Source organism: Bradyrhizobium sp. GW821-FHT12B03 (assembly GCF_058807535.1).
The window spans coordinates 52,232-167,073 of the sequence record NZ_JBXAQU010000013.1 but is presented as its reverse complement, the minus strand read 5'-3'; the positions used below and the strand labels follow the sequence as shown (position 1 = coordinate 167,073).

The window sequence follows — 114,842 nt, the reverse complement described above, 5'->3', positions numbered from 1 at the left end:
CTCGACCGCGACAAGCTCAACGCCAATCTCGCCAAGCGGATCGATCCGACGGACATGGAAACCGCGATCACGACGGACTGATTCACAACTGGCGGTGCTGAGCGCCGTCAGGCCTTGAAGTAATAGGGCTGGTCGAGATCCTCGATCAGCCCTTTTTCCTTGGGCTCCCAGCCGAGGAGGGCACGCGTCTTCGCGCTCGAGGTCGGAACGTCGACGGCCGCAAACCGCGCGAACCAGCCAAAATGCTGCTCGGCTTCATCAACGGATTTCGAGACCACGGGCACGCCGAGCCGCTTGCCGATCACCTCCGCGATCACCTTGAACGGTACGCCTTCCTCGGCGATGGCGTGATAGCGCCCGGCGCTGGCGCCTTGCTCCAGCGCAAGGCGATAGACGCGCGCGGCATCGACGCGGTGCGCGGCCGGCCAGCGGTTTTGTCCGTTGCCGATATAGGCAGCAGCGCCTTTCTCGCGCGCGATCGCGATCAGGCGCGGGACAAACCCATGGTCGCCCTCGCCATGCGTCGTGGGCGGCAGCCGCACGATGCCGGCGCGGACGCCGCGCTCGCAGAGGTCTTCTGCGGTCGCTTCCGAGATGCGCGGAAAGTGACGGGCCGCCGCATCGTCCTCGGTCGCGAGCCGCCCGGGCGCGAGCAGCGCCACGCCTGAGGTGACGATGAGCGGACGGTCGGAGCCCTTCAGCTCTTCGCCGAGCGCGAGGATGGCACGGCGGTCGAGTTCGCAATTGTCGGCGAACTTCGAGAAGTCGTGGTTGAAGGCGAGGTGAAGCACGCCGTCGGAGGCAGCCGCGCCGCTGCGCAAGGACGCATGGTCCTCCAGCGACCCGCGATGGACCGCGGCGCCGAGCGCCGTGATGGCGGCCGCACCTTCATCGGTCCGGGCAAGGCCAATGACACGGTGGCCGGCGGCGATCAGGTCGCGAACGACGGCGGAGCCGACGAAGCCGGTGGCGCCGGTGACGAATACACGCATGAGCAGTCTCCAAGGGGTTGGTGAGGACGACCATCTGCGCTAGGATTATCCGGGTAAAGTAGTGACGTTATCAGGGTATAATAGCTAACAGGATGAGCGAGACCGCAGCCTCTGAAAACCTGCTCGGGGCCTATCTGAAGGACCGCCGCACCCGGCTCGACGCTGCCGCGTTCGGCTTCGCCGGTCGCCGCAGGCGCACGCCCGGACTGCGGCGCGAGGAGGTGGCGCAGCGTGCCAATATCAGCCCGACCTGGTACACCTGGCTGGAGCAGGGCCGGGGCGGGGCGCCGTCGGCCGATGTGCTCGACCGCATCGCGCGCGCCTTGATGCTGACCGATGTCGAGCGCGAGCATCTGTTCCTGATCGGCCTCGGCCGCCCGCCCGAGGTGCGCTACCAGGCGAGCGAAGGCGTCTCGCCGCGGCTGCAGCGCGTGCTCGACGCGCTCTCATTCAGCCCGGCGCTGGTACGCACCGCGACCTGGGACGTCGTCGCCTGGAATCGCGCCGCCACGGCCGTGCTGACCGACTACAGCACGATCCCGCCGGGACAGCGCAACATCCTGCGCTTCATCTTCTGCGATCCGCGCGTGCGCGCCGCGCAATATGACTGGGACAGTGTCGCGCGCTTCGTGGTGGCGGCATTCCGGGCGGACGCTGCGCGCGCGGGCGCCGTCTCGCATGTCGCCGATTTCGTCGACGAGCTCTGCCGCACCAGTCCGGAATTCGCGGCGCTCTGGCGCGACAACGACGTGCGCCATCACGGCGACGGCACCAAGCGGCTGCGGCATCCCGTTCACGGCACGATGTCGTTCGAATATTCGAGCTTCAACGTCGAGGGCCGCTCCGATCTCAGCATGATCGTCTACAATCCGGCGACGCCTGAAGATGCCGACCGCATCAGGACACTGCTGGCCGCGCGCGCCGACTGACGGAATTTTCGACCTCGCGCGTTTAATCCTCATCTCGGACCTCGAAGGGGTGGGTGTATCGTGGGCAATGCGGCTGTGAATCCGATTGTGGTGCAGGCGGCGGAGCACTTTGCAGCAGGGCGACCGGACCAGGCCGGTGCGCTCTGCGCGGAGGTTCTGAGGGCCGACCCGGATCATGTCCCGGCGCTGCACCTGGCCGCTGTCGCCGCCTTCGTCACCGACCGCGCGGCAGACGGCGCCGCGCTGCTCGGCCGCATCTTCACCGTCGATCCCGAGCACGCGCCGGCACTCGTCACGCTCGGCGACGCGCTGGCGGTAAAGGGCGAGCAGGAGGGGGCGGTGGCGGCGTTCCGGCGCGCGCTGGTGCGGCGGCCCGATGATGCCGGCCTGCACAACAAGCTTGGCGTTTCGCTCGGCGAGCTCGCCCGCTTCGATGAGGCCGAGGCTGCCTACCGCCGCGCGCTGGCGCTCGATGCGCATCTGACGCGAGCCTGCTTCAACCTTGCCATCGCGCTAGCGGAGCAGGGGCGGCTTGCCGAGGCCGAAGAGGCTTATCGCGCCGTCATTGCAAGGGAGCCCACCTATCGCGGCGTCTGGCTCAATCTCGGCAATCTCCTCGTGGACCAGGCGAGGCTCGACGAGGCGGAAGCCGCCTATCGCCGCGCGCTCGACGCAGATCCTGATGATCCCGGGCTGCTCTGCAATCTCGGTGCCGTGCTCTACCGGCAAGGCTTGCTCGAGGACGCCATCATCTCCTACCGCCGCGCCATCGCGTGCGCGCCGGACAATGGTCAGGCGCTGCGCCTGCTCGGCCTCGTGCTGCACGAGGCCGGTCACCTGGACGAGGCGGCCGAGGTCTACCGGCGGAGCTTTGCGCTCGATGCATCGGATCACGTGATTGCCAGCAATCTCGGCGCCTGCCTCTCCGAGCTCGGCGCATTCGACGAGGCGATTGCCGCCTGCGAGCACGCGCTGCTGCTCAAGCCGGATCATGCTCCGGCCTGGACCAATCTCGGCATCGTCTTCGAGAAGCAGGAGCGCGCCGTCGACGCGGTCGCCGCGCATCGCTGCGCGGTTGTGGCCGACCCCGCCTATGCCAAGGGCCACGCCAATCTCGCGGTCGCGCTGCGCAATGCCGGCGAGATCGACGAGGCGCTCATGGTTTCGCATCGTGCGATCGCGCTCGATCCGGAGCAGCCGCTCGCGCAGTACAACCATGCGCATTTCCTGCTGATGAACGGCGATTTTGCCGATGGCTTCGAAGCTTATCGCTGGCGGCGCACATGCAAGACGCTGTCGGACGGCGATCCCTCGTTCGACGAGCCGGAATGGCAGGGCGAGCCGCTGGATGGCCGCACCTTGCTGCTGTTCGCCGAGTATGGCCTAGGCGATGCCCTGCATTTCGTGCGTTATCTGCCGATGGTGGCTGCGCGGGGCGGAAAGATCATTCTCCAGGTTCAGCCCGCGCTCGCCTCGCTGCTGCGGCAGCTGCCCGACGTGACCGTGATCCCGCGTGGCGAAGTGCTGCCGCCGTTCGACCTGCAACTGCCGCTGATGAGCCTGCCGCGGATCTTCGGCACCACGCTCGATACCATTCCTGTCGGTGTTCCGTATCTGCACCCCGATCCCGCGAAATTGGCGCGCTGGCGTGCGGCGCTCGCGGACGTGACGGCGCTGAAGGTCGGTGTGGTCTGGGCCGGAAACCCCAGGCACAAGGGCGACCGGCAGCGCTCGCTGCCCGCCGAGGCCGTGCTGCCGCGCCTCGTGATGCCGGGCGTGCAGCTCTACAGCCTGCAAAAGGAGCCGCGGCCCGGGGATGGCGAGGTGCTGGCGGCGATTGGCAACGACATCGTCGATCTTGCGCCGGCACTCGGCGATTTCGCCGACACCGCAGCAGCGGTGGCGGCACTCGATCTCGTCATCGCCGTCGACACGTCGGTTGCGCATCTTGCCGGCGCGCTCGGCCGGCCGGTGTGGATGCTGACACCTTACGCGCTGGACTGGCGCTGGCTGCGCGACCGCGAGGACAGCCCGTGGTATCCGACCATGCGGCTGTTCCGCCAGCGCGCCCCGCGCGAATGGGATGACCCGCTGCTGCGCCTGTCAGCCGCGCTCGCGATCCTCGCCGCGAACGCCGAAGGCTAGAACCGCTCCGGCCGGTACGGCGTCGGATCGATCGACGGCGTTTCGCCGTTCATCATCTCGGCGAGCAGGCGCCCGGTCGCGGGGCCGAGCGTAAAGCCCTGGTGGCCGTGGCCGAAGTTCATCCAGAGGCCCGGGTGGCGCGGGGCGCGGCCGAGCACCGGCAGCATGTCGGGCGTGCAGGGGCGGGTGCCGAACCACGGGTCAGGCTCGGCGCGCTTGCCGAGATCGATCAGCTCGCGTGCGGACGCTTCGGCGCTGGCGAGCTGCACCGGCGTTGCAAGTGCGTCCGGGCTCGTCAGCTCCGCACCCGTGGTGATGCGGATGCCCTTGGCCATGGGCCCCATGGCATAGCCGTTGCCCTTGTCGATCAGCGGCAGGTCCAGTGACGCGCCGCCGCTGTAATGCATGTGATAGCCGCGCTTGCGCACCAGCGGAATCCGATAGCCGAATTTGTGCAACAGATCCGGCGACCACGGCCCGAGTGTCACGACGACGGTAGCGGCATCGAGGCGCCCCTGATCGGTATTGACCGACCAGCCGGTGGCGGTCTGCTGCAGCGACTGCGCATCACCGAGCACGATGGTGCCGCCGAGGCGCTCGAACAGCTCGGCATAGGCCGTGACCAGCGCGCCGGGATCGGACACGGTCCAGGTGTCGAGCCAATGGATCGCGCCGGGGAGATCGTCGCGCAGGACCGGCTCGGCCTTGGCGAGCTCGCTGCCGGAGAGCACACGAAAGTTCACGCCGAATTCGCGCTGGTCTTCCTCGGCCGCCTCGATCGAGAGATCCAGTGAGGCGGCGTCGCGATACAGCGCCCGATAGCCGGCACGGCGAATGAGATTGTCGGCGTGGGCCTCGCGAATGAGGATGTCGTGCTCGCTTGTTGCGTAAGCGATCAGCCGCGCCCAGGCGTCGATCGCCTCGCGATGCCGCTTCGGTGCCGAATGCCACCAGTAACGGAGCAGGGGCTCGATATGGAGGTGGAGCGACGACAGGCTGTAGCGCACGTCGTTGGTGCGGCCGGTCGCGATCTTCAGGAGCGAGGCGAGGTCGCGCGGCATCGGATACGGCCGTACCGCTTCCGCCTGGATCATCCCGGCATTGCCGTAGCTGGTCTCGCGGCCCGGCTCCCTGCGGTCGACGAGCGTGACGGACCAGCCGCGCTGCCGCAGGTGCAGCGCCGCGCTCACGCCGATCATGCCGCCGCCGAGAACGATCACGCTTTGCATTGGCAGAATGCTCCTGTCAGGCCGGCTGTGGCGCGAGCTTCGGCTGGGCCGTGCTGATGGTTGCCGCGACCACGACGGACAGCGCCGTCATCGCCACGAGGAAGCCGAAGGCGGCATCGAACGATCCGGTTCCGGTCACGATGAAGCCGATGGCGACGGGGGCGACGAAGCCGGCGCTCTGGCCGCCGAGATTGACCATGCCGACGCCGGATCCGATCTGGTCGTCGCGGAGCAGTTTGGTGGGAAGCGCAATCACCGAGGCCAGCACGAAGGATTTGAAGAAGTAGACCAGCGACTGGAAGACGATCAGCATCGTGATCGTCTCCGCCTTGTACATGGCGTAGAGGAAGATGCCGGTCAATGCGGAGCTGCCGATCAGCAGGTATTTTTCGCGCTCGGAGAAGAACGTCGTCATCACCCAGCCGCCCATCGCGGTCGCGATCGTCGCCATCACGAACGGGATCGGCGCCACGACGCCGACGGTCTTGAGGTCGAGCCCGCGTTGCTGGAGCAGGTAGAGCGGCATCCAGGAATCCAGGCCCTTGTTGACGCAGCTGAGGCCGAACCACACCAGCATCAGTTGCCACAGCAGCGGATTCCTCATGAGCTCGCGCATCGGTGCGCGGCTTGCGGCCTTCGCGCTCGCATCGACCTTCTGCGGGCGGCCCAGATAGGGAACGAAGACGAAATAGGCCACCGCGAACACGAGGCCGGCAATGCCGATCGTGTTGAAGGCATGGCGCCAGCCGAGCCAGAGGATCAGCGGCGCCATGATCAGCGGCGCGACCATGCTGCCGGCATAGTTGGACGACAGCAGCAGCCCCGACATCTTCGGCCGGCTGTCCTTCTTGAACACTTCCGCGATGGCGCGGATGCTCGCCGGCGGAAAGCCGCCCTCGGCGATGCCGAAGATGAAACGGATCGCGATCAGCGACGTCAGCGACCACGCAAGACTCGTGAACGCCGTGAACAGCGACCACATCACGATGGTGACGATCACCACGTATTTCGAGCCGAAGCGGTCGGAGAGCCATCCGCCCGGCACCTGCATCGCGGCATAGCCCAGGAAGAACGCACTGATGACGATACCGAGATCGGCGGCCTGGAGGTTGAAGTCCTTGCCGATTTGCGCGAGCGCCAGCGAGATCGCGGCGCGGTCGATATAGGAGATGCAGTAGGCGACGTAGAGCAGGACGAAGGCGATGACGCTGGTTCTTCTCGGCAATTCCGTCATGCTCGTCTCCGTTGCGCCGGCCGCGCAGCCAGGGCTGGTCGGGTCATTCCCAGGTGAGAAAGCCCGGTGCGGCCGACAGCGGCGGCGCTGCGCCGAGCCGTGCCAGATCGGGCACCGGCCGGCACAATTGCGCATCGCTTGCGAACGCAGCCTCGATGCTCGCGGCGACCGAGAGCACGATGGCGTCGCCGCCGCGCGGGCCGACGATCTGGAGACCGAACGGCAGGCCGGCCTCATCGAGGCCGAGCGGAATGCTGATCGCGGGGTGGCCGGGAAGCGTCACGGCGTAAGCGAGTGCGAGCCAGTGGAAATAGGATTTGGTCGGCACGCCGTCGATCTCGGCGGGATAGAGCTCCGACCAGGGCCGTGGGCTCAGCGTGATGGTCGGGCTGATCAGCACGTCGCAAGTTTCGAAGAAGGTCTGGTAGGCACGGTAGATCCGCGTCTGCGTCGTGGCGGCGCGCCCGTGGTCCTCGAGCGTGTAGCTCAGGCCTTCCTCGACATTGGCGCGGACATTGGGACCGAGCATCTCGGGGCGCTCTTTGTAGTTCTTGCCGTGCGTCGCCAGGAACAGGCCGGCCCGCAGAACCGCGAACGCGTCGTCGGCGCCGGTGCAGTCGGGCGTGGCCTCGCGGCTTTCGGCGAACAGCGGCGCGAGCCTGGCCACGCGACTGCGGAATACGCGACGGATCGCCCGCTCGGTCGGTGCGAAGCCGAAGTCTTCGGTGAAAGCCAGACGCAGCTTGCCGAGGTCCGCAGGACGCGGTGCGGCCCAGCGCTCGGCGCGCGCCCGCACGGGCTCGCCGGGCAGCGTGTAGGCCAAGGGATCGCGGGCATCGTCGCTTGCCATCACCGACAGCATCAGCGCGGTGTCGGCGACATTGCGCGCCATCGGCCCGTCGGTCGACAGGTTCGACCAGCCGAAGGCGCGCTTCTCGCTCGCCACGAGGCCGTAGGACGGACGCATGCCGACGATGCCAGAGAAGCCGGCCGGGTTGCGCAGGGAGCCGCCGGTGTCGGAGCCCGAGGCGAGCGGGGCCATGCCACAGGCCAGCGCCACCGCCGAGCCACCGGAGGAGCCGGCCGCCGAGCGCGAGGGATCGAAGGGATTGCCGGTCGCGCCGAACACGGGGTTGCGGGTGTTGCCGCCGGCCGCCCATTCCGGCGTGTTGGTCTTGCCGAAGATGACGGCGCCGGCTGCGCGCAGCCGCGCGACCGAGCCCTGGTCGGCGGCCGGTATATTGTCGCGCAGCAGCGGGCTGCCATAGGTGGAGCGCATCCCGGCGGTGTCCTGGGTGTCCTTGATCAGGACCGGGAGGCCGTGCAGCGCGCCGCGATCCTCGCCGCGCAGGATGGCCGCTTCGGCCGCTTTCGCGGCGGCGCGCGCGCCTGGTACGTCCAGTGTCACGACGGCATTGACGGCGGGATTGACGGTCTCGATGCGGGACAGGCAGGCGTCGAGCAGCTCGACGGGCGAGATCGCCTTGGTGGCCAGCAGGCGGCGCAGCTCAACGGCGCTGGAATCGCAGAGTTCGGGCAATGCCAATCCCTTTCAGATTATGAAAACGATTTAGCATATCGGAAAGTAGAGGTGACGCACCAATATTCGTCAAACCGGAGCCTTTCATGCACAAATGCTGGCATTGCCGCCCAAGCGATCGCCAAATGGGCGTCTCAAGCGGCGTTTTGGCCGAAAAGATTAGACGGATAGACCAACATTGTTTCCGTCATCGTGATAGGCTTGCTGCATGAGCGAGATCACGACGCCCGAAGGGGCCAATTCCCAGCTCGGCCAATGCCTCAAGGCGGCCCGTCAGGCCCGCGGCCTGACGCTGAAACAGGTGGCGGAGCGGACCGGCATGGCGCTCTCAACCCTCTCGAAGGTCGAGAACGGCCTGATGTCGCTGACCTACGACAAGCTGCTCCAGCTCACGTCGGGCCTGAAGATGGAGATCGCCGAGCTGTTCAATCCTGCGGTCGCTGTGCCCGCGCAAGGTCGGCCGGTCACCGCGCGGCGGAGCATCAGCCGGGCCGGGCAGGGGCAGGTGATCAACACGAAATTCTACACCTACACTTATCAATGCACCGACCTGATCGGCAAACGCATGGTGCCGATCGTGGCGGAGGTCCGTGCGCGCTCGCTGGAGGAGTTCGGCCCGTTGCTGCGCCATGGCGGCGAGGAGTATTTCGTGGTGACGAGCGGGCGCGTCGCCGTCCACACCGAGTTCTACGCGCCGGAGATCCTCGGGGTGGGTGATGGCATCTATCTCGACAGCACCATGGGCCATGCCTACCTCAACGCCGGCGAGGCACCGTCAGCAACCGGCGTCTGTCTCTGCACCAGCGAAGCGCCCGATCTCTACGACCAGCTTCGCCAGATCGCCTCGCGCGACGTGACGCCGCTCGGCAACGACGAACTGCCGCCGTAGCGCTTGGGCGAGGTCTGAAACGAAAAACGCCCGGCTTGGCCGGGCGTTTTTTATTCTGTGTCCGACCTTATTCGCCGCCGCCGAAACGGCGGGACCACCAGCCGGCGCGGCGCGGCGCGGCCGGCGTCTCGCTGGCCGCTTCCGGCGCAGGTGCCGGTGCGGGCGGCGCGACCGGTTCGGTCACCTGCGCAACCGGCGTTGCGGCCTCGCTCGCGCTGCTCGACAGGAAGCTCACCTTTTCCCGGACCGTGGAACGGCGCCGCGCGGCCTTGTCGTCGGCAGGCTCTTCGTCTGCCGTTGCGACGGCAGGAGCCGGCTCCGGCTGGGCCGGCGCCTCAGCCTGCACCTCGGCACGCGGTTCGGGCTGCGCGACCTGCGGCTCGGCGGTGTGCTCGGCTTGCGCGATCGAGGGCGAAGCCTCGCCGCCAAAGCCGTCGAAATCAGCCACCGCTTCGGCAGCTTCCGATGGAGACTGGGTGCCGAGTTCGTCGCCGATGGACCCGGCAAGACCTTCCTCGCCGTTACCGCGCCGACGGCGGCCGCCCCTGCGACCACGCCGGCGCCGGCGCTCGCCGCTGCCCTGCTGCTCGCCACCACGGGCTGCCTGTTCCTCGCCTTCCTCGCCGTCCTGTTCGGACTCGGCGTCCTCATCGGTTTCACCGGCGATCATGGCGGGTTCGGGAAGTGTTGGGGCGCTGTCCTCGCGCAGCTCGCCTTCGCGCTGGCCACCGCGGCCGCGCCGGCGACGGCGACGCTTGCGGCGCTGGCCGTCCTGCTCGGGAGCTGCCTCGCCGGCGGCCTGCTCTTCGGCAAGACCTTCGGTCTCCTCGGTCTCGACCTCGGATTCCAGCTCCGGATCGAGCTCCTCGTCCTCATAGACCTCTTCGGCCTGAGGCGGCGGGCTCGCAGCCGCCTGCGCCACGAGCAGCGCCTTGGCGGCTTCCAGCGTGTGCACCTGCTCGCCGCGGTCGATGAGGTAGGCCTGCGGTCCGCTGACGCTCGGGTCGGCGATGACCGCCAGCGTGACCTTGAAGCCGTTTTCGAGATCGCGCAGATGGCCGCGCTTGTGGTTCAGCACGTAGAGCGCGACGTCGGTGCGGGTGCGGACCACCAGATTGTGGGTCGCGCCCTTCATCAGGATCTCTTCGAGGCCGCGCAGCAACTGGAGTGCCACCGAGGACACCGAACGGACATGGCCGGTGCCGCCGCAATGCGGGCAGGGATCGGTCGAGGATTCCAGCACGCTGGCGCGGATGCGCTGGCGCGACATCTCCAAAAGGCCGAAATGCGAGATGCGTCCGACCTGGATGCGCGCGCGATCCTGCCGCAGGCAGTCGGACAGCTTGCGCTCGACCGCGCGGTTGTTGCGCTTCTCGTCCATGTCGATGAAGTCGATGACGATCAGGCCGGCGAGGTCGCGCAGGCGGAGCTGGCGGGCGACCTCTTCGGCCGCCTCCAGATTGGTCTTGAGCGCGGTGTCCTCGATATGGTGCTCGCGCGTCGATCGTCCGGAGTTGACGTCGATCGAGACGAGCGCCTCGGTCTGGTTGATCACGATGTAGCCGCCGGAGCGCAGTTGCACGGTCGGCGAGAACATCGCGTCGAGCTGGCTCTCGACGCCCATCCGCGAGAACAGCGGCTGGCCGTCGCGATACTGCTTCACCGCGCTGACATTGGCGGGCATCAGCATCTTCATGAAGTCGCGCGCCTCGCGGTAGCCGGATTCGCCGGCAACCGAGATCTCGTCGATCTCCTTGTTGTAGAGGTCGCGCAGCGAACGCTTGATCAGCGAGCCTTCTTCATAGACCAGCGTCGGGGCCTGCGACTTCAGCGTGAGGTCGCGCACCGTCTCCCACATCCGGATCAAATATTCGAAGTCGCGCTTGATCTCGGGCTTGGTGCGGGCAGCGCCCGCGGTGCGCAGGATGATGCCCATGCCCTCGGGCACGTCGAGATCCTGCACCACTTCCTTGAGGCGCGAGCGGTCCTGCGCGCTGGTGATCTTGCGGCTGATGCCGCCGCCGCGCGCGGTGTTCGGCATCAAGACGGCGTAACGGCCGGCGAGCGACAGATAGGTCGTCAGCGCTGCGCCCTTGTTGCCGCGCTCTTCCTTGACGACCTGCACCAGCATCACCTGGCGGCGCTTGATGACTTCCTGGATCTTGTACTGGCGGCGCGGACGGAAGGTGCGCTCCGGCACTTCCTCCATCACGTCGTCGCCGCCGACGGATTCGACGACTTCCTCTTCGGCTTCCTCCTCGCCGTCCTCATCGTCCTCGTCGTCGTCCTCGGCCGTCGCGTCGGCTTCGTGATGCGGAGCATCAGTGCTTTCGCCGGCAGCATACACGGCATCAGCCGGTTCAGCGGCGGCGGTTACGGCTTCGGCCAGAGCCTCTGCGTGTGCTTCGGAGGTCGCCTGCTGCGGTTCGGCCTCGGCCACGGGTTCGGCACCAACGGCCGCGACCGGCGCGGGCGTCTCGTCGGCATGATCATGGTCGTGGTGATCGTGTCCGCCGTCATGACCATGGTCATCATGATCGTGGGCGTGATGATGGTCGTCGTGCCCATGCTCATGGTGATCATGATCGTGGTGATCATGTTCGTTGTGATCATGGGCATCCTGCTCGCCGTGATGCTCCGCGTCGGCGTGCAGATGCTCGCCCTCGAGCGGAGCGCCTTCGGCGCTGGCGGCTCTCGGCTCGCCATCGACCGGCTGGGTCGCGGGGTCGGCGCCGGCGTCGAGGCCCTCGACGATGTCGCTGCGGACGCGTTCGCCATGGCCGCGGCGGCGGGCATTGCGGTGGCGCGAGCGGCGGCGGCCGTGCGAGCGGTTCTCGCTCTCTTCCTCGGCCTCGCGATGGGCCTGTTCCTCGGCCTCGATCAGCGCCTGCCGGTCGGCGACCGGGATCTGGTAATAGTCGGGATGGATTTCGCTGAAGGCGAGGAAGCCGTGGCGGTTGCCGCCATATTCGACGAAGGCGGCCTGGAGCGAGGGTTCGACCCGCGTGACCTTGGCGAGGTAGATATTCCCGCGCAGTTGCTTGCGTTGCGCGGTCTCGAAATCAAACTCTTCGACACGATTGCCGCGGACCACGACGACCCGGGTCTCTTCCGGGTGGGTGGCATCGATCAACATCTTGTTGGGCATGTCTTAACTCTTGGCGGCGGCGGGCGCGATTCACGGTGGGCGCGTATCGCGCCGCCGGGTGACGCGACGGTCCACCTGATTCGGGGGTGAGGGGAAGGCCGAAACGCCGTCTCTCGCGCCTTGCCGAACCGGAAGCTTCAGGACCAATGCGGCGCGCGGGATTATCACTCCGCAGCGTCGCGAATGGTCCTTCAGAATTCGTCGGCACAGTCTGGCGCATCAAGCGTCGGCCCGTATGAAACATTGGGCGGCGAGGCCGCCCCTCAATCAGTTGCTGCTGGCCAGGCATGGCGCGAGCGCGCTCGCCTTGGGGATCACGAACCGCTCCCTTGGGGTCAAGGGACCGGGTAATGGGTTGCGTCGCTGTCCGAACCGTCCCGGAAAAGTGGTACCCGGGAACCGTCCGCCGCCGGGGCTTGGCCCGCTCCACCTCGCTGCCGCGCACCGCGCTGGTCTTAGAGGGGAACGGAAAACGCTGGAATTCCCAAACCTTGAGAGTTCCGGCGCTGCACCGGGAGGCTGAATGCGACACAACCGGAAATATCGGCCGTCAGCATTCCGTACATACGAGGAATGGGCCATCCGTGCAAGGGAGCGTCGCACGGCGGTCACAGTCAGCGAGTTTCGTGCGTCTGTCATTAAGGATCGTTTAACCCTGTGGTTCTATTGCGTTAAAAAAGCTGCTCGGAGGCACGGAATCGGTGGCGAGCCGCGCACATCAAAGGGTCTTGCTGGCATGTGCGCTATTGTGCGCCGCAGCGTTGCCATGCGCTGATTCCTCCCGCCTGAGCGCTGCGGAGAGCCAGCCGCAACCCTCTGTTGCGGTAGCGAATTTTCCGATCGCCTCGGCCGCCCGGCTGGCTGGCGACGGCAAGCAGACCCGCTTCATCCTCGACATCGACCAGACCGTCAGCTTCCGCGCCGTGACGCTTGCCGACCCCTATCGGGTGGTGGTGGACGTACCCCAGGTCAATTTTCAGCTGCCAGCGGGCACCGGGTCCGGGGGACGAGGACTGGTCAAGGCCTTCCGCTATGGGCTCGTCATGCCCGGCGGCTCGCGAATCGTGTTCGACCTGACGGGGCCCGCCAAGATCGCCAATTCCTACGTGCTGGAGGCTGCCAACGGGCAGCCGGCCCGGCTCGTGCTCGAGCTGGAGGAGGTCGATCGCACCGCCTTCGCGCCGTCGCTCGCTCCGGAAAATCGTCCCGAGCTGCGGCCGACGATCGCCGAGGCGCCGCCCGCAACGGTTCCCGCGACGGCGACCCCGGACACGGCGCAGAAGGCCGATGGCCGGCCGATCGTCGTGATCGATCCGGGCCATGGCGGCATCGACAACGGCACGCAGTCGAGCGGCGAAAGCGAGAAGAACCTGGTGCTGGCGTTTGGCCTTGCGCTGCGCGACCGGCTGGAAAAGGCCGGCAAATACCGTGTCGTGATGACGCGGAACGATGACACGTTCATCCCGCTCAATGACCGGGTCAGGGTCGCCCGCAACCTCAAGGCCGCGCTGTTCGTCTCGATTCATGCCGACGCGCTGCCGCGTGCCGAGGGCGATGCCCAGGGCGCCACCATCTATACGCTGTCCGACAAGGCCTCCGACGCCGAGGCCCAGCGCCTGGCGGACGCGGAAAACCGCGCCGACGCGATCGCCGGCTTCAATCTCGCCGAGGAGCCGACCGACGTCGCCGATATCCTGATCGATCTGACACAGCGGGAAACCCGCACGTTTTCAAATCGTTTTGCGCATGTGCTGATGGGCGAAATGAAGTCGACGGTGCGGATGCACAAGCATCCCCTGAAATCGGCCGGTTTCCGGGTGCTGAAGGCGCCCGACGTGCCGTCGGTGCTGGTCGAGATCGGCTATGTCTCCAATAAGGGCGATCTCGAGCATCTGGTCTCCGAGGGCTGGCGGTCCAAGGCGGTGGGCTCGATGGCGCAAGCCATTGACGGGTTCCTGGCCAAACGGCTGGCGACCGCGGGATCGTCAAATTGACGACCCCCTGGGGATCGTCGAGTTGACGACCCTGGGATCGTCGAATTGAGAGAATTGAGAAAGGGTTTTTCCGTCCTGCCGCAAAAGCCCTAGTTTGGCCACAGCGGGCGATTTATAAAAACGCCGCAGGGGGTTCCGGAATCGGAGAGAATCCCGCTCGGCAGCGTCTTTAGGCCCGGCCTTGATGTGATTGCGTAGGCCGGTGAATTTGCAACGTGAGGTTGGCGCCAGTGTTGGGTGCCAGTTCTTAGGTCCGATGGGGCTGATACTGGGCTGATCCAGAGTTTGAACGGATAAACAGATAATGCGCTTGCTGGTGCGGTTCATGGGCTTCCTGTTCGCCGCGGGAACGGTGGTGTTCCTTGTCGGTGTCGGGGCCGTGGCAGGCCTGATCTGGCATTTCTCCAAGGACTTGCCTGATTACTCTCAGCTTCAGGATTACGAGCCGCCGGTGATGACGCGTGTGCATGCGGTCGACGGCTCGCTGCTCGGCGAATATGCCAAGGAGCGCCGGCTGTATCTGCCGATCCAGGCGGTGCCGAAGCTCGTGATCAACGCCTTCCTCGCGGCTGAGGACAAGAATTTCTACGAGCATGGCGGCATCGACTACACCGGCATGGCGCGCGCAGGCCTGGTCTATATCCAGAACTACGGCTCCAACCGCCGTCCGCAGGGCGCCTCCACCATCACCCAGCAGGTCGCCAAGAACTTCCTTCTGACTAACGAGGTCTCCTTCGCCCGCAAGATCAAGGAAGCCTTGCTGGCAATGCGGATCGAGAAGACCTATTCGAAGGACAAGATCCTCGAGCTGTATCTGAACGAAATCTATCTCGGCCTTGGCGCCTACGGCATCGCGGCCGCCTCGCTGGTCTATTTCGACAAGTCGGTGAACGAGCTGACGGTGGCGGAAGCCGCTTATCTTGCGGCGCTGCCGAAGATGCCGGCGACCCTGCATCCGGTGCGTAACCGCGACCGCGCCATCGAGCGCCGCAACTACGTGATCGACCGTCTCCAGGAGAACGGCTGGATCAAGCAGGCCGACGCCGAGAAGGCGCGCAAGGAGCCGCTGGCCGTCACCAACCGCTCCAACGGCGCCCACACCTTCGCCGGCGAATATTTCGCCGAGGAAGTCCGCCGCGACATCTTCGAGCGCTACGGCGAGAAGAAGCTCTACGAGGGCGGTCTGTCTGTTCGTACCACGCTCGACCCGAAGATCCAGGTCATGGCGCGCAAGACCATGGTTGCGGGCCTCGTGAACTATGACGAGCAGCAGGGCTATCGCGGCGCCATGAGCAAGCTCGATACGTCCGGCGACTGGGGCGTCAAGCTCGCCGAGATCAAGTCGCTCTCCGACATCTCGCCGTGGCGCATGGCGGTGGTGCTCGAGACCAGCGACCAGTCGGCCCGGATCGGCTTCCAGCCGAGCCGCGAGCTCGGCGGCGCCATCAGCAAGCAGCGCGAGACCGGGCTGATCACGCTCGATGGCATCAAATGGGCCAAGGCGGCTACGGGCGCTGCGAAAGGCAGGGCGGCGACGTCGGTGTCGCAGGTGCTCCAGCCCGGTGACGTCATCTATGCCGATCCGCTCTACAAGGACGGCAACCCGGTCGAGGGCCAGTACCGGCTGCGCCAGATCCCCGAAGTGTCGGGCGCGATGGTGGTGATGGACCCCTGGACCGGCCGCGTGCTCGCGATGGTCGGCGGCTTCTCGTTCGACCAGAGCCAGTTCAACCGCGCCACCCAGGCGTACCGGCAGCCGGGTTCGTCGTTCAAGCCGATCGTCTATTCGGCCGCGCTCGACAACGGCTATACGCCGTCGACCGTGGTGCTCGACGCGCCGATCGAAATCGACCAGGGCCAGGGCGCCGGCGTGTGGCGGCCGGAAAACTTCTCCTCGGGCAAGTTCCAGGGGCCGGTGACGCTGCGCAACGCGCTGCGGCAGTCGCTCAACACCGTGACGGTGCGCCTCGCGCAGGATATCGGCATGCCCCTGATCGGCGAATATGCCCGCCGCTTCGGCGTCTATGACGAACTGCCGAATTATCTGTCCTACGCGCTCGGCGCCGGCGAGACGACGGCGATGCGCATGGTCACGGCCTATTCGATGCTCGCCAATGGCGGCCGCCGCGTGAAGCCGACCTTGATCGACCGTATTCAGGACCGTTACGGCCACACCATCTTCAAGCATGACCAGCGCGAATGCCGCGGCTGCGACGCGCCCGGTGGCTGGAAGAACCAGGCCGAGCCGCAGCTGATCGACCGCCGCGAACAGGTGCTCGATTCCATGACTGCCTATCAGATCACCGAGCTGATGGAAGGCGTGGTCCAGGCCGGCACCGCGACCGTGGTCAAGGAAGTCGGCAAGCCGATCGCAGGCAAGACCGGCACCACCAACGAGGCGAAGGACGCCTGGTTCGTCGGCTTCTCGCCCGACGTCGCGGTCGCCATCTATATGGGCTACGACAAGCCGCGCGCGCTCGGCAAAGGCAACGCCGCAACCGGCGGCCATCTGGCTGCGCCCATCGCGCGTGATTTCCTCAAGCTCGCGCTCGCCGACAAGCCCGCGGTCCCGTTCAAGGTGCCGGCCGGCATCAAGCTCGTGCGCGTCGTCGCCAAGACCGGCATGCGCGCCGGCCCGGGTGAGACCGGCGGAACCATCCTCGAAGCCTTCAAGCCGGGCACGGCGCCGCCGGACAATTATTCGGTCATCGGCGTTGCCGACGCCGACGGCCGCGGCGGCGTGCCGGCGTCGCAACAACAGCAGCCGGATTCCGGCTTCTTCATGCGGCCGGGCACCGGCGGGCTGTACTAAGGCCTAGGACAAGAGGGGCGTTGTTCGCGGCGGCGGTTGCGCTTTGCAGCCGCCGCCGCTACATCCCCATCTCAATTGTACCGCGGAACCAATTCCGCGAGATCAGAGAATGATATGCGCGCCGAAATCGAACGGTTGGTAGAAGAGATCAAGCAGTCAGTCGGGCTGCTGAGGAGGCATCTTTGACGTCGAGAAGTCGACGGCGCGCCTCGCTGAGCTGAACAAGCTCGCAGAAGATCCCAACCTCTGGAACGATCCCCAGAAGGCCCAGAAGCTGATGCAGGAGCGGACCTCGCTGGAGGATTCGCTGTCGGGCATCGGCAAGGTCGAGCAGGAGCTCGAAGACGACATCGGCATGATCGAGCTCGGCGAGGCCGAGGGCGATGACGGCGTCGTCGCCGAGGCCGAAGCCGCGCTGAAGGCCTTGAAGAAGGAAGTCGCGCGGCGCGAGCTCGAGGCGCTGCTGTCGGGCGAAGCCGACCGCTTCGATTCCTATCTCGAGGTCCATGCCGGCGCCGGCGGCACCGAGAGCCAGGACTGGGCCCAGATGCTGTTGCGCATGTACACGCGCTGGGCGGAGACGCACGGCTTCAAGGTCGAGTATCTCGAAGAGTCCGAAGGCGAAGAAGCCGGCATCAAGTCGGCGACGATCCAGGTGTCCGGGCACAACGCCTATGGCTGGCTGAAGACCGAGGCGGGCGTGCATCGCCTCGTGCGGATCTCGCCGTTCGATTCCAACGCGCGGCGGCACACGTCTTTCTCCAGCGTGCAGGTGTTTCCGGTCATCGACGACAGCATCAAGATCGACATCAAGGAATCCGACGTCCGCGTCGACACCATGCGGTCGGGCGGCGCCGGCGGCCAGCACGTCAACAAGACCGAATCTGCGGTGCGCCTGACGCATATTCCGACCGGCGTCGCCGTGGTCTGCCAGGCCGGCCGTTCCCAGCACAAGAACCGGGCGCAGGCCTGGGACATGCTGCGCGCCCGTCTTTATGAAATCGAGCTGAAGAAGCGCGAGGAGAAGGCCGCCGCCGACCAGGCCGCCAAGACCGATATCGGCTGGGGCCACCAGATCCGCTCCTACGTGCTACAGCCCTATCAGATGGTGAAGGATCTGCGCACGGGCGTGCAGACCTCCGACACCTCGGGCGTGCTCAACGGCGAACTCGACGACTTCATGGCCGCGACGCTGGCGCAGCGCGCCTTCGGTACTCCCGGCGCCGACATCGAGGACGTCGATTAGCATGCCCCGCGTCGCCTTCATCGGGCTTGGGCGGATGGGCCACGGCATGGCCGGCCGCTATCTCGATGCGGGCTTCACGGTGACGCTGTGGAATCGCAGCAGGTCCAAGGCCGAGGACCTGATCGCGCGCGGCGCGCAATGGGCGACCTCGCCGGAGGATGCTGCGATCGATGCCGATGCGGTCGTGACCATGGTCGCCGATGACGAGGCCTCGCGCGCGGTCTGGCTCGGACCTGAGGGCGCGGCCAAGACGGCCAAGGCCGGGACCATCGCGATCGAATGCTCGACCGTTTCCTATGACCACGCGCGCGAGATGGGCCGTGAGCTCAACGCGCGCGGGTTGATCTACATCGACTGCCCCGTGACGGGATTGCCGGATGCTGCAGCCGCGGGAAAGCTGACGCTGCTCGTCGGCGCCGATGCAGCCGATCTCGAACGCGCGCAGCCCTATCTCGAACCGATCGGCTCGACCATCCGCCATTTCGGCGCGGTCGGATCCGGCACGGTCTACAAGCTCATCAACAATCTGATGGGTGCGATCCAGATCGCCGGGCTCGCCGAGGGCCTTGCGATCGCCGAGCAGGCCGGGCTCGACATGAATCTCGTGCTGGACTCGATCCAGGCTGGCGTGGCCGCGAGCCCGCAGGTGCAGCGTCACTCCAGGCGCATGGTTGCCCGCGATTTTTCCGGCGCGACCTTCACCTCGGCACTGCGGCACAAGGATGCCGCCTATGCCGTCAGGCTCGCCGAAAGCCTGCTGGCCGACAAGCCGCTCGTCTCCCGCGCTGCGGTGGAGGCCTACGCGCAAGCGAAGGCCGCGATGCCCGATGACGATGAGGGCAAGATGATCGAGCTGGTGTCGCGGCCGAAGACCTCGTAGCTGGGGCGAGTGCAGATGGGGCAGCCTCGTTCGGAACGCGGTCTCGGCATTGCCCTCGTCACCGCTGCCGCGATTGCGTGGAGTACCGCGCCGTTCTTCACCCGGCTGCTGCCGTTCGATCCCTGGACCATCCTGTTCTGGCGCGGCCTGTTCGCAGGCGGCCTGATCAGTGTGTTTCTCGTCGTGATGCAGGGCCGCGCCGCGCTGTGGCAGTTGGTGGCACCGGGCCGCGGCGGCCTGCTCGTGGCCTCGTTGTCCACCATCGGCATGGTCGCGTTCATCCCCGCGCTTCAGATGACCAAGGTGATGAACGTCGCGGTGCTGATCGTTACGCAACCGTTAGTTGCGGCGGGGCTGGCATGGTTGTGGCTCGGTGAAGCCGCGACCTGGCGAACCCTGATCGCGAGCCTCGTCGCGTTTGCCGGCGTGGCCATCACCGTCGGCGGCATCAAAGCGGGCGCCGATATCAGCGGCGTGGCCCTGAGCTGTCTCATGGTGCTCGCCATCTCGGCCATGACGGTCGTCGTTCGGCATCACAGAGAGACGTCGATGGTGGCGGCGGCTGCGCTCTCGAATTTCCTCGGAAGCCTCGTTAGCCTGCCGTTCGCCCAAGACATCGCCCACGTCAGCGGCAACAACCTTGCGATCCTCGCGATGTTCGGCTGCCTCCAGGTCGCGCTCGGCCTCACCTTCTACATGCTCGGATCGCGCCTGCTGCCCTCGGGGCAGGCCTCCCTGATCGCGACGCTGGAGACCCCGCTGATGGCATTCTGGATATGGGTCGCTTTCCGTGAGGTGCCGGCCGTCCACGCGCTGATCGGCGGAGCGCTGGTGATCGGGGCAGTGATTGCCGATATTGCGGGGGATGCGCGCAAGCGCGGATCCTCCTGAGCAGTGTCTTCTCGGAAATCGGGTGGCAAAGCGCATCGCGCCGTATTAGGCGGAGGGCAACTGCCGATGCGAGGCGCCATGCCCCCGAATGAAAACCGGATCGACGCGCGAGACTGGTCGCTGCTCGCTGTGCTCTCGGTGCTGTGGGGCGGCTCGTTCTTCTTCAATGGCGCGGCCTTGCGGGAATTGCCGCCGCTGACGCTGGTGTTCTTGCGTGTCGCGCTCGGCGCGGCCATGCTGCTGCCGCTGCTGCGCATGCAGGGGATCAGCTTTCCCATGGGGGTTGCAGGCTGGAAGGCGTTCGTCGCGATCGGGCTATTGAACAACGTCATCCCGTTCTCGCTGATCGTGTTCGGCCAGACCTTCATCCCGAGTGGCCTCGCCTCGATCCTGAATGCCACCACGCCGCTGTTCACGGTCATCGTCATGGCGATGGCGGGCGAGGAGGCCTTGCAGATGCGGCGGGTCGCCGGCGTGGTTCTGGGCGTCGTCGGCGTGGTGATCCTGCGCGGATGGGGCATCGAGACGAGGCCGGGGCAGGAGTTCGGCATTCTGCTGTGCCTCGGCGGGGCGCTCAGCTATGGCTTTGCGGCGCTGGCGGCGCGGCGGCTGTTGAAGGACTCAGCTCCGCTGGGAACGGCGACCTTCCAGCTGATGGCCTCGACGGTGATGATGGCGGTCGTCGCCGGCATGGTGGAGCAGCCGTGGCGTCTTCCGGTGCCGGGCCTCACGACATGGCTCGCGGTGCTTGGCCTTGCCGCGCTGTCGACGGCGCTGGCCTACATCGTCTTCTTTCAGATCCTGCGTCGCTCAGGCGCAACCAATGTCATGCTGGTGACTCTGCTCATTCCCGTCACCGCGATCCTGCTGGGATGGCTGGTGCTGGGCGAGCCGATCGCCATGCGCGAGATCGCGGGCGCGATCGTCATTGGCAGTGCGTTGCTCGTGATCGACGGGCGCGCACTCAGGACGTTGCAGCGCGCCGCGTAAGCTCCCGACCGATTTCGTCGGAACGGCAGCTCTAGCCTTCGCCTTCAGGACCATGCCGCCGGCGACGCCGACGCCCAGCACATACATCCAGCCCTCGTGGAAATCGAACAGATGCGAGTTCAATAGCGAGCTCGCGAAATTCTGCACGACGACCGCCAAGCCGATCCAGGCGGCAAGGCCTTCGCCCAGGAACAGGCGAAGATGGGCGAACCACATGACGTAGAGCAGGACGACGCCCAGCAGGCCCCATTGCATGGCGACGTTGAGGGTCTGGTTGTGCGGGTTGCTGACGACCTCCGCGTCGAGGCGGTTCTCGCCGGTGGCGGCGCGCTCGAACTGTCGCTTGATCGAACCGGTGCCGTGGCCGAGCAGAGGTGCCTCGGCAAACGACCCGATCGCCTTGCGCCAATAGGTCAGCCGCTGCGCGGTCGAGGCGCGGCTCAGGTCCTCACGGCCGTGACGGTATTCGACGGCGATATCGGTGATGCGCTGGCGTAGATAAGATGATGTCGTCCAGGCCAGTGCGCTGGCGGCGACGGCGCTCACGAGCAGGATCAGCGCGGCGCGTCGATTCAGGTGCCGCCAGGCGAACAGGCCCAGCAGGACCGCAATGCAGAGCAGGGCCGTGCGGGCCGAGGCCACGAACACCATGTTGGCGGCGAAGAGCAGGATCAATGCCAGGCAGGCCGCTGTCGCAATCACGCTTCCGCCGCGCCAGAAGGTGAGCGCGGGCAGCGCGAGTGCAAAGGCGCAGAGCGTGAACTCCTGGCTCTGGTCGATGTAGTTCTTGACGGGAACGCCGGCCGAAGCTGTCGCGGCGATCTTCCAGGCGGGATTGAGCAGGACGATCCAGGAGAACAGAGCAAGCAACGTGCAGGAGACGAGGAAAGCCAGGCAAACCTGGAAGCCGCGCTCCGATCGGCTGAAGTGATAGAGCAGCGGCGGAATGAGCACGAGCTTTGCGACCGGCTTGATCGCATGCAGCCGGTCCTGCCAGGCGCCGTCCGACCACAGCGCGCCGAGCAGTGCGAGCAGCAGCAGTGCGAACGGCAGGGCAAACGCGGGCCGTGTGAGCTCGCGCGCATAATCGCGCCAGTCGATGGTCGGCGTGACCGCCAGCAGCCAGAGCCCGATGAAGATCGACGGCGCCGTGGTCGACCACGGCAGCGATGCCGCGACCAGGATGACCAGCACATCGGCCACCCGGCCCAGCACCGCTGAATGGCGCAGGCTCTGCCATCGGCCGCGCCCGCCTTGCGGATCGGGCGCATCAGGCCATGTCGCGGATTGCGCGGTCATCCTTACGATGCGAGTTGTGCGGTGACGAGGCTTTCCGCGCGCACCATACGTCCGAGGAAGTCGCGGGCCTGGGTCTCGTAGCCGAAGCGTTCGGCAAGCTCGTGGCGCTTCGCGCGGATCTTGCCGCGCCACTCCTCCTGCCGTGTCAGCACACGGGTGACGGAGGCAGCGATCGCCTCGGTCGAGAACGGGTCGAAATAGTCGGCGAGCTCGCCCGCGACCTCGCGGAACACGGCGATATCCGAGCACAGCACCGGCGTGTTCGCGGCCAGCGCCTCGATGATCGGCACGCCGAAGCCTTCGGCAAGGCTCGGCATGATCAGGCCATGCGCCTCCGCGATCAGGGCGGCCTTTTCGTGCTCGTCGACGTAGCCGGCGAAGCGGACGTTCGGCGGGAGTTTGCGCATCCGGCTGGTCTCGCCGGCATAGCCGATCACGACGAGATCGGCCTGGGGCACGTTGCGGAAGGCACGGATGACGGCCGCGACGTTCTTGCGCGGCTCGTTCGAGACGATGACGACAAAGCTCGGCCGCCCCGGACGCCCCGACGGGGCTGGAAGGTGCAGGACATCCGGGGCGTCGAACCGGGTGCGGGGATACACGACCCGCGCCGGTAGGTGCGCAAATTGCGGCAACAGTTCCCTGAACCGCATCATGCTATAGTTTGAAACGAAGGCGAGCTCGTCGGCCTGACGCAGGCTGGTGCGGATTCGCGCCAGGAACTGCCGCGTGGCGATGTCGCTGAGCTTGAGGTCGGTGAGCGGCAACAGGTCGTGGACGACGCAGATCACCTTGGCGCCGGGCTTGCGCGTGATCGCCACCCGTGTCGGGGTGTCCACGACGATGACGTCGTAGTCGCGCGCGTCGATCCGCGGCGGTGGCAGCAGGAAGAAGGCCGAGGAGTCCTGATAGTTGAAGAAGCCGGGCTCGAGCTGAAAGTCGCCGAACAGTTCGAGGTGGCTCAGATCCGGTGGAATGTATTCGAGCGCGGCCGGCCGGTTCTCGATCAGCCGTGCGTCGAGGCCACGCAAGCCGATCGCCCGCAGGAGGCAGAGGACGTTGTCCCGGGACAGCAACATGCCGGCCCTGTGGCGGAGCCAGTCGAACTTGCGGCGTGTGCCGCTGAGCGTCATCGGCCCGCTCACGTTGACTTCGTCGAGGAAGCGATAGAGCGCAAGCAGCTCGATGTTGCGCGCCGGCGCCGTGAACAGCTTTGTGCGACGCTCGCGCCGGCACAGCTTGCGGTAGCGCTTCGAGATCTCCACCAGCAGCGTGAGTTCGTGTCCTTCCGAGGCGAGCGAACGGACCAATTCACGGGTGAAATGAAAGATGCCGCGCTTGTGATTGGGTTGTCCGAGCGACTCGGAGACGACGAGGATGTTCTGTTTCATGCACGTTTCTCGCGAAGCTCAAAGGTGTGTGTGACCGGCGGCTCGACCGTCACGGTCGAGGCGATGCAGCCGTGATCCAGATTGATGATGCTGGTGCAGGTGCGGCGCAGCAGCGGCTGGTCGTGCGAGGCGATGATCACGATCGCCGCCTGCGACACGAGGTTCAACAGTCGTTCCTGTGCCTTCTCCGCGAAGTGCTCGTCGACCACGCTGAGCCATTCGTCGAGCAGGAGGATGTCGGCCGGAAACGCGGTGGCGGTCGCAAACAGCACCCGCATCAGCATGCCCGAGGAGAACATCCGCAGGGGCAGCCGCTGCATGCGTGTCTCGAGCTCGGTGAAGGCCCAGATCTCGTCGATCACGCTGCGGGTCGGCTTGCGGCCGCTGATCCGCAGCAACAGCGCGATATTGTCCTCCGCCACGAAATCCAGGTTGACGCCGGCGTTGAGGCCGAGCAGGGGCACGATGTTGCCCTGGACCGAGATGCTGCCGCTGCTCGGCGGATAGACGCCGGCGATCAGCCGCAGCAGCGTCGACTTGCCGGAGCCGTTGGGGCCGGCAAGCCCGATGCGGGCGCCGGCTTCTGCCTCGATCGTGACGTTATCGATGGCGCGGATGATCCGCGTCTCGCCCGGCTCGCGGATGATGTGCCCGAGCAGCCGCCGCTTCAGCGAGTAGTCGTAGGCGCCGTAGAGCGGATAGTCGAGACAGATGTTGCGAAGGCTGATCGAGACCATGCGTCAGATCCAGAATGCGGCTTTGCGCAGATGGACCAGGGTCAGGACACTCGCAACGATCAGGAGCACCAGCGCGACCAGGACGTAGACGATGCTGACGGGATCGACATGGCCGCCCGCCAGCGGCTCGCGCCACACCGCGAACAGATGCGTCAACGGATTGAGCCGCATCACCGTCGAGTGGTGGTTGATCATGTCCGTCGACCAGATCACCGGCGAGGCGAGAAAGGCGAGCATCAAGGTGGATTCGATGATCGGCTTGAGGTCGCGATAGCGCGTTGCCATGGCGCCGAGGACGAGGCTGAGGGCGAAGGTGCAGGCCACGAAGAGGAGGAGGCCGGGCAGCGCCGCCAGCGCGTGGGAGAGGTCATGCGGCGACAGGACGAGCCACAGCGCCAGCGGCACGCAGGCGTTATGGAGTGCGAACAGGCCCTGACGGAACGTGCACTGCAGCAGGAAGATGACCGGCGGCAGCGCCCGGTCGCGGATCAGGCCCGCGGAGTTCTGGAGCGCCGTGGTCGCATCCAGCACCACGCTGTTGAGGAAGGTCCAGGCTGTCATCGAGAGCGCCAGCATCGGCAGGCGCGCCAGCATGCTGCCGTTCGACATCTGGCCGATCACCGAGCCCAGCACCACGACCACGATCGCCATCTGCAGCGACATCCAGAACGGGCCGAGCAGCGATCGGACGTAGCGGTGCCGCATGTCGGACCAGGCGAGTGCCGCCGCGATCCGGACGGTGTCCAGCCAGCCGGTCGCCTGCGTCGGCTCGGAGATCGCCGATCGCGCCTCGCTCGGGGTGGCGATCGCCTCGCGGTAGACGGTCTCCATGCCCTGCTTGAAGGCTGTGGCCGAATAGCGGGTGTGGGCGCGCGTGCGCGCCGCAAGCCCCATGCGGCGGCGCCGCTCGGGGTCGCGGATCAGGGTGTCGATCGCCTCGCCCAGCTTCTCGGCATCGCCGGGCGGCACGGTGATGGCCTCCATGCCGTGGCGGGCGACGCGCGGTACCGCGGTGTCGAGCGCCGTGTTCACGACCGGGCGGCCGGCGGCCATGGCCTCGAGCTGGACGAGGCCGAACGTCTCGGCATTGGTCACTGACGGCATTACGAAGACGTCGGCCAGGCACATCAGCTTGACGCGCTCGCAATCGTTGACCGAGCCCAGCAGGCGGACGCGGTCACCGAGGCCGAGCTCTTGGATCAGCTGCTCGAGCCGTGGACGCTCGGCGCCCTCGCCGATGATCCAGGTCTCGAAATTGTGCGCGGCTGCGGCGCGGATCAGGACGTCGAAGCCCTTGTAGGGCACGAGCCGGCCGCAGGCGAGCACGAGGCGGCCGCGGTCGTTGACGTGGTGCGGCTCGATCTTCGAGCAGTCGTAGCGCGAGGTGTCGATGCCGAACGGCACGACGCGGCATTTGTCCTCGAATTCGCGCAAGAGCGGCGTGTTGTCCACCAGCACGTGGTCCGAGACGATGATCGCCTTGGCGCGGCGCAGCGTTCGTCGCATCAGCGGTTCGATGAACCAGCGCAGGCCGGCATGGGTGACGATGTCGGCGTGCCAGTGCACCACCAGCGGCCGCCTGGCGCCGAATCCGAAGGCGAAGACCAGGTCGGCGAGCGGGAAGGGGGCGTGGAGCGCGAGCAGATCATGCTCGGCGATCTTGCGCCAGAGACGCCAGGGATAGGCGGGGGCCGCGGGCAGCGACAGCACGTTGCCGAACGAGCGCACGCGCTCGACCGGCACGCCGTCGACGACGATCTCGCGCCGCTCGGCCGATTGCGAACAGGTCAGCACGGCGGAGGCGAAAGCGTCCTTCAGGCTCGCGCAGATGTCGCGGATCACCGTCAGCGTGCCGCCGAACAGGTCGGGATAGTAGATCTTGAAGATGTGCAGCACCGACGGACGGCGCGGAGTTTTGTTGATGTGATGCATCATGGTGGTCAGCCTGCGAGAAGCGCGGCAACGAACGGTGCGGCCAGCACCGAGATGAAGATGACGCCGCGCAGCAGCGCGGGCAGCATCGGCTCGATCGTGCCGCGCCCCCGGTCGGGAACCGGGACGGCATGCAGCGAACTGGAAATGCGGACCAAGCGGTCGGCCATGGGTGTGAGTCCCTTTACGTCGCGCCCTCAGTGGCGTCCCGTATATGTGGGAAAATTTACCACGTCAATCGCTGGATGGAAAAAAGTGGGATTGTGTCCCACGTGCGGCATCGATACAATTCAGACATGAATGCCAAGTCCGGGTCCAAGGTGGCTGACAAGTCGACTGACAAGTCGACGGCGCCACAGCCGAATGCTGCCGGGAAGCTGCACGCGCCGTTGGCGCGGCTGCTGCGCCCGCTCGTGCGGCTGTGCATCCGCAGCGGCATGACCTTTCCGGCGCTGTCGCAATTGCTTCGCGAGCTTTTCGTCAACGTCGCCGAGCATGATTTCGCGCTGGAAGGAAAGGAGCAGACCGACAGCCGCGTCAGCCTGCTCACCGGCATTCACCGCAAGGAGGTGGCGCGGCTGCGCGGCGCGGGCACGCCCGTGCACGAGGCGCCGGCGGCCGTGTCGCTGACGAGCGCCGTGATCGCGCGCTGGCTCGCTGCGCCGGAGTTCACCGACGCGAAAGGCGAGCCGCTCGCGCTGCCGCGCACCGCCGAGGGCGATGCGCCGTCGTTCGAGCAGCTCGTCGCTTCCGTCACCAAGGACGTACGCCCGCGCGCGGTGCTCGACGAGTGGATCGATCGCAAGCTCGTCACCATCAACGACGCCGACGAGATCGAGCTGGTCGAGGCGGCCTTCGTTCCGAGCGGCGAGGACGACGGCAAGTGGCACTATCTCGGGCGCAATCTGCACGATCACATCGCAGCGGCGGCGCAAAACGTCTCGGGACCGACGCCGCGCTTCCTCGAACGCGCGGTGCATTACAACAACATCTCGCCGAAGCTGGCGCGGCGCCTCGAGGCACGCTCGCGCGAGCTCGCCATGGATGCGCTGAAGACCGCCAACCGCGAAGCCAACCGCGCGCTCGCCAAGGACAAGGGTGGCGATGCCCGCTGGAACTTTGGCATCTACATCTATTGCGAGGACGCTGACGAAGAGGGCGAAGCCAAGGAGAGCATCAAGGAAGGCAGCAAGGAACGCGGCAAAGAGGGCGGTTCTTCATGAGCCGGCCGCCGCTCATCTCCCGCCGTCTGCTGCTGACGGGATTCTGGCTCGCCGGCACGGCGATGGCGCGCGCGCAGGTCAGGCGCGGTACCGATCAGGGCATCGGCGGCACCGGAATCACGCGGGGCGATGATCACGGCATCGGCGGCACCGGCATCGTCGGCGTGATCCAGCGCTTTGGCAGCATCTACGTCAACGGTGAGCGCGTCACCTATGCGAGCGACGTTCCGGTCCGAATCGACGGCGAGGCGGCCAGCCCCAATGCACTGCGCATCGGCCAGCTCGCCCGCGTGGTCGCGACCCGTCAGGCCGACGGCACGCTGGTCACGCGCAACATCGCGATCGCGAGCGAGGTCTCGGGCCGGATCGAACAGGTGAAGGGCAACGAGCTGACGGTGCTCGGTCAGAAGATCGTCACCAGCGGCAAGGAGAGTAAGCTCCGTGCGGGCGCGCAGGTCGCGGTCTACGGCTTGCGCCGTACCGACGGTGTCATCGTCGCAAGCCTGGTCGAGCCGCGGCGCGATGCGGCCGCCCGCGTCACGGGCCTCGTCGAGCGCGGACCTGATGGCCTGCATATCGGTGGGCTGAAGTTGAACGGGGTCGATCCCTTGCTCGTCGGCCAGCGGGTCCAGATCGAGGGCAGCGCGAACCAGGGCGCGATGCAGGCCGCGCGCACCCGTATCGACGATTTTTCGGATCTGGTCGGCGCAACCCGCCTCTCGATCGAGGCCTATGTGCAGCGGACGGGCGCGAATCTGCAGCTCGGTTCCGGGCTCGTCGCGCGCGACAGCTCGCGGTTCGGGCCCGCGGCCGGCGAAGCCCGCATGGTGGTCAACGGCATGTTCGATCGCTCGCGCGGCCTCCAGGTCGATTCCGCGCAGGCTGTCGGCCAATTTCCGGGATCGCCCGGACAGGCGCCCGGCGGGCCCGGCAGCCCCAACCGATCGCCCGGCGGCTCGATTCTGCACCCAAGCCGCGGTACGGCCAATCCGGGCGGCGCTCAACCCGGTACGCCTGGCGCGCCCGCGCCAGGATCGAGTCCGGGCGGCGGTCCCGGCTCCGCACCGACGGGGCCGAGCGGCCCGTCGGGCCCCGGCGGTCTTGGCTCGCCCGGCGGGCCGATGGGACCCGGCGGCGGCATGGGGGGAGGCGGCTTCGGTGCTCCCGGAGGCGGGATGGGCGGCGGCCGGCGCTAGAGGCGTGTGGCGCATGGTGCGGCGAGCCTTGCGTCATCACCGCGCCGCGTGCGGCTCGCCGTTCGTTCCGAGCCCGGCCGCATCGTGCTTCACCGCGTCATCGGTGCTCGCCGCGGAATGGTCGGCCGCAAGCAGAATGTAGAACGCCGGCACCACGAACAGCGTGAACAGCGTTCCAATCGAAAGTCCCGAGGCGATCACCAGCCCCATGTTGAAGCGCGAGGCCGCGCCAGCGCCGGATGCGGTGATCAGCGGCATCACGCCGATCACCATGGCCGCGGTCGTCATCAGGATCGGGCGCAGCCGGATCGCGGTCGCTTCGATGACCGCATCGCGCTTGGAGCGGCCGGCATGCTGCAGCTCGTTGGCGAACTCGACGATGAGAATGCCGTGCTTGCTGATCAGCCCCATCAGCGTCACGAGGCCGACCTCGGTGTAGATGTTGAGGCTCGCGCCCTTGATGCCCAGCATGATGAAGATCAGCGCGCCAGCGATCGACATCGGCACCGAGACCAGGATGATCAGGGGATCGCGGAAACTCTCGAACTGCGCCGACAGCGCCAGGAAGATGATGATCAGGGCAAACCCGAAGGTGGTGGCGAAACCGGACGATTCCTTGATGAATTGCCGTGATTGACCGCCATAGTCGATGGTGTAGCCCTTGGGCAGGGTACGGTCCGCGATCTCCTTCAGCGTCGCCAGCGCTTCGCCGGTGATCACACCGGGCATGGCCACCCCGGAAATGGTGGCGGCATTGACCTGCTGGAAATGGTTCAACGACTGCGGAACCGTGGTCGTTTTCAGCGACGCAACCGTCGACAGCGGAACAGAGGTGCCGTCCGAGGTCTTGATGTAGTAGTTCAGCACCTGATCGGCGTTCAGTCGCTGGCGCTGCTCGACCTGGGGAATGACCTTGTAGGAGCGGCCGTCCAGGCCGAAATAGTTGACGTAACCGCCGCCCAGCATGTTGCCGAGCGCACCGCCGACGTCGCTGAGCTTCAGCCCGAGCTGAGCGGTCTTTTCGCGATCGATCAGCACCGTGGTTTGCGGCTGGTCCACCTTCAGGTCGTTGTCGAGGAAGATGAACTTGCCGCTCTTGAGGGCCTCGGCGGTAAACGCCTTCGCGATGCCGTCGAGCCGCTCGAACGGGTCGGTGGTCTGGATCACGAACTGGATCGGGAGGCCGCTCGCCCCCGGCAGCGGCGGCAGCTGGAACGCCACGATCTTGGCGCCGGCAACCCCCGCCATCTCCTGCTGAAGCACCGGCTGCAGCTCCGCCGCGGTCTTCTCGCGCTTGTCCCAGGGTTTGAGCACCCAGCCCGCGATGGAGCTGCCGGTGAGATCGAGCTGAAACACGCCGGCGGTTTCGGCATGGGCGGAGATGCGCCGGTAGACCTCTGCCGAATACAGCAGCTTCTGCTGGAGCGTTGCGTTCGGCGCCAGCGTCGACTGCATCAGGATCGCACCCTGATCCTCCTCCGGCGCCAGCTCGTTCTTGGAGTTCGAATAGAGCCAGTAGATGCTGCTCAAGATCAAGGCGGCGAACACGGCCGTGACCGGAATCGTTGTCAGGCTGCCGGCAAGCAAGCGCCAATATCGATGCTGCAACGCCTCCATGCGCGCATCGATGAAGCCGACGATGCGGTCGTCGAGCGTCGGCTTGCCGGTGTTCGGCGGCTTGAGGATGAAGGCGCAGCACATCGGCGTGAGCGTCAACGCGATGACGGCCGACACTGCAACGGCACCGGCGAGGGTAAAGGCGAATTCCGTGAACAGCGCTCCGGTCAAGCCGCCCTGGAAGCCGATCGGCACGTAGACCGCGATCAGCACGATGGTCATGGCCACGATCGGACCCGCAAGCTCGCGCGCAGCCATGCTCGCCGCCTGCAACGGCTTCGCGCCCTCGGCCAGATGCCGGTTGACGTTCTCGACGACGATGATGGCGTCGTCGACCACGAGGCCGATCGCGAGCACCAGCGCCAGCAGCGTCAGGAGGTTGATCGAGAAGCCGAGCGCCAGCAGCATCGTGAAGGTGCCGACCAGCGACAGCGGTATGGCGATCACGGGGATCAGCACCGAGCGCCACGAGCCGAGGAACAGGAAGACCACCACGGTGACGATCAGAAGCGCCTCGAGCAAGGTATGGATCACCTCGTCGATCGAGCTGTTCACGAAATCGGTTGAGTCGTAGATGATCTCGGAGTTCAGCCCCTCCGGCTGCTGCGCCTTGATGTCGGGATAGACGGCGCGGACGCCCTTGATGACGTCGAGAAGGTTGGCATTTGGCGCGACCTGGATGCCGATATAGACCGCGCGCTTGCCGTTGAAGCCAACCGACGAGTCGTAATCCTCGGAGCCCAGCGTGACGTTCGCCACGTCGGACAGCTTGACGTTGGACGCGCCCGCCTGCTTGACCACGAGGTCGCGAAATTCCTGCAACGACTTCAGGTTGGTCGCGGCCGTCAGATTGACCTGCACCATCTGGCCCTTGGTGGTGCCGAGCCCGGCGATGTAGTCGTTGCTGGACAGTGCAGTCGATACGTCGGACGCGGTCAGCCCATAGGCCGCAAGCTTGATCGGATCGAGCCAGGCGCGCAGCGCGAAGGTCTTGTTGCCGAGCAGTTCGGCGGTCTGCACGCCTGATACGGCCTGCAGTTTGGGCTGCACCACGCGGATCAGATAGTCGGTGATCTGGTTCGGCGCCAGCACGTCGCTGCTGAAGCCGAGATACATGGCGTCGATGGTCTGACCGACCTTGACCGTCAGCACCGGCTGCTGGACGCCGCTCGGGAGCTGATTGAGCACCGAGTTCACCTTGGTGTTGATCTCGGTCAGCGCCTTGCCGGAGTCGAAATTCAGCCGCAGGTTGACGGTGATGGTGGAGGTGCTGGGCTGGCTGGTCGACGTCATGTAGTCGATGCCGTTGGCCTGGGCGATGGCGTTTTCCAGCGGCGTGGTGATGAACCCGGAAACGACCGCCGGATCCGCGCCGTAGTAGGTCGTCGTCACGGTGACGATCGCGTTCTGGGTTCGCGGATATTGCAGGATCGGCAGCGAGGTCATCGACTTCAGACCCAGCACCAGGATCATCAGGCTGACGACGATCGCGAGCACCGGCCGGCGAATGAAGATGTCGGTAAAGGACACGTGCTCGTTCCTCACTGATCGGCGGGCGCCGGATTGGGGTCGTTCGCCAGGGAAACGGAGTTGTCGACCTTCAGCAGGGTGCCGTTGCGCAGCTTGACCTGGCCCGCGGTGACGACGGTTGCGCCCTGATCGAGACCCGAGACCACGGCCACCTGATCGCCACGGGTGCCGCCGGTCTTGATGAAGGTCTGGCGGGCGACCAAACCCTGCTTGTCCGGTGCGTCGCTCTTGACGGCGAGGAACACCGACTCTCCATAGGTGTTGTAGACGATGGCGGTCTGCGGCAGCGTGAGATAGCTCGTGGGGTGTCCGACACGGACGTCGATCCGCGCGAACATGCCAGGCAGGAGCTTGCGATCCGTATTGTCGAAGATCGCGCGGACCTGGACGTTGCGGCTGCTCTGATCGACCTTGGAGTTGAACGCCTGCACGGTGCCCTTGAAGCTGCGGTCCGGAAAGGCGTCGATGCGAGCGGTGACCTCCTGTCCGACCTTGACCTGGTCGACGGCCTGCTGCGGCAGCGTGAAGTCGACAAAGAGGCGGTCGAGAGCCTGTAGTGTGACGATGGTGGTGCCCGCGGTCAGATACTGGCCGACATCGACCTGACGCACGCCGAGACGTCCGGCAAAAGGTGCCTTCAGGGTCTTTTGGTCCATGAGCGCCTGCTGCTGGGCGACCAGGGCCAGCGCGTTGCGCTCGTTCACGACATCGCTGTCGACCGTCGCCTGGCTGACCGCATTGATCTTCAACTGGCCCTGGTCGCGCCGCAGCGTGATGGCGTAGCCGTCGGCGGTGGCCTGCAACGATTGCAGCTTGGCGACGTCGTCCTGCTTGCGCAGGTCGAGCAACACGTCGCCGGCGCCGACGTCCTTGCCGGATTCGAAATGAATGCTGTCCACGATGCCGGACTGTTGCAGCGACAGGTCGGCGCCGTTCACTGCGCGAAACGTGCCGATGGCGGTCAATGTCGACTGCCAGTCGCTGAGCTGCGCGGCGGTCGTCGACACCGTCTGCGGGGGATCGGCGAGCGCGGCCATGGCCTGTTTGATCATGCCGGCGCGGAAGCTGACGAACCAGGCGAGGGCGGCGAACACCGCACCGACGACACACAACATGATAATCATGCGCTTCAACATGGCTTCAGGCTTTCGGATCAGTTGGCGGGCGGGGTCGGCTGTGCCGGCAGGGCCCCCGCGGGGGTGAAGATCGCGGCAACGCCCGCGGGCTTTACCTCGGAGGCGGGAGACTCATCGACGCGATTCCACCAGCCGCCGCCGAGGGCCTGGTACAGCGATACGGTGTCGGCATAGCGCGAGGCCTGCGCCTTCACGCGGTTGATGCGCGCGGTGAGCAGCGTCTGTTCGGCGTTGATGACGGAGATGAACGTGGTGGAGCCGGCCTTGAACTGGGCCTGCGACATCTTCAGGCTTTCCGCGGCGGTCTTCTCCGCCTCGATCTGGGCCTTCAGCAGATCGGAATCCGACTGGATGGCGCGGAGCGCGTCGGCGACATTCTGGAACGCGGTGATCACGGTCGAGCGATATTGCGCGCCTTTCTGCTCCAGTGCAGCGACCTTGGATTCCTTGGTGTGGAATAGCGAGCCGGCATCGAAGATCGGGCCGGTGACGCTTGCCGCCACGCTCCAGGCTGCCGATTGCGGGCCGTAGAGTCCCGACAGCGCGAGCGCAGAGCTGCCGCCCGAGGCCGACAGCGTCACGCTCGGCAGCATGTTGGCCGTGGCAACACCGACATTCGCGCTGGCCTGATGCATCTGGCTTTCGGCGGCTCGGATGTCCGGGCGCTGCCGCACCAGCAATGACGGCACGCTGACCGGCAGATCGCGCGGCAGGCGCAGGTTGGCCAGCGGCACGGCCTCGCCTTTGTCCTGGCTCGGCAGTCGGCCGAGATAGGCCATCAGCTGGTTGCGATTCTGCGCGCGCGACTTTTGCAGCGGCGGCAGCGTCGCAACCGTCTGCGCCAGCTGGGCCTTCTGAGTCAGGACATCGCTGTTGGCGACGGCGCCGAGGGTAAACTGCTGTTCGAGCAACGCGACCAGCTGACGCTGACCGTCGATCTGTTCCTGGGTCACGCGAATCTGCGCCGCGTAGGACGCATCGCTGATCGCGGTCGTCACGACGTTTGCCGTCAATGTCAGGTAGGTCGCCTCGAGCTGGAAGCGCTGATAGTCCGCATTGGCGAGATCTGCCTCGATCCCGCGCGCCTTGCCACCAAAGATGTCCGGCGTGAATGAAACCGGGACCGAGGTCTTGTAGAGGGTGTACAGGGATGACGGTCCGGTTTGTCCGGACTGTGCCAGCGGCACCTCGTTGCGCGTCGCACTGGCGTCTCCGGTGATCGACGGCAGCAGGGCGCTGGTGTCTGCCGCCGCAACTTCGCGAGCCTGGCGCAGCGCCGCTTGCGCCGCCGCGAGGTCCGGATGGTTGTCGATGGCCTCGCGGACGAAGGCTTCGATCTGGCGTGAGCGAAACACCTGCCACCAGACCGCCGGCACATCCGCGCCGTTTACGAAGCGTTGTGCCGTTCTGCCAGGCCCATCCGCGCCCTTGGTCGCAGACAATCCGCCTGCAGTGTAGCCGTTGACCGGCGGGGCGTCCGGCGTCTCGAAATTCGGGCCGACGGCACAGCCGGCGAGGGAGATCGCGGCTTGGGCTAGCGGTATTATAGCGCCTCTACGAAGGAATGTTCCGAACGGCATCCACGGCTCATATTGAAACTGAACCGTTTAGTACTTGATCGAGCAAGCGAGTCTTGTCAACGGTACTGAACGGTTTAGTTTTGTTGTGTGCCGTGAAGAAGTTTTGCTACATGTGTCGCGCTCGGGGCGTCTCTTTAGTTCTTTCAAGCTGTTAAGGCGTAGCCATTGTGGCCGTTCACACCGACGACACCGATTCGTGAGCCGACGGAGAGCCAACCTTGATCGAAACGATCGCCCATCCCGCCCACGAGAAGGAGAGCGCACCAGCAGGCCGCAAGATGGAGATCGTCATCCGTGCGGCGTGGCAGCTTTTTCTCGAACAGGGCTTTTCCGCAACCAGCATGGACGCCATCGCGAAAGCCGCCGGCGTGTCGAAGGCCACGCTCTATGCGTATTTCCCGAGCAAGGAGGCCTTGTTCGCCTCGCTGATCGTCGCGGAGTGCGAGAGCCTGCAACGCGATTTGCCGGTCCCCAGCCTGTCCGTCGGACTGTCCGAGGCGTTGCGGGATTTCGCCAGGCAATACCTCCACACCTTCATCCATCGAAAGGACGTTGCCTTCGTCCGCATCATCGCCAACGAGAGCGGTCGGTTTCCCGTGCTCGCCCGGCTCTTCTATGAAAGCGGACCCGAGGCGACGACTCGACGGCTTTCACAATTCCTCGAAGAAGCCAGGGCAGCACAGCTCCTGGCGTTTGACGACCCGATGGAAGCCGCCAAACAATTCCTGAGCCTGGTCCGCGGCGAGCTGCCGTTGCTGATCGTGCTCGGCCTCAGCGATCTCACGGAGGAGGCGATCGATCAGGAGATCGAAGCAGGACTCACGTTCTTCCTGAAGGCGTGTCAGCCTCGCGCGTGAAGCGCTCGCGAATGTTCGGGGAAGGCAGGACCGAATTCTAGCCGGCGCTGAGACGTACGCCCGCGCGCAGGAATTTCTGCGGATCGACCGCTTCGCCGTCGATGCGGGTTTCGTAGTGCAGATGCGGACCGGTGGAGCGGCCGGTCGAGCCGACGAGCCCGACGACCTGGCCGATCTTCACGATCTCTCCGACCTTGACGTTGATCTCGGAGAGATGCCCGTAGCGGGTCGCAAGGCCGTTGCCGTGATCGACCTCGATCATGCGGCCGTAGCCGCCGGACCAGCCGGCCGAGACCACCTTGCCGTTGGCGGTGACGCGTACGGGATCGCCCGTGGCGGCGCGGAAGTCGAGGCCGGTGTGCATCGCCGGCCGGCCCAGGAAGGGATCGCTGCGCACGCCGAAGCCGGAGGTGAACTCGACCTCGCCGATGACGGGCTTGCGATAGGGCACGAGCGCCAGCGTACGATTGAGACGATCCATCTCGGCGCGGGTGACGTTGATGCGATTGAGCTGCTTCTCGAACGGCCCGGCATTGGCGGTGAGCTTGACGGGTACGAACGGTCCGCCCATCGCGGTCCGCGGCACGGCGGCTTCGAGATTGGCGAGGTTCAGACCGAGATCGCTGACGACGCCGCGCATCCGGCGCATGCGTGAATCCATGCCTTCCTCGACGGCGCTGAGCGTCGCCATCTGGCGGCGCTCGACCTGATCGAGCGAGGTCGTGAGGCGGACCAGGACATTGTCGAAACCCTGGTTCTTGGCGAACTGATTGGTCGGCGGTGCCATGACGGACGGCGCGCGCGATTCGAGCCGTGCTTCGCGATCCGGCGGCGCCACGAAAATCACGGTGTCGCTGATCGGTGACGGCTTCGGCGTGCCCTGCGTCGTGTTCTGGCCGGCGTCGCCACGCTGCTGGGTCGCGCGGGGAATCGAGCCGGTCACGTCGGGCATGGCGCCGAGCGCCGTGGCCCGGGACTCCAGCGCCGTCTGGCGCTTCATGATCTGGTCGAGCTTCTGGTCGAACTGCTCCTGGTCGAGCAGCTGGCGGCTGGTGGTGCGATCGACCTTGGCGCGGAGCTCGGCGATGCGGTCCTCATAGGCGTACTGCATCTCGGCCTGGCGGGCGATCAGCCGCGTCAGGACGTCGTCGCGGAAGGCAAAGTACGTGGCGGTCGCGGCCGACCACAGCCCGAGCAGCACGACCGTGCCGACCACGATCCAGAACACCACGGGCCCCAGGCGGACCTGCTTGCCGTGATGAACGATGGTGTAGGCATCATCGGTCGCGGGAAGGGGGAGCGCAGCCGCCACCGCAGCGGTGGAACGCCGAGGGAAGGCCCGTCCGTGGTCGTGAGGATGATGTTGGGGGTACTGCGAGTATTGGGCAGAACTTTTCGACATCGGCACTCCCGCGCCGGTCGGATGAGTCCGTACGGCCTAATTGCCGCAGCAATCTGGGCCGGTCATGGTTAATTTTTCGGAAATGGGAACAGTCGAATTTAAAGGTCTGGTTAAAGACTTCTTGCCGCTTCCAGCACCTGGTCGGCATGGCCGTCGACCCGGACGTTGCGCCAGATCCTGACCACTTTGCCGTCGCTCCCGAGCAGCACCGTGGTGCGAAGAATCCCGAGGAAGCTCTTGCCATACATGGATTTTTCGCCCCAGGCGCCGTACGCCTCGAGCATTTCGTGTTTCTCGTCCGAGACGAGCGGTACGCCGAGACCGTGCTTGTCGCGAAACTTCTCCTGGGCCTTTAACGAGTCCGCGGAAATACCGACCACGTCCGTGCCGGCCGCGCTGAAGGCGTCGGCAAGGCGTGTGAAGTCGATGGCCTCCCTGGTGCAGCCGGGCGTATCGGCGCGCGGATAGAAGAACAGGACGAGCTTTCGGCCGGCATAGTCCGACAGCGTGACCGCGCCGCCGCCGTCGCGGGGCAGGCGGAAGGCGGGGGCCTTCTGCCCCTCGGTCAGAACCGGCTTCGCCGCGGACCCGGAGGCCGATCTGGACGAATTTAACTGTTTCGATGCGGCCCCATGCGACGCTGCTTTTGCTATGCTCCCGGTTGATTTGCTTGCCGGTGTCCGCTGTGTTTTCGCGGTCTTTGTTTGAGTCGTTGCCCGGGTTTTCGGGGCCTTCTTTTTAGCCGCTGCAATGCCGGAGGGCGTCTTGGACGATTTCTTTTGGGATTTCTTGGACATACGCCTTCCTTTCGACGCTTTCGGCGGGTCAACCAAAGCGGTATTGCAGCTCTCGTCCGGTGTTCCGGAATCGTGCCCTCGGCTGGGCAAGTCTGATGGCGCCGGAGTATGGTTACAAGGAATTCCACGCACCACCCCACTGCTCGTTGAACGCGCTCCCGGGGCGAAATGACGAACAGCAGGAATATTCGAGGTATGGCGGCAATGCCGGCGCAGGGGCCCTCGCTCCCCGTCGACGGCTGCGGTCCCGGCGGCGCGCAATCCCACGAGGGGCGCCTGTATCGAGAGGCAATGGCAAGGAATAAGTCGCCCCAGGATTACAATCGGGATTTCGATCGGCGCGGCGGTCATTCGGAGCCGCAGGAATGGGACGACGCCGACTGGGACCCGGATCAGGAAGCAGCGGCGGGCTATCGTGCGCGCCGGCTGTTGTCGCGTTCCAATTCGGGCTTCCATCGCTTCGGTGACGGGTTTGGGTCGTTGCGCCGCTGGCTGGCCGCGGGTCGCTGGCTGAAGCGGCTGGTCGTCGTTGTCGGCGCCCTGGCCGTCATCTTCGTCGGCTGTTTCGGCGCGCTGTGGTGGCGGCTCGGTACCGGTCCGATCAATCTCGACATCGCGACGCCTTGGCTCGCTGCGGCGATCGAGGACAATATCGGCCACGGCAACACCGTGGAGGTTGGCGGCACCCAGATCGAGCGGGCCGGGCGGATCCGCATCGCCGTCCGCATCCGTGACATCGTCGTTCGCGACCACGACCATGCCATCGTCGCTACCGCGCCGAAGGCCGAGGTCAAACTGTCGGGTGCAGGTCTGCTGATGGGGCACCTGCGTGCGGAAAGCCTCAATCTCGTCGACGCCGAGCTTGCGATCCGCATCGCGCCCGACGGGACCGTCACGGTCTCGGCCGGTGATACCGCGAAACCGCTGGCAACCGGCGTTGCCTCCAAGAAGGACGCGGGCCTGCCGCCGACATTCCCGCGCAGCGGCGTCCCGCCGCCGCCATTCGCAACCGCGCCGGCAAGCCCGGACGCACCCCAGGCGGCGCCTCAGGCGACTGCGCAGAGCGGCATTCTCCAGGGCCTCGACTGGCTCGACAGTCTGAGCATGACCGGCCTCGATGGCCAGAACCTCAACGAGATCGGTCTGAAGAACGGCAATCTGATCGTCGACGATCAGCAGCGCGGCAGCAAGTGGACGTTCGAGAACATCACGCTCAGCCTGCGCCGGCCGAGCCGCGGCGGCGTTACGCTCAGCCTCGGCGAGGAGGGCGCGCGCCCGTGGTCGCTGCGTGCCACGATCGGCCCCGCCGAGAACGGCGTGCGCTCGGTCGACATTCGCGCCGACAAGGTTTCCACCGCCAACATCCTGCTGGCGCTGCGGGTCAAGGATCTCACCTATACCGCCGACCTGCCCCTGACCGGCGAGCTCAAGGGCGAACTCGGCCGCGACGGTGTGCCGACCTTCTTCCGCGGCAAGGTCACGGTCGGCGCGGGAAACATCATCGACACCGACACGCCTGATTACCCGATGGCGATCGACTCCGCCGAGATCAATGTCGAGTGGGACGCCAATCGGCGCGTGCTGGTCGCCCCGTTCAAGATCCTCTCGGGCGCAAACCGGCTGACCCTTCTGGCGCACCTGGAGCCGCCCAACGGCAGCATCAACGACTGGCAGCTCGGCTTCAGCGGCGGATCGATCCTGCTCGGCGGCATCGACAACGAGCCGCCGCTGGTCTTCAACCGCATTGCGATCGGCTTCCGCTTCGACACCGACCACAAGCGCCTGCTGCTGACCCAGGCCGATATCAGCAATGGCGAGATCGGCGTCGCCGGCACCGGCGCCATCGACTATTCGGGCGAGCCGCGGCTGACCCTCGGCTTTGCGGGAACGCCGATGTCGGCTTCCGCGCTCAAGCGGATGTGGCCGACGCTCGTCGTTCCGGAATTGCGCGAATGGGTGATCGAGCGGATCGAACGCGGCACGCTCCAGCGCATCGAGATCGGCGTCAATTCGCCGACCAGGAATCTGCCGCGCAAGGGCCCGCCGATTCCCGACGACGGCCTCTCGGTCAACATCGTGGCGAGCGGCGTCGCGGTCCGTCCCGTGGACGGCATGCCTGTCGTGCACGATGCCGATTTGAAGGCGCGCGTAACCGGGCGCACCGCGACCGTGAATATCGGGCAGGGCATTGCCGACACGCCCGCCGGCCGCAAGGTCACGATCTCCGATTTCGTCTTCGAAGTGCCGGACATGGCACCCAAACCGTCACCGTCGCGCACCAGGTTCCGCGTCGACGGACCCGTGCCTGCGGCCGCCGAAATGCTCGCCAATGATCGCCTGAGCGATCTGTCGGCGACCGTCGTCGATCCCAACACCAGCAAGGGAACGTTTTCGGCGAACATCCAGCTCGGCATGCCGGTCAAGGGCGAGCTGACCAGGGCCGACACCACCTACGCCGTCACCGCCGATCTCAACGGCTTTGCCGCCGACAAGCTGGTGATGAACCAGAAGCTGGAAGCCAACAACCTGAAGATCGTCGCGAGCAATCAGGGCTACCAGGTCAAGGGCGACGTCAAGATCAACGGGCAGGCGGCCTCGCTCGACTATCGCAAGCCGGCCGAGGGCGATGCGGACGTCAGATTGCAGGCGACGCTGGACGATGCGAGCCGCGCACGCCTCGGCTTCGACCTCAGCCCCGCCGTCAGCGGCTCGTTGCCGATCAAGCTCTCGGGCAAGATTGCGGGCGGTGCGGACCAGACATCGAAGCTCGGAGTCGAGGCCGACCTGACCTCGGTCAAGCTCGACAACATCCTCCCGGGCTGGGTCAAGCTGCCGGGCAAGTCGGGCAAGGCCAGCTTCAAGGTGGTGCTGACGGCGCAATCGACGCGCTTCGAGGACATCGTGATCGAAGGCGGCGGCGCTTCGATCAAGGGCTCGCTCGAGGTCGACCCGAACGGCGACCTCATGAACGCGAACTTCCCGACCTACGCGCCGTCCGACGGCGACAAGGCGTCGTTGAAGGTCGAGCGCAGCCAGGACGGCGTGGTGCGCGGCTCGATGCGCGGCGACGTGTTCGACGGCCGCGGCTTCCTGAAATCGGCGATCTCAGGCAATTCCAAGGACGACGCCAAGAGCAAGCTGAAGAACGTCGATTTCGACATCGACGTGAAGCTCGGCGCCGTCGCCGGCTTCAACGGCGAAGCGATGCGCAGCGTCGACGCCAAGATGTCGAAGCGCAGCGGGACCATCAAGGCCTTCACGCTGAGCGGCAAGATCGGCGGCAACACGCCGGTGGCGGCCGATCTGCGCGGCGGCCGCGCCCAGGGCAGCCGCGAGGTGATCTACCTCCAGACCAACGATGCCGGCGCGCTGCTGCGCTTCACCGACACCTACACCAAGGCCGTGGGCGGCCAGATGGTCGTGGCGATGGAGCCGCCAAGCTCGGAGCCGAATACGTCTCGCGAGGGCCTCATCAACGTGCGCGACTTCACGGTGAAGGGCGAGGCGCAGCTCGAGCGCGTCGCGGCGGGCGCGCCCAACGGGACCGGGAACGGCGTCTCCTTCAGCGCGTTGCGCGCCGAGTTCACGCGCCAGAACGGCGCGCTCACGATCCGCGACGGCGTCGTCAAGGGCCCGATGATCGGCGCCACCATCGAAGGCTCGATCGACTATCCCGGCAACCAGGTCTGTATGAGCGGCACCTTCGTGCCCATGTACGGGGTCAACAACATCTTCGGCCAGATCCCGCTGTTCGGCATCTTCCTCGGCGGCGGCAACAACGAAGGATTGATCGGCGTGACCTACGAGGTCGTCGGCACGCCGGCCGCGCCCGTGATGCGCGTCAATCCGATCTCGGCGATGGCGCCCGGCCTGTTCCGCAAGATCTTCGAATTCAACACCGGCAAGCAGAACACGCCGTTCGACGAGCAATTGCCGTCGTCACAATCCGGCGACAGCCCGACCGGATCGGCAAGACCGCTGTCGAGCGGTTGCAGCCTCGCGCGACGCTAGACGCCGCGCTGCTTTCCCCCGGCGTCATGGCCGGGCTTGTCCCGGCCATCCACGGACTGTTGCAAGGTACCACGAACGTGGATGCCCGGGCCTTCGCCTCGCCGAAGCGGCTTCGGCCGCGCAGGCGGGACAAGCCCCGGGCATGACGATCTCCTGAAACGTTCCGCGCCCCTTACGCCGCGCGCACGCCCTTTAGGAACGTCCCGACTTCGCCGGAGAGCTGCTCGGCCTGCTTGGAGAGGTTGCTGGCAGCGGTGAGCACCATGCCCGCGGCGTTGCCGGTCTCGTTCGCCGCCGCGCTGACGCCGCCGATATTGGTGGTGACCTCCTTGGTCGCCTCGGCCGTCTGCGAGACGCTGCGCGCGATCTCGGCGGTGGCGGCGCCTTGCTCCTCGATGGCCGCACCGATCGAGGTGGCGATGCGGCTGACCTCCTCGATCGTGGCGGTGATGCCGCCGATGGCGTCCACGGCTTCCCGGGTGGCGCCCTGGATCTGCGCAATCTTGTCGCCGATCTCGCGGGTGGCTTCCGCGGTCTGGCTCGCCAGCGACTTCACTTCGGAGGCGACGACGGCGAAGCCGCGGCCGGCTTCGCCGGCGCGGGCGGCCTCGATGGTGGCGTTGAGGGCGAGCAAATTGGTCTGCGCCGCGATGCTGGAGATCAGCTCGGCGACGTGCTCGATCTGCTGGGCACCATCGGAGAGTGCGCGCACGATGGAGTCGGTGCGGCGCGCGCTGTCCACGGCGCGCCCCGTGACCGCGGCGGATTGCGCCACCTGGCGGCTGATCTCGGTGATCGAGGAGGAGAGTTCCTCGGCGGCCGCCGCGACGGTCTGGACGCGCTGGCTGGCTTCGGTGGCGGCCGAGCCGACCACGGCGGCGCGACGGTTGGTGCCTTCGGCGGTGGACGACATCGACTTGGCGGTGGTCTCCAGTTCGCCGGAGCCGGAGGCCATCAGGCCGACGAGCTGACCGACGGAGGCATCGAAGCGGTCGGCAAGCGCAATCAGCGCCTCGCGCTTTTCCTGTTCGCTGCGAGTCTTGCTGGCGACCTGCTCGGCCTCGAGCGTGCGCGCCGTGAGCGAGGTCTGCCTGAGCACTTCCAGCGTCTCGGCCATGCGGCCGATCTCGTCGCCGCGGCCGGTTTCTTCGACCGGCTTGTCGATGGCGCCTTCGGAAATCTCCTGCATCCGGTTCTTCTGGCGGTCGAGCGCGCCGAGCACGTCGCGGGCGATCAGCCAGGACAGCGTCGCCATCAGCAGCATGAGGCCGGCGCCGATCGCGGCGAGCTCCCATGTCAGCGCGCGCACGTCGGCATCGATGTCGTCGACATAGAGCCCGTAGCTGATGGTCACGTTCCAGGGCGCGAATTTGCGCGCGTACATGGTCTTGCGGACCGGCTCGGTCTGGCCGGGGCGCGGATAGAGATAGGAGGCCACGCCGCCCGTGGCGGCCTGGTCGGCGGCCTTGAGGATGGCGTCGGCGATCAGCACGCCATTGGAGTCCTTGGCGCCCGTGATCTTGCCTTCGAGTTGCTGATTGGCGCCGTTCACGACCAGGGACGTGTCCTGATTGTAGACCACCGGATAGCCTTGGCCGCCGTTGAAGGTCATGCGACGGCCGCGCTGGTGGAACAGGGACTTGGCCTCGGCCTGCGTCAGCTTGCCGGCGGCGACTTCATCCTGGAGCGATTGCGCGTAATTGTAGAGGAGCTCCACCGCGGTCCGCATCTGCTGGACGCGGTCCTCCATCATGCGGCTCTTGCTGAGGACGGTCGATACCCCGATGATGGCCGTGACCGTGAGCGCCGCGAGGCAGACCATGCTGGCCAGCTTGGTGCGGATCTTCAGGTGGCTCAGCAGCTTCATCGCAGCCTCTACGGAATGGTTATTATTGCTCGCATCGGTAGCATGAAGTTCTTACCAATCATGAATGAAGGCATGCGGCAGCCTGCCGCGCTGGACAGCATCCGCAGGCTTATGCGCAACCGTGCAGGCAAACCGCCATGCGCCGGTGGGGGCCGGTTCATGTGCCGGAGAAAATCGATCCTGGATATTGGTAGCTACAGAGCCTGGCCGGACCTGCAATGAATCGATTCGTTCATCGCATCATCATGTCCGTGCTGCTCGCCGCCGTCCTCGTTCTCATCTGGAACGTGTTGGGCTCACGGTAGATGGCACCGGCAAGACCGCCGGTGCCATCCGTTACTGGTGCGTTCATTGCGCAAATGCGCTGCCGGTCGGTTCGCTAGTCCTTGCCCATCGCCGCATCGGCGCTGACCGAGCCGCCGCCGGCCGCCGAGAGGTAGAGGCAGGCGAAGCAGAACAGGATCGCCGCGGTGCCGCCATTGAGCAGCGGCAGGAACACCGGGGTCTCGCCCTTGAACATGTGACCCATGAAGTAGGCGAAGGCCATTTCACCCGAGAGGATGAAAGCCGTGAGACGGGTGAACAGGCCGATCATCAGGAGCGCGCCGAGAACGAGCTCGAGCGTACCTGCTGCGTAGATCAGCGGAGGGATGTTCGCGAAATAAGGCAGCACCGGAAACTTGAACAGCTTGGCGACGCCGTACTGGAACAGCAAGAGGCCGGTGATGAAGCGAAACAGGCTCAGCAGAACCGGCTCAAAGCGAGTGAGATAGGGAAAGTTCATTGGTTTGTGCCCTCCATCCAATGCGCGACTTGGACCGTATTCAGTTCCACCCCGCAAGCGGCGCCGCGTCAATTCGCGCTGACATTTTTGTCATGTCGGACAAAACACCGCAGGCTGGGGTTTAAGCCGTGTGCGATCCGCATCTTTTGCGGCTGTTCGCGGCACGGCCATCCGTAATTTCCCGGTGACATGAATGCGCTCAGGTTACCTCCGGGAGACCTAGCGCCGCAGGGCGGGCACGATCAGGAATGGAATCATTCCGAGGATCACGCTCGCAAGTGCGAAGGCGAGCAGCGCGTTGTAGCCGTGGGTCGCATCGTGGATCAGGCCGCCGCTCCAGGAGCCGAACGCCGAGCCGAGGCCGCTGCCGATCGAGATCGTGCCGTAGATGGTGCCGACCCGTTTGCCCTGAAAGATCCGCATCGCGGTCGCGCTGATCAGCGGGCCGCGCGAGCCCATCATGCTGCCGAAGCAGACGACGAAGCCGGTGAGCACCAGGATGTTGGGAACGTATTGCAGCAGCCAGAGCAGGGCGATGCCGAGGATGGAGATCGCGTAGCTCAGGAGCACGGACGGCCGGCGCCCGATCAGGCCGTCGAGCGCGGAGACCCCCAACATGCCGAACACCAGCACGACGCCGGAAAAGCCCCAGGCCGTTGCGGCCTGTAGCGGCGGAAAGCCGGCGTCGATCAGATAGGCCACGATCTGGGCTGCGATCGCATACATGCCGACGGCGGTGAAGAAGAAGGTCGAGAACAGCGCCCAGAAGGCGTGGTGGCGCATCGCCCCGAGAAGCGTCCAGCCGTTGTCGACGAAGTCAGGATCGGTCTTCTTCGCTACATGCGGCGAGCCGGACGCGAACAGCCGCCACGGCAGCAGCAGCAGCGGCACCAGCAGGCCCAAGGCTGCGAAACCGAACAGCTGATAGGTGCCGCGCCAGCCGAGATGGTCGATCAGGAGCTGCGAGGCCGGCAGCAGTGCCAGCACGCCGCCGCCCATCGCCGAATACACCACCGACATCGCGGTCGGCAGGCGGGGCCCGAACCAGCGGCCGAGCAGGATCGAGTTCGGCACGATGCCGATGAAGGCGACGCCGATGCCGACACAGAGGCCGATCGAGAGCTGGAACTGCCACAGATGCTGGGCGTGCGCCGCGATCAGGAAGGCCGCGCCGAGCAGCAATAGGCCGAGCGCATAGACGATACGTGGTCCGGAATGATCGAACAGCCGTCCGACGAAGGGGGCGGTGAGGCCGCTCGCGAGCCAGGTGAGCGAATAGACGGAGACGATCTGCGCGCGATCCCAGCCGAAGTTTTCCGAGATCGGCTTCAGGAACACCGTAAAACTGTCGCCGAGCCCACGGCCCAGCACGGCCAGCGTGAAGCAGAGAGCGAGCACGGTGAGGGCGATGCGCACGGCGCCTTGCGGCGTCGCCGCTGCGCCATCCTTGATCGTTCCCTTGCTCGTTTCCCTGGGCGTGTTCTGATCCATTGCCGGTCAGGGAGCGCGCTTCGGCGCGCCCTGACAAGCAGCGAAAAGTTCATACGCCTATGCAGGCTTGATGAGGATGTGCTTCTTCTTGCCGAACGACAGCTTGATCACGCCTTCAGGCGTGAGATTGCCTGCCGACAGCGCCATCTTCTCGTCGGTCACAGGCTGGTCGTTGACGCGCAGTCCGCCGCCCTTGATCTGGCGCCGCGCCTCGCCGTTGGAGGCGACGAGACCCGCCTTGACGAAGGCGTTGAGCACGCCGAGGCCGGCGTCGAGTTCGCCGTGCGGAATTTCCACCGTCGGCAGGCTCTCGGCGAGCGCACCTTCCTCGAAGGTGCGGCGCGCGGTTTCAGCGGCCTCGTTGGCCGCGTCGCGGCCGTGCAGCAGCGCCGTCGCCTCGGTCGCGAGCACCTTCTTGGCTTCGTTGATCTCCGAGCCTCCGAGCGCCTCGAGCTTGCTGATCTCGCTCATCGGCAGCGTCGTGAACAGCTTCAGGAACTTGCCGACGTCGGCGTCCTCGGTGTTACGCCAGTACTGCCAGAAGTCGTAAGGCGAGAACTGGTCGGCGTTCAGCCACACCGCGCCTTGCGCCGTCTTGCCCATCTTGGCGCCCGATGCCGTCGTCAGCAGCGGCGTCGTCAGTGCGAACAGCTGGTGCGTGCCCATGCGGCGGCCGAGGTCGACGCCCATGATGATGTTGCCCCACTGGTCCGAGCCGCCCATCTGCAATTTGCAGCCGGTGCGCTTGGCGAGCTCGACGAAATCGTAGGCCTGGCAGACCATGTAGTTGAACTCGATGAAGCTCATCTCCTGCTCGCGCTCGAGGCGCAGGCGCACCGAGTCCATCGTCAGCATGCGGTTGACCGAGAAATGCCGGCCGACGTCGCGCAGCATCTCGATCCAGTTCAGCCTGGTCAGCCACTCCGCATTGTCGAGCATGATGGCGTCGCTCTTGCCATCGCCGTAGCGCAGCACCTTTGCGAACACGCCGCGGATCGAGGCCTTGTTGGCCTCGATCTCGGCGACGGTGCGGATCGCGCGCGTCTCGTCCTTGCCGGAGGGATCGCCGACCATGGTGGTGCCGCCGCCCATCAGGGTGATCGGCTTGTTGCCGGACGCCTGAAGCCAGTGCAGCATCATCATGGTCAGATAGTTGCCGATATGCAGCGAGCGGGCGGTGCAATCGTAGCCGACATAAGCCGTCGCCTCGCCTTTGGCGGCGAGCGCGTCCAGCCCCTCGAAATCGGAGCATTGGTGGATGAAACCACGTTCCTGCAGGGTATTGAGGAAATCCGATTTAAATGCAGTCATCTGTCGGCGTGCCTGACAATTCTTGGTTTACTGTTTTGGGAGCAATTTAAGGGTCTTCCGTGGGAACTCGATTGCTGCCCGCCACTTGGCGCTGTGGCATTATAAGATGTGTCCCTCTGGCACAAGATCGGCATGCCGGAGGGGGCTTTTGAGGACGCTGATCCATGATGTTGACGGCACTCGGTTTGATGAGCGGCACCTCGCTTGACGGGGTGGACGTTGCGCTGATCGAAACCGACGGAAAGCAGGTGAAGGGGTTCGGACCGTCCGGCTACCGGCCCTACAGCCCGGCCGAGCGCAGCCTGCTGCGTCAGGCGCTGAGCGAGGCCGTGCACCTGCCGCAGCGCGATGCCCGGCCGGGGATCCTGGCCGAGGCCGAGCGCGCTGTGACGCTGGCGCATGCCGAGGCGGTGGCCGCCTTCGTCGCCCAGAACCGGATGAAGCCGGAGGACATCGACATCGTCGGCTTCCACGGCCAGACCGTGCTGCACCGCCCCGAGAAGCGGCTGACGGTCCAGATCGGCGATGCCCCGGCGCTCGCCAGGGCGATCCATATCCCCGTGATGCATGATTTCCGCGCCGCCGACGTCGAGGCCGGCGGGCAGGGCGCGCCGTTCGTGCCGGTCTACCACCGGGCGCTGGCCCATTCGCTGGAGCGCGAGGGGCCGATCGTGGTGGTCAATATCGGCGGCGTTTCCAACATCACCTATATCGATGGCAACGACACGCTGATTGCCTGCGACACCGGGCCCGGCAACGCGCTGCTCGACGATTTCATGTACCGCACCATGAACCAGGCGTTCGACGCGGAGGGCAAGTTCGCCGCGCTCGGCAAGGCGGATGAAGCCTGGATCGCGCGGGCGCTGGAGTTGCCATTCTTCGCAAGCCCGCCGCCGAAGTCGCTCGACCGCAACGACTTCGCCGCCCTGAAGCTCGGCGATGTGCTGCCGGCCGACGGCGCCGCGACGCTCACCGCCTTCACGGCGGCGGCGATCGCCCGCATCATCCCGCTATTGCCGCGGCGGCCGCGGAGCTGGATCGTCTGCGGCGGCGGCGCGCGCAACCTCACCATGCTGCGGATGCTGCGGGAACGGGTGGGCTCGGCGACCGTGGAGGCCGCCGAAGCGCTCGGCTGGGCCTCCGACGCCATCGAGGCGCAGGCCTTCGGCTTCCTCGCCGCCCGCGGCCTGAAGGGCCTGCCGCTGTCCTATCCGGCCACCACGGGCGTGCCGATGCCGATGACCGGCGGGGTGATCGCGCGGCCCTGAAGTCACGGCCAGTTGATGCACATGCATGGATCTTGACGGATAGATGCAGTTGCATCTATTCTGGGTGCCGTTGCATCCAACCGCCGGGATTGACCATGACCGCTTCGCTCAAACTGATCAGCCACAAGCTTTGTCCCTATGTGCAGCGCGCGGTGATCGCGCTCAAGGAGAAGGGCGTGCCGTTCGAGCGGATCGACATCGATCTTGCCAACAAGTCGGACTGGTTTCTCAAGCTGTCGCCGCTCGGCAAGGTGCCGGTGCTGGTGGTGACGACGGACAAGGCCGAGGTCGCGCTGTTCGAGAGCAACGTGATCTGCGAATACCTCGAGGAGACGCAAGCGGGCGCAAAGCTGCATCCAGCGGATGCGCTGAAGCGCGCCGAGCACCGCGCATGGATGGAGTTCGGTTCGGCGATCCTCGGTGATCTCTGGGGGCTGGAGACGACGACGGATCCGGCGACGTTCGAGAGCAAGCGTCAGGCGCTTGTCGCGAAGTTCGCGCGCGTCGAGGCCGCGCTAAGCGCAGGTCCGTTCTTCGCCGGCGAGCAGTTCAGCCTGGTCGACGCCGTGTTCGCCCCGGTCTTCCGCTATTTCGATCTGTTCGACGAACTGACCGAGCACCGCATCTTCACGGATGCGCCGAAGGTGCGGGCGTGGCGGGCTGAGCTTGCGAAGCGCCCGAGCGTGCACGCTGCGGTCGGTGCGGACTATCGGCAACTGTTGCGTGCGTTTCTCGTGCGCCACGACGCGCACCTCCTTAAGCTTGCGGCTTGAGCGCAGGCGCGCCGTCATGGACCTGGCGGCGCTCAGGTGCAGCCGTTGGCGAGCAGCAGCTTGCTCGTCGTCGTGGCGTGGCGCAGCTTGAACAGATCTTGAGCGTCGGGATCGTTCAGGAAGGCTTGCGCCTTCTCGCGTTCCGGGAATTCGATGATGACGAGGCGCTCCGGCGCCCAATCGCCTTCGATCGTGGTCGGCTGCACGCCGCTAACGATGTACCGCCCGGAATGCCTGGCGATGAAGGCGGGGATTTCAGCGATGTATGGCTTGAAGCCGGCGAAATCGTTCACCGACAGGTCGAGCACCAGATAGGCCTTCATGGCTTGATCCCCGTCATTGACGGTTCGCAGCCATGCCACGAACCCGTCAACGCGGGAAGGCCTCAGCGCACGTTGGCCAGACGCATGTCCAGATACGCCGTGATGGTTTCCATCAGCGGCTCGAGCTTGGCGTCGAAGAAGTGGTTGGCGCCGGGGATGACCTGCTGGTCGATCACGATGCCCTTCTGCGTCTTCAGCTTCTCGACCAGCGTGTTGACGTCCTTGGGCGGCACCACCGCGTCCTTCTCGCCATGCACGATGAGCCCGGAGGACGGGCAGGGCGCGAGGAAGGAGAAGTCGTAGAGGTTGGCGGGCGGGGCGATCGAGATGAAACCCTCGACCTCGGGGCGGCGCATCAACAGCTGCATGCCGATCCAGGCGCCGAAGGAGAAGCCGGCGACCCAGCAGGCGCGCGCTTCGGGGTTGATGGTCTGTGCCCAGTCGAGCGCGGCCGCCGCATCCGACAATTCGCCGGTGCCGTGGTCGAACGAGCCCTGGCTGCGGCCGACGCCGCGGAAGTTGAAGCGCAGCACCGAGAAGCCGCGATGCGCGAATGCGTAGTAGCACTGGTACACGATCTGATGGTTCATCGTGCCGTGAAACTGCGGATGCGGATGCAGGATCATCGCGATCGGCGCGTTCTTCTGCTTGGCCGGGTGATAGCGGCCTTCGAGACGGCCAGCGGGGCCGGCGAAAATGACTTCAGGCATCGATGATCTCTTGATTGATTTGCTGGAGCGGGGATTCTTGGAGACGTTCCTTGGCAATCAACCGATTGTGGCCTCATCGACAGCGATGCCGACGAAAGCGCGAATGGAAGGGTGAGAAGGCGTGCGCCTCGCGGTGATGCGCAAACGGCGCGCGGTGACTTGACGGTGCGCGTTCTAACATGGGCTGAGGGGCAAAAAGCAAGCATCTTCGACATATCGCAATGGGCTCAAGACCTTAGCCTGTCGTGCCGATGTCACGCCAACAACGGCCGAGATCGAACGAGGGGATCGCCGGGAGCGGCATTGCGCCGACAACCGATTGGAATCACGATTGTTTATCGGCTGCTGGACGCCTCCGAAAGGCGATTCACAAGGGCGCGGTGCGGCCTCCGAGCGTGGCGACCGCCGGCCGGTAGCGCCGGCTGCCTCCAAGCGTCCTGCCGTTGTCGAAGGTGAGCTCGAAATCCCCTGACGGCTTGAAGTCCACGCCGCTCACCCGGTCGAGATTGGCGAGCCTTGTCCGGTGGACGCGCACGATGGCGAAGCGGGCGAGCTCGCTTTCGGTCGCGGCGAGCGTGCCGCGGATCAGGTGTTGGGTGCCGTTGGCGAGGCTGTATTCGATGTAATTGCCGGCGGAGGCGACCCACAGGATATCGTGCGGTGCGACACGAATGCGGCTGGAGCCGTCCCGGAGCCAGATCAAATCGGGTGACGGCTGCTCCGGTGGAGCGGCGGGCATCCACATCGCCGCGCGCGCAGCCTTCCACAGCTCACGCCGGCTTTCGATCAGCCAGAGCGTTGCTCCGAGCAGCAAGGCGGTCACGGCATCCTTGCGGAACTCGTACAGGACCACCGCCAGCGAGAAATGGAAGTCGTAGGCGCTTCCGGCGAGCCAGAGCAGGAATTTCCGGACCGATACCATTCCGGTGATGTGGAGGGCCGAGAAGCCGAGCAGGGCGACCGCAGCGATGCCGATCCGTATCGCCAGCCCCTGTGCCTGGCGGATGCGCCGGACGACGAGCACCAGGATCGGCACCAGCAGCAGGATAACGATGATGCTCGACAGCTCCCAGAACAGCCGCCGGCCAATGTCATAGCTGTCGCCGCGCCAGGCGGCGTCCTGTGCGCCGGAGAGTGCATTGACGATTCCGATGGTGAGCGCGACGGCCGTGATCGCTCCGAAAATCGTCCAATCGCCGCCACTGATCCCGCCGCGCCAACCGCTCGTCCCGGCTGCCGACGCCTCGTCCCCGCGCGACCGGTCCTGATCCCAAACCGTCTCGACGTGCTCCGTTTCGGGGGCATTTTGGCCGTCAGCCATGGCCCGAAAACCGCGTTTGTCGTCCCGTCAAGGAGCAGAACATCATGTTCACACCGCAGCAAATTTCGATCTCGGAACGACGCATCGATCTGGATTGGGTGCGGATTTTAGCCTTCGGCCTGTTGATCTTCTACCACGTCGGCATGCTCTACGTGTCCTGGGGATTTCACATCAAGAGTGAGCACCGGCTGACCTGGCTGGAGCCGGTGATGCTGGTGCTCAATCCGTGGCGGCTGTCGCTGCTGTTCCTGGTCTCCGGGGTCGCCAGCCGCTTCATGCTGGGAAAGGTCCGGCTCGCCGCCTTCGCCCGCGCGCGGTCGGCGCGGCTCCTGATCCCGCTGATCTTCGGCATGCTCGTGATCGTGCCACCGCAATCCTACCTCCAGGTCGTCGAGAGCCTCGGCTATCCCCAAGGCAATTCCCAAGGCTCTCACCAAGGCTCTCTGCAGGGTTTCGCCGATTTCTACCTCCACCACTATCTGGCGTTCAGCGCGCAATTCTGCCCGAACCCCTGCATCGTGCAGCCGACCTGGAACCATCTCTGGTTCGTGGTCTACCTCTGGGTCTACACCATGGCGCTGGTTGGCGTGCTGTCCGTGTGGCCGGCGGCTGCGGATTGGATCAGCAAGAGGGTGGCGGCCACGCTCGCCGGACCATGGCTGCTGGTGCTGCCCTGCCTGCTGTTTGCAGCCTGGCGGCTGTTTCTGTCGCCGGTCTTCCCGTCGACGCATGCGCTGTTCGGCGACTGGTACAACCACGCGGACTATGCGACCGCGTTCCTGATCGGCTTCCTGCTCGCACGCCAGGACAGCATCTGGCGCGACATCGAGCGGCAACGGTGGGTGGCGCTGACGCTTGCAGCGGCCTGCTTCGCCGCCTTCGTCCTCGTTTATGCCGGCTTGTTCCCGCGGTCGTCGATGCTGAGATGGTTCGCCGGCTCGGTCTATGGCTGCTACCAATGGCTGGCGATGGCGGCGGTGCTCGGCTTTGCGCGACGCCATTTGACGGCCGACAGCCCCGTGCGCCGCTATCTGACCGATGCGATCTTTCCCTGTTACATCGTGCACCAGACCGCGATCATCGTGATTGCACACGCGCTGCGGGACAGTGGGCTGTCAGCCGGAAGCGAGGCTGCAATCGTCATTGCCGGCACTGCGCTCACCTGTCTCCTCAGCTACGAGATCGCGCGCCGGATCGCCTGGCTGCGGCCGCTGTTCGGATTACGCATGCAGTCCCGTTCCGCGGCCAGGATTGCGCAGCAGCAGCCGGCCTGATGTGCGCCGGCTCCCGATTGGCGCGTTGGCAAAAGGTGCTAAGAGGGCGCCATGCCAAGCCGCGTCTATCTCGACTGGAATGCGACCACACCGCTGCGCACCGAGGCGCGCGCAGCGATGCTCGCCGCCTGGGAGCTGATCGGCAATCCGTCTTCGGTCCATGCCGAGGGGCGCGAGGCGAGGCGGCTGGTCGAGGACGCCCGCGCCTCGCTTGCGGCTGCGGTCGGAGGGGCGCCGCGCAACGTCGTCTTCACCTCCGCTGGAACCGAGGCCAATGCGCTGGCGCTGTCGCCCGGCCTGCGGGGGCCGTCCGGCGGCCCCGTCGAGCGGCTGCTGGTCTCCGCCGTCGAGCATGCCTCGGTGCTGGCAGGCGGCAGGTTCCCGGCCGACAAGGTCGGTCATATCAGGGTGACGCGCTCCGGCGTGGTCGACCTCGATCACCTCAAGGCGCTGCTGAAGGACGGCCCGCCGGCCCTGGTCTCCATCATGGCGGCCAACAACGAGACCGGCGCGCTCCAGCCGGTCGCGGAAGCCGCCCGGATCGTTCATGACGCGGGGGGGCTCCTGCACGTCGACGCGATCCAGGCCTTGGGCAAAATTGCGTTCAATATTAACGCGCTAGGCGTGGACCTTGCGACCTTTTCTGCACACAAGATCGGCGGCCCCAAGGGCGTCGGCGCGCTGGTGACCGCGGAGGGGCTCATTGGCCTGGAGCCGGTGCTGCGGGGCGGGGGACAGGAGCTCAATCGCCGTGCGGGAACCGAAAATGTTGCGGGCATTGCGGGTTTCGCTGCGGCGGTGAAGGCCGCGCTTCAGGCTTTGCCGGAGGATGCGAAGCGGATGGCAACCCTCAGAGATAGCTTGGAAAATGGTATCCGGACGATCGCCGGCGCGACGGTGTTCTCGGACACCACCGAGCGGTTGCCAAATACCGTTCTCTTCACGGCCCCTGGTCTGAAGGCCGAGACCGCGGTGATCGGCTTCGACCTCGAAGGCGTCGCTGTGTCTTCCGGCTCAGCCTGTTCCTCGGGGAAGGTCCAGCCGTCCCATGTGCTGTCCGCCATGGGCTTCGATCCAGCAACGGCCCAGGGAGCGGTGCGCCTCAGTCTGGGCTGGTCTACGGAACCGGACGACATCAATAGGGCGTTAGAGGCTTGGCGAAAGCTCGGTAATACCCTACTTAGAGGCTAAGCGACGAAACACGGCTTGAACGGTTCTAAGCCCGTGCTTTCTGCCGAAAAACATCGTAATACTCGTCCGAGTTTGATCCACCGCGGTCCTTGAAACCGCGAGCGGAGGATAGAATGCCAGCCGTGCAAGAGACGGTCGAGCGCGTGAAGCGCATCGACGTCGATCAGTATCGTTATGGGTTTGAGACCCTGATCGAGTCCGACAAGGCCCCCAAGGGGCTGTCGGAAGAGACCGTCAAGTTCATCTCCGAGAAGAAGAACGAACCCGCCTGGATGCTCCAGTGGCGGCTCGAAGCCTATCGGCGCTGGCTGACCATGACCGAGCCGACCTGGGCTCGCGTCGACTATCCCAAGATCGACTTCCAGGACCTCTATTACTATTCGGCGCCGAAGCCGAAGAAGACGATCACCTCGCTCGACGAGATCGATCCGGAGATCCTGAAGACCTACGAGAAGCTCGGCATCCCCTTGCGGGAAGTGGCGATGCTCGAAGGCGTCGAGCCGAAGGTGGGTGAGGAAGATCCGGCGCGGCGCAAGATCGCGGTCGACGCGGTGTTCGATTCGGTCTCGGTCGCGACCACCTTCAAGGCGGAGCTGAAGAAGGCCGGCGTGATCTTCATGCCGATCTCGGAAGCCATCCGCGAGCACCCCGAACTGGTGCAGAAATATCTGGGATCGGTGGTGCCGACCTCGGACAATTTCTACGCGACGCTGAACTCGGCGGTGTTCTCCGACGGCTCGTTCGTCTACGTGCCGCCGGGCGTGCGCTGCCCGATGGAGCTGTCGACCTATTTCCGCATCAACGAGCGCAACACCGGCCAGTTCGAGCGCACGCTGATCATCGCCGACAAGGGCGCCTACGTCTCCTATCTCGAAGGCTGCACCGCGCCGCAGCGCGACGAGAACCAGCTGCATGCCGCCGTGGTCGAGCTCGTCGCCCATGACGACGCCGAGATCAAATATTCGACCGTGCAGAACTGGTACCCCGGCAATTCGGAGGGCAAGGGCGGCATCTACAATTTCGTCACCAAGCGTGGCGACTGCCGCGGCAACCGCTCCAAGATTTCCTGGACCCAGGTCGAAACGGGTTCGGCGATCACCTGGAAGTATCCAAGCTGCATCCTGCGTGGCGACAATTCCAGCGGCGAGTTCTATTCGATCGCGATCTCGAACGGCTATCAGCAGGTCGACTCGGGCACCAAGATGATCCACCTCGGCAAGAACACGTCGAGCCGGATCATCTCCAAGGGCATCGCGGCCGGCAAGTCGCAGAACACTTATCGCGGTCTTGTGACGGCTCATCGGAAAGCGACCGGCGCGCGCAACTTCACCGCCTGCGATTCCCTGCTGATCGGCGACAAATGCGGCGCGCACACCGTGCCCTACATCGAGGCCAAGAATTCCTCGGCGACGTTCGAGCACGAGGCCACGACCTCGAAGATCTCCGAGGACGTGCTGTTCTACTGCATCCAGCGCGGTCTCAGCCAGGAAGAGGCGGTAGGCCTCGTCGTCAACGGCTTCGTCAAGGACGTGCTCCAGCAGCTCCCGATGGAGTTCGCGGTGGAAGCGCAGAAGCTGATCTCGATCTCGCTGGAAGGGTCGGTCGGTTAACACCGACCTCATCCTGAGGAGGCCGCGAAGCGCGGCCGTCTCGAAGGATGAACGTTAGAACGATTGTTGGCCTCATCCTTCGAGACGCGCCTTGGGCGCTCCTCAGGACGAGGGGATAGATGGAAAAACACAATGGCTTTGCTTGAAGTGAAAGACCTGCAGGTTCGTGTCGAGGAGCGTGAGATCCTCCACGGGCTGACGCTGACCGTGAACGAGGGCGAGGTGCACGCGATCATGGGGCCGAACGGCTCCGGCAAGTCGACGCTCTCCCACGTCATCGCCGGCAAGCCCGGTTACGAGGTCACCGGCGGCCAGATCCTGTTCAAGGGCGAGGACCTCCTGGAGATGGCGCCCGAGGAGCGCGCCGCCAAGGGCGTGTTCCTGGCGTTCCAGTATCCGGTGGAAATCCCCGGCGTCGCCACCATGAATTTCCTGCGCACCGCGTTGAACGCGCAGCGCAAGGCGCGCGGCGAGGATGAGTACTCGACGCCGGACTTCCTCAAGAAGGTCCGCGAGGTCTCGAAGTCGCTGAACATCCCGCAGGACATGCTCAAGCGCGGCGTCAATGTCGGCTTCTCCGGCGGCGAGAAGAAGCGCAACGAGGTGCTGCAGATGGCGCTGTTCGAGCCGAGCCTGTGCATTCTCGACGAGATGGATTCCGGCCTCGACATCGACGCGCTGCGCGTTGCGGCCGACGGCGTCAACGCGCTGCGTTCGCCGGGGCGCGCGATGGTCGTCATCACCCATTATCAGCGGCTCCTCAACTACATCGTGCCCGACGTGGTGCACGTGATGTCGAAGGGCCGTGTCGTGAAGAGCGGCGGCAAGGAGCTGGCGCTGGAGCTGGAAGCGTCCGGTTACGCCCAGTTCGAGGCCGCGTAAGGAATTTTGCGATGAACGTCGCTGTGGCCAAAACTGAAAACGACCATCCGCTCCGGGATATCCTGCTCATTCCGCGTGGCCGGCTGCCGGGTGCGGGAAAGATCATTGATATCAGGCGGAATGCCTTTGACGCCTATGAGAGCGCGGGGCTTCCGCACCGCCGGATCGAGGAATGGAAGTACACCGATCTCCGTGCGCTGGTTGGCAAGGTGCTGCCGCTCGCGGCTGCGCCCGACGCGGCGGCGCTGTCGCGTGCTGCCGATGCAGTCAAGGCGGCCGGGATTGAAGGTGCGCGCCGGCTCGTGCTGGTCGATGGCGTCTTCGCGCCCGATCTTTCCAATCTGACGCTCGGCGCCGGAATCGACGTGGTGGCGTCGCGACAGGTTTGGCTAAACGAACCCAATTCTGCTGGTGCGGAACTGCTGCAGACACCGACGACCGACGCGATGATTGCGCTGAACACCGCGATGGCGACCGACGGCGTCGTGCTGACGATTGCCGGTGACGTGCAGCTATCGGCGCCGATCCAGATCATCCATGTCGCGACTGTGTCGTTGGCGTCCTCCTTCACTCGTTCGCAGGTCCGGATCGGGAACGGCGCTCGCGCCACAATCATCGAGAGCTTCGTTGCGGCCGGCGCCAAGGCCTACCAGGTCAACGACGCCGTCATCGTCTCGGTCGGCGATAACGCCGACGTTGCGCATATCCGCCTGATGGACGATGCGCCTGACGCGATGAACATCACCTCGCAATTCGTCACGGTCGGTGCGAACTCGAAGCTGAACCTCTTCAACATGACCACAGGCGCTGCCGTCAGCCGTCTCCAGGGTTTCATCACGCTGGCCGGCGAAGGCAGCGAGCTCTCGGCCAACGGCGTCAACCTGTTGCAGAAGACCGAGCACGGCGACACCACGCTGGTGGTCGACCATGCCGTGCCGAACTGCGTCAGCCGCGAGGTCTTCCGCGCCGTGCTCGACGATCGCGCCCATTCGGTGTTCCAGGGCCGCATCATCGTTCGTCCCGACGCGCAGAAGACCGACGGCAAGATGATGATCCGGGCGCTGCTGCTCTCGGACGAAGCCGAGGCCGACAACAAGCCCGAGCTCGAGATCTTTGCCGACGACGTCTCCTGCGGCCACGGCGCCACCGCCGGCGCGCTCGATGACAGCCTGTTGTTCTATCTGAAGGCGCGCGGTCTGCCCGAGAAGCAGGCCCAGGCGCTGCTGATTCAGGCCTTCGTGGGCGAGGCGATCGAGCAGATCGCCGATGACGGCTTGCGCGAGCATGTGATCGGCATTGCCGAGCGCTGGCTGGAGCGGCGGTCATGAGCACGCATCCTGCGGTCAAGAACGGCACCTACGACGTTGCGCGCGTGCGCCAGGATTTCCCGGCGCTCGCCATGCAGGTCTACGGCAAGCCGCTGGTCTATCTCGACAACGCCGCCTCGGCGCAGAAGCCGCAGGTCGTGCTCGACCGCATGACGCAGGCCTACACCAGCGAATACGCCAACGTGCATCGCGGCCTGCATTACCTCGCCAATGCCGCGACCGAAGCCTATGAGGGCGGCCGCACCAGGGTCGCGCAGTTCATCAACGCTGCCCGGACCGAGGAAGTGGTCTTCACCCGCAACGCGACGGAGGCCATCAACCTGGTGGCCTCGTCCTGGGGCGGGCCGAACATCAAAGAAGGTGACGAGATCGTCATCTCGATCATGGAGCACCATTCCAACATCGTGCCCTGGCACTTCCTGCGGGAACGACAGGGTGCCGTGATCAAATGGGCGCCGGTCGACGACGAGGGCAATTTCCTCATCGACGAGTTCGAGAAGCTGCTGACGGCGAAGACCAAGCTGGTCGCGATCACGCAGATGTCGAACGCGCTCGGCACCATCGTCCCGATCAAGGACGTCGTGAAGACCGCCCATGCCCGCGGCATTCCCGTGCTGGTCGACGGCAGCCAGGGCGCGGTGCATATGCCCGTCGACGTCCAGGATCTCGGCTGCGACTTCTACGTCTTCACCGGCCACAAGGTGTACGGTCCGACCGGCATCGGCGTGCTCTGGGCCAAGTACGACCACCTCGTCGCGATGCGCCCCTTCAACGGCGGCGGCGAGATGATCCGCGAGGTCTCGCGCGACGTCGTCACCTATGGCGACCCCCCGCACAAGTTCGAGGCGGGCACGCCGGCGATCGTCGAGGCGGTCGGCCTCGGCGCCGCGATCGATTACGTCAATTCGATCGGCAAGGAGCGCATCGCCGCCCACGAGGCCGATCTGACCGCCTACGCCCAGGAGAAGCTGCGCGAGATCAACTCGCTGCGGCTGATCGGCACCGCCCGCGGCAAGGGCCCGGTGATCTCCTTCGAGCTCAAGGGGGCGCACGCCCACGACGTCGCCACCGTGATCGACCGCCAGGGCATCGCGGTGCGCGCCGGCACCCATTGCGTGATGCCGCTTTTAGAGCGGTTCAACGTCACGGCCACATGCCGGGCCTCGTTCGGCATGTATAATACGCGGGAAGAAGTCGATCATCTGGCACAGGCGCTGTTGAAGGCGCGGGATTTGTTCGCATGAGTGACACGGCCGAAATCAAAGCCAATCCGATGGAAACCCGGTCGGCGCTGCCGCCGGAGGAAACCGAGCGTCTCACCACCGAGATCATCGCGGGCCTCAAGACCGTGTTCGACCCGGAAATTCCCGCCGACATCTACGAGCTCGGCCTGATCTACAAGGTCGAGATCAAGGACGATCGTTCCGTCGACGTGCAGATGACGCTGACGACGCCGAACTGTCCGGCCGCCGGCGAGCTGCCGACCATGGTCGAGAACGCGGTGGCCAGCGTGCCCGGCGTCGGCGTGGTCGACGTCAAGGTTGTCTGGGAGCCGGCCTGGACGCCGGAGCGCATGAGCGACGAGGCCCGCCTCGTGCTCAACATGTGGTGACGCGTAAGCCTTGCTTTGAACCGACGGCATTGAATTCGCTCCGCAACGGACCACATCATTGACATGACACAGATTTCGTCAGGCTCGACACCAGCATCCACTCCGAAGCCCCGGCGGCCGCGCCCGCAGGTGATGCGGTTGACGGATGCCGCCGCCCAGCGCATCAGCGAGCTGACGAGCCGCGCCGATTCCGAGATCGTCGGCCTGCGCGTCGGTGTGAAGAACGGCGGCTGCGCCGGCCAGTCCTACACGGTCGAATACGCCCATGATGTCCGCCCGACCGACGAGGTCGTCGAGGACAAGGGCGTCAAGATCCTGGTTGATCCCAAGGCCGTGCTGTTCCTGCTCGGCACCGAGATGGACTACAAGGCCGACAAGATGCAGGCCCAGTTCGTCTTCAACAATCCCAACCAGGTCTCGGCCTGCGGTTGCGGCGAGTCGGTCGAGCTGCGGCCGGCCAAGATCGACGGGTAGGCCTCGTCTCCACGTCCCACTCTCGTGTCCCGGACGCGCTGCAGCGCGCTTGCGCTGCTGCGCAGAGCCGGGACCCACGCTATAGTCATCGATGCAAAGACTGGGCCCCGGCTCAGCAGCGCCATAGCGAGTCGCAGACGCGCGTAAACGCGCTTATGTCACGCTGCGCTGCTTCCGGGGCACGAGAGAAGCGTGCCCATGGACCGCGAATTCCTGATCGACTTGTTCGCCGATTTCGGCCCCGTCACCATCCGGAAGATGTTCTCCGGCTACGGGATCTCCGCCGACGGCATCAACTTCGCGCTGTCTTTGCGCGCCGGTCTGTTCTTCCGCGCCGACGAAGTGACGATCCCCGACTTTGAAGCCGAGGGATCAAAGCCGTTCCAGTATTCGACGCGCGCCAAGACCGTGCTGGTGAACTCCTATTGGGAGCTGCCCGCGCGCCTGTTCGACGATTCCGCGGAGCTCGCGCAATGGGCGAGGGCGGCGCTCGCCGCCGCCCAGCGCGCCAAGGTGAAGAAGCGGCCGAAGAAGAAGATCGCGTCGAGCAAGCCCGCGAAGAAAGCCGTCAAGCCTGCGAAAGCTGCGAAGCCAGCGGCCAAAAAGAGCCCAGTGCGCAAGCGCGCCAAACGAAGGGCTTAAGCTCAGTCCACCGCCTTTGTCAGGCCAACCCGCATATCCCTGGCGGTGAAGACGCAAGTGCCATCCGCAAGCACGCGACCATCGGCAATTCCGAGCACCAGCTTGCCGCGCCGGACCATGCGCATGGCGACCTCGTAGCGTACGCGCTGCGCGTTTGGTGTGACTTCGCCCGTGCACTCGACTTCGCCGACGCCGATGGCGCGGCCCTTGCCCGGCGAGCCCGACCAGCCGAGCCAATAGCCGATCATCTGCCACATGGCGTCGAGCCCCAGAGAGGTCGGCATCATCGGGTCGCCGCGAAAGTGGCAATCGAAAAACCAGTGGCCGGGCGCGATGTCGAGCTCGCCGACGATGTGGCCCTTGCCGAACTCGCCGCCGTCCAGGCTGATCTCGGAGATGCGATCCATCATCAGCATCGGCGGTGCCGGCAATTGCGCATTGCCTGGGCCGAAATAGCCGCCTTCGCTCGATCTCAGCAGCTCGTCCCTGGTGTAGGACGGTTGCGGCGTGTGGAAGTCGTGAGGGTTGGGCACGACGACAAATCCTTCGCGGGCTCGGGGGCAGGCGGCCAATGCTGTCGTGGCAGATGTTGTTCACCGCGGAATAATGTCAAGCGGCGGTGCCGTAGGATGGGCAAAGCGGAGCGTGCCCAAGACTTTTGGTGGGCACGGCGCTTATGCGCCTTTGCCCACCCTACGAGAGCTGGCGAAAACTCACGCCACGCGGCTGTGGCTCTCGACCGCGAATTCCGGGTCGGCCTCGCAGATCACGCGGTTGCGGCCGTTGCGCTTGGCGGCATAGAGGCAGGCATCGGCGCGTTCGATCAAGGCGTCCGTGTCGTCGCCCTGCTTGAGCATGGAGACGCCGACGGAGATGGTGACGCGGCCGAGGATCTCGCCGGTCGATTTCTTCTTCAATTCCTTCGCCATCACCGCGCGGCGGATGTGATCGGCGACGGTGAGGGCCTGGCGCAGCGCCGTGTTGGGCAGGACCACCGCGAATTCCTCGCCGCCGTAACGGGCAGTGATGTCCTGGCCCTTGATGGTCTGCTTCAGGGAGAGGCCGACGAGCCGCAGCACCTGGTCGCCGGTGAGATGGCCGTAGGAATCGTTGAACGACTTGAAGTGATCGATGTCGAACAGCAGCAGCGACAGCGGCTCGCCGCTGGCGAGCGCGCTCTCTACGGCCATGCCGATCATGCGGTCGAAATATTTGCGGTTGCCGAGGCCGGTGAGCGGATCGGTCAGGCTCTCGGCGCGGATCGCCTCCAGGCTCTGCTGGAGGTTGCTGATCTCGTTCTTCGACAGCGTCAGCCGGTCTTCCAGCGCCTTGTTGGTCTCGCGCATTTCGCTGGTTGAACGCAACAGCGTCTCGACGATCGACTTGATCTGCTCGCGGCTGTCGGCCGACGACAGTTTTTCGGTCGCGCCCGACAGGCTGGCGTCATAGGTGCCGGTCATGCCGAGAGCGTCGGTCAGCACCCGCATCACGTCGTCGATCTCGCCGATGACGCGCGCGCCGACCTTGTCGATGCGGTCGGTGGTCTTGATGTGGGAGAGATAGGTCTCGTAGATCTGCTCGAGATCGGCTTCGGTCAGCTTGCCGTGGCGGGCCAGCGTCTCGTTGATGATCTTGTTGAGCGGTGCGTTGTAGCCGGTGGCGTAGACGTACCAGATCTCGTAATTGCGGGGAATTGCGGTTTGGCGGAGCGAGCGGATCTGACCGAGTGCCACCTCGGCGAACGCCATCGTGCGTTCGTGTTCGTCAAGCACCTTGACCACGGAACATACCCCACAGCGGTCGATGCATGAGCGACCGCAGCAATGCTTAAATTATGTTCGTAGGCTAACGGACGATCGTGAACGCCCCGTAAATATACGTTCACGAATGCGTCTGAAAACGTGTGCGGCAGTCTGTCTCAACCAGCCTGAAGCGCGCTGCGCTTCAGGCGCCGGCGGGCGAGCGAACGGGGCGCAACAGAAACGCCGGAAGGTGCGAATGATCGCCCGGCTCGGTGTCTGCCTCGCGCTGGCGGCGCGGCTCGGGACGGCCGATCGACGGCACATGCGATGCGTTGGCCTGCGGGCGCGAGCCGTGACGCGGCTCGGACGACGGCCTGGCTTCGCGCGGAGGCCTCGCCTCGCGTGCGGGTCTCGCCTCGGGGGCGGGCCGCGCTTCGGCTGAAGGCCTGGTTTCAGAAGCGTGTCTTGCCTCGCCACGCGGCTCGCGCGGTTCGTGGCTGCGCTCACGGTCGCGGCCGCGTTGCGGCTTGCCGCGTCCGCCGCGCGAACGCTCACGGCCGCGCTGTTCGCGCGGACGTTCGGTCGCATCGCCGTTTTCTGCGTGGATTTCGTAATCGCCTTCGGCGCGGGGAATGTTCTGGCCGATCAGCTTCTCGATCGCCACCATCGACTTCTGGTCGAGCGGCGTCACGATCGAGATCGCGGTGCCGGTGCGGCCCGCGCGGCCGGTGCGGCCGACGCGATGGACGTAATCGTCGGGATGGTGGGGAACGTCGAAATTGAAGACGTGGCTGACCTCGGGAATGTCGAGGCCGCGGGCCGCAACGTCGGAGGCGACCAGCAGCGGCAGCTCACCCTTGCGGAATTGTTCGAGTGCCGCCATGCGGGCCGGCTGGTCCATGTCGCCATGCAGGGCGCCGACGCTGAAGCCGTGCTTCTGAAGCGATTTGTGGACGATCGCGACCTCGCGCTTGCGATTGCAGAAGATGATCGCGTTCTTGAGATCCTTGGCCTCGCGCAGCAGGCGGCGAAGCAGCTCGCGCTTCTCATGCGCCTCGCGCCCGGCAGGCACCTGGGACTGCGTGACGGTCACGGCGGTGGTGGCTGGCTTGGAGACTTCGACCTTCTGCGGGTTGTGCAGGAAGGTCTCGGTAATGCGCCGGATTTCCGGCGGCATGGTCGCGGTGAAGAACAGGGTCTGCCGCGTGAAGGGAACGAGCTTGCAGATGCGCTCGATGTCGGGAATGAAGCCCATGTCCAGCATGCGGTCGGCTTCGTCGATGACGAGCAGCTCGACGCCGGTGAGCAGCAGGCCGCCGCGCTCGGTGTGGTCGAGCAGGCGGCCCGGGGTGGCGATCAGCACGTCGACGCCGCGCGTCAGCTTGGCATCCTGGTCGCCGAACGAGACGCCGCCGATCAGCAGGGCGACGTTGAGTTTCTGGCCGGCGCCGTAGCGGTCGAAGTTTTCCTTCACCTGCGCCGCGAGCTCGCGGGTCGGCTCCAGGATCAGCGTGCGCGGCATGCGCGCGCGGGCTCGACCCTTTTCGAGGATGGTGAGCATCGGCAGCACGAAGGCCGCGGTCTTGCCGGTGCCGGTCTGGGCGATGCCGAGGACGTCCTTGCGTGCGAGGACGTGGGGGATCGCCTGTTCCTGAATCGGGGTGGGGGTGGTGTAACCGGTGGCCGCCACTGCGGCGAGGACTTTTTCGGATAGTCCGAGATTTGAAAAGGACATTGAGCCTCTGGTCGAAACCGCCGTTCGGAATCGAGGGTAATAAGGCTGGTCGCGTTCCACCCCGAAACGGCGCGCTCTCAAGGAAGCTGGGGGTGCTGACTCACGCGAACAAAGCGCAAGGCTCAGGAATCGCTCTTCGATCCGAAGCCGCGTCGCACTGGAACATAGGCGGGAATTGGCCAAAGTCAATGGAGCAGGCGCGGGAAGGCCCTAAAAACCCTGAGGTTTTACTCAAATAGCGGGTGCGGCTGGGGTTTTCCGCCTCAGCCATTGGCCGGGTGGCACCGCCACGGGAGCCACTATGGGAGCGCCTAATGCCCTTCGGAGCCCTGCGCCCGGAAATCGCCGGGGGCCATGCCATAGGCAGCATTGAAGACCCGGTAATAGGTCGCCAGGCTCTCGAAGCCGCACGAGGCCGCGATGTCGGCGATCAGCCGCTCTGGCGCCTCGCGCATCAGGCGGCGGCTTCGCTTCAGGCGTTCGTCGGTCACGGTCTGGGAGAAGCTCTTTGCGGCGGCCTCGAACAGCATGTGCAGGTGACGTACGGAAACGCCGAGCTCATCGGCCACCATTGCCGGCGCCAGATCCGGGTTTTGCAGGTGGCGTGCGATCAGGCGCCGCGCCTGCGAGAGACGGGCGGTCCGCAGCGCAGCCTGTCCGAGACGGCTGCCGGGGCGCACGATGCCGCGCTCGATCAACGCCAGATGGGCCAGGGCCTGGACGAGGGCGGTGGCATCGGCCGCGCCGTCATCACCAGCCTCGCCGAGATCGGCAAAGCAGGCTCCGAGCAGGGGTGCCAGGGTGGGATCGTCGAACGTTCGGGGCGCAAGCTCGCGCACACGCTTGTCCTGCGTCGGGAGGCCGCTGACGGGAATTTTCAGGATCCGCAAATGGAAGCCGCCTGCGCCGAGCGGCGCGGTGCGATAGGGCAGGTCGGTGTGGCTGGTGGCGAAGCTGCCGTTGGGAATCGCGAAGTCGCTTGCGCGCATGCCGCCGAACCAGCCGCCGCTGCCGAGCTGCTGGTAGACGCAGATCGCGTCGCCGGGCGCGGAGGCGATATCGGAGGTGCTGCGCTCGACCGTGTAATGCGAGGCCTTCAGCTCGACGAGACCGCCGCCGCCGAGCTGGCGCAGCGAGAATTCGCCGAAGAAATCCGCGCGCCGTTCGTGTTCGAGTTCGGCGGTGACGCCGAACAGGCCCTTGGCGCGCACCTCGCGCCAATAGTCGAAGCGGTCATGCGGCTCGACCTCGTCGGTGCACCAGCGATACACGATAGCCCCTCGTCCCCGAACGGAATTGCGCCTAAGAAAAAGCAGATTCCGGCCGTTCCTGCCATAGGCTTAGACCATGGAACCCATGGCCTATGCCGGTTGAACCGCGGCTATGGCTGGACCGACTATGACAACAACGGCCGAAGGTTGCCAATGGACCGTGCGATGGGCGCCGGCGGCAGGCCGTTCTGCAACGGGAATTTTTCGATGACGCGTCGGCTTTTCAGAATTCTGGCGGCCCTTGGCCTTGCGGCGAGCCTGAGCGGCTTCGCGCTTCCCGCCCATGCCGAGAAGCGCGTCGCGCTCGTGGTCGGCAACAACGACTACAGGAACGTCCCGAAACTTCTAAAGGCCGTCAACGACGCCCGCACCATGGGGGACACGCTGAAGCAGCTCGGCTTCTCGGTGATGGTCGCGGAGAACCAGAGCCGGCAGCAATTCTCCGAGACGCTGCTGGCGTTCGACCGGGCGATCGAGCCCGGCGACACCGCGTTCTTCTTCTATGCCGGCCACGGGTTCGAGATCGCGGGCCAGAACTACCTGCTGCCGACCGACGTGCCGGCGGCGACGGAAGGGCAGGAAGAGCTGGTGCGCGACGCCTCCATCCTGGCGGACCGCATCGTCGAGCGCCTTCAGAACAAGAAGGCGCGGACCTCGATCCTGGTGTTCGACGCCTGCCGCAACAATCCGTTCGAGCGCAAGGGGACCCGTGCGGTGGCCGGCGGCGGCGGGCTTGCGCCGATGATGCAACTGCCCGAAGGCGTGTTCTCGGTGTTCTCGGCCGGGCCCCGCCAGACCGCGCTCGATCGCCTCTCCAACGACGACGCCAATCCCAATTCGGTGTTCACGCGCACTTTCGCCAAGGAGTTGTTGCAACCCGGCGAGAACCTCGTGCAGGTGGCGCAGCGCACCCGCCGTCTCGTCAGCGAGATGGCGGACACCGTCAAGCACAGGCAGGTGCCGGTCTATTTCGACCAGATGGTCGACGACGTCTTCCTCAGCGGCATGGCCAAGGATGCCGCCGCTGCACGTCCCGCCGATCCGCCCGCGCAGAAGCTCGCGGCGCTGCCGCCGGTGTCGGTGCCGCGCGTGCCGAAGGAGGAAACCACCAACGCGCCGATCGCGAGCTTCTCGCGCCACAATGGCGGCTGGAGCGTGGTGTTCTCCTTCGCCGATCCGACGCTCGGCATCTCCTGGCGCATGGCCGGCAATGGCGATTTCCGCGAGACCGGCTTCATCGACACGCTCGATCCGCGTACGCGCAAACGGATGCCGAACCCGTCGATCGAATTGCCGCCGGATGCGCAGGCCGGCACCATCGAGGTCCGCTATGTCGATCAGGCCGGCGACATGCAGGGCCCGTTTCCGATCAGGTTCGATCCGGAGGCCGCGCTGATCCGTGACCAGCGCAAGATCCTGGACATGACCGCGACGAGCTGGCTGTCATTCCGCGAGTTCAACGGGCTGCTGGTCTACTACACGCACCTGGTGTCCTACCGCTGCGCCATCCGCGAGGTGCGCATCGGCATCGACACCGCCGTACCCAACCAGGTGCTGAAGATGCCGGGCTGCGACATGCGCGACCCCAGTGCGATCACCGCCGGCATGCCGCTCTACATGAAGCTCGCCCCGGCTACGCAGTTCGTCTCGGTGGAGCTGACCTATCGCGACGGCAGCGTGTCGGAGATCAAGAGTTTCCGCGCGGCAAACCGCAGCAGCAACTGACGCCCCCGTCATCTCGGGGACGTGACGCCCGGGATCGTGTGATCGCACCCCGGGTGGACAAGAGCGAGCTCCGTGTTGTGCGGAAACCTCGCAGCCGAGGGCCGGACACCCCCCCAATCGGCAACCTTAGAATGGTAGATGGGCCGGGAAGAGCCTGCAATGATGTGATGAATATTTTGGCAGGACGGCGCGACGGAGGCTGGTTTCCTCTACGCTTTTGCCCACTGCCGCCATTGATTTTGATGTTGCCGCCGAGCGGGCGCAACATTCCTGCGACAATATTCATAGTCGGAGGCGTGAGCATGTCGAACATCGCTAACCAAGCAAGCCTGGACGCCCGCATCGATGCCGAACAATTCGGCGTCACCAAGCCGCCTGTTGGGGAACGTGCCCTTGCCGGCGCTTATCTGACCGCAGTCGGAATCGCGACCATCTGTTGGCTCTATGTCATTGTGCGTGCCGCGATTGCCGTCATCAATTGGATGATGTTCAGCTAGATCACTGTCAGAAATTGACTGATCTTGACCAACGCGCAGAGGATCATTCCCCATAGCGCGAAATTTATCTGCAACGCCTCGATCATTGTTATCTCCCGCCCATTTGCCGTCGCGGCCGTCGCGTTCATTCGCGGCGCGATCTTGTTCCGTCATGCAATCTTTAATTGTGTCCTTGGTCTGAGTCGAATCCTAGGGAGAATCGGCGGTTCAGGAAATCCGTATGGCTACTGCTCCGGACGGCGGAGCCAGCCGAGCGGCCGCCATCTCCGTTCCCGGAGCAGCCGATCGATGTCGGCCGCCCAAAGGCAAAGAACTTGCGGCCGCCACCCGGCATCGCCAAGGCTTGGCCGGACAAATCGAGACTGCAGTCGACCTCAAGTGGCGTTACACTCATCCGCAGATTCCGAGCGACAGAGCGCGTTGTAGCCGCACATGACATCCGATCGACGGCCGATCCGAGTTCGGTGTTGCATCGTCGGCGGAGGACCTGCCGGCATGATGCTCGGCTACCTACTCGGGCGCGCCGGCATCGACGTCGTGGTGCTGGAGAAGCATGCGGATTTCTTTCGCGACTTTCGCGGCGACACCGTGCATCCCTCGACGCTTCAAGTGATGGACGAGCTCGGCTTGATCGACGGCTTCCTGAAGCTGCCGCATCAGCGCCTGCAGACGATGGACGGCCTGTTCGGCGGCACGCCGGTGCGGATCGCCGATCTGAGCCGGCTGCACACGAAGTACCCGTTCATCGCCTTCATGCCGCAATGGGACTTCCTGGATTTCCTGCGGGAGGCCGGCAAGCGCTTCACCTCGCTCAAGGTGATGATGGACACGGAAGTCGTCGATCTGATCCGGCGCGGCGAGACGATCGCCGGCGTGCGGGCGAGGACGCCCGACGGAACCATCGATATCGAGGCCGATCTCACCATTGCTTGCGACGGCCGGCATTCGACGGTGCGCGAGCGTGCCGGTCTCGAGGTCGAGGAGATCGGCGCACCGATGGACGTGCTCTGGTTCCGTGCCGGCCGCAAGGCGGACGAGACCGAGAACCTGTTCGCGCGCGTCGAGCCCGGCAAGATGATGATCACCTTCGACCGCGGCGACTATTGGCAATGCGCCTATGTCATCGCCAAGGGACAATATGAGGCCGTGAAGGCGAGGGGATTGCAGGCTCTGCGCGACGACGTCGTGCGCATGGCGCCGGTGCTTCGCAGCGGCATTGCCGATGTGAAGAGCTTCGACGATTTCAAGCTGCTCACCGTCGCGATCAACCGCCTGACGCGCTGGACGCGGCCGGGCCTGCTGTGCATCGGCGATGCCGCACATGCGATGTCGCCGATCGGCGGCGTCGGCGTCAATCTCGCCGTGCAGGATGCGGTCGCGACCGCGAACCTGCTCGCGGAAAAGCTTGCGCATGGTTGCCCAACCGAGGAGGAGCTCGATGCCGTGCGCCGCCGGCGCGCGTTCCCGGTGAAGATGACGCAACGCATGCAGGTGATCGTGCAGAACAACATCATCAGCGGCGCCTTGCAGGGCGGCGACCGGCCGCTGAAGGTGCCGCTGGCCGTGCGCCTCATCACCGCGGTGCCATGGCTGCAGGGCATTCCGGCGCGCCTGCTCGCGCTCGGCGTGCGGCCCGAGCACGTGCATTCGAAGGCCACGCCGGGATCGTAGCGCTACAATTCGGTAGGGATAACGTCGCGTTAAAGCGCGCGCGGCGCGTTGCGTGCGTGCAACAGCGCAATCGGATTCACGGACCGCGTCCTGCCAATCCGGCGTCTTAACTTTGTTGATTCAAATTTGAGTAAGACCTGCGTGTGAGCGTGCACCCATCAAAGGACACGGGATGTACCATGCGTAACAAATTGATTGCCGCCTTCGCCTGCACGACCGCTCTGGTCTCGACCGGTGCTGCCTCCGCCGCCGATCTCGGTGCGCGCTACACCAAGGCGCCCGCCTATGTCGAGCCGCTGTTCAACTGGACCGGTTTCTATGTCGGCGGCCATATCGGTGGCGCCTGGACCAACGAGCAGGCCATCAACAACGGGGTCGGTGCACCGTTTGGCGACCTCGCGCCCGGCGATAGCTTCCGCCAGCGCAGTTCGGGCATCATGGGCGGTGCCCAGATCGGCTACAACTGGCAGGCCAACAACTACGTGTTCGGCATGGAAGGCACAATCTCCGGCCTCGACAACAAGGGCACGGCAGTGAATACCACCATCGGTGCCGCTGACGACGTCTTCACCTGGCGCGCCAACGTGCTCGCGACCGTCGTCGGTCGTGCCGGCTTCGCCGTGCAGAACAACCTGTTCTACATCAAGGGTGGCTATGCTGGCGTGAACAACCGCCTCTCGGTCACCGACACGGTCGGAGTGGCGACGGGCTCGGGCGGTCAGACCCACTGGGCCAACGGCTGGACCGTCGGCGCCGGCTGGGAATACGGCATCACCCGCAACTGGATCGTCGGCCTCGAATACAATTACGCGGCCTTCGGCAGCCAGACCTATCAGCTCGGCGGCACCTCGGGTAACTACACCTTCGACGCCAAGCCGCGCGACATCCAGTGGGCCGTCGTGCGCGCCAGCTACAAGTTCGACGCGCCGGTCATCGCGCGCTACTGAGCAACAAACGACCAAGCAGCAAAAAAACGATCACGACCCAAATTCAAAGCCCCGGCATTGCCGGGGCTTCTTTTTTGCGTGCAGCTTTCCCGCGTGCGGGGTTGAACTCAAGCCATCACCGAGAACCCGCCGTCGACGGGGATCGCGGTGCCCGTGACGAAGTTCGAGGCGGGCGAGGCGAGGAACACGGCGATGCCGGCGAAGTCGTCGATCTCGCCCCAGCGCCCTGCGGGCGTGCGCGCCAGCACCCGCTCGTGCAATCCCGAGACCTGCTGCCGCGCGCCGCGGGTGAGGTCGGTGTCGATCCAGCCCGGCAGGATGGCGTTGACCTGGATGTTGTCGGGCGCCCAGGCATTGGCGCAGGCGCGCGTGTACTGCACGATGCCGCCCTTGCTCGCCGCATAGGCCGTCGCAAAGCTCGCGCCGAAGATCGACATCATCGAGCCGATGTTGATCACCTTGCCGTTGCCGGACGCCTTCAGCGCCGGATAAGCCAGCTTCGAGCAAAGGAAGGCGCTGGTGAGGTTGGTGTTGATCACCGTATTCCACTCGTCGAGTTCGAGCTCGTGCGGCGGCTTGCGGATGCTCATGCCGGCGTTGTTGATGAGGATGTCGATGCGGCCGAGTTCCTTGACGACGCGGTCGACCATCGCGGCGATGGCCGTCTTGTCGGTCACGTCGGTGGTGACGGCGATCGCCTTCACGCCGCGCTGTCTGAGATCGGCAACGGCCGTGGCCGACTTGGCTTCGTTGCGTCCGACCACGGCGATATTGGCGCCGGCGTCGGCGAGCCCGTGCGCCAGGCCGAGCCCGATGCCGCCATTGCCTCCCGTGACGATGGCGACCTTGCCGCGGAGATCGAACCGGCTGGATGTCATGCTTTCATTCCCTGGTTTCTTCTATTGGTTGCTTTGCCAGATCAGGACCAGCCCGAAACCGGCCGTGGCTGCGCCATAGCCGGCCCATTGCAGCTGGTTGACCATGAAGCTCGATCGCGGCCAGGGAACCGTACCGGTGCCCTGTCCGATCCAGAGCAGCCCGACGGCGAGGATAAACAGGCCTGCGATCAGCAGAAATCTGCGCATGCATTCCTCCCCGTTTGGTCTGCTTCTGTCGCGGCCCACGGCATCAATGTTTGCCGCGGCCACGAAAACTTCTCGCCAGACTAGCCGTAGCTTCGGTCAGGACACAATGGCCGTGGATGCAGGCCTGCCGGGAGGACGCATGTCGGTGCGCAAGATGATCCTGGGGGCGGTGGCCGCGACCGCGCTGGTTGCGGCCTATGCCGTCATGCCCCGTCATGCGGATCTGCGGGCGTTCGATCCTGCCGAAATGGCGCGGCTGGAGACCGCGATGTGGCGCGACTATTACGACAAGCGCTATGCCGCGCTGTTCTATCATCTCTACGAATCGATTCGGACGCAGTTCGGCTTTTCTCCGCTTCAAAGCCTGCTTGCCGCATTCAGCGCGGCCGAGGCCGCCAGGACGTTCCAGCCGACGCGGTCGCGCCAGGAGGCCGATGCGGCGCTGCCGGCCCTCGCGGCTTACTACCGCGCCTTTGCGCCAGCCGCACCGGTGGCGTTCGACGTCGGGGAGGCGGCCCGTCTCGAACTCGACTGGTGGCAGGCGCGCCGCGAGGCGGCGGCTCCGCGCGACTATGGCCTCACCATCGCTCGCGTGGCCGCGCTGACCTACGGCAAGGGCGCTGATGATTCCGGCATCAGGCAGTTCGGCATCGCCCGGGCGGAAGCCATGGCGCTTCGCGATGCGCGGGGCGAAGCGATCACCGATGCCGACTGGACGAAGATCGAGAACCAGCTTGGGGAGGCGTACCGGTCGCTCAAGGCAAGCGTCAGCCGCTGAAGCATCGCACAACGAAAAAGCCCCGGACGGTGCCGGGGCTTTGACGTCTGAATGTGAGGTCAGATCAGTACTTTGCGACGACCGGACCGGTCCAGTTGAAGCGGTAGACCAGCGAGGTGCTGATGGTCTGCACGAAGGGCTTGAAGGTGATGTCGCGGCCGTTCGAAATGTTTCCGACGTCGCTCAGCTCCGAGATGGCCTTCTTGTCGTAGTAGGCAGCACGATACTCGGTCTTCATGAACCAGCCGGGAGCAGAAACACCGAAGATGTTGAGGTTGTTCTCGACGCCGCCACCGACGAACCAGCCGCCGCGAGTGAAGCCGTCCGTGTGGAAGCCGCCCGGAACAGAGGTGATCGTGTTGAACAGCGTCGTACCCTTCCAGTGCGAGCTGGAGTAACCGGCGTTCACATAGGACAGCACGTTCGGAGCGACCAGATAGCCGAGACGCGCGCCTGCGGCCCACGAGTAGTCGTTCTTGATGTTGCCCGCGAAGAACGGACCCTGATCCTGGATCGTGCCCTTCAGGCTGCCGAATTGACCATCGGCGAACACGCCAGCAACCCAAGTGCCGCTGAACTGCCAGTCGTAACCGGCACCGACCGTACCGTACCAGCCGTTGCCGCCCTGCCGCTGATTGAAGCCAAGGAGCGGAGCGCCGGTCACCGTGGAGTCAACGCCGGTGTCAGCACTCCAGATGCCGCCGCCGCCACCGCCGAAGACGTAGAAGCCGGTCCAATTGGCAACCGGAGCAGCCATCGGGGCCTTCACGTAGGGACGGGCACCCAGGTCAGCGGCCGAGGCCGAACCGGTCATTGCCGCAACCGCGGTCAGAGCCAGCAAAATCTTCTTCATGATAAAATCCCCAACCTTGGTCTGTAGCAGGCGCGAGCGCACTGAAGTCCGTGTCATCTGATGCCGGAACTATAGACGGTTCTCGCTGAAATGCTGTTGCAGGGCAGGCACAGTCGCCGGAAAACGCCAGCCGGCCGGGCCTCGGGGCGGAGATCGCGGATTCGCGAAAAGAGGCATGATTCCAGTGCCTTAAGGGGTCCTTTGAAGTTGCGTTTCGGGTAAGGTTTCGTTAGCGAATTCAGCTTTGTCCGAAACGGAGGCAATCCTGCCTCAGCCTTGGCGCCCCCTGAGTCGCTGGCCGAGTCGCGGGCTGGCGTGCGGCGTGTCGCCGGTGGCGCCCCGCGTGAACCGCTGGGACAGGGCGGTATCGTCTCCAAAAACGAAAAAAGCCCCGGCTCAGCCGGGGCTTTTTGACCGGAGCGCGCGACGTCAGACGTCGAGCAGGTCGTCGTTGGCAAATTCGGCCTTATCCGAGATGAACGCAAATCGCGCCTCGGCCTTGGTGCCCATCAGGCGCTCCACCGAATCCGCCGTGGTGTCGCGGTCGTCGGCGAGCAGCACCACCTTCAGCATGGTCCGCTTGGCCGGATCCATGGTGGTCTCCTTGAGCTGCGCCGGCATCATCTCGCCGAGGCCTTTGAAGCGGTTCACCTCGACCTTGGCGTTGGCATTGAACGCGCTCTTGATCAGCTCTTCCTTGTGCTTGTCGTCGCGGGCGTAGACCGACTTCGTGCCGTGGGTCAGCTTGTAGAGCGGCGGCACCGCCAGGAAGAGGTGGCCCTCGTCGATCAGCCGCGGCATCTGCCGGTAGAAGAAGGTGATGAGCAGCGAAGCGATGTGGGCGCCATCGACGTCGGCGTCGGTCATGATGATGATGCGCTGATAGCGCAGATCCTCTTCGCGGTACTGCGCGAGCGTGCCGCAGCCGATCGCCTGCACGAGGTCGGACAGCTGGGCGTTCGCCGTCAGCTTGTCCTTGCCGGCGGAGGCGACGTTGAGGATCTTGCCGCGCAGCGGCAGCACCGCTTGCGTCTTGCGGTCGCGCGCCTGCTTGGCGCTGCCGCCGGCCGAGTCGCCCTCGACGATGAAGAGCTCAGAGCCATCGGTGCCGGCGTCGGTGCAGTCGGCGAGCTTGCCGGGCAGGCGCAGCTTCTTGCCGGCGGTCTTGCGTGCGGTTTCCTTTTCCTGACGGCGGCGAAGCCGTTCCTCGGCGCGGTCGATCACGAAATCGAGCAGCCGGTTGGCCATGTTCGGATTGCCCGACAGCCAATGGTCGAACGGATCCTTCATCGCCTGTTCGACGATGCGCTGTGCCTCGGCGGTGGCGAGACGATCCTTGGTCTGGCCCTGGAATTCAGGCTCGCGCACGAACACCGAGAGCATCACGGCTGCGCCCACCATCACGTCTTCCGAGGTGATGGACGAGGCGCGCTTGCCCTGGCCGACGCGCTCGGCGTGATCCTTCAGGCCGCGCAGCAGCGCGCTGCGCAGGCCCGATTCATGCGTACCGCCATCGGGCGTCGGCACGGTGTTGGTGTAGGAGGAGAGAAAACCGTCGGCATCCGCGGTCCAGGCAACAGCCCATTCGCAGGCGCCATGCGCGCCGTTGCGCCCCGACTTGCCGGAGAAGATGTCGGGATGCACCAGCGTGTCGGCGTGGATCGCGGCGGCGAGATAATCCTTCAACCCGCCGGGGAAGTGGAACGTCGCTTCCGCCGGCACGTCCTCGACGCCCTTGAGCAGCTCGGGCGCGCAATTCCAGCGAATCTCGACACCGCCGAACAGATAGGCCTTGGAGCGCGTCATCTTGAACAGACGCTGCGGCTTGAACGCGGCCTTAGGCCCGAAGATGTCGGTATCGGGCTTGAAACGCACGCGCGTGCCGCGGCGGTTGTTGATCTTGCCGAGATCCTCGAGCTTGCCCTTTGGATGGCCGCGCTCGAACGTCATGCGGTAGAGCTTCTGGCTGCGCGCGACCTCGACCTCGAGCAGCGAGGAGAGGGCGTTCACCACGGAGATGCCGACGCCGTGCAGGCCGCCCGAGGTCTCATAGACCTTGGAGTCGAACTTGCCGCCCGAATGCAGCGTGCACATGATGACTTCGAGCGCCGACTTCTTCGGGAACTTCGGATGCGGATCGATCGGGATGCCGCGGCCGTTGTCGGTGACGGTGAGAAAACCGTCCGCGCTGAGTTCAACGCCGATGAAGGTTGCGTGCCCGGCCAGTGCCTCGTCCATCGAGTTGTCGATGACTTCGGCGAACAGGTGATGCAGCGCCTTCTCGTCGGTGCCGCCGATATACATGCCGGGCCGGCGCCGCACCGGTTCCAGGCCTTCGAGGACCTCGATGTCGGCTGCGGTGTAGTCGGCTTCGCCGCCGGTTGCCCGCGAGGCCGCCTTGGCGGGCGCACGAGGCTTCGGCTCGTTGCCTTCAAACAGGTCGTCTTTTGCTTTGGTTTTCAACTGCTTGGACATATGTCTTGATGCGTTTTGAGGGCCGCGTGGGCGGCGAATCGGTTGGCGTGACTATGCCATGGCTGGCCGGAAAAGGGTGGCATCGGGGGCTGGGTCGGTGCCTCGTTGAGGGCCAATCCCGGCTATTTTGCGCCGAAACGCGCGCATTCCCGCCGATTTGACGATCCAGCCGCGCCTGGTCGGGCTTTGTGACTTGATGTCACGCGAGCCCTCGTCCTACCAGTCTTTCCCATCGAGTGGAACCTGTGACGGGGCGGGAAGGCGATCTGGAATGGAGCAGTTTGCGCACGCGCTGGCCGACTTCGTGCGCGCTCACCAGGCCTGGGCGGCTCCGATCGTGTTCCTGCTGGCATTCGGGGAATCGCTCGCCTTCATCTCGCTCCTGGTCCCGGCCTGGGGCGCGCTGGTCGCCATCGGCGCGCTGATCGGGGCGAGCGGCATCAGCTTCTATCCGGTCTGGATCGCCGGCGGCCTCGGCGCGGCGCTCGGCGACTGGGTCTCCTATTGGTTCGGCTTCCGCTACAAGGAGAAGGTCGCCCAGATGTGGCCGCTCTCGCGCTATCCCGAACTGCTTCCGAAGGGGGAGGCCTTCGTGCGGAGCTGGGGCGTGCCCAGCATCTTCATCGGGCGCTTCTTCGGCCCCTTGCGCGCCTCCGTGCCGCTCGCCGCCGGCATTTTCGAGATGCCTTATTGGAGCTTCCAGGCCGCCAATTTCGTCTCGGCGCTGGTCTGGTCGGCGGCGCTGCTGCTGTTCGGCGATGTGATCGCCAAGCTGATGGAATGGCTCTGGCGGGTGATTTGACACCTGAACCTTGACGGGAACCAGATCTGGCCCTATAGCCCCGCGCCATGATCAACGCCGCGACCATCCTGTTCGCCCGTCGCCGCCGCCGCTCCTTAGCGGTTTGGGCGGTCGATCGCGTTTGAGATCATCGTCTTTGCCGCTGGACCCGATCCGCGGCATTCTCTCTCCTGTCAGCGCGATCTGATCCGGCGGCCCCCAAGGAGGCCCAGCAGGAGACCACGATGTACACGCCCCCCTTTTTCAAGCCGGACCGCGCCGCCAGCCTGAAGTTCGCCGACGCGCGCGGCTTCGGCACCATGTGCGCCTTCGACGGCCACAAGCCGGTCGCCTCGCCGCTGCCGTTCTACCTGACCTATGCCGATGACGGCACGCCGCAGGCTGCCTTTCATGTTGCCCGTCACAATCCGCTGCTAAGGCTTGCGGACGGGACGGCCTCCTGGCTGCTCGCGGTCAACGGCCCCGATGCCTATGTCTCGCCGGACTGGTACGTCTCGCCGGACCAGGTGCCGACCTGGCTCTACCAGTCGGTGCATCTGACCGGGCCGGTGCGGCTGCTGTCGGATGACGAGCTGTCGGTGCAGATCGATACGCTCAGCGACAAGTTCGAGAGCTGGCTATCGCCGAAGAAGCCGTGGACGTCTGGAAAGATGACGGCGGGCCGGCTCGAGGCAATGAAGAAGGCGATCGTGGGCCTGGTCATGACGGTTGAAGAGGTCGAAGGCAGCTTCAAGCTCAACCAGCACAAATCCGACGCCGATTATACTGCGATCGCCAATGCGCTCGGCGCGCAAGCCCATGCCGACGCCCGAGAGATCGCGCAGCTGATGCAGGACGTGAGGCCGGAAGCCTTCGCGGCCGAAACCAACAAGCTCGAAAGGAGCGCGCCATGAGCCTCACGGACACCACCAAAGCCCCGACCACCGGCGTCACCAGGAAGCCCGCCACCGTCTTCGTCGACGGCGGCTCCGGCACCACCGGGCTCGGCATCAACGAGCGGCTGAAGCTCCAGAACGACGTCGTCGTGAAGACCATTGCCGACGACAAGCGCAAGGATCCCGCGGCCAAAAAGGCGCTGATGGAGCAGGTCGATCTCGTCATCCTCTGCCTGCCGGATGATGCTGCCAAGGAGACGGTTGCGTTGGTGGACAGCATGGGCACCTCTGCGCCGAAAGTGCTGGACGCCTCGACCGCCTACCGGGTCGCGCCGGACTGGGCCTATGGCTTTGCCGAGATGACGCCGGACCAGGCCGGCAAGATCAGGGCCGCGAAGAAGGTCTCCAATCCAGGCTGCTACCCGACCGGTGGCATCGCGCTGCTGCGGCCGATCGTCGATGCCGGGCTGCTGCCATCAGATTATCCCGTCACCGTCAATGCGGTGAGCGGTTATTCCGGCGGCGGCAAGTCGATGATCGCGAGCTTCGAAGATGGCAGCGCGCCGTCCTTCGAGCTCTACGGCCTCGGCTTCGAGCACAAGCATCTGCCGGAGCTGCAGCTCTATTCGAACCTGACGCGGCGGCCGATCTTCATTCCCTCGGTCGGCAACTACCGGCAGGGCATGCTGGTGTCGGTCCCGCTCCAGCTCGACACGCTGCCGGGCAAGCCGAGCGGTGCGGGTCTGCAGGCCGCGCTGGCCAGACGCTACGCCGGCTCGAAATACGTCTCGGTAATGCCGCTCCAGAACGAGGCGACCAAGGGCGGCCGGCTCGAGCCGGAGGCGCTCAACGAGACCAACATGCTCGAGCTCTACGTCTTCGCCAGCGACAAGTACCACCAGGCGGTGCTGGTGGCCCGGCTCGACAATCTCGGCAAGGGTGCCTCGGGCGCGGCCGTGCAGAACATGCGGCTGATGCTGGGATTGCCGGAGGAGTAGGGCAGTCTTGTGCCCCCGGACGCAGCGCAGCGCCTTGGCGGTGCGCTGCAGAGCCGGGGCCCGAAACGCTGGCTCCGGGAGTGTCATGACAAATGGATGAGCCTACGCTCGCGTTCTATCGGAGTAACGCCGAGGCCTATGCCGGCTGGGCGAAGGCCCCCTCGACGCGGCTGAGCGGCTTTCTCGCGTTGCTGCCGCCGGGAGGCGCAATCCTCGAGCTCGGCTGCGGTGCCGGCAATCATTCGGCGGTGATGCTGGCCGAAGGCTTTTCGGTGCGTGCGACCGACGGCTCGCCGGAAATGGCCGAGATCGCGTCGCGGCGGCTTGGTCATCCCGTCGAGGCGATGCTGTTCGATCAGCTGGACGCGCAAGAGGCCTATGACGGCGTCTGGGCGAGCGCCTGCCTGCTGCATGTCCCACGCGACGACCTCGCCGGCATCCTCGGACGAATTCATCGCGCGCTCAAACCGTCAGGCGTGTTCTATGCCAGCTACAAGATGGGCGAGAGCGACGGACGCGACAGCCTCGGGCGCTACTACAACTACGCATCGCCTGAATGGCTTGAAGCGACCTACGCCAGCGCGGGTCCGTGGATCACGCTGACATCCGACACCAACGTGATCCAGAGTTTCGACGAGACGCCGGCCAATATGCTCAATCTCGTCGTGCGGAAGGCTGCGGCCTGATCCTTCTGATGTCCGAGAGATCGCCGGCGCCGATCATGCGGCGATCCATTCCAGCAGGGCGTTCTGCGCATGCAGCAGATACGCTTTCGCCACCGTGCTCTGGCACGTGGCATGGCTCATCGCATCGGCCGTGACCTCCTGGCCCCTGGTCACCGGCGGACAGGGGAGGAAAATCGCATCGGGCCGGCATTTGTCGAGCAGCGAGGCAGATATCCGGTAGCTTGCGAGTTGCTCGTCGTGCGCCCCGCCGAGCCAGCAATCCGTGATGATCACGTCCGCATCGTACAACGCGTCGAGATCGGTGCTGGCGGTGAACCCCGGACTTGCGATGTCCCGGATATGCCAATGCGCCGGATAGGCCTGGGTCACCTTGATCGGCAAGGCGATGGAGGCTTCAACCCACGAGCGAAGGATGTTGGCATCGGGCGCCACGCCGACGACCTTCAGCCCCTCAAGCGTTCCTCGCTTGCCGCTGACATAAGCGAGATCGCCCAGCGTCTCGCAAGGGTGATTCGATCGCGTTCTCGCATTGACGACTGGCGCGGTCGCGTTCGATGCAAGCTCCTGCAAGGTCGACAATTCGGGGGTGCGCACGATCAGGATGTCGAACCAGTTGTCGAGATATTTGGCGAGATCAGCCGTCGTCTCATGGACATTGAATCTCACTGGAGGCTGCACACAGATGCCGCCCATGGCCTTCACGCCAAGGTCGAACGCGGTCGTATTCCTCCATCCGCTGTCGTCCGCGATGATGGCCACGCGCTTGCCGATGAGACTTTGCGGCATGGAACGATCCTTCCACGCCGCAGCCAGGACCTGCGCGCGGTCGGCGATGGACAGGATCGTGTCCGCGCCGAGGTCGTGGAAATGAACGAAATCCCGAGGAGAATCGCTAGGCATGAGCGCACATCCCGGCGCGCCTAGAACACCCTGAAGATCGCCAGCGCCAGCACGGCCTGGGCGAGGAAGCCGACGGTGAAGGCGAGGGTGCGGAACACCGGCAGGCCGAGCGCATAGACGATCAGATGCGCGACGCGGGACCAGAAATAGACGGCGCAGGCAAGCACGGTCCATTTCGAGGAATAGTCGATCGCGTTCAGGATCAGGACCAGCGGCGCGAAGATCACGAGGTTCTCGACCGCGTTGTCATGCGCGAACATCAGCCGGTTGGCCCATTCGGCATGCGGCTTGTCGTTGCGCGAGGGATTGGCCATGGCGCCGCCGAGGCCGCGGACCTGACAGCGGTTGAGGACATAGGGAATCCAGAGGATTCCGGTGAGGATCACCGTCAGTGTCAGCCAGAACAATTCACGCGTCATAACCCGGTCCCCTCATCCGTCACTGTGCTGAAAGCGAGCTTATACAAGCGCGCAAGATTGCGCTATGCGCAAGGAAGCTCCCGCTACGCGCGAACCCGGACATAGCTGCCGGGTGCATCCTCGATCGGCGGGAGCGCCTCGCTGCCGACTGCGCGCGCCGGGACTTCCTCGGGATCGAGCTCGCCCAGCCATTGCCGCCAGTCCGGCCACCACGAGCCCTTGTGCTCGACCGCGCCCTTCATCCATTCGGCGACGCTGACGTCCTTGATGTTGTCGTTGGTCCAGTACTGGTACTTGTTGGAGGCAGGCGGGTTGACCACGCCGGCGATGTGGCCCGAGCCCGACAGCACGTATTTCACGGGGCCGCCGAAGAATTGCGAGCCGTACAGCACCGACTCGGCCGGTGCGATGTGATCCTCGCGGGTGGCGAGGTTGTAGACGGGCACCATGACCTTGGAGAGATCGAGCAGCGTGTTGTCGAGCACCATCGTGCCGGTCGACAGCCGGTTCTCCAGGTAGCAATTGCGCAGGTAATAGGAATGGTTCGACGCGGTCATGCGCGTCGCGTCCGAATTCCAGTGCAGCAGGTCGAACGCGCTCGGCTGCTGGCCCTTCAGATAGTTGCTGACGACGTAGGACCAGATCAGGTCGTTGGAGCGCAGCATGTTGAAGGCCATCGCCATCTTCGAGCCTTCGAGCACGCCGGCGGCCTTCATGTCCTGCTCGAGCGATGCGATCTGCTCCTCGTCGACGAACACGAGGAGATCGCCGGCATGGGTGAAGTCGACCTGCGCCGCGAAGAACGTCGCCGACGACACCCGCTGGCGGCGCTTCTCGGCGAGCCAGGCCAGCGTGGTCGCGAGCATCGTGCCGCCGACGCAATAGCCGGCGGTGTGCACCTTCATCTCGCCGGTGACCTTCTCGATCACGTCCATCGCCGTGAGCGGGCCTTCCTTCATGTAGTCTTCCCAGCTCTTGTTGCCGAGCCGCTTGTCGGGATTGACCCATGAGATCACGAACACGGTGATGCCCTGGTCGACGCACCACTTGATGTAGGACTTCTCCGGCTTGAGATCGAGAATGTAGAACTTGTTGATCCAGGGCGGCACGATCAGGAGCGGGGTGCGCAGCACGTTCTCCGTGGTCGGAGAATACTGGATGAGCTGCATCATCTCGTTCTGGTAGATCACCTTGCCGGGTGTCGTCGCCATGTTGACGCCGACGACGAGATTGTCTGGGTTGGACTGGCGGATCTTCAGCATGCCCTTGCCGGCCGCGATGTCCTCGGCCAGCATCGTCAGGCCGCGCGCCAGATTTCCGCCGCTGCTGGCCACCGTCTCGCGCAGCACCTCCGGATTGGTCAGCACGAAGTTCGACGGCGACAGCGCGTTGGTCAGCTGCTGCATATAGAACTCCGCCTTGCGGCGTGTCGGCGGATCGAGCCCCTCGGCATCCCGCACCAGCTCCTGCGCCCACTTCGTCGTGAGCAGATAGAGCTGCATCACGAAATCGAAGAACTGGTTCGACTTCCATTCCGGATCGGCAAAGCGCTTGTCGCGCGGCGATGGAGCGATCGCGGGCGGGGCGTCCTGACCGGCCATGCGGCGCGTCGCCGAACCCCAGAGGTCGAGATAGTCCTTGGCGAGCTTGGTCTGGAGATCGGAGGAGCGGGACGTATCCGACAGCCAATATTCGGCGACCGAGGCGAAGGTCTTGACGACTTCGGTAAGCTCGGCCGGCGGACGGTCCTGCACCTCGCCGCTCTCGCGCGGCTTGAGGTAGGCGGCCAGCGCCTTGCCGCCGCTCTCCATCGCCCGCGCGACATTCATCGCGAAGGCTTCGGCATCGAACTTCGTCTCGGGTTTGGGCGTGTCAGTCGTGGCCATACTCATGAGCAGAACAGTAACGATTCATTCCGTATTCGTCACCGCGAAGCTCGCATCTTTGACGTTAAACACTCTCGAAGATGTGTTGCACTGCGACAAATCTTCTTGGTTCCGTCACAATCGAGCCGCACCGCTCGGTTTGGTGGACCCGGGGTGTTTTCTCGCTCGCACCATTTGGGCAGCAATGGTTTGAGCTTGGGCGCGGTCTTGGGTAAGGTTGCCCCGGGGCCGTGCTTTGGGACGAGTAGGGGATTTCCCAAGTGTTGGCGTTGAGGGACCTGCAAAAGTCGCTGCTGATCGGTGGCGCGCTGCTGAGCGTGGCGTTCGCGCTAGGCGGCTGTTCGAGTCAGCTTGCGGATATGACGCCCGCGGATGCACAGGCGCATCCCCGGGAGCCCAGCACCTATTTGCCGGTGCATGATCTGCCGCCGGAGCGTGATCAGGCGATCATCCCGCCGGACCAGCGCGCCAAGATCGAGGCCGAGCTTGCCGCCGCGCGCGACCGCCAGGCTGCCGCCGCCAAGGACGCCAAATGAGGCGGTGCAAGGTAATCGCTGGCGCGACCGCCTTGCCGTGCTAAAAAGACCTCAGTTCAGCCGAGAGTCAGGGCGAACGACTTCAGCTTCCGTCGTTGAAAATTGCTCCAAGTATTTGATTTTGGGTAATTTTCTCGAAGGGGGTGGCGCGTCTCCGAGCCGCCGCCATGGCCTGTCGATTCTGTCCTGACCGGTTGCCCGGAGCCCAGAGAGCCATGGAAGATTTTTACCGCATCCGCCGCCTTCCGCCTTACGTGTTCGAGCAGGTCAACCGGGCCAAGGCAGCGGCGCGGAATGCCGGCGCCGATATCATCGACCTCGGCATGGGCAACCCGGACCTGCCGGCACCGCCGCATGTGCTGGAGAAGCTCAAGGAGACGCTCGGCAAGCCGCGCACCGACCGCTATTCGGCCTCCCGCGGTATCCCTGGCCTGCGCAGGGCCCAGGCCGGCTACTATGCCCGTCGCTTCGGCGTGAAGCTCAACCCCGACACCCAGGTCGTCGCGACGCTCGGCTCGAAGGAGGGGTTTGCCAACGTGGCCCAGGCGATCACCGCGCCGGGCGACGTCATCCTCTGTCCGAACCCGAGTTACCCGATTCACGCCTTCGGCTTTTTGATGGCGGGCGGTGTGATCCGCTCGGTGCCATCGGAGCCGACGCCGCAGTTCTTCGAGGCCGTGGAACGGGCGATCGTGCATTCGATCCCGAAGCCGCTGGCGCTCGTCGTCTGCTACCCCTCGAACCCGACCGCCTATGTCGCGAGCCTCGACTTCTACAAGGACCTCGTCGCCTTCGCGAAGAAGCACGAGATCCTGATCCTGTCCGATCTCGCTTATGCCGAGGTCTATTTCGACGAGAACAACCCGCCGCCCTCGGTGCTCCAGGTGCCGGGCGCGATGGACGTCACCGTCGAGTTCACCTCGATGTCGAAGACCTATTCGATGGCCGGCTGGCGCATGGGCTTTGCGGTCGGCAATGAGCGCGTCATCGCAGCGCTCGCCCGCGTCAAATCCTATCTCGACTACGGCGCCTTCACGCCGGTGCAGGTCGCCGCGACCGCCGCACTGAACGGCCCGGACGATTGCATCAAGGAGATGCGCGACACCTATCGCAAGCGCCGCGACGCGCTGGTCGAATCGTTCGGCCGTGCCGGTTGGGAAATTCCGCCGCCGGAGGCCTCGATGTTCGCCTGGGTGCCGCTGCCGGAGGCCTTCCGCAGCGTCGGCAGCATGCAGTTCGCGACCCTCATGGTGGAGAAATCCGGCGTCGCAGTGTCGCCCGGGGTCGGCTTCGGCGAGCATGGTGAAGGATATGTCCGCATCGCCATGGTGGAAAACGAGCAACGGATCAGGCAGGCCGCGCGCGGCGTGCGCCGCTTCCTTGAAAGCGGCATCGAAACGTTGCACAACGTCGTTCCGCTCGCCAACCGGCGCTAATTCTCTTCGACAGGTTTTCTGAAGGCATCATGGTCGCACCCCTGAAAGTGGGCATAGCGGGGCTCGGCACTGTGGGTGCCGAAGTCGTCCGTTTGATTGAAACGCAGGGGCGTGTGCTCGCGGGCCGCAGCGGTCGCGGCATTCGTGTCGTCGCCGTCACCGCACGCTCGAAGGCCAAGAAGCGCGGTGTCGACCTGCGCGGGGTCGAATGGGCGAAGGATCCGATGGCGCTGGCCACGCATCCCGAGGTCGACTGCTTCGTCGAGCTGATGGGCGGCGCGGGCGATCCCGCGCTCTCCGCGGTCGAGGCCGCGCTGAACGCCGGCAAGTCCGTCGTCACCGCCAACAAGGCGCTGCTCGCCAAGCATGGACTCAAGCTGGCGAAAGCCGCCGAAAAGCACGGCGGCGCGCTGAATTTCGAGGCAGCCGTCGGCGCCGCGATCCCCGTCATCAAGACGTTACGCGAGGGTCTTGCGGGAACCGGCATCAACCGCGTCTATGGCATTCTCAACGGCACCTGCAATTACATCCTGACGCGGATGGAGCAGGAAGGCCTGTCGTTTGCCGAGTGCCTCAAGGATGCGCAGCGGCTCGGCTATGCCGAGGCCAATCCGTCCTTCGACGTCGACGGCCACGACACCGCGCAGAAACTCGCCATTCTCGCCAGCCTCGCTTTCGGCACGAAAGTTGCTCAAAGCGCGGTGTATGTCGAAGGTATCTCCTCCATCGCGCCGGAAGATCTGCGCGCGGCCGCCGATCTTGGCTACCGCGTCAAGCTGCTCGGCGTTGCGGTCCGCACCGCCAAGGGCATCGAGCAGCGCGTGCATCCGACCATGGTTCCCAAATCCTCCTCGATCGCGCAGGTGATGGGTGTCACCAATGCGGTCACGATCGATGGCGAGGGCATCCCGCCGATCACGCTGGTCGGCCCCGGTGCTGGCGGTGCTGCGACCGCATCCGCCGTGGTCGCCGACATCGCCGACGTCGCGCGCGGCATCCGCGCCAATCCGTTCGGCCGGCCGATCTCGCACCTGCGCGACACCAAGAAGGCACCGATGGAGCGCCACGAGGGCGGCTATTACATCCGCCTGCTGGCGCGCGATTTTCCCGGCACCGCGGCGGCAATCGCGACCCGGCTGGCAGAACAGAAGATTTCGATCGAGTCGATCGTGCAGCGCCATCCCAATGGCGGCGCCGCGCCGGCGAACGGCAAGGCGGTCCCCGTGCCCGTCATCCTGATCACCTATGCGACGCACGAAGACGCCGTGCGCCGCGCGCTCGCTGCCGTGCAGCGCGACAAGGTGATCAGTGGACGGCCGCAGGTGATCCGGATCGAGAAGAACTGAGGCGGTCGTTCAGACGAACGAACCGTGGGCGTTGCGAATTGATGTGGGCAGAGACTTCTGTCCCGAACTGTCTAAAGGAGTTAGCCGATGTCGACCCATATTTCAGTCCCGCCGCAAGCGTTGCTCGAGCGCATCCTCACGCTGGAGATCGTGCGGGTGACCGAGCGGGCGGCAGTATCGTCGGCGCGGCTGCGCGGGCACGGTAACGAGAAGGCGGCCGACCAGGCCGCGGTTGACGCGATGCGGCGCGAGCTCAACAAGCTGCCGATCGAAGGCACCATCGTGATCGGCGAGGGCGAGCGCGACGAGGCGCCGATGCTCTTCATCGGCGAGAAGGTCGGCATGAACGCCGGCCCGCAGGTCGACATCGCGGTCGACCCGCTCGAAGGCACAACGCTGTGCGCCAAGAACATGCCGGGCTCGATCGCCACCATGGCGATGGCCGACGGCGGCACGCTGCTGCACGCCCCCGACGTCTACATGCAGAAGCTGGCGATCGGTCCCGGCTACGACAAGGGCGTCGTCGAGCTCGACGCCACGCCTGCCGAAAACGTCCGCCGGCTCGCCAAGGCCAAGGGCGTCCAGCCTGATGGCATCACCGTTCTCGTGCTCGACCGTCCGCGCCATGCCAGCATCATCGAGAGCGTGCGCTCGACTGGCGCCGCCGTGCGTCTGATCACCGACGGCGACGTTGCCGGCGTGATCCATTGCGCCGACCCCGACAACACCGGCGTCGACATGTATCTCGGCACCGGCGGTGCGCCGGAAGGCGTGCTCGCGGCCGTGGCGCTGCGCTGCATCGGCGGCCAGATGCAGTGCCGCCTCATCCTCGATTCCGACGAGAAGCGCGAGCGCGCCGCCAAGATGGGCGTCAACGATCCCAAGATGATCTACGGCATCGAGGACATGGCGCGCGGCGATTGCCTGTTCGCCGCCACCGGCGTCACCACGGGCTCGCTGCTGTCAGGCGTCAAGTTCCGCAAGGACGGCGTCATCGAGACCGAGACGGTGGTGATGCGCTCCGTCACCGGCACCGTCCGCTACATCAAGGCCGAGCATCGCGAACTGGCGAAGTTCCACCTCGACTGACGCAGCGACCGTCCCCGCGCGCGATCGTTCGGCTGCTCCGGTCGGACGCCCGCCGCGAACTGATCCATCGTCTGTCAGCTACGGGCTGCGGGCCGGCGCAGGCATGAACAGGAACGCGTCGCACAAGGTCAGGCCGAGCTTGGCAGCCAGCTGAAGCTGGCCGACGTCCTCGGCCCAGGGCTGGAGAATGGACCGCGCTGACGCCATGTCTCCGCTCGCGAGCGCACGGCGCGCGTTCGTGTCGGCCTCGGCATAGATGTCGGTTGCGATCATGCCGGACAGCGCCTGCGAGATGCCTTGATCGAAGGTCTCGAGGCGAACCTCCGATTGATAGTGATCCGGCCTGAGCCTGATTTGGTTCTCGGCCTGTGCCGGATCGAAAAGCCCGACCTTGCCCAGCATGACGAGCAACGGATGATTTAGGGCGATGGTGGCGGGAATGATCGGATAGGTCCTGATTCTCCCCGATCGATCATCAAGGGATGAGAATGAAATGACCGGCCCGATGTTGAAGCGCGAGTTGCGGTGGAGCACCGCAACGCGATGTTCGATCTCGGAGTCGGCCTCGAACACCGCGCCGCTCTTCGGTCCATTGTCCAGGCCGTTTCCGATGAGGTATGCCGACAGCTGGGCGACACGGGCGGTGACGGTGTATTGATCGAGCCCATCCACCTCGAACTCAATCTCGCGTCCGGTGAATGCGGACAGTCCGACCGTATAGGCTCCTATGGTCTTGCCCGAACGGTAGGGGACGATCTCCATCCACAATGCGAACGGTTGATCCGGATAAGGGGCAAACGCGCTGCGTGACTGCTCCAGCCACATCGCGGGTGAACGGCCGACGTTTCCCCGCCAGACGACGGCGACGACATCAGCCAGTGCCGCGACCACGGCCCCCACAAAGGCTGTCGCGAGGCGCGTATTCTCGGCAAACCCCAGCGCCTTCAGTTCAGCGTTGCTTTCGGCGGGGCCCATCGGCGAGACGATGAGGTGCGCACGATGGCGGCCGGCGGCGTGGAGCGCTTCCGGCCACAGCCAGGAGGCCCGCTGCCACAGTTGCTGATCGAAAGGTATGGGCGCCGGCATCATCAGGATCGTCATGAGATGATCGCCGGCACGGATGAATATCGGATCGTCGGCGCCGTCGCTCGGTGCGACCGTGCTGCGGCTCCACCGCAAGTCGGGATGACGAGCGCGCAACGTCCGGATCAACGTCTCCTCGTCCGGGAGGCGGGCATCCTCGAGCAAAATGTATGCGACAGGGATGGTTGTCATGGCAGATGCATACGCGCCCCCGACTGATTGAGGCATAACATTGCTCGTCGCGGGCGAACTTGATGTGGCGGGCAACCGCTATTGTTGCATGAAAGGGATCATGCTTTAAAGCCCTCGATGTCGACCGGAGCCAACCGGGCGCAGGAAAATCAGCGGAGCCAAGCATGACCACGACGTCCGATCTCACCGCCGTCAAGGCCCTCGTCTTCGACGTGTTCGGCACCGTGGTGGACTGGCGCACCAGCCTGATCACCGACTTCATGTGGTGGAGCAAGCAGCGCGGCATCACGGCCGACTGGACCGCTCTGGTCGACGGCTGGCGTGGCATGTACATGGCCTCGATGGACGACGTGCGCAAGCATCCCGAGCGCGGCTACGTCATGCTCGACGATCTGCACCGCCGCTCGCTGGAAAGGCTGGTCGAGCAATTCACGATCAGGGGCCTCACCGAGGCCGATCTCGACTACCTCACCAAAGGCTGGCACCGCCTGCATCCCTGGCCCGACAGTGTGGCGGGGCTAACGCGGCTGAAGTCGAAATTCGTCATCTCGCCGCTGTCGAACGGCAACGTCGCGCTGCTCACCAACATGGCGAAGTTCGCTGGCCTGCCGTGGGACCTCGTCATGTCGGCCGAGCTGTTCGAGCACTACAAGCCCGATCCCGAGACGTATCTCGGTGCCGCGCGGCTGCTTTGCCTCAAGCCGGAACAGGTGATGATGGTCGCCGCCCACAACGGCGATCTCGCCGCCGCGCAGAAGAACGGGCTGAAGACCGCGTTCGTGGCGCGCCCGACGGAGTATGGGCCGTTGCAGAAGGTGGATTTCGAGGCGACCGGCAACTGGGACATCGTCGCCAAGGATTTTGGCGGGATCGCGGACAAGCTCGGCTGCTGATCTCATCGTGCTTCAGGGCGCTCGCTGACAACCCTTGCGCTGCGCGTTTCACGCGCCTCCTTCCGCGCGGGTCCTGGCCGCCTGCCAGACTTTGCTGAGCAGGGACGGGACAAGGCCGTGCGCAGGGCACTGATTCCAGGCTCCGGCAAAGAATGCGAAGCCCGGGTCGGAGGCACGTTGCTGGCGGGCATCTTCGACCGCGAGCAGGATCAACGTCCGTGACCGCAGCCGGGTCATACCGACGGAGTCTCCGTCGCGCGCCTCGCGGACCACGCGCGCTGGGGCCCGCAGGGTGCGAAGCATCGCATCCTGCGGTTCGATCTTGGCCAGATTGTCACCGTGGAGTGCCAGCTCGCGCATCAGCTCGATCGATGTGACGATGTTGTCCATGGCGAGCGCAGTTGCGTGCGCGCACGCCATGTCGCCTTGCGAGGCAGCCTCGATTCGATCGAGCGAGGCTTTGAGGGCGCCACTGCGCCTGATCCAGTAGGCCCGCAGCGGCCAGGCCGACAGCCAGGCCTGCAACGTGCGCGCGGCTGCGTAGGACTCCTCGCTCGCAGCATAGTTGGTGCAGAAGAGCCGGCCGACCGCCTGCTGAACAGCGACGCCTATGCTGCGATGCGCGTGGCCACCGCCGACGTAGTTGCCGAGCTCGGCGATCTCCGGCGCGATCCGTTGCAACAGCGGCTCGATCTTCGAAAGCTTGGATTCGAGCGCCTGCTGATGCGCCGCGCGCAACGGATCGTGCCGGTCACGAAACGCCGGCCAGATGTCGCCATCGGGCGTGCGGAAAACCGCGAGCTTTGCCGCGACCGAGCGATTGAACAGGCCGCCGCGGCCGGACGGCGAGCGAGTGATCATGCCCGCGTCGTTGACGCGGAGCAGCTCGTCCGGATCGCGCACGATGGCGAGGCGGACGAGGCCCGGAATGGTGAGGATGAAGGCCATGGTTCAGCCTCGCAGCACGTTCCAGGGGGCAAAGGCGTTGTTGACGCCCTCGAGCGCCGGGCCGAGCTGCGGCACATGGCGCAGCAGCACCGATTTCATTCCGTTGTTGTGGATCCAGTCCAGCCCGAAGTCGGTGTAGACTTCCGCCCGGTAGTCGTCGGTGAAGAAGCGGTCGCTCTTGAGACGCCGCGATGCCATCAGGATGAAGATGCGGAAGGCGGTATCGCTGAAGCCAAAACCGTCGGGCAGGTCCTCGGCCAACAGCCCGACCAACAGATCAACGCGGTCGACGTCGCCCTTGTAGATCGCGCGCATCTTCTCGGCCGCGCCGGAGATGCTGGTGATTTCCTCGAATGTCCCGACCCGCTTCTTGCCGACCAACTCGCGGAAGCGGTTGTAACGCGGCACGCCGCGCTCGCGGTCACGCATGATGTCGATCGCGGCGATGTCGAGCAGCGGCTGGCCGTCCTTTTTGAACTGGCGGAGGAAGTTCGGGTAATTATGCAGGCGAATGGCGCCGGGATAAGCGGTGCCGAACGAGTACAGCAGGTCGACGAAGCCGTGCGTCTGCATGAATTCGCGGGAGGCGCGCCCCTGCATATCGACCAGGTCGAAAGCCTCGGCCTTTGTGGTATCGAGCCGCCGCACATCCATCTTGTCCGGGATCAGCGGGTGCAGGCGGTAGACCGCGGTGAATTCCTCGGTCATCGCATAGGGTGCGCTATGCTGGTCCGTTGGAGAGCGGATGATGCCATAGGCGGCTTCGCTGTTCTTGCCGAGTACCGCCTGCAGCACCCGGTACGGAATCCCCGACCAGTTGGCATGCATGCTGAAGTCCAGCGCGGGGTGGCCGAGGATGCCCGGCGTCCATTCGATGGTGTGGATCTTCGCGATCAGGGCCGCGTTGATCAGGCGCGCACGCTGGAATAGCTCCTCGTCATTCCAGGTCGGATACCGCGTCTTCAGGCCATCGCAGATGACATTGTGCTCGCGTGCGAAGAGATTGTGCAGCAGGCTGAGCCCGACCCACCAATTGTCGTTGAAGCCGGTGAGGTCGGCGCCCGGATGAACTGGATCGGCAGGCAGCATTCCATCGTCGCCGACCTTGATTTTTCCGTCGGCCTTGGAGCGGATTTGCTCCTGTCTTTCGCGATTGCTGCCATAGATCTGTCCGGCGTCCCACCAGTGCGAGTTGAAATTGCGGAATGTCGGGGTCGCGCCGAGCCATGGTTCACGTGGCGTCCCGTCGCAGACAGTGCGGCGGATCTGCATGCAGCCGCCGACCCGTTCTTCATGGGGCCAGGTATCGTCCGGCTCCAGCGGGATCTTGAACTCGTTTTCCGGCCCGGGCACCCCATGGCTGAACCAGTTGTGCGTTTCGAACTGGATCCAGGCGGCGGCCAACAGGTTGAGGCTGGTCGCGGGAATGAAGCTGTCGCGCGCCAGCAATTCCTTCGAAATCACGCGCGGGCTGGGTTCGAGCAGGTCGTCGATGCCGTCCGGCACGCATTCCGGCAGCGGGAAATTACGTCCGAACCGGGCGCCCGCCATGCCCATGCGCGGGTGGTCGAGGCTGTTGAACGAGCCGTCGGCGGAACGCCACCGTTCATTGCCTGCGCTCCAGCCAGGCGATGTCGTGCCGTAGCCCGTATGGTGAAGGTTGTGCTCCCGCAGCCGGTCGCGGAAGACCGAAAGATTGGCAGCTCCGAGCAGGGTCGGCAGGTGGTCCCATCTGACAAAGAAGTTGATGGCCCGATAGACAATATCCAGGATCCCCTGGAGCAGGCCACGATGGGAGACAAAACCATCGTTCTCGCGGGACATTGACGCTCCCAAATGCAATTGCGTGAAATAAATTCGACTTGCAACTAGTAAATGTAGTTCAATAGCACCAAAATGCCCGTTTGCCAACGCGACCTGCTGGCGGCTGCGGTCGCCCGGTCGTTCAATTTCCCTCTGTCGGTTGAATGTCTGCTTGGATAGGATGTCATACAGCCGTGGGGTGCATCAGGCAGGCGACCCGGCTGAAGCTGCGCGAACGGGGCGACGCTGCGCAAACACGCGCTTCACCCTCGTGAGAACCAAGGCCGACACCGGCGTCGGCCAGACCGAAGAGCCATCTTAAGTTGCGTGTTTCGCCGTCAAGGGGGGTGACGCAGATGGGCAATATGGTTCGTAATTACGATGGCGGGATCACAAGCACGCCCGTGCGACTGGCGTCGCCGCGCTCCGTCGATGAGATTCAATCGATCCTCAGGGATGTCGACCACTATCCAAGCCCGGTTCGGGCGATGGGCAGCTATCATTCCTTGACGCCTTGCGCGTCCTCGGACGGGACGATCATCGACATGTCCGGGATGAACCGCATCCTCAAGATCGATCCACACGCCATGACGTTCACGGCCGAGGCGGGCATCCAGTTCATTGCCGCATCGCGGGTGTTGCGGGCGATGGACCTCCAGTTTCTGACCAATATCGAGATCGGGAACATGACGCTGGGTGCGGCGGCCTGCTGCCACACCAAGGACGGCCTGGACGGCGGCGAGTTCGGGCAGGTCGGCTCGTACATCACGGCGATGAAATGGGTGACGCCCAGCGGTGGGCTGGCGGAAGCATCGGAGGATAAAGATCCGGATCTGATGTTCTTGATGCGATCGAGTTACGGCCTGTGCGGCGTCATCTACGAGGTGACGTTTCGCATCAAGCCGCTGGAAGCGATCCATTTCAAATATTTGCCGCGCCCGATCGGAGATCTGACCGAGAAGGAGGTGGATGGGATCATCGATGCGTCGCGAGGCCTGATCTGCTGGACGGTCGGTCGAAAAGCGCATTTCCAGACGCGACATCCTGTCGACAGGGTTGGACCGTTTGGGTCGCTGTTCGCCGCCAGCCGCCGCACCCTCTGGAATTATGCGGAAGCGCGCGTTGGCAGGTTCATCGACACCAGCATCCCGACCAAGCCTCTCAGGGATGCGGCGCTGGACACGTGGTTCGTTGGCAACAGGCTGCTGATGTCGTTCCTGCACCTGGCCGGCGGAGCGACCTTGTACAACCCCGACAAGACCATCGACTACAGCAAGACGCCGCCGTCGGCGCGATATGCATTTACATTCTGGGCATTTCCGCGCGGTGAATGGCTCAAGGTGCTGCGCGACTACGTCGACTTCAGCGAAGAGTATTTCAAGGAACATGACTTCCGCTGCAACATGGCGCTTGGTTCCTACTTCATCCGCAAGGACGAGCATTCGCTGCTGTCCTACTCGCATGACGGAGACGTTTTTTCAGTCGACCCCATTCACGCCTATACGGACCGCCCGGCGTGGGACGGCTTCTTGAAGGAGTTCAACGATTTTGCAAACAAGAGGAACGGCATTCCCTTGCTGAACCAGAGTCCGTTCATCACGAAGCAGCATGTCACGGCGGCCTATGGCACGCGATGGACGCAGTTTTCCGCGCAAGTCAGGCAGGAGGATCCGCACGGGCGCATGCTGAACCCGTTCTTTGCCGATCTGCTTTGAGCCGGTGAGGGCCAGGCCCGATCGGACAGTGCGGCTGACCGATTGATACGCACGCACAGTGGCGTGGACTTCTCATGAGAGAAGGGCGCAATCTGGCCGCGCTCAGGAAGAATGGCAGCGGCGCCAAATCGAACCGCGGAACATTGTCAGAATTCCGGGATGAGTGATGGACGACCCTCACGATAGAGTAACCGAACGCCGCCAGCTCACCGTTCTGTTCTGCGACGTCGTTGATTCAACGGGGCTCTCCGAGCGTTGCGACATCGAGGATCTGCGGGAGATATTGCTGGAATTCCAGGCGATAAGCTCGCAATGCATCGGCAATGCCGGCGGCAGCGTGGTCAACTACATCGGCGATGGCATTCGCGCGGAGTTCGGCTATCCCCTCGCATCGGAGAACGAGGCCGAGAGCGCGGTACGCGCCGGCCTGGCGTTGTTGCGGGCCCTTCGCGGACTGAGCGAGCGTGCCGCTGCGGCGATCCAGGAACCGCTTCGCGTTCGGATCGGGGTCCATACGGGCGTAGCGGTGATCGGCAAGGCGGGGCCGGGCCATGTGCACGATGCGACCGAGATCGTCGGCGATACGCCCAACATCGCATTCCGGTTGCTGGAAATGGGCGAGCCCGACTCGCTCGTGATCAGTGGCGAGACCAGGCGTCTTCTCCGCGGCGAATTCGCCATGCAACCGCTCGGCATGCGTTCGCTCAAGGGACTGTCGCGGAAGATCGAGGTCTTTCTCGTCACAGGCGAGACGTTGCAAGATGGAGCCGGCCACCGCGTCCGCCACCGCACGGCCTCCCCCCTGGTCGACCGGGTCACCGAATTGGACCAGTTGCTGCAGGCCTGGGAACTGGCGAGGACCGGGCAGGGGCGTACGGTGGAGATCACCGGGGAGCCCGGGATCGGCAAATCGCGCCTGGCATTGGAGCTGATCGAAAGGGGCGAGCTGACGGACGACCTGATCCTGGCGATCCAGGCCTCGGCCCCGCATCAGAACACGCCGCTCTACCCGATCATCAGAGCCCTCGAGCGGCGTATCGGCATCAGCAGGGATGAAGACGTCGAGGTGAATTCGGCGCGTCTGCGTGATTTCATGGCTGCGACGTCCGGCGGGGACGAGGAGCAGTTGACGCTGATCGGTCAGATGCTCGGTTTGCCGGTGCGGGCAGCGCCGGGCCCGACAATCCCCGATGCGCAGGAGCTGCGTCGGAAGACGCGCGATGCGGCGGTGCGGCTGCTGACCTCGCAGACGCGGAGCGACGCCAGCCTGATCCTGATCGAGGACTTTCACTGGGCTGATCCATCGACGATCGAGATCGTCGAGCGCATTGCCGGCCAGATCGGCAACACGCGGAAGCTCCTGGTGGTCACCAGCCGAACGTCTGTCATTGGCAACGTGTCGCCGATGATCCTGCGTATCGTGCTTCAACGTCTCGACGACGAGCACTGCCGCGATCTCGCCGGATCGGTCGTACGCGACAAGCCGCTGCCAAGCCAGTTGATCCAGCAGATCGTCGCGCGATCGGACGGCGTGCCGCTGTTCGTGGAAGAGTTGGCGGCGGCGGCCCGCGAGACCGGCCAGGTCGATGCGGGCGTCAGGACGGTCGGCGCCAGCGGACCATCGGAAGTGCCGTCGGCGCTCTACGACTCCCTGATGCTGCGTCTGGAGCGGCTCGGCAATGCCAAGGCGGTCGCGCAGCTCGCGTCGGTGATCGGCCGCAGCTTTCCGCATCGGCTTCTTGTTGCCGTTGCGGGCGAGCTTCACGACGCCCTCGAACCTGCCCTCGAGCGGCTGCGCGCGGCTGGACTGATAGGGCTCGAGCGCAACGACGACGAGAAGAGCTACTCCTTCAAGCATGCCTTGGTCCGGGACGTCGCCTATTATTCGCTTCTCAAGCGGCAGAGACGGGAGCTGCACGACCGCGTCGCTGCGGAGATCGAGCTCCATCTGCCGGAGGTTGCCATCACGGAACCCGGCTATCTCGCGCAGCACCTGTCGGAGGCCGGACGCACCTCTCGCGCGGCACAGATGCGGCTCAAGGCGGCCCAGCAGGCAGCGGAACGTTCGGCAAATCTGGAGGCGATCGCCGAGCTCAACATGGCGCTGGAGGAGATCGGGAGGCTTCCAGCGGGACTTGAACGGGACAGTCTGGAGTTGAACGCCCAGATCGCGCTGATCGGTCCGACGATCGCCCTTCAGGGATTTGGCGCCGATGCGGTCGCTGACGTGAGCAGCCGCGCCATCGAGCTCTGCCGTGCCCTCGACAATGATCCGCGCATCTTTCCGGCGCTGTACGCAAGATGGTCTTACTTGCGCGTTGCAAGCAACGTGCGCGAGGCCGGCACCTTGGCGCAGGACTTTCTGGCGCTTGCCGAGCAGAAGGGAACGAGGGCCGATCGGATGGTCGGCCATCGGTTGGTCGGCACGTCGTTGCTCGACGGGGAGACCGAGCAGGCGTGCGTCCATCTCGATCGGGCGACCAAGCTCTACGATGCCACCGCCGACCGCGCGACGGCGGTGACATACGGGACCGACGTGCAGATCACGAGCCTGTCCAACCTGAGCATCTGCTGCTGGCTGGTGGGCCGGGTGAGCGATGCGATCACGCACGGCCAGGAGGCACTCGGACACGCGCGGCAATTGTCGCATGCCCATACCCTCGGCTACGCCTACGCGCATGTCTGCATGCTCTACACGCTGGAGCGGGACGTGCAGACGGTGCGGGCGCTCGCACAGCGGACGCTCGATGGAGCGATCAGACGGGAACTGCCGCTCTGGGTCTCGGTGGCGCGGACATTTCTCGGTTGGGCCGACGTCGAAAGCGGCCGCCTCGCGGAAGGCATCGATATGCTGGAGAAGCAGCGCGATTTCCTGCAGGCGGCGCATCTCGTCTACCAGCTGCCATGGTACCTTTGCTGGCTGGCGGAAGCCTATATCCGCGCCGACAGGCTGGCGGACGCCCGGCGTTGTCTCGATCAGGCGCGCAACGTCTTCGGGCGGGGCGGCAATTACTGGTACGAGGCCGAGTACCTGCGTATCGAAGGCCGGTTTGCATCACATGCGCAGATCAACGACACCAGGCTCGCCGAACAAAAATTCGAGCTGGCCCTCGCGCTCGCCCGCCGGCGTGGCCAGCGCGGATTTGCCCTGCGTGCCACGGTGGCTCTTGCCAGCCTGCTTGCCGCCGGAGGCCAGACCGACCGTGCGCGCACCCTGCTGCAGCAGGAATTGCAGGTCTTTGTCGGTCAACCGGAGGGCGGCGATCGCTCGGATGCCAACAGGTTGTTATACTCCCTCCAGGAGCGCTCGTGCGGCTGACAACTCCCCAATCGCGGCAATCGCGCTCGGCCTCTTCGCGCGCGCGGCTGGTTCGGGTCCTGCGGATAGTCTCCGGTGCCCCGACGGACGCTGCAGTGCCAAAGTTCCTTGATGTTGCGGGGCCCGCGGAATAGCGGGATCGCCGTCTACTTCGCGATCGGCGTCGTCAGCTGGGTATCGGCTGTGTCCACCACGAAGACGGCGAGCAGCTTCGCCGGCTCGGTATCGCTGGCATTGGTGCTGACGGCATGGCGGTCGCCGGGCTTCTCGAAGAAGTTCTCGCCCTTGTGGAAGACCTTGGCGGGCTCGTCATTGACCTGGCTTCGTATCGCTCCTTCCAGCACGGTCGCATAGATGAACGCCGAGCGCGCATGGGTGTGGGCCGGTGAGGAGCCTCCGGGGCCATACTCGACCAGCACGCCCTTTATGCTCTTGCCGGGGGCATTCGGCAGGACCTGGTCAAACACCACGGCCACTTTGGCCGACTTTGCCGCCGGCTGCGTTTCGGCTGCATGGGGCGCCAGGACGAATGCGGCACACGCCGCCGTTGCGATCAGCAGTCTGCGCATGGGAATTCCTTCATTGCCGTGGTTACGATGCATCGGGCAGCGGCAGAGGCTCAGGCCGTCGCGAGCCACGTTGCGAGCGGCGTTTTTCCCAGCCGCGCCTCGCCGAGCGGGACCAGCGATGTGTCCGCGATGGGGGAGCCGTAATACGGCGCCTTGGCGTCTCCCACCACCGGACGGCTGTCGCCGGACGCTTTCAGGCGGCGCGCGACGAACTCGTTGAAGGGGGCCTTTTCCGGTCCCGCGATATCGATCGTGCCGTTCAGCGGCCGTCCCGTCGCGACCTCCGCGAGGGAAGCGACCACGTCGTCGGATGCGATCGGCTGAAACAGCGCCGATGGCATGACGATCCGGCCGTCGGCCGCGCCCGTCTCCGCAATGGCCCCGAGGAATTCAAAAAACTGCGTGGCGCGAACGATCGAGTAGGGCACCGGAGATGCCTTGACGATGGCCTCCTGCGCGAGCTTGGCACGAAAATAAGCGATGTCGGGCGATCGATCGGTTCCCACGATCGACAGCGCGACATGATGCTTGACGGAAGCTGCGGCCTCGGTCGTCGCGAGGTTCTGGCTCGAACGCTGGAAGAAGTCGAGCACGGCCGCGGGCTCCCAGGACGGCGCGTTGGCGACGTCGACCACGACATCCGCACCCGCGAGCGCGGCGGCGAGGCCTTCCCCGGTGACGGCATTCACGCCCGATCTTGGCGAGGCCGCCACGGCCTCGTGGCCCTGCTGCCTGAGCTTCGCCACGAGCTTGGATCCGATCAATCCGGTTCCGCCGATCACGACGATCTTCATGGCATGTCTCCCCGGCATTTTGCGACGCGAGTGGCGAAGGCCAGCGGCTCGTTACGCACTCGCATCGATGACCATGATGCGAGGCGAGTCATACCCGATCAATGGGGCGAGCTCTTGCCTGGAACGGGCCTGCCTTGCCGAAAAATGCTCCAGAAGTGTCGCTGCGGGGCGAGGGGGATTGGTAAGGGATCTTTCCCCTCCGTCGTGAGGGCGCACCGCGTGCCGCATGAACGTTGCCACGCGCGCCGCCCCAGCCTTGCAGAGAGTGCGTCGGGTCAGCTCAGGCGAAAGCCCTGATAGCCTCGTTGGGCAATTTCCGCGCATTTGAAGCGGTAACCCTCGCCGACATACGGCATGAAGACACGCGGTTTGCCGGCGATATTGGCTCCGAGATACCAGGAATTGGCCTTCGGAAACAGCGTTCGTGCCGCCACCTCACCGACGTGAATCATCCAGGCGAGCTCGGCGGCCGGCTCCGGTTCGACAAATTGCAGATTCTGTTCGCGGATATGGTCGATACAGCCCGTCAGCCAGTCGACGTGATGCTCGCAAGCGGCGATGACGTTGCCGATCACGGACGGGCTGCCGGGACCGGTGATGATGAAGAGATTGGGAAAGCCGGCGACACCGATGCCGAGATAGGCACTCGGTCCCTCGGCCCATGCCTCGCGCAGCGAGCGGCCGTCGCGTCCGCGGATATCCACGGCCAGCAGCGCTCCCGTAACGGCGTCGAAGCCGGTTGCGAACACGAGCGCGTCGAGCCCGAATTCGTGCATCGACGTCCTGATGCCGTCGTTGGTGAATTCCTGCAGCGGTTGCTCCCGCAGGTTGACCAACTCGACATTTGGCCGGTTGAACGTCTCGTAATAGTTGGTATCGACGCAGATGCGCTTGACGCCGAGCGGATAGTCCGTCGGGCTGAGCGCCGCCGCGGTCTTCGGGTTCTTGACGATCCCTCGAATTTTGTGGCGAACGAAATCGCAAGCAACGTCGTTGACCTCCTCGTGAGTCAGCAGGTTCGGGAAGGCGAACAGAAAGCCGCCGCCGCCCTGCTGCCAGAGTTCCTCGTAGCGCTGCCACTGCTCGTCGCGGGATGGAACAGGCGCCTCCCATGCGGAGGAGTTGACGCGCCCGTAATGCGGGCTCTCGAGGCTTTGCAAATAGGCCGGAAAGTCGGCCTCGAACCTGGCAAAGTCTTCATCGAGCAACGGCGCATTGCGTGCCGGAACGGAATAGTTCGGCGTGCGCTGGAAGACCGTGAGCTGCGCGGCCTGCTGCGCGATCAGCGGAATCGCCTGGACCCCCGAGGAGCCTGTTCCGATCACCCCGACGCGCAAGCCGGAGAAGTCGACCTCGTGCTCGGGCCAGCGCGCGGTGTGGTAAACCGCGCCGCGAAATTCTTCGAGACCTGGCACTTTCGGAGTGTTGGGGACCGAGAGGGCGCCAGTCGCCATGATGCAGAAGCGGGCGCGAATCCGGTCGCCTCGATCCGTCGATACGAGCCAGAGTCCGGTCGCTTCGTCGAACGCCGCGGCGGTCACGCGGGTCTCAAAGCGGATCAGCTCTCGCAGCTCGAAGTGGTCGGCGACGTGCCGCGCATATCTGAGGATCTCGTCGCGGGCCGCGTATTTCTCCGACCATCGCCAGCCTCGACGCAATTCATCGGACCAGGTGTAGCAGTAGTAAAGGCTGGGCACGTCGCAGCGGACGCCGGGATAGCGGTTCCAGTACCAGGTGCCACCGACCTCGGGCGCACTGTCGATCCCGATCACGGAGAGCCCCAGTGCACGCAGCCGATACAGCGCATAGAGTCCGCCGAAACCTGCGCCGACCACGACTGCGTCGTAGTCCGTCGTCTTCGTCTTGTCGATCCAGCCTTCTTGCGCCGTTGTCCTTGCCATCACTGTCCTTCGCTGAGCCGGCCAACTGTCCGGGAAATATCACGCGATCGATCGGCCGCCGTCGATGACGAGCTCGGCACCCGTGACGTAGCGACTTTCATCGCTCGCGAGCCAGAGAATGCCGTTCGAGATGTCGTCGGGCGTCGCCTTGTATCCGAGCGGGACGGCGCGCTCCGTCAGCTTGTCCAGTGTCGCACCGCGTGGCTTCTCGTTCGAGCCATCGTCGGTGGTGCCGATCAACGTGTCCCAGATCGCCGTTTCGGTGATGCCGGGATGCAGCGAATTGACACGCACGCCATCCTTGGCGGCTGCGCATTCGAGCGCCACGGATTTCGTGAACAGCCTGACCCCGCCCTTGGTCGCACAATAGCCCGAGACATTCGGCGAAGCCTTGATGCCGGCGATCGAGGAGACATTGATGATGCTGCCGCCACCGCCGGCGCGCATCAGGGGGAGCGCGTGTTTGACACCGAGGAAGACGCCGTCGAGATTGACGGCAATCTGCCGTTTCCAGTCCTCGAAGGACATCTCGGTGACCGGACCCGAGAGGCCGATGCCGGCATTGTTGACAAGCACATCGAGCCGGCCAAACCGTGCGCGCACCGTCGCGACGACGGTTCGCCAATCATCTTCGCGCGTCACGTCGTGATGGTAGTACTCGGCGTCACAGCCGCTGCCCCTGAGCTCCCTCAGCAGGGTCGCGCCCTGTTCGTCCTGCAAATCGGTCGCGGCGATCCGCGCACCTTCTCTTGCAAGGAGCAGGGCGGCGCTCCGACCGATTCCGCTGGCGGCACCAGTCACCAGCACGACCTTTCCTTCGACCCGTCCGGTCATCGGCTCGCTCCTCTCGTTGCGCCCCTGGACCTAGCGTGACGCGTCGTGTCCGACTTCACCGGTGATGATGTCGCCGAACAGCTTCCAGCCTTCTCCGTCGAACCGCATCAATTGCATCTGCTCGATCGGAAAGAAGTCGTCGGCGCCGGTGTTGATCTTGATGCCGGGCAGCATCATTTTCGGCGCGAAGCCCTTCAGGTTCGCGGCCTGCTTCATGATGTTCTCGCGCGTCAGGTTGTCGCCACACTGTCTGAGCACCTGAACGAGCGTTTGGCTCATGGCGTAGGCATAGACGTTGCCGCCATCTGCCTTGTTGGCGTCCGGCAGATATTTGTCCATGAACGCATGCCATTCCGTCACCTCGGCATCATCCTTCCAGGCCGAATCCGTCGGATCCTTCAAATAGACCGTTGAAATGATGTCTTTCGAATTGTCGGCGCCTGCGACTTTCATCACGGCTGAGACCGATGTCGACGTGCTGGAGAGGAAGAACTTGGCCTTCCAGTTGATCTCGGCGACCTTCTTGATCGCCTGGGCCGATGCTTTCGGCGCCGTCCACGAGAACAGAATATCGGCGCCCGACGAGTATAGCGCGACGATCTGGGAATCGATGGTGGGATCGCTCAGCTCGTAGGACTTGTCGGCGACGATCATGCCGGCCTTGTCGCCGAGGCCGTCGCGCATGCCCTTGAAGGCGTCCTTGCCGGCATCGTCATTCTGCCAGAGTATTGCGATCTTGCTGTTGGGATAGTGATCGAGAATGTAGCGGGCGTAGATTCGCCCCTCGCTCTGGTAGTTGGGCTGCCAGCCGATCGTCCAGGGATAGTTCTTCGGATCGCCCCAGCGGGTTGCGCCAGTGGCGACAAACAGTTGAGGCACTTTCTTGCTGTTCAAATATTTCTGGATGGCGGCGTTGGTTTGCGTGCCGAGCGGTCCAAACACCGCCAGAACCTCGTCGCTCTCGACGAGCTTGCGCGCCTGCTCCACGGTCTTCGGCGGCGAGAAGCCGTCGTCATAGGAAATGAAATTGATCTTGCGGCCGTTGACGCCGCCCTGGTCGTTGATCATCCGGAAGTAGGCCGCTTCCGCTTTTCCGATTGAACCGAAGGCGGAGGCGGGACCGCTGTACGGCATGATGTTGCCGATCTTGATCTCGGTATCCGACGCGCCGGGGTCGTAGGTTTTCTCGGCTTGCGCCGGTGCGGCAGCCACCAGCACGGCGGCCAGCGCGATGGACGCGCCACGAACGAGATATGTGTGCATTTTTTGATTCCTTGGCATCGGCTCCCGATCCCGTCTGTGACATAGTCTGGAAACGTTATCAAGAATTCGGTCGGGCATATTTACAGGGTAAGTCATAAATGGCATTTCTATTATGATAACGATTTGATATTATGGGCAAATCAAACGGAACAGCGGGGTGACCCGCGCAAGGTTCATGGCCAGAGCTCGATCACGCCCGATCACCCGACCGACCATTCGCGACGTCGCCGCGCAAGCTGGCGTCTCGGTCTCGAGCGTCAGTCGCGTCTTGAACGGCGCCCCCTACATCCGTCCTGAATTGCACGCGCGGATCATGCGCGCCGTCGACCGTCTTGGCTTCGAACCGCAGTCGGCTGCACAGGCGTTGCGCTCGCGCGCCACCAACACGATCGGCTGCATGGTGGCTGACATCTCGAACCCGCTCTACACCGACATGATCAACGCCGCGGAGGATGAATTTCGGCGCGCCGGCTACGTCATGATGCTCGGTACCACGCGGCACGAGGAGGAGCGCGAGACTGCGTTCCTGTCTGCCGTGCGCCGACGGCAGATGGATGGGCTATTGCTGTTCGCCGGCGACAATGGCCACGAGGGCTTCGCCTCGGCGCTCGCGGCACTCGATTTGCCGTGCGTCGGGATCGATCGCGACGCGCCCGGACTGCCGTCGGTTCGCGCCGACCATCGCGGTGGGAGCTTCGAGGTGACGCGCTACCTGATTGGGCTCGGTCACCGCCGCATCGCGCTACTGACGGGACGCGCTGCCTTGCTGCCGACGTCGGAGCGTCTTGAAGGTTATCGTCGCGCTCATTTCGAGGCGGGCGTCGAAGTCGATTGCGATCTGATCCGACCGCAACTGCACTCGACGAGCATTGCCTTCAGCGACGTTTGCCAATTGTTGCAAGGTCGCAGTCCGCCCACCGCGATCATCACCCTGGGAACGCACATGCTCGCGAGCGTACTCGACGCGCTGGCCAGCAATGGGCTGCGTTATCCCGAAGATGTCTCGGTCGTTTGTGTCGGTGATACCGACCTCGCGCGGTACGCCACGCCGGCCGTCACATCGCTCACCTGGGACCTGGGCGAGATGGGCCGAGCGGGCGCGCGGATGCTCCTCGACAGGATCAGCGAAATCAATGGGCCGGTTGATACGCGGCCAGTCTACCTGCCGACCAGATTTATCTTGCGTCATTCTTGTGCTGCGCCCGCACGTCCTGATCACCGGCTTCGGTGACCAGGACGCGAATTTGCGCACGTTCCGCCTGTCGCCCCGGACGACATATGCGCCGCCCGGACCGGGTCCGATAATTTACAGCGTCATCTGCATCGGCTCGGGATAGTAGTGGAAGCCGTCGCCGGCCTTGGCGACGTGGCCGTAGCCAGGCCAGGCAAAGTGATAGGACATCACGGGGACCTTGTTGGCCGCGAGCATGGTGAGCAGCTTGACGCGCGTCTCGGCTGCCTGTTTCGGGTCCGTGTCGTAGGAGAATTCCATGCGTGGCCGCTCCAGCAGCAGCACGGAATGGTGCGAGAGGTCGCCGAGGAAGGCAAAGGACTTGCCGGCCGAACTGACCATGAAGATGGTGTGGCCGACGGTGTGACCGGGCGCAGAGATGGCCTGCACGCCGGGCAGGAATTCCTCGTTGTCCTTGAAGAACTTGATGCGGTCGCGGACTGGCAGCAGGTTCTTGCGGGCGTGAACCACGAAGTCCTTGGCGGCGCTGCCGAGCTTGCCTTCATCGGTCCAGAAGTCGAAATCGATCTGGGAGATGTAGATCTGCGCGTTCGGGAACAGCGGCTTGTTGTTGGCATCCACGATGCCGCCGATGTGGTCGATATGCGCGTGCGAGCAGACCACGGCATCGATGTCCTCCGGCTTGATGCCGGCTTCCATCATGCTCTTCTGCTGTCGGCCGGTGGTGGGGCCGAACATCTTGGAGCTGCCCATGCCGGTATCGAACAGGATCAGCTTGTCGCCGGTGTTCACGATCGGCGAGTTCTGCTCGAGCACGACATTGTCCGGGGACAGGAAATTGTCGGCGAGCATCTTCTTCACGTCTTCCTTGGGAACGCCGGTGAAGGTGCCGGAGGGATCGCCGAGCGGCAGCGGTCCGTCGGACACGACGGTCACCTCGGCGTCGCCGAGAATGAAGCGGTGCCAGTAGGGAGTCTGGGTGCCCAGCTTGGGAGCGCGTGCCATCGCACTGCCGCCAAGGAGTGCGCTGGCGCCAAGGCCGGCGCCGAGTGCGAGCAGGGATCGACGTGAGACATCGGGTGTCATTCGTTCCTCCATTTTCTGTTTTGATCCGCGCGCTTTTTCGCGCGTGATGCGGCCTTAGGCCGGCAGCGCGATGCTGCGCCGGTTCAAACAGGCTCGCAAGAGGAAACGGATTGGCGATAATCCCGGGCTGGATAAGAAACAATCAATGATTGTGTCGCGATTGTGTTCTCCAAATCCGCCTCACAGAAATCTCACGCAATTCTCAGCGCGCGGTCGTTGCCTTCCATTTCGGCAAAGCCGGCCTGCAACACCTCTTCGCGCTTGTGGCGGAGATGCGCACGCAGAATGTGCGAGAGGCCGGCACCATCGCGCCGCTGCAATGCGTTCAGGATTGCCTCGTGCTCCATCACGGCAAACGCCCAGCGCTGCGGCGTCATCGGCGTGACATAGCGCGCGCGGCGGATGCGCGCGGTCACGGAGGCGTAGAGCCCGGTCAGTGCGGGGTTTCCAGCGGCGGCGACGATGCCCTCGTGAATGGTGCGGTTGCCCCGATAGTACTGGATCAGATCGCCCGCGCGATAATGCTGCACCATCTCCGCATGCGCGGCGGCGATCTCGTCGATCTCCGCGTCGGTGATGCGCTCGCAGGCGAGCTCGCCGGCGAGCGCTTCGAGCCCCTGGCAGACTTCGAACAGGTCGCGCACGTCCTTGTCGGTCAGTTTCGCTGCGCGCGAGCCGCGATGGGGCAGCAGCTGCACGAGGCCTTCGGCGGCCAGCACCTTGAGCGCTTCGCGCAGCGGCGTGCGCGAGATATCGAGCCTCTCGCACAGTTCGCGCTCGGGAATCCGCGCGCCTGGCGGGATCTCGCCGTCGAGCAGGATGGCGCGGATGCGGCCGACGACCTCCTCGTGAAGCATGACAGCGTCGCTCCGGTTTGAATGCAAAAATGAAGTTATCGGCTGATATTCGGAAGTTCCAGCTTGATAATTAGAGGTTTTGCATTCAAAAATGTAAAAAACAAGAGGACATGAGGAAATGGACCACACGGCGGAGGCGGACGACCTCGTTTTTGAATGCACGGACGGCATCGGGCGGATCACCTTCAACCGCCCGCAGGCCCGCAATGCCTTCACCTTCGCCATGTACGAGCGCCTCGCGGCGATCTGCGAAGAGGCCAACGACGATCCATCGATCAAGGTGCTGGTGCTGCGCGGGGCCGGCGACAAGGCCTTTGCCTCGGGCACCGACATCAACCAGTTCCGCGAGTTCAAGACACCTCAGGACGCCATCGACTACGAGAACCGGATCGACCGCGTGCTCTCCACGCTCGAGCAGTGCCGCGTGCCGACCATCGCCGCGATCAACGGGTTCTGCACCGGCGGCGGCGCGGGCATCGCCGCGGCCTGCGACCTGCGCATCGGCACCAGCAGCACGAAAATCGGATTTCCCATCGCTCGCACCCTCGGCAATTGCTTGTCGATGTCCAATGTCAGTCGGCTCACCGCGCTGATTGGTGCTGCGCGCGTCAAGGACCTGATCTTCACCGCGCGCCTCGTCGAGGCCACGGAAGCCGCAAGCGTCGGGCTGCTCGGCGAGGTCGTCGCGGATCTTGCTGCACTCGACAGGCGCGCCGACGAGGTCGCCCGGCTCCTGGCCAGCCACGCGCCATTGACACTGACCGCGACCAAGCAGGCGGTGGCCCGCCTGCAAAGGCGGCTGACGCGGGACGAGGGCGAAGACCTCATCCTGATGTGCTACACGAGCCAGGATTTTCGCGAAGGGCTCGATGCTTTCCTCAACAAGCGCGCGCCACAGTGGCGCGGTCAATAGGACCCCCCGATGCAAAGCGATCGATCGCAATCCACCTCGCGCCATCAGGGACCGCTGGCCGGCCTCAAGGTCGTCGATCTCACCCATGTCATGGCGGGGCCGACCTGCACATTGATGCTCGCCGACATGGGCGCTGACGTCATCAAGATCGAGAAGTCGCCGAATGGCGACGACACCCGCCACTCCGTGCCGCCCAAGATCGGCGAGGAGGCGGCCTCCTTCCTGATGATGAACCGCAACAAGCGCGGCATCGTGCTGGACCTCAAGACCGAAGGCGGCAAGCAGGTGCTGCGGCGGCTGATCGCAAGTGCCGACGTGCTGGTCGAGAACTTTGCGCCCGGCGCCATGGAGCGCCTCGGCTTCGGCTACGAGGAGCTGCACAAGCAGCATCCGTCGCTGATCTATTGCTCACTGTCGGGTTTCGGCCGTACCGGCCCTTACAAGAATCGCCGCGGTTTTGACCTGGTCGCGCAGGCCATGAGCGGCATCATGAGCTTTACCGGCGAGCGACCTGACGGTCCGCCCGTGAAATGCGGTCCGCCGCTGTCCGACATCACCGCCGGCCTGCTCGCGAGCATGGGAATTTTGGCCGCCTACACGCATCGTCTGAAGACCGGCGAAGGGCAGTGGGTCGAGACCTCGCTTTACGAGGCTGCGCTGGTCCAGACCTACTGGCAGTCGACGATCGCGCTGGCTGCGGGTACCGCGCCGCGCGCGATGGGCTCGGCCCATCCGCTCAACGCGCCGTACCAGGCGTTCGAGGCCTCGGACGGCTGGCTGGTGGTCGGCGGCGCCAACAAGAAGCACTGGCTCTTGATGCTGGAAGCGCTCGGTGCGAGTGAGCTCGCCGCCGATCCGCGCTTCGTCAACGGTGCCGACCGCATGGCGAACCTGAAGGAGCTCGAAGCGGTCCTGAGCGAGCGTTTCCGCACCAAATCGCGGGCGCATTGGCTGGCGGCACTGGACGAGAAGGGCGTGCCGTGCGGCCCCGTGCACGACATGCTGGAAGCGCTCCGCGATCCCCAGACGCTGGCGCGTGAGATGGTCGTCGAGGTCGAGCACTCCACGCTCGGCCCCGTGAAGACGATCGGGCTTCCCGTCAAGTTTTCGGAGACCCCGGGCAAAGTGCGCACGGGTGCGCCGGTCTACGGTGAGCACACAAGCGAGGTGCTGGCCGAGCACGGGCTCGACCAGACGCAGATCGAAGCGCTCGCAAAAGAAGGCGCTATCGTCTTGGGCTCAGTCAGACGCGAGGAACGCGTCGCCTGACCGGACGTCGATACGACAAATAAAACAGAACACAAAAGCTGGAGGAAATCATGGGTCGGACGTCAACATTCCTGCTTTCCGCCGCCGCGACCGTGCTCGCCGGCACAGTCCCGGCGTTTGCGGCCTGGCAACCGCAAAAGCCGATCGAGTTCGTGGCCACTGCCGGGCCGGGCGGCGGCACCGACAATCTCGCGCGCGCGGTGCAGAACATCATCACCAAGTACAAGCTGACGGACCAGCCCATCGTCGTCGTCAACAAGGGCGGCGGCAGCGGCGCCGAAGGCTATGTTTACGGCAAGGCGTCCTCGGGCGATCCCCACAAGGTGATTTTCGGAACGTCGAACGCCTGGCAGCAGCCGCTCGTCTCCAAGGTCGCCTTCAACTACACCGATCTCACCCCGATCGCGGCGATGGCACAGGACGAGTTCCTGCTCTGGGTCAAGCAGGATGCGCCCTACAAGACGGCGGGAGACTATCTGAAGGCGGCCGCAGCGGGCGAATTCAAGATGGGCGGTGCGCAATCGAAGGACACCGACGAGGTGCTGACGCGCATGATCGAGAAGGCCGGTCAGGTCAAGCTGACCTACATCCCCTTCAAGAGCGGCGCCGAGACCGCCGTGCAGCTCGCCGGCGGACACCTCGACTCCCACGTCAACAATCCCAGCGAGAGCCTTGGGCAATGGCGTGGCGGCACGCAGCGACCGCTTTGCGTTTTCAGCCCGAAGCGGCTGCCGCAAGGCCCCAAGGTCACCGCGAGTGAGGGGTGGAGCGACGTTCCGACCTGCGCCGAGCAGGGGCTCGACATCAAGCAATATGAGCAGCCGCGGACGGTGTGGCTGCCCGGCAAGGTCACGCCGGACCAGGCCGCGTTCTATGTCGATCTCATGAAGAAGGTGCAGGCGACGCCGGAATGGAAGGACTACATCGAGAAGACCTCGCAGGTCGACACGTTCCTGACCGGCGCCGAGTTCGACAAGTTCATCAAGGAGGACCTCGAGCACGTCAAGCAGGTTGCGGGCGAGCAGGGCTGGCTGATCAAGTGAGGCGGGGCACGCCTCAAACCCTTCCGTCGTCCCGGCGAAGGCCGGGAGCCATACCGCGTGATCTATCGAGGAGTGTTGGTCGTCGTACCGATGTGGATTTAACGTCAAGTCCTCGTCAAACTCCGCCTTGGGGTTATGGGTCCCGGCCTTCGCCGGGACGACAGCGAACGCCGGTAAAACACGTGCGCCATAACCGGCCACTGTGCGTGGCCTGACCGGAGCCCCTGATGATATCGCGCCGCGCGCTTGAACTTGCGACTGCAATCCTCACCGGCAGCTTTGGCGTGGCCGTCGTCGTCTCCAGCCTCGACAACGGCATCGGCTGGTCGAGCGCGGGCGTGGATTCCGGCACGTTCCCGTTCCTGACCGGCGTCATCATCGTGCTCGGCAGCCTCTACAATCTGGTGCGGGGTCTTCTGCCGGCTACCACGCTCGCGAGCGTTCCCATCGCGATCACGCCGATCGAGCTGCGCCGGCTTGCCGGCCTGTTCGTGCCGGCCGCGATCTTCGTGGCCGCGATCCCGCTGGCCGGGATGTACGTTGCCTCGAGCCTGTATGTCTTCGCGGTGCTGGCGATTCCGAGGCACCAATCCGTGCCGCGCGCGCTGGCGATGGCCGGCGCGACGGCGCTCGCGCTCTATGTCGTGTTCGAGCGCATGTTCCAGGTCAGCCTGCCGCATGGCGCGCTTGCCGCCGCGCTCGGCTTCTGAGGGCGGCCGATGGATAATCTCGGAGAACTCCTGCACGGCTTCACCATCGCGGTCACCATGCCGCATCTGCTCCTGATGGCGGTGGGCGTGCTGCTCGGCATTCTCGTCGGCGTGTTGCCGGGGCTGGGTGCGCCGAACGGGGTGTCACTGCTGCTGCCGCTGACCTTCGGCATGCAGCCGGTGTCGGCGATCATCCTGCTCTCCAGCATGTATTGGGGCGCGCTGTTCGGGGGATCGGTGACCTCGATCCTGTTCAACATCCCCGGCGAGCCGTCCTCGGTCGCAACCACCTTCGACGGCTATCCGATGGCGCGCGACGGCCGGCCGACGACGGCGCTGGCGACCGCCTTCGGCTCGGCTGCGTTCGGGGCGCTGGTCGGCGTCATCCTGATCACTTTCCTCGCGTCCTGGGTGGCGCAGGTCGCGCTCGCCTTCGGACCTGCGGAATATTTCGCGGTCTATTTCCTGGCCTTTGCGAGCTTCGTCGGCATGGGCGGGGCGGCACCGGTCAAGACCGTCGTGGCGCTCGCGATCGGTTTTGCGATCGCCGCCATCGGTATCGACACCGTGTCGGGTAGCGTCCGCCTGAACATGGGTATCGACGAACTGGTCAAGGGGGTGAATTTCGTCGTCGCTGTGATGGGCCTGTTCGGCATCGGTGAGCTGCTGGTCGCCGTCGAGGAGGAATTCCATGCCCGCGCCGTCTCCTCGAAGATCGATTGGCGCGAGGTGTTTCGCGCGGTCGGCCGCCTGCCGCGTCACAGCGTTGCGTTGCTGCGCAGCGCCGCGATCGGCTGCTGGATGGGGATCACGCCGGGCGGCCCGACGGCCGCATCCTTCATGAGCTACGGCATCGCCCGCCGCTTCTCGCGCCGCGGCCGCTACTTCGGCACCGGCGAGGTCGAAGGCATCATCTCGCCGGAGACGGCCGATCATGCCGCCGGCACCAGCGCGCTGCTGCCGATGCTCTCGCTCGGCATTCCCGGCTCGGCGACCGCGGCCGTCATGATGGGCGGGCTGATGATCTGGGGTCTCAATCCCGGGCCGATGCTGTTCGTCGACAGCAAGGATTTCGTCTGGGGCCTGATCGCCTCGATGTATGTCGGCAATATCGTCGCCGTGGTGCTGGTGCTGCTGACCGTCCCGGTCTTTGCCGCCCTGATGCGGATTCCGTTCGTGATCATTGCGCCCCTGATCGTGATCATCTGCGTCGTCGGCGCCTATTCGGTGTCGAACTCCTATCTCGACGTGGTGATGATGCTTGGCTTCGGAATCGTCGGCTATCTCTTCAAGAAGCTGTTCTATCCGCTGGCGCCGCTGGTTCTGGCGATCGTCATCGGCGACAAGGCCGAGGATGCGTTCCGGCAGTCGATGCTGATGTCGAAGGGATCGCTCGGGATCTTCTTTGCGAACAAGCTGGTGACGTGCCTGATCGTGGCCGGCATCGCGCTGCTGCTGCTTCCGCTCGCGTTGCAGCTCGCGCGTTTGCTGCGCAGGCCCGCGCCATCCGCCAATGAGACGACAGCCCAAGACACGGATCGAGAAAAGGTGATCATATGACCGCAAAGCCGCTCATTGCACTGGCGATGGGAGATCCCGCCGGCATCAGCCCGGAGCTGACCGCGAAGCTCGTGGCGGAGAATGACATCCGCGCCAGCAGCCGGCTCGTCGTGATCGGTGACCGCCGGGTCTTCGACGAGGGCGCGCGCATTGCGGGCGTCAAGCCGGACCTGGCCGTGGTGGAGCAGGGGGCCGACCTTCGATCTGCGCAAGGCGATGCGCTGTTTGTCGATCTTCGCCACCTGGACCCCGGGGATGTCGAGCCGAAGACCGCGACCCTCGCCGGCGGCAAATTCGCGCTCGCCAATTACCGGCACGCCCTCGAACTCGGCCGCGACGGCCGCGTCGATGCCGTCTGCTTCACCCCCTTCAACAAGCAGGCGATGCGGCTTGCCCGCGCCGCGTACGACGACGAGATTGCGTTTTCGGCGGAGGTCGTCGGCCTCAAGACGCCGGCCAGCGAATTCAACGTGCTGGACCGGCTCTGGAACGCGCGCGTCACCTCCCACATTCCGTTGAAGGATGTCGCTGCAAAGCTGTCGAGCGAACGTATCCACCGTGCGCTCAGGCTGACCGATGCCTGCATGCGCAACGCCGGCTTCGCGCAGCCGCGGATTGCTGTTGCTGGTCTCAATCCGCATGCCGGCGACGGCGGCAATTTCGGCCGCGAGGAGATCGACATCATTGCGCCGGTGGTCGCAGCCGGTCAGGGCGAGGGCATTGCCGCGGAGGGGCCGTTCCCGGCCGACACCGTGTTTCTGCGCGCCAAGGCCGGCGCCTTCGATGCGGTGCTGACGATGTATCACGACCAGGGCCAGATCGCGATGAAGCTGATGGGGTTCGATCGCGGCGTGACCTTGCTCGGCGGCTTCCCGTTCCCGATCTGCACACCCGCCCACGGCACCGCCTACGACATCGCAGGCCAGGGGATCGCTTCGATCGGCGCCAGCCGCGCCGCGCTGCTGCTCGCGGCGGAGATGGCGGCGCGACGCGCTGCGTGACTGCGCCGGAGCGCGTTTTCGAGCTTCTCAATGATGGCGGAATGCCGCTGTTTTGCCCGACGTGTCAAAGCGCTTTGACGGAAGGCAAAACGTCAACGAAAACAACCCTTCGCCTACTGTGCATGGGGTTGTTTTCGCGGTTCTTGATCGGGCGGCCTCAGGCCCCGCAGACGATCACGCCATACCAGCCGAGCCCCCGATAGGTCTCGTAGCCGGGTGTGGCGTGGAACGCGACCATCGTGCCCGTGCGGTCCTGATAGAACCCGGAGCGCTGGCCGTTCAGTGACAGCGAGATGCGCTCGCTCAGGATGCCCTGGCCGTCGGAGGCGGCGATGACGCGGAAATTGGAGTCGACCAGCAGCACGCGCGCCTTGTCGCTGTCGCCGACGCGCACGCCTTGCACGATGGCGCGGGCCTGCGGCTCCCAATCGAAATGGATGGCGAGCACGCCGATCGGCGCACCGTTGGCCTGGCCGCCGGCGCGGACGCTGGCGCAATAGGTCGCGACCTGGGCGTTGCCGAGCAGCGGCTGGTTCTCGACATCGCCGGCGACATAGTCGTCGCCGGAGCGCAAGGTCTTGGCCTCGCGGAACCATTTGGTGTGGCCGACGTTTTGGCCGACGACGCGAAAGCGGTCGGCGCGGCCGTTGGCGATGACGTTGCCGTCGAGGTCGCAGAGCCAGAGATCGAGATAGACGGTGTAGGCCCCGAGGATGACGCCGAGGCGCTGCGAGGCATAGGTGACAGCCGCGGGGGCAGGCGAGGCCGCGCAATCCACCACGGCGGAGTCGGTCGCCCACCAGCGCACGTCGCAGGTGCGTTCATAGAGGTTGCGGTCGATCAGCTCGACGGCGTTCAGCGAAAGATCGACCATGCGCTCGCCGCGCGAACGCTGGCTCATCCGGTCGATCGAGGAGACGAGGTCGCCGGTGCGCTTGGTGAGCTGGCTTTCGAGCTCGCGCGCGATGGTTTCGACCTGCTGGCCGACGCCGCGCACCTCCTGCGCCACCACCGCGAAGCCCGCGCCTTGCGCGCCGGCCCGTGAACTCTCGATCAGCGCGTTCAGCGCCAGCATCTTCATCTGGTTGGTGATCTGCTGGATCGCCTTGGTCTTGTCGACCGCGATCTGGTTGACCTCCGCGGTGAGGCGGTTGATCAGCGCGGAAATGTCGGAATCATCGTCAGCGGGTTCGGAGGCAATCGGCTTGGCTTTCAGACCCAGCGCAGCAGACATCGGGGGACTTCCCTTGGCAATGAGGTCTGATCTGCAACGAACCCGGAACAACAAATTACAGATCGAATACGATTCTTTTTCGAGGATTCCGCCTAACGCCTGCTTAATTTGCTGTTCGGCGGAATGCCTAAATGGTAGTCACTCCGGCCTGTCAGCCGGCCATCCACCGCTTTATGCCCCGCAGCCGTTGCAATTCGCCGGGCTTTCCCGGCCAATCCCCGAAGCCAGTGACCGGGCGCCTAGCGTGATCGCCCGAGCCTCGAGTTCCCAACAGATAGCCGCCTGTCATGACGCCGCCCGCCACCGCCTTGCCCGTCGAAGCGCCCCAGGCGTTCCTGGGCGTCGCGCGCTCGCTCACGGACAAGCTGTGGCGCGACCGGCTGGACGCTCGCGGGGCGGCCAGGGCGCTGGCCATCGTGCAGCGCCACCAATTGCCGGAGCTGCTGGCGCGGGTGCTGGCGGGGCGCGGGGTCGACATCGACGCAGTGCCTGACTTCCTCGACCCGACCATCCGAAAGCTGCTGCCGGACCCTTTCACTGTGACGGAGATGGAAGCCGCCTCCAAGCGGATCGCGGATGCGGCCGAGAAGGGCGAGACGGTCGCGATCTTCGGCGACTACGACGTCGACGGTGCGACCTCGGCGGCGCTGCTGGCCTGGCATCTGCGCCACTGCGGGCTTGACCCGTTGATCCACATTCCCGACCGCATTTTTGAGGGCTATGGCCCAAACGTTGAAGCCGTTCGCGGCCTGGCGGCCAAGGGCGCGACGCTGCTCGTCACCGTCGATTGCGGAACCACCAGCATCGAGCCGCTTGCCGAGGCCAAGCGCCTCGGCATGTCCGTCGTCGTGATCGACCATCACCAGGCCGGCACGGAGCTGCCGGTGGTCGACGCGCTGGTTAATCCGAACCGGCTCGACGATCTCTCCGGTCTTGGCCATCTCGCCGCCGTCGGCCTCGTGCTGGTGACGCTGGTCGCGGTCAACCGTGAATTGCGCCAGCGCGGCTTCTGGACCTCCGAGATGCCCGAGCCTGATCTCCTGGGCATGCTGCATCACGTCGCGCTCGGCACGGTCGCCGATGTCGCGCCGCTGATCGGCCTCAACCGCGCTTTCGTCGCCAAGGGGCTGATCGCGATGCGGCGGCGTGATCATGTCGGCCACACCGCACTGATGGACGTGGCGCGGCTGAACGGCCCACCGGAGGCCTGGCATCTCGGCTTCATGCTGGGGCCGCGCGTCAATGCCGGCGGCCGCATTGGCCGTGCCGATCTCGGCGTGCGGCTCTTGCTGGAAGGCGACAGCGTCGAGGCCGCGCGGATCGCCGCCGAGCTGGACCGCCTCAACAGCGAACGCCGCGTCATCGAGCAGGCGGCGGAAGCGCAGGCCGAGGCCGAGGCGCTGGCCTCGATCGGGCTCGAGGACAAGCTCGCCGTGATCGTCACGGCATCCGAGGGCTGGCACCCCGGCGTGGTCGGCCTCGTCGCCTCCCGCCTGAAGGAGAAGTTTTCGCGACCGGCCTTTGCGATTGCGCTCGAGCCCGGCGGCATCGGCACCGGCTCGGGCCGTTCGATTGCCGGCGTCGATATCGGCAAGGCGGTGCGGCAGGGGGTCTCCGACGGGATTCTGCTCAAGGGCGGCGGCCACGCGATGGCCGCGGGCGTGACGCTGCGCAAGGAGAAGCTCGCCGAATTCCGCGCCTATCTCGAAAATGCGCTGAGCCGCGACGTCGCCGAGGCACGCCACGTCAACGAGCTCTATATCGACGGCGCGGTCTCCGCGCGGGCCGTGACGACGGAGCTAGCGGCCACGCTCAACCGTGCCGGTCCCTTCGGCAGCGGTAATCCGGAAGCCGTGCTGGCGCTGCCGGCGCATCAGCTCGTCCATGCCGACGAGGTCGGCCAGGCGCATCTGCGTCTGCGCTTCAAGTCGGGTGACGGTGCGATCGTCAACGGCATTGCATTCCGCTCCGTGGGACAAAAGCTCGGCAATGCGCTGCTCGCCAATCGCGGCCAGCAATTGCATGTCGCGGGATCATTGTCGGTCGACCGCTACCAGGGCGCCGAGCGGGTGCAATTCCGCGTTGTCGATGTCGCGCTACCGGACCAGGGGCCATCCGTGATTAGATAACAACGGCCTCAGACAACAAAAAAAGGGAGTGAACATGGCAGGGCAGGTTGAGGGCAAGGTTGCGCTGGTGACGGGCGGCGCTTCCGGCATTGGCGAGGCTATTGTCGAGCTGTTCGCGCGCGAGGGCGCCACGGTCGTCATCACCGACATCGACGAGCTGCGCGGACCGGAGCTGGCCAAGCGCATTACAAAAGCTGATGGCAAAGCGATATTCCTGGAGCAGGACGTCACCAGCGAGGAGCGCTGGATCGAGATCGTCGCCGAGATCGCAAAGCGCTACGGCCGGCTCGATAT

Annotated in this window: 94 protein-coding genes and 1 pseudogene (2 of these 95 running past the window's edge); 51 read left to right on the top strand and 44 right to left on the bottom strand. The window is 65.0% G+C overall.

Features of this window, described 5'->3' with window-relative positions:
- Positions 1–81, top strand: partial view of a dicarboxylate/amino acid:cation symporter gene (locus AC1RUR_RS24190; protein ID WP_492848576.1) — the 3' end only. The gene continues 1,254 nt to the left of window position 1, outside the view; only the last 81 of its 1,335 coding nucleotides appear in the window; the start codon falls outside the window, past its left edge; its stop codon occupies positions 79–81.
- Between the two features lie 26 nt (positions 82–107).
- On the opposite strand, the gene AC1RUR_RS24185 is transcribed toward AC1RUR_RS24190, so the two are convergent.
- Complete coding sequence (locus AC1RUR_RS24185; protein ID WP_492848574.1) at positions 108–992, bottom strand: SDR family oxidoreductase; 885 nt, start codon at positions 990–992, stop codon at positions 108–110.
- A gap of 92 nt (positions 993–1,084) precedes the next feature.
- Here AC1RUR_RS24185 and AC1RUR_RS24180 point away from each other — a divergent pair, with 92 nt between their 5' ends.
- Entirely contained in the window at positions 1,085–1,921 is an 837-nt protein-coding gene (locus AC1RUR_RS24180; protein ID WP_492848571.1) for a helix-turn-helix transcriptional regulator, read from the top strand.
- Between the two features lie 75 nt (positions 1,922–1,996).
- Positions 1,997–4,066, top strand: coding sequence for a tetratricopeptide repeat protein (locus AC1RUR_RS24175; protein ID WP_492848569.1), 2,070 nt, complete (start codon positions 1,997–1,999; stop codon positions 4,064–4,066).
- Here AC1RUR_RS24175 and AC1RUR_RS24170 read toward each other — a convergent pair.
- From AC1RUR_RS24170 to AC1RUR_RS24160, 3 genes are read right to left on the bottom strand one after another with little or no spacing between them, the layout of a single operon-like run.
- Positions 4,063–5,295, bottom strand: a complete 1,233-nt coding sequence (locus tag AC1RUR_RS24170) for an NAD(P)/FAD-dependent oxidoreductase (protein ID WP_492848567.1) — start codon at positions 5,293–5,295, stop codon at positions 4,063–4,065. The genes AC1RUR_RS24175 and AC1RUR_RS24170 overlap by 4 nt on opposite strands.
- A gap of 16 nt (positions 5,296–5,311) precedes the next feature.
- Positions 5,312–6,529, bottom strand: coding sequence for an MFS transporter (locus tag AC1RUR_RS24165; RefSeq protein WP_492848565.1), 1,218 nt, complete (start codon positions 6,527–6,529; stop codon positions 5,312–5,314).
- A 43-nt stretch (positions 6,530–6,572) separates the two neighbouring features.
- A complete protein-coding gene (locus AC1RUR_RS24160; protein WP_492848563.1) occupies positions 6,573–8,069 on the bottom strand; it encodes an amidase in 1,497 nt (498 codons plus the stop codon).
- 208 nt (positions 8,070–8,277) lie between these two features.
- Here AC1RUR_RS24160 and AC1RUR_RS24155 point away from each other — a divergent pair, with 208 nt between their 5' ends.
- Positions 8,278–8,958: a helix-turn-helix domain-containing protein gene (locus AC1RUR_RS24155; RefSeq protein ID WP_492848561.1), complete on the top strand. Its 681-nt coding sequence runs from the start codon at positions 8,278–8,280 to the stop codon at positions 8,956–8,958.
- A 67-nt stretch (positions 8,959–9,025) separates the two neighbouring features.
- On the opposite strand, the gene AC1RUR_RS24150 is transcribed toward AC1RUR_RS24155, so the two are convergent.
- Positions 9,026–12,106 (bottom strand): Rne/Rng family ribonuclease, encoded by a 3,081-nt coding sequence (locus AC1RUR_RS24150; protein WP_492848559.1) that lies wholly within the window; start codon positions 12,104–12,106, stop codon positions 9,026–9,028.
- Positions 12,107–12,807: 701 nt separating this feature from the next.
- Between AC1RUR_RS24150 and AC1RUR_RS24145 the strand changes: the two genes are divergently transcribed.
- From AC1RUR_RS24145 to AC1RUR_RS24120, 6 genes are all read left to right on the top strand, one after another.
- The gene (locus tag AC1RUR_RS24145) at positions 12,808–14,100 is read left to right on the top strand and encodes an N-acetylmuramoyl-L-alanine amidase (protein ID WP_492848557.1); all 1,293 of its coding nucleotides are present in this window, start codon (positions 12,808–12,810) and stop codon (positions 14,098–14,100) included.
- A gap of 304 nt (positions 14,101–14,404) precedes the next feature.
- Positions 14,405–16,912 (top strand): penicillin-binding protein 1A, encoded by a 2,508-nt coding sequence (locus AC1RUR_RS24140; RefSeq protein ID WP_492848555.1) that lies wholly within the window; start codon positions 14,405–14,407, stop codon positions 16,910–16,912.
- 114 nt (positions 16,913–17,026) lie between these two features.
- A protein-coding gene (prfB, locus tag AC1RUR_RS24135; RefSeq protein ID WP_492848553.1) for a peptide chain release factor 2 occupies positions 17,027–18,158 on the top strand; the annotation gives its coding sequence in 2 pieces (ribosomal slippage) (positions 17,027–17,095 and positions 17,097–18,158; 1,131 coding nt in all).
- A gap of 1 nt (position 18,159) precedes the next feature.
- Entirely contained in the window at positions 18,160–19,038 is an 879-nt protein-coding gene (locus AC1RUR_RS24130; protein ID WP_492848551.1) for an NAD(P)-dependent oxidoreductase, read from the top strand.
- A gap of 15 nt (positions 19,039–19,053) precedes the next feature.
- Entirely contained in the window at positions 19,054–19,929 is an 876-nt protein-coding gene (locus tag AC1RUR_RS24125) for a DMT family transporter (RefSeq protein ID WP_492848549.1), read from the top strand.
- A gap of 78 nt (positions 19,930–20,007) precedes the next feature.
- Entirely contained in the window at positions 20,008–20,919 is a 912-nt protein-coding gene (locus AC1RUR_RS24120) for a DMT family transporter (protein WP_492848547.1), read from the top strand.
- Between the two features lie 234 nt (positions 20,920–21,153).
- Here AC1RUR_RS24120 and AC1RUR_RS24115 read toward each other — a convergent pair.
- From AC1RUR_RS24115 to AC1RUR_RS24095, 5 genes and pseudogenes are all read right to left on the bottom strand, one after another.
- Positions 21,154–22,218: pseudogene (locus AC1RUR_RS24115) on the bottom strand (O-antigen ligase family protein); the annotation flags it as partial.
- Between the two features lie 2 nt (positions 22,219–22,220).
- Positions 22,221–23,609 (bottom strand): glycosyltransferase family 4 protein, encoded by a 1,389-nt coding sequence (locus AC1RUR_RS24110; RefSeq protein WP_492848545.1) that lies wholly within the window; start codon positions 23,607–23,609, stop codon positions 22,221–22,223.
- On the bottom strand, positions 23,606–24,346 hold the full coding sequence (locus tag AC1RUR_RS24105; RefSeq protein ID WP_492848543.1) for an ABC transporter ATP-binding protein: 741 nt from the start codon (positions 24,344–24,346) through the stop codon (positions 23,606–23,608). Before AC1RUR_RS24105 ends, AC1RUR_RS24110 begins: the two co-directional genes overlap by 4 nt.
- Before the next feature lie 3 nt (positions 24,347–24,349).
- Entirely contained in the window at positions 24,350–26,278 is a 1,929-nt protein-coding gene (locus tag AC1RUR_RS24100) for a glycosyltransferase (protein WP_492848665.1), read from the bottom strand.
- A gap of 8 nt (positions 26,279–26,286) precedes the next feature.
- A complete protein-coding gene (locus AC1RUR_RS24095) occupies positions 26,287–26,448 on the bottom strand; it encodes a hypothetical protein (RefSeq protein WP_492848541.1) in 162 nt (53 codons plus the stop codon).
- A gap of 126 nt (positions 26,449–26,574) precedes the next feature.
- Between AC1RUR_RS24095 and AC1RUR_RS24090 the strand changes: the two genes are divergently transcribed.
- Together AC1RUR_RS24090 and AC1RUR_RS24085 are read left to right on the top strand one after the other, a co-directional pair.
- Positions 26,575–27,501, top strand: a complete 927-nt coding sequence (locus AC1RUR_RS24090; protein ID WP_492848539.1) for a DUF6502 family protein — start codon at positions 26,575–26,577, stop codon at positions 27,499–27,501.
- Complete coding sequence (locus AC1RUR_RS24085) at positions 27,498–28,697, top strand: DUF5666 domain-containing protein (RefSeq protein WP_492848537.1); 1,200 nt, start codon at positions 27,498–27,500, stop codon at positions 28,695–28,697. The genes AC1RUR_RS24090 and AC1RUR_RS24085 overlap by 4 nt, the downstream gene beginning before the upstream one ends.
- Before the next feature lie 36 nt (positions 28,698–28,733).
- Here AC1RUR_RS24085 and AC1RUR_RS24080 read toward each other — a convergent pair whose 3' ends face one another.
- From AC1RUR_RS24080 to AC1RUR_RS24070, 3 genes are read right to left on the bottom strand one after another with little or no spacing between them, the layout of a single operon-like run.
- Positions 28,734–31,844, bottom strand: coding sequence for an efflux RND transporter permease subunit (locus AC1RUR_RS24080; RefSeq protein ID WP_492848535.1), 3,111 nt, complete (start codon positions 31,842–31,844; stop codon positions 28,734–28,736).
- An 11-nt stretch (positions 31,845–31,855) separates the two neighbouring features.
- Entirely contained in the window at positions 31,856–32,980 is a 1,125-nt protein-coding gene (locus tag AC1RUR_RS24075) for an efflux RND transporter periplasmic adaptor subunit (protein WP_492848533.1), read from the bottom strand.
- A 17-nt stretch (positions 32,981–32,997) separates the two neighbouring features.
- Positions 32,998–34,560: an efflux transporter outer membrane subunit gene (locus AC1RUR_RS24070; protein ID WP_492848531.1), complete on the bottom strand. Its 1,563-nt coding sequence runs from the start codon at positions 34,558–34,560 to the stop codon at positions 32,998–33,000.
- 278 nt (positions 34,561–34,838) lie between these two features.
- Here AC1RUR_RS24070 and AC1RUR_RS24065 point away from each other — a divergent pair, with 278 nt between their 5' ends.
- Complete coding sequence (locus tag AC1RUR_RS24065) at positions 34,839–35,417, top strand: TetR/AcrR family transcriptional regulator (protein ID WP_492848529.1); 579 nt, start codon at positions 34,839–34,841, stop codon at positions 35,415–35,417.
- A 37-nt stretch (positions 35,418–35,454) separates the two neighbouring features.
- On the opposite strand, the gene AC1RUR_RS24060 is transcribed toward AC1RUR_RS24065, so the two are convergent.
- On the bottom strand, positions 35,455–36,819 hold the full coding sequence (locus AC1RUR_RS24060) for a M23 family metallopeptidase (protein ID WP_492848528.1): 1,365 nt from the start codon (positions 36,817–36,819) through the stop codon (positions 35,455–35,457).
- A gap of 110 nt (positions 36,820–36,929) precedes the next feature.
- On the bottom strand, positions 36,930–37,616 hold the full coding sequence (locus AC1RUR_RS24055) for a peroxiredoxin (RefSeq protein ID WP_492848526.1): 687 nt from the start codon (positions 37,614–37,616) through the stop codon (positions 36,930–36,932).
- A 204-nt stretch (positions 37,617–37,820) separates the two neighbouring features.
- Here AC1RUR_RS24055 and AC1RUR_RS24050 point away from each other — a divergent pair, with 204 nt between their 5' ends.
- Positions 37,821–41,627 (top strand): YhdP family protein, encoded by a 3,807-nt coding sequence (locus AC1RUR_RS24050; protein WP_492848663.1) that lies wholly within the window; start codon positions 37,821–37,823, stop codon positions 41,625–41,627.
- A gap of 172 nt (positions 41,628–41,799) precedes the next feature.
- Here the strand turns inward: AC1RUR_RS24050 and AC1RUR_RS24045 are convergent, their stop codons facing one another.
- On the bottom strand, positions 41,800–43,494 hold the full coding sequence (locus AC1RUR_RS24045; protein ID WP_492848524.1) for a methyl-accepting chemotaxis protein: 1,695 nt from the start codon (positions 43,492–43,494) through the stop codon (positions 41,800–41,802).
- Between AC1RUR_RS24045 and AC1RUR_RS24040 the strand changes: the two genes are divergently transcribed.
- Positions 43,477–43,716 (top strand): hypothetical protein, encoded by a 240-nt coding sequence (locus AC1RUR_RS24040; protein WP_492848522.1) that lies wholly within the window; start codon positions 43,477–43,479, stop codon positions 43,714–43,716. The two genes, AC1RUR_RS24045 and AC1RUR_RS24040, sit on opposite strands and share 18 nt — an antisense overlap.
- 157 nt (positions 43,717–43,873) lie before the next feature.
- Here the strand turns inward: AC1RUR_RS24040 and AC1RUR_RS24035 are convergent, their stop codons facing one another.
- The 3 genes from AC1RUR_RS24035 to tyrS form a co-directional block, all read right to left on the bottom strand.
- Positions 43,874–44,278: a DoxX family protein gene (locus tag AC1RUR_RS24035; protein WP_492848520.1), complete on the bottom strand. Its 405-nt coding sequence runs from the start codon at positions 44,276–44,278 to the stop codon at positions 43,874–43,876.
- Positions 44,279–44,497: 219 nt separating this feature from the next.
- Positions 44,498–45,769: an MFS transporter gene (locus AC1RUR_RS24030; protein ID WP_492848518.1), complete on the bottom strand. Its 1,272-nt coding sequence runs from the start codon at positions 45,767–45,769 to the stop codon at positions 44,498–44,500.
- Between the two features lie 57 nt (positions 45,770–45,826).
- Entirely contained in the window at positions 45,827–47,080 is a 1,254-nt protein-coding gene (tyrS, locus tag AC1RUR_RS24025) for a tyrosine--tRNA ligase (protein ID WP_492848516.1), read from the bottom strand.
- Positions 47,081–47,244: 164 nt separating this feature from the next.
- Between tyrS and AC1RUR_RS24020 the strand changes: the two genes are divergently transcribed.
- Both AC1RUR_RS24020 and AC1RUR_RS24015 read left to right on the top strand, forming a co-directional pair.
- On the top strand, positions 47,245–48,348 hold the full coding sequence (locus AC1RUR_RS24020) for an anhydro-N-acetylmuramic acid kinase (protein ID WP_492848514.1): 1,104 nt from the start codon (positions 47,245–47,247) through the stop codon (positions 48,346–48,348).
- Between the two features lie 95 nt (positions 48,349–48,443).
- Positions 48,444–49,121, top strand: a complete 678-nt coding sequence (locus AC1RUR_RS24015) for a glutathione S-transferase family protein (RefSeq protein WP_492848512.1) — start codon at positions 48,444–48,446, stop codon at positions 49,119–49,121.
- A 32-nt stretch (positions 49,122–49,153) separates the two neighbouring features.
- On the opposite strand, the gene AC1RUR_RS24010 is transcribed toward AC1RUR_RS24015, so the two are convergent.
- From AC1RUR_RS24010 to AC1RUR_RS24000, 3 genes are all read right to left on the bottom strand, one after another.
- Positions 49,154–49,444, bottom strand: coding sequence for a DUF1330 domain-containing protein (locus AC1RUR_RS24010; RefSeq protein ID WP_492848510.1), 291 nt, complete (start codon positions 49,442–49,444; stop codon positions 49,154–49,156).
- Between the two features lie 62 nt (positions 49,445–49,506).
- On the bottom strand, positions 49,507–50,154 hold the full coding sequence (locus tag AC1RUR_RS24005) for an alpha/beta hydrolase (RefSeq protein ID WP_008143006.1): 648 nt from the start codon (positions 50,152–50,154) through the stop codon (positions 49,507–49,509).
- 367 nt (positions 50,155–50,521) lie between these two features.
- Positions 50,522–51,475: a LytTR family DNA-binding domain-containing protein gene (locus tag AC1RUR_RS24000; RefSeq protein WP_492848507.1), complete on the bottom strand. Its 954-nt coding sequence runs from the start codon at positions 51,473–51,475 to the stop codon at positions 50,522–50,524.
- A 44-nt stretch (positions 51,476–51,519) separates the two neighbouring features.
- Between AC1RUR_RS24000 and AC1RUR_RS23995 the strand changes: the two genes are divergently transcribed.
- The 9 genes from AC1RUR_RS23995 (at position 51,520) to AC1RUR_RS23955 (ending at position 60,488) form a co-directional block, all read left to right on the top strand.
- Complete coding sequence (locus AC1RUR_RS23995) at positions 51,520–52,749, top strand: acyltransferase family protein (RefSeq protein ID WP_492848504.1); 1,230 nt, start codon at positions 51,520–51,522, stop codon at positions 52,747–52,749.
- Positions 52,750–52,800: 51 nt separating this feature from the next.
- Positions 52,801–53,940 (top strand): cysteine desulfurase family protein, encoded by a 1,140-nt coding sequence (locus tag AC1RUR_RS23990; RefSeq protein WP_492848501.1) that lies wholly within the window; start codon positions 52,801–52,803, stop codon positions 53,938–53,940.
- A 113-nt stretch (positions 53,941–54,053) separates the two neighbouring features.
- The gene (gene sufB / locus AC1RUR_RS23985; protein WP_492848499.1) at positions 54,054–55,550 is read left to right on the top strand and encodes a Fe-S cluster assembly protein SufB; all 1,497 of its coding nucleotides are present in this window, start codon (positions 54,054–54,056) and stop codon (positions 55,548–55,550) included.
- Positions 55,551–55,682: 132 nt separating this feature from the next.
- A complete protein-coding gene (gene sufC / locus AC1RUR_RS23980) occupies positions 55,683–56,432 on the top strand; it encodes a Fe-S cluster assembly ATPase SufC (protein WP_492848497.1) in 750 nt (249 codons plus the stop codon).
- A gap of 11 nt (positions 56,433–56,443) precedes the next feature.
- A complete protein-coding gene (gene sufD, locus AC1RUR_RS23975; protein WP_492848495.1) occupies positions 56,444–57,760 on the top strand; it encodes a Fe-S cluster assembly protein SufD in 1,317 nt (438 codons plus the stop codon).
- Positions 57,757–59,004, top strand: coding sequence for a cysteine desulfurase (locus AC1RUR_RS23970; RefSeq protein ID WP_492848493.1), 1,248 nt, complete (start codon positions 57,757–57,759; stop codon positions 59,002–59,004). Before sufD ends, AC1RUR_RS23970 begins: the two co-directional genes overlap by 4 nt.
- A complete protein-coding gene (locus AC1RUR_RS23965) occupies positions 59,001–59,372 on the top strand; it encodes an SUF system Fe-S cluster assembly protein (protein WP_007609827.1) in 372 nt (123 codons plus the stop codon). Before AC1RUR_RS23970 ends, AC1RUR_RS23965 begins: the two co-directional genes overlap by 4 nt.
- A 63-nt stretch (positions 59,373–59,435) precedes the next feature.
- Entirely contained in the window at positions 59,436–59,846 is a 411-nt protein-coding gene (locus AC1RUR_RS23960; RefSeq protein ID WP_143844933.1) for a HesB/IscA family protein, read from the top strand.
- A gap of 198 nt (positions 59,847–60,044) precedes the next feature.
- Positions 60,045–60,488, top strand: coding sequence for a TfoX/Sxy family protein (locus tag AC1RUR_RS23955; protein ID WP_492848491.1), 444 nt, complete (start codon positions 60,045–60,047; stop codon positions 60,486–60,488).
- Positions 60,489–60,490: 2 nt separating this feature from the next.
- Here AC1RUR_RS23955 and fabA read toward each other — a convergent pair whose 3' ends face one another.
- The 4 genes from fabA to AC1RUR_RS23935 form a co-directional block, all read right to left on the bottom strand.
- The gene (gene fabA / locus AC1RUR_RS23950) at positions 60,491–61,021 is read right to left on the bottom strand and encodes a bifunctional 3-hydroxydecanoyl-ACP dehydratase/trans-2-decenoyl-ACP isomerase (RefSeq protein ID WP_492848489.1); all 531 of its coding nucleotides are present in this window, start codon (positions 61,019–61,021) and stop codon (positions 60,491–60,493) included.
- 180 nt (positions 61,022–61,201) lie between these two features.
- Positions 61,202–62,269, bottom strand: coding sequence for a GGDEF domain-containing protein (locus tag AC1RUR_RS23945; RefSeq protein WP_492848487.1), 1,068 nt, complete (start codon positions 62,267–62,269; stop codon positions 61,202–61,204).
- A 163-nt stretch (positions 62,270–62,432) separates the two neighbouring features.
- Complete coding sequence (locus AC1RUR_RS23940) at positions 62,433–63,965, bottom strand: DEAD/DEAH box helicase (RefSeq protein ID WP_492848485.1); 1,533 nt, start codon at positions 63,963–63,965, stop codon at positions 62,433–62,435.
- Positions 63,966–64,276: 311 nt separating this feature from the next.
- Positions 64,277–65,236: a helix-turn-helix domain-containing protein gene (locus AC1RUR_RS23935; protein WP_492848484.1), complete on the bottom strand. Its 960-nt coding sequence runs from the start codon at positions 65,234–65,236 to the stop codon at positions 64,277–64,279.
- A 207-nt stretch (positions 65,237–65,443) separates the two neighbouring features.
- Here AC1RUR_RS23935 and AC1RUR_RS23930 point away from each other — a divergent pair, with 207 nt between their 5' ends.
- The 4 genes from AC1RUR_RS23930 to AC1RUR_RS23915 all read left to right on the top strand — a co-directional run bounded on the left by AC1RUR_RS23930 (position 65,444) and on the right by AC1RUR_RS23915 (position 70,076).
- A complete protein-coding gene (locus tag AC1RUR_RS23930) occupies positions 65,444–66,961 on the top strand; it encodes a caspase family protein (protein ID WP_492848482.1) in 1,518 nt (505 codons plus the stop codon).
- A 302-nt stretch (positions 66,962–67,263) separates the two neighbouring features.
- The gene (locus AC1RUR_RS23925) at positions 67,264–67,458 is read left to right on the top strand and encodes a hypothetical protein (RefSeq protein ID WP_492848481.1); all 195 of its coding nucleotides are present in this window, start codon (positions 67,264–67,266) and stop codon (positions 67,456–67,458) included.
- A 432-nt stretch (positions 67,459–67,890) separates the two neighbouring features.
- On the top strand, positions 67,891–69,129 hold the full coding sequence (locus tag AC1RUR_RS23920) for an FAD-dependent oxidoreductase (RefSeq protein WP_492848479.1): 1,239 nt from the start codon (positions 67,891–67,893) through the stop codon (positions 69,127–69,129).
- 179 nt (positions 69,130–69,308) lie between these two features.
- Positions 69,309–70,076: an outer membrane protein gene (locus tag AC1RUR_RS23915; RefSeq protein WP_492848477.1), complete on the top strand. Its 768-nt coding sequence runs from the start codon at positions 69,309–69,311 to the stop codon at positions 70,074–70,076.
- Positions 70,077–70,183: 107 nt separating this feature from the next.
- Here AC1RUR_RS23915 and AC1RUR_RS23910 read toward each other — a convergent pair whose 3' ends face one another.
- Entirely contained in the window at positions 70,184–70,954 is a 771-nt protein-coding gene (locus AC1RUR_RS23910) for an SDR family NAD(P)-dependent oxidoreductase (RefSeq protein WP_492848474.1), read from the bottom strand.
- Positions 70,955–70,975: 21 nt separating this feature from the next.
- Positions 70,976–71,161 carry a hypothetical protein gene (locus tag AC1RUR_RS23905; protein WP_492848472.1) on the bottom strand — a complete coding sequence of 62 codons (186 nt, stop codon included), beginning with the start codon at positions 71,159–71,161 and terminating at the stop codon, positions 70,976–70,978.
- Positions 71,162–71,300: 139 nt separating this feature from the next.
- On the opposite strand from AC1RUR_RS23905, the gene AC1RUR_RS23900 reads away from it, so the two are divergent.
- Complete coding sequence (locus AC1RUR_RS23900) at positions 71,301–71,939, top strand: hypothetical protein (RefSeq protein WP_492848470.1); 639 nt, start codon at positions 71,301–71,303, stop codon at positions 71,937–71,939.
- A gap of 64 nt (positions 71,940–72,003) precedes the next feature.
- Here the strand turns inward: AC1RUR_RS23900 and AC1RUR_RS23895 are convergent, their stop codons facing one another.
- Together AC1RUR_RS23895 and parE are read right to left on the bottom strand one after the other, a co-directional pair.
- Positions 72,004–72,792: an outer membrane protein gene (locus AC1RUR_RS23895; RefSeq protein WP_492848468.1), complete on the bottom strand. Its 789-nt coding sequence runs from the start codon at positions 72,790–72,792 to the stop codon at positions 72,004–72,006.
- A gap of 429 nt (positions 72,793–73,221) precedes the next feature.
- The gene (parE, locus tag AC1RUR_RS23890; protein WP_492848466.1) at positions 73,222–75,267 is read right to left on the bottom strand and encodes a DNA topoisomerase IV subunit B; all 2,046 of its coding nucleotides are present in this window, start codon (positions 75,265–75,267) and stop codon (positions 73,222–73,224) included.
- Positions 75,268–75,538: 271 nt separating this feature from the next.
- Here parE and AC1RUR_RS23885 point away from each other — a divergent pair, with 271 nt between their 5' ends.
- The 4 genes from AC1RUR_RS23885 (at position 75,539) to AC1RUR_RS23870 (ending at position 78,628) form a co-directional block, all read left to right on the top strand.
- A complete protein-coding gene (locus tag AC1RUR_RS23885; protein ID WP_492848464.1) occupies positions 75,539–76,069 on the top strand; it encodes a DedA family protein in 531 nt (176 codons plus the stop codon).
- A 224-nt stretch (positions 76,070–76,293) separates the two neighbouring features.
- Positions 76,294–76,962: an FMN-binding negative transcriptional regulator gene (locus tag AC1RUR_RS23880; RefSeq protein WP_492848462.1), complete on the top strand. Its 669-nt coding sequence runs from the start codon at positions 76,294–76,296 to the stop codon at positions 76,960–76,962.
- Positions 76,959–77,942, top strand: a complete 984-nt coding sequence (gene argC / locus AC1RUR_RS23875; RefSeq protein ID WP_492848460.1) for an N-acetyl-gamma-glutamyl-phosphate reductase — start codon at positions 76,959–76,961, stop codon at positions 77,940–77,942. Before AC1RUR_RS23880 ends, argC begins: the two co-directional genes overlap by 4 nt.
- Positions 77,943–78,034: 92 nt before the next feature.
- A complete protein-coding gene (locus AC1RUR_RS23870) occupies positions 78,035–78,628 on the top strand; it encodes a class I SAM-dependent methyltransferase (protein WP_492848458.1) in 594 nt (197 codons plus the stop codon).
- A 33-nt stretch (positions 78,629–78,661) separates the two neighbouring features.
- Here the strand turns inward: AC1RUR_RS23870 and AC1RUR_RS23865 are convergent, their stop codons facing one another.
- From AC1RUR_RS23865 to AC1RUR_RS23855, 3 genes are all read right to left on the bottom strand, one after another.
- Positions 78,662–79,528 (bottom strand): Rossmann-fold NAD(P)-binding domain-containing protein, encoded by an 867-nt coding sequence (locus AC1RUR_RS23865; protein WP_492848456.1) that lies wholly within the window; start codon positions 79,526–79,528, stop codon positions 78,662–78,664.
- Positions 79,529–79,548: 20 nt separating this feature from the next.
- The gene (locus AC1RUR_RS23860) at positions 79,549–79,947 is read right to left on the bottom strand and encodes an MAPEG family protein (RefSeq protein ID WP_492848454.1); all 399 of its coding nucleotides are present in this window, start codon (positions 79,945–79,947) and stop codon (positions 79,549–79,551) included.
- Positions 79,948–80,030: 83 nt separating this feature from the next.
- On the bottom strand, positions 80,031–81,839 hold the full coding sequence (locus AC1RUR_RS23855) for a PHA/PHB synthase family protein (protein ID WP_492848452.1): 1,809 nt from the start codon (positions 81,837–81,839) through the stop codon (positions 80,031–80,033).
- 254 nt (positions 81,840–82,093) lie between these two features.
- Here AC1RUR_RS23855 and AC1RUR_RS23850 point away from each other — a divergent pair, with 254 nt between their 5' ends.
- The 4 genes from AC1RUR_RS23850 (at position 82,094) to glpX (ending at position 86,240) form a co-directional block, all read left to right on the top strand.
- Positions 82,094–82,369 (top strand): hypothetical protein, encoded by a 276-nt coding sequence (locus AC1RUR_RS23850; protein ID WP_492848450.1) that lies wholly within the window; start codon positions 82,094–82,096, stop codon positions 82,367–82,369.
- 215 nt (positions 82,370–82,584) lie between these two features.
- Positions 82,585–83,805, top strand: a complete 1,221-nt coding sequence (locus AC1RUR_RS23845; protein WP_492848448.1) for an LL-diaminopimelate aminotransferase — start codon at positions 82,585–82,587, stop codon at positions 83,803–83,805.
- A gap of 29 nt (positions 83,806–83,834) precedes the next feature.
- Positions 83,835–85,151, top strand: coding sequence for a homoserine dehydrogenase (locus AC1RUR_RS23840; RefSeq protein ID WP_492848446.1), 1,317 nt, complete (start codon positions 83,835–83,837; stop codon positions 85,149–85,151).
- An 87-nt stretch (positions 85,152–85,238) separates the two neighbouring features.
- Positions 85,239–86,240 carry a class II fructose-bisphosphatase gene (gene glpX, locus AC1RUR_RS23835; protein WP_492848443.1) on the top strand — a complete coding sequence of 334 codons (1,002 nt, stop codon included), beginning with the start codon at positions 85,239–85,241 and terminating at the stop codon, positions 86,238–86,240.
- 78 nt (positions 86,241–86,318) lie between these two features.
- On the opposite strand, the gene AC1RUR_RS23830 is transcribed toward glpX, so the two are convergent.
- Positions 86,319–87,452 (bottom strand): hypothetical protein, encoded by a 1,134-nt coding sequence (locus AC1RUR_RS23830; RefSeq protein ID WP_492848441.1) that lies wholly within the window; start codon positions 87,450–87,452, stop codon positions 86,319–86,321.
- Positions 87,453–87,679: 227 nt separating this feature from the next.
- Between AC1RUR_RS23830 and AC1RUR_RS23825 the strand changes: the two genes are divergently transcribed.
- The gene (locus AC1RUR_RS23825; RefSeq protein WP_492848439.1) at positions 87,680–88,408 is read left to right on the top strand and encodes a haloacid dehalogenase type II; all 729 of its coding nucleotides are present in this window, start codon (positions 87,680–87,682) and stop codon (positions 88,406–88,408) included.
- Positions 88,409–88,456: 48 nt separating this feature from the next.
- On the opposite strand, the gene AC1RUR_RS23820 is transcribed toward AC1RUR_RS23825, so the two are convergent.
- Together AC1RUR_RS23820 and AC1RUR_RS23815 are read right to left on the bottom strand one after the other, a co-directional pair.
- Entirely contained in the window at positions 88,457–89,356 is a 900-nt protein-coding gene (locus AC1RUR_RS23820) for a hypothetical protein (RefSeq protein ID WP_492848437.1), read from the bottom strand.
- Positions 89,357–89,359: 3 nt separating this feature from the next.
- A complete protein-coding gene (locus AC1RUR_RS23815; RefSeq protein WP_492848435.1) occupies positions 89,360–91,267 on the bottom strand; it encodes a peroxidase family protein in 1,908 nt (635 codons plus the stop codon).
- A gap of 248 nt (positions 91,268–91,515) precedes the next feature.
- Between AC1RUR_RS23815 and AC1RUR_RS23810 the strand changes: the two genes are divergently transcribed.
- Together AC1RUR_RS23810 and AC1RUR_RS23805 are read left to right on the top strand one after the other, a co-directional pair.
- The gene (locus tag AC1RUR_RS23810) at positions 91,516–92,874 is read left to right on the top strand and encodes an FAD-binding protein (RefSeq protein WP_492848661.1); all 1,359 of its coding nucleotides are present in this window, start codon (positions 91,516–91,518) and stop codon (positions 92,872–92,874) included.
- A 166-nt stretch (positions 92,875–93,040) separates the two neighbouring features.
- On the top strand, positions 93,041–96,193 hold the full coding sequence (locus AC1RUR_RS23805; protein ID WP_492848433.1) for an ATP-binding protein: 3,153 nt from the start codon (positions 93,041–93,043) through the stop codon (positions 96,191–96,193).
- Between the two features lie 146 nt (positions 96,194–96,339).
- Here AC1RUR_RS23805 and AC1RUR_RS23800 read toward each other — a convergent pair whose 3' ends face one another.
- From AC1RUR_RS23800 to AC1RUR_RS23780, 5 genes are all read right to left on the bottom strand, one after another.
- Entirely contained in the window at positions 96,340–96,762 is a 423-nt protein-coding gene (locus AC1RUR_RS23800; RefSeq protein WP_492848431.1) for a cupin domain-containing protein, read from the bottom strand.
- 50 nt (positions 96,763–96,812) lie between these two features.
- Complete coding sequence (locus AC1RUR_RS23795) at positions 96,813–97,556, bottom strand: SDR family oxidoreductase (protein WP_492848429.1); 744 nt, start codon at positions 97,554–97,556, stop codon at positions 96,813–96,815.
- Between the two features lie 275 nt (positions 97,557–97,831).
- On the bottom strand, positions 97,832–99,457 hold the full coding sequence (locus AC1RUR_RS23790) for a flavin-containing monooxygenase (protein WP_492848427.1): 1,626 nt from the start codon (positions 99,455–99,457) through the stop codon (positions 97,832–97,834).
- A 39-nt stretch (positions 99,458–99,496) separates the two neighbouring features.
- Positions 99,497–100,291 carry an SDR family NAD(P)-dependent oxidoreductase gene (locus AC1RUR_RS23785; protein WP_492848425.1) on the bottom strand — a complete coding sequence of 265 codons (795 nt, stop codon included), beginning with the start codon at positions 100,289–100,291 and terminating at the stop codon, positions 99,497–99,499.
- Positions 100,292–100,321: 30 nt separating this feature from the next.
- Positions 100,322–101,554, bottom strand: coding sequence for an ABC transporter substrate-binding protein (locus tag AC1RUR_RS23780; protein ID WP_492848423.1), 1,233 nt, complete (start codon positions 101,552–101,554; stop codon positions 100,322–100,324).
- A 175-nt stretch (positions 101,555–101,729) separates the two neighbouring features.
- On the opposite strand from AC1RUR_RS23780, the gene AC1RUR_RS23775 reads away from it, so the two are divergent.
- Positions 101,730–102,785, top strand: coding sequence for a LacI family DNA-binding transcriptional regulator (locus tag AC1RUR_RS23775; RefSeq protein ID WP_492848421.1), 1,056 nt, complete (start codon positions 101,730–101,732; stop codon positions 102,783–102,785).
- Between the two features lie 75 nt (positions 102,786–102,860).
- Here AC1RUR_RS23775 and AC1RUR_RS23770 read toward each other — a convergent pair whose 3' ends face one another.
- Both AC1RUR_RS23770 and AC1RUR_RS23765 read right to left on the bottom strand, forming a co-directional pair.
- Positions 102,861–103,832 carry an MBL fold metallo-hydrolase gene (locus AC1RUR_RS23770; protein ID WP_492848419.1) on the bottom strand — a complete coding sequence of 324 codons (972 nt, stop codon included), beginning with the start codon at positions 103,830–103,832 and terminating at the stop codon, positions 102,861–102,863.
- A gap of 191 nt (positions 103,833–104,023) precedes the next feature.
- Entirely contained in the window at positions 104,024–104,689 is a 666-nt protein-coding gene (locus tag AC1RUR_RS23765) for a GntR family transcriptional regulator (protein ID WP_492848417.1), read from the bottom strand.
- A 118-nt stretch (positions 104,690–104,807) separates the two neighbouring features.
- Here AC1RUR_RS23765 and AC1RUR_RS23760 point away from each other — a divergent pair, with 118 nt between their 5' ends.
- The 6 genes from AC1RUR_RS23760 (at position 104,808) to AC1RUR_RS23735 (ending at position 111,185) form a co-directional block, all read left to right on the top strand.
- A complete protein-coding gene (locus AC1RUR_RS23760) occupies positions 104,808–105,602 on the top strand; it encodes an enoyl-CoA hydratase/isomerase family protein (RefSeq protein WP_492848415.1) in 795 nt (264 codons plus the stop codon).
- A 9-nt stretch (positions 105,603–105,611) separates the two neighbouring features.
- Positions 105,612–106,871, top strand: coding sequence for a CaiB/BaiF CoA transferase family protein (locus AC1RUR_RS23755; protein WP_492848413.1), 1,260 nt, complete (start codon positions 105,612–105,614; stop codon positions 106,869–106,871).
- Positions 106,872–106,921: 50 nt separating this feature from the next.
- Complete coding sequence (locus tag AC1RUR_RS23750; RefSeq protein ID WP_492848411.1) at positions 106,922–107,914, top strand: Bug family tripartite tricarboxylate transporter substrate binding protein; 993 nt, start codon at positions 106,922–106,924, stop codon at positions 107,912–107,914.
- 227 nt (positions 107,915–108,141) lie between these two features.
- Positions 108,142–108,624, top strand: a complete 483-nt coding sequence (locus tag AC1RUR_RS23745; RefSeq protein ID WP_492848410.1) for a tripartite tricarboxylate transporter TctB family protein — start codon at positions 108,142–108,144, stop codon at positions 108,622–108,624.
- A 9-nt stretch (positions 108,625–108,633) separates the two neighbouring features.
- Positions 108,634–110,184 carry a tripartite tricarboxylate transporter permease gene (locus AC1RUR_RS23740; protein WP_492848408.1) on the top strand — a complete coding sequence of 517 codons (1,551 nt, stop codon included), beginning with the start codon at positions 108,634–108,636 and terminating at the stop codon, positions 110,182–110,184.
- Positions 110,181–111,185 carry a 4-hydroxythreonine-4-phosphate dehydrogenase PdxA gene (locus tag AC1RUR_RS23735; protein ID WP_492848406.1) on the top strand — a complete coding sequence of 335 codons (1,005 nt, stop codon included), beginning with the start codon at positions 110,181–110,183 and terminating at the stop codon, positions 111,183–111,185. The genes AC1RUR_RS23740 and AC1RUR_RS23735 overlap by 4 nt, the downstream gene beginning before the upstream one ends.
- A gap of 157 nt (positions 111,186–111,342) precedes the next feature.
- Here the strand turns inward: AC1RUR_RS23735 and AC1RUR_RS23730 are convergent, their stop codons facing one another.
- Complete coding sequence (locus AC1RUR_RS23730) at positions 111,343–112,419, bottom strand: methyl-accepting chemotaxis protein (RefSeq protein WP_492848404.1); 1,077 nt, start codon at positions 112,417–112,419, stop codon at positions 111,343–111,345.
- A 287-nt stretch (positions 112,420–112,706) separates the two neighbouring features.
- Here AC1RUR_RS23730 and recJ point away from each other — a divergent pair, with 287 nt between their 5' ends.
- Complete coding sequence (gene recJ, locus AC1RUR_RS23725) at positions 112,707–114,548, top strand: single-stranded-DNA-specific exonuclease RecJ (RefSeq protein ID WP_492848403.1); 1,842 nt, start codon at positions 112,707–112,709, stop codon at positions 114,546–114,548.
- A 34-nt stretch (positions 114,549–114,582) separates the two neighbouring features.
- Positions 114,583–114,842, top strand: partial view of an SDR family NAD(P)-dependent oxidoreductase gene (locus AC1RUR_RS23720; RefSeq protein WP_492848401.1) — the 5' end (the start) only. Its footprint extends 550 nt past the window's final position; only the first 260 of its 810 coding nucleotides appear in the window; its start codon is at positions 114,583–114,585; its stop codon lies off the right edge, out of view.

Excerpts from the sequence above, each read along its gene's own strand:
- AC1RUR_RS24185 (WP_492848574.1), bottom strand. The coding sequence starts at position 992 with ATGCGTGTATTCGTCACCGGCGCCACCGGCTTCGTCGGCTCCGCCGTC.
- AC1RUR_RS24180 (WP_492848571.1), top strand. The coding sequence starts at position 1,085 with ATGAGCGAGACCGCAGCCTCTGAAAACCTGCTCGGGGCCTATCTGAAG.
- AC1RUR_RS24170 (WP_492848567.1), bottom strand. The coding sequence starts at position 5,295 with ATGCAAAGCGTGATCGTTCTCGGCGGCGGCATGATCGGCGTGAGCGCG.
- AC1RUR_RS24165 (WP_492848565.1), bottom strand. The coding sequence starts at position 6,529 with ATGACGGAATTGCCGAGAAGAACCAGCGTCATCGCCTTCGTCCTGCTC.
- AC1RUR_RS24155 (WP_492848561.1), top strand. The coding sequence starts at position 8,278 with ATGAGCGAGATCACGACGCCCGAAGGGGCCAATTCCCAGCTCGGCCAA.
- AC1RUR_RS24150 (WP_492848559.1), bottom strand. The coding sequence starts at position 12,106 with ATGCCCAACAAGATGTTGATCGATGCCACCCACCCGGAAGAGACCCGG.
- AC1RUR_RS24140 (WP_492848555.1), top strand. The coding sequence starts at position 14,405 with ATGCGCTTGCTGGTGCGGTTCATGGGCTTCCTGTTCGCCGCGGGAACG.
- AC1RUR_RS24130 (WP_492848551.1), top strand. The coding sequence starts at position 18,160 with ATGCCCCGCGTCGCCTTCATCGGGCTTGGGCGGATGGGCCACGGCATG.
- AC1RUR_RS24125 (WP_492848549.1), top strand. The coding sequence starts at position 19,054 with ATGGGGCAGCCTCGTTCGGAACGCGGTCTCGGCATTGCCCTCGTCACC.
- AC1RUR_RS24120 (WP_492848547.1), top strand. The coding sequence starts at position 20,008 with ATGCCCCCGAATGAAAACCGGATCGACGCGCGAGACTGGTCGCTGCTC.
- AC1RUR_RS24110 (WP_492848545.1), bottom strand. The coding sequence starts at position 23,609 with ATGAAACAGAACATCCTCGTCGTCTCCGAGTCGCTCGGACAACCCAAT.
- AC1RUR_RS24105 (WP_492848543.1), bottom strand. The coding sequence starts at position 24,346 with ATGGTCTCGATCAGCCTTCGCAACATCTGTCTCGACTATCCGCTCTAC.
- AC1RUR_RS24100 (WP_492848665.1), bottom strand. The coding sequence starts at position 26,278 with ATGCATCACATCAACAAAACTCCGCGCCGTCCGTCGGTGCTGCACATC.
- AC1RUR_RS24095 (WP_492848541.1), bottom strand. The coding sequence starts at position 26,448 with ATGGCCGACCGCTTGGTCCGCATTTCCAGTTCGCTGCATGCCGTCCCG.
- AC1RUR_RS24090 (WP_492848539.1), top strand. The coding sequence starts at position 26,575 with ATGAATGCCAAGTCCGGGTCCAAGGTGGCTGACAAGTCGACTGACAAG.
- AC1RUR_RS24085 (WP_492848537.1), top strand. The coding sequence starts at position 27,498 with ATGAGCCGGCCGCCGCTCATCTCCCGCCGTCTGCTGCTGACGGGATTC.
- AC1RUR_RS24075 (WP_492848533.1), bottom strand. The coding sequence starts at position 32,980 with ATGTTGAAGCGCATGATTATCATGTTGTGTGTCGTCGGTGCGGTGTTC.
- AC1RUR_RS24070 (WP_492848531.1), bottom strand. The coding sequence starts at position 34,560 with ATGCCGTTCGGAACATTCCTTCGTAGAGGCGCTATAATACCGCTAGCC.
- AC1RUR_RS24065 (WP_492848529.1), top strand. The coding sequence starts at position 34,839 with ATGGAGATCGTCATCCGTGCGGCGTGGCAGCTTTTTCTCGAACAGGGC.
- AC1RUR_RS24060 (WP_492848528.1), bottom strand. The coding sequence starts at position 36,819 with ATGTCGAAAAGTTCTGCCCAATACTCGCAGTACCCCCAACATCATCCT.
- AC1RUR_RS24055 (WP_492848526.1), bottom strand. The coding sequence starts at position 37,616 with ATGTCCAAGAAATCCCAAAAGAAATCGTCCAAGACGCCCTCCGGCATT.
- AC1RUR_RS24050 (WP_492848663.1), top strand. The coding sequence starts at position 37,821 with ATGCCGGCGCAGGGGCCCTCGCTCCCCGTCGACGGCTGCGGTCCCGGC.
- AC1RUR_RS24045 (WP_492848524.1), bottom strand. The coding sequence starts at position 43,494 with ATGAAGCTGCTGAGCCACCTGAAGATCCGCACCAAGCTGGCCAGCATG.
- AC1RUR_RS24035 (WP_492848520.1), bottom strand. The coding sequence starts at position 44,278 with ATGAACTTTCCCTATCTCACTCGCTTTGAGCCGGTTCTGCTGAGCCTG.
- AC1RUR_RS24030 (WP_492848518.1), bottom strand. The coding sequence starts at position 45,769 with ATGGATCAGAACACGCCCAGGGAAACGAGCAAGGGAACGATCAAGGAT.
- tyrS (WP_492848516.1), bottom strand. The coding sequence starts at position 47,080 with ATGACTGCATTTAAATCGGATTTCCTCAATACCCTGCAGGAACGTGGT.
- AC1RUR_RS24020 (WP_492848514.1), top strand. The coding sequence starts at position 47,245 with ATGATGTTGACGGCACTCGGTTTGATGAGCGGCACCTCGCTTGACGGG.
- AC1RUR_RS24015 (WP_492848512.1), top strand. The coding sequence starts at position 48,444 with ATGACCGCTTCGCTCAAACTGATCAGCCACAAGCTTTGTCCCTATGTG.
- AC1RUR_RS24010 (WP_492848510.1), bottom strand. The coding sequence starts at position 49,444 with ATGAAGGCCTATCTGGTGCTCGACCTGTCGGTGAACGATTTCGCCGGC.
- AC1RUR_RS24005 (WP_008143006.1), bottom strand. The coding sequence starts at position 50,154 with ATGCCTGAAGTCATTTTCGCCGGCCCCGCTGGCCGTCTCGAAGGCCGC.
- AC1RUR_RS24000 (WP_492848507.1), bottom strand. The coding sequence starts at position 51,475 with ATGGCTGACGGCCAAAATGCCCCCGAAACGGAGCACGTCGAGACGGTT.
- AC1RUR_RS23995 (WP_492848504.1), top strand. The coding sequence starts at position 51,520 with ATGTTCACACCGCAGCAAATTTCGATCTCGGAACGACGCATCGATCTG.
- AC1RUR_RS23990 (WP_492848501.1), top strand. The coding sequence starts at position 52,801 with ATGCCAAGCCGCGTCTATCTCGACTGGAATGCGACCACACCGCTGCGC.
- sufB (WP_492848499.1), top strand. The coding sequence starts at position 54,054 with ATGCCAGCCGTGCAAGAGACGGTCGAGCGCGTGAAGCGCATCGACGTC.
- sufC (WP_492848497.1), top strand. The coding sequence starts at position 55,683 with ATGGCTTTGCTTGAAGTGAAAGACCTGCAGGTTCGTGTCGAGGAGCGT.
- sufD (WP_492848495.1), top strand. The coding sequence starts at position 56,444 with ATGAACGTCGCTGTGGCCAAAACTGAAAACGACCATCCGCTCCGGGAT.
- AC1RUR_RS23970 (WP_492848493.1), top strand. The coding sequence starts at position 57,757 with ATGAGCACGCATCCTGCGGTCAAGAACGGCACCTACGACGTTGCGCGC.
- AC1RUR_RS23965 (WP_007609827.1), top strand. The coding sequence starts at position 59,001 with ATGAGTGACACGGCCGAAATCAAAGCCAATCCGATGGAAACCCGGTCG.
- AC1RUR_RS23960 (WP_143844933.1), top strand. The coding sequence starts at position 59,436 with ATGACACAGATTTCGTCAGGCTCGACACCAGCATCCACTCCGAAGCCC.
- AC1RUR_RS23955 (WP_492848491.1), top strand. The coding sequence starts at position 60,045 with ATGGACCGCGAATTCCTGATCGACTTGTTCGCCGATTTCGGCCCCGTC.
- AC1RUR_RS23940 (WP_492848485.1), bottom strand. The coding sequence starts at position 63,965 with ATGTCCTTTTCAAATCTCGGACTATCCGAAAAAGTCCTCGCCGCAGTG.
- AC1RUR_RS23930 (WP_492848482.1), top strand. The coding sequence starts at position 65,444 with ATGACGCGTCGGCTTTTCAGAATTCTGGCGGCCCTTGGCCTTGCGGCG.
- AC1RUR_RS23925 (WP_492848481.1), top strand. The coding sequence starts at position 67,264 with ATGTCGAACATCGCTAACCAAGCAAGCCTGGACGCCCGCATCGATGCC.
- AC1RUR_RS23920 (WP_492848479.1), top strand. The coding sequence starts at position 67,891 with ATGACATCCGATCGACGGCCGATCCGAGTTCGGTGTTGCATCGTCGGC.
- AC1RUR_RS23915 (WP_492848477.1), top strand. The coding sequence starts at position 69,309 with ATGCGTAACAAATTGATTGCCGCCTTCGCCTGCACGACCGCTCTGGTC.
- AC1RUR_RS23910 (WP_492848474.1), bottom strand. The coding sequence starts at position 70,954 with ATGACATCCAGCCGGTTCGATCTCCGCGGCAAGGTCGCCATCGTCACG.
- AC1RUR_RS23905 (WP_492848472.1), bottom strand. The coding sequence starts at position 71,161 with ATGCGCAGATTTCTGCTGATCGCAGGCCTGTTTATCCTCGCCGTCGGG.
- AC1RUR_RS23900 (WP_492848470.1), top strand. The coding sequence starts at position 71,301 with ATGTCGGTGCGCAAGATGATCCTGGGGGCGGTGGCCGCGACCGCGCTG.
- AC1RUR_RS23895 (WP_492848468.1), bottom strand. The coding sequence starts at position 72,792 with ATGAAGAAGATTTTGCTGGCTCTGACCGCGGTTGCGGCAATGACCGGT.
- parE (WP_492848466.1), bottom strand. The coding sequence starts at position 75,267 with ATGTCCAAGCAGTTGAAAACCAAAGCAAAAGACGACCTGTTTGAAGGC.
- AC1RUR_RS23885 (WP_492848464.1), top strand. The coding sequence starts at position 75,539 with ATGGAGCAGTTTGCGCACGCGCTGGCCGACTTCGTGCGCGCTCACCAG.
- AC1RUR_RS23880 (WP_492848462.1), top strand. The coding sequence starts at position 76,294 with ATGTACACGCCCCCCTTTTTCAAGCCGGACCGCGCCGCCAGCCTGAAG.
- argC (WP_492848460.1), top strand. The coding sequence starts at position 76,959 with ATGAGCCTCACGGACACCACCAAAGCCCCGACCACCGGCGTCACCAGG.
- AC1RUR_RS23870 (WP_492848458.1), top strand. The coding sequence starts at position 78,035 with ATGGATGAGCCTACGCTCGCGTTCTATCGGAGTAACGCCGAGGCCTAT.
- AC1RUR_RS23865 (WP_492848456.1), bottom strand. The coding sequence starts at position 79,528 with ATGCCTAGCGATTCTCCTCGGGATTTCGTTCATTTCCACGACCTCGGC.
- AC1RUR_RS23860 (WP_492848454.1), bottom strand. The coding sequence starts at position 79,947 with ATGACGCGTGAATTGTTCTGGCTGACACTGACGGTGATCCTCACCGGA.
- AC1RUR_RS23855 (WP_492848452.1), bottom strand. The coding sequence starts at position 81,839 with ATGAGTATGGCCACGACTGACACGCCCAAACCCGAGACGAAGTTCGAT.
- AC1RUR_RS23845 (WP_492848448.1), top strand. The coding sequence starts at position 82,585 with ATGGAAGATTTTTACCGCATCCGCCGCCTTCCGCCTTACGTGTTCGAG.
- AC1RUR_RS23840 (WP_492848446.1), top strand. The coding sequence starts at position 83,835 with ATGGTCGCACCCCTGAAAGTGGGCATAGCGGGGCTCGGCACTGTGGGT.
- glpX (WP_492848443.1), top strand. The coding sequence starts at position 85,239 with ATGTCGACCCATATTTCAGTCCCGCCGCAAGCGTTGCTCGAGCGCATC.
- AC1RUR_RS23825 (WP_492848439.1), top strand. The coding sequence starts at position 87,680 with ATGACCACGACGTCCGATCTCACCGCCGTCAAGGCCCTCGTCTTCGAC.
- AC1RUR_RS23820 (WP_492848437.1), bottom strand. The coding sequence starts at position 89,356 with ATGGCCTTCATCCTCACCATTCCGGGCCTCGTCCGCCTCGCCATCGTG.
- AC1RUR_RS23810 (WP_492848661.1), top strand. The coding sequence starts at position 91,516 with ATGGGCAATATGGTTCGTAATTACGATGGCGGGATCACAAGCACGCCC.
- AC1RUR_RS23805 (WP_492848433.1), top strand. The coding sequence starts at position 93,041 with ATGGACGACCCTCACGATAGAGTAACCGAACGCCGCCAGCTCACCGTT.
- AC1RUR_RS23800 (WP_492848431.1), bottom strand. The coding sequence starts at position 96,762 with ATGCGCAGACTGCTGATCGCAACGGCGGCGTGTGCCGCATTCGTCCTG.
- AC1RUR_RS23795 (WP_492848429.1), bottom strand. The coding sequence starts at position 97,556 with ATGAAGATCGTCGTGATCGGCGGAACCGGATTGATCGGATCCAAGCTC.
- AC1RUR_RS23790 (WP_492848427.1), bottom strand. The coding sequence starts at position 99,457 with ATGGCAAGGACAACGGCGCAAGAAGGCTGGATCGACAAGACGAAGACG.
- AC1RUR_RS23785 (WP_492848425.1), bottom strand. The coding sequence starts at position 100,291 with ATGACCGGACGGGTCGAAGGAAAGGTCGTGCTGGTGACTGGTGCCGCC.
- AC1RUR_RS23780 (WP_492848423.1), bottom strand. The coding sequence starts at position 101,554 with ATGCACACATATCTCGTTCGTGGCGCGTCCATCGCGCTGGCCGCCGTG.
- AC1RUR_RS23775 (WP_492848421.1), top strand. The coding sequence starts at position 101,730 with ATGGCCAGAGCTCGATCACGCCCGATCACCCGACCGACCATTCGCGAC.
- AC1RUR_RS23770 (WP_492848419.1), bottom strand. The coding sequence starts at position 103,832 with ATGACACCCGATGTCTCACGTCGATCCCTGCTCGCACTCGGCGCCGGC.
- AC1RUR_RS23765 (WP_492848417.1), bottom strand. The coding sequence starts at position 104,689 with ATGCTTCACGAGGAGGTCGTCGGCCGCATCCGCGCCATCCTGCTCGAC.
- AC1RUR_RS23760 (WP_492848415.1), top strand. The coding sequence starts at position 104,808 with ATGGACCACACGGCGGAGGCGGACGACCTCGTTTTTGAATGCACGGAC.
- AC1RUR_RS23755 (WP_492848413.1), top strand. The coding sequence starts at position 105,612 with ATGCAAAGCGATCGATCGCAATCCACCTCGCGCCATCAGGGACCGCTG.
- AC1RUR_RS23750 (WP_492848411.1), top strand. The coding sequence starts at position 106,922 with ATGGGTCGGACGTCAACATTCCTGCTTTCCGCCGCCGCGACCGTGCTC.
- AC1RUR_RS23745 (WP_492848410.1), top strand. The coding sequence starts at position 108,142 with ATGATATCGCGCCGCGCGCTTGAACTTGCGACTGCAATCCTCACCGGC.
- AC1RUR_RS23740 (WP_492848408.1), top strand. The coding sequence starts at position 108,634 with ATGGATAATCTCGGAGAACTCCTGCACGGCTTCACCATCGCGGTCACC.
- AC1RUR_RS23735 (WP_492848406.1), top strand. The coding sequence starts at position 110,181 with ATGACCGCAAAGCCGCTCATTGCACTGGCGATGGGAGATCCCGCCGGC.
- AC1RUR_RS23730 (WP_492848404.1), bottom strand. The coding sequence starts at position 112,419 with ATGTCTGCTGCGCTGGGTCTGAAAGCCAAGCCGATTGCCTCCGAACCC.
- recJ (WP_492848403.1), top strand. The coding sequence starts at position 112,707 with ATGACGCCGCCCGCCACCGCCTTGCCCGTCGAAGCGCCCCAGGCGTTC.